Annotated in this window: 73 protein-coding genes, 1 tRNA gene and 1 pseudogene (2 of these 75 cut by a window edge); 31 read left to right on the top strand and 44 right to left on the bottom strand. The window is 68.3% G+C overall.

What is annotated here, in order from left to right:
- Both HUA78_RS00565 and HUA78_RS00560 read left to right on the top strand, forming a co-directional pair.
- A protein-coding gene (locus tag HUA78_RS00565; protein WP_174475444.1) for a chitobiase/beta-hexosaminidase C-terminal domain-containing protein crosses the window boundary here: on the top strand, positions 1-730 show its 3' portion. Its footprint begins 1,115 nt before the window's first position; 730 of the gene's 1,845 nt are visible here — the last part of the coding sequence; the start codon falls outside the window, past its left edge; the stop codon is at positions 728-730.
- The gene (locus HUA78_RS00560; RefSeq protein WP_174475443.1) at positions 652-2,472 is read left to right on the top strand and encodes a hypothetical protein; all 1,821 of its coding nucleotides are present in this window, start codon (positions 652-654) and stop codon (positions 2,470-2,472) included. Before HUA78_RS00565 ends, HUA78_RS00560 begins: the two co-directional genes overlap by 79 nt.
- A gap of 101 nt (positions 2,473-2,573) precedes the next feature.
- Here HUA78_RS00560 and HUA78_RS47415 read toward each other — a convergent pair whose 3' ends face one another.
- Both HUA78_RS47415 and HUA78_RS00550 read right to left on the bottom strand, forming a co-directional pair.
- Positions 2,574-4,037, bottom strand: coding sequence for a cytochrome-c peroxidase (locus tag HUA78_RS47415; RefSeq protein ID WP_174475442.1), 1,464 nt, complete (start codon positions 4,035-4,037; stop codon positions 2,574-2,576).
- Positions 4,038-4,189: 152 nt separating this feature from the next.
- Positions 4,190-6,271 carry a M36 family metallopeptidase gene (locus tag HUA78_RS00550; protein ID WP_174475441.1) on the bottom strand — a complete coding sequence of 694 codons (2,082 nt, stop codon included), beginning with the start codon at positions 6,269-6,271 and terminating at the stop codon, positions 4,190-4,192.
- A gap of 731 nt (positions 6,272-7,002) precedes the next feature.
- Between HUA78_RS00550 and HUA78_RS00545 the strand changes: the two genes are divergently transcribed.
- The 5 genes from HUA78_RS00545 (at position 7,003) to HUA78_RS00525 (ending at position 12,467) form a co-directional block, all read left to right on the top strand.
- Positions 7,003-7,075: transfer RNA gene (locus HUA78_RS00545), tRNA-Gly, on the top strand.
- Positions 7,076-7,361: 286 nt separating this feature from the next.
- The gene (locus HUA78_RS00540) at positions 7,362-9,482 is read left to right on the top strand and encodes a P-loop NTPase fold protein (protein WP_217442313.1); all 2,121 of its coding nucleotides are present in this window, start codon (positions 7,362-7,364) and stop codon (positions 9,480-9,482) included.
- Positions 9,483-9,635: 153 nt separating this feature from the next.
- Positions 9,636-10,478, top strand: a complete 843-nt coding sequence (locus HUA78_RS00535; protein WP_174475439.1) for a hypothetical protein — start codon at positions 9,636-9,638, stop codon at positions 10,476-10,478.
- Positions 10,479-10,657: 179 nt separating this feature from the next.
- A complete protein-coding gene (locus tag HUA78_RS00530; protein WP_141646551.1) occupies positions 10,658-11,524 on the top strand; it encodes a DUF6345 domain-containing protein in 867 nt (288 codons plus the stop codon).
- Between the two features lie 40 nt (positions 11,525-11,564).
- Entirely contained in the window at positions 11,565-12,467 is a 903-nt protein-coding gene (locus tag HUA78_RS00525) for a hypothetical protein (RefSeq protein ID WP_174475438.1), read from the top strand.
- Between the two features lie 113 nt (positions 12,468-12,580).
- Here the strand turns inward: HUA78_RS00525 and HUA78_RS00520 are convergent, their stop codons facing one another.
- The 3 genes from HUA78_RS00520 to HUA78_RS00510 all read right to left on the bottom strand — a co-directional run bounded on the left by HUA78_RS00520 (position 12,581) and on the right by HUA78_RS00510 (position 19,571).
- Positions 12,581-13,468 (bottom strand): HNH endonuclease, encoded by an 888-nt coding sequence (locus HUA78_RS00520; protein WP_174453586.1) that lies wholly within the window; start codon positions 13,466-13,468, stop codon positions 12,581-12,583.
- 434 nt (positions 13,469-13,902) lie between these two features.
- Entirely contained in the window at positions 13,903-17,145 is a 3,243-nt protein-coding gene (locus HUA78_RS00515; protein ID WP_174475437.1) for an ELWxxDGT repeat protein, read from the bottom strand.
- Positions 17,146-17,615: 470 nt separating this feature from the next.
- Positions 17,616-19,571: an ABC transporter substrate-binding protein gene (locus HUA78_RS00510; RefSeq protein WP_174467403.1), complete on the bottom strand. Its 1,956-nt coding sequence runs from the start codon at positions 19,569-19,571 to the stop codon at positions 17,616-17,618.
- A gap of 175 nt (positions 19,572-19,746) precedes the next feature.
- Between HUA78_RS00510 and HUA78_RS00505 the strand changes: the two genes are divergently transcribed.
- A complete protein-coding gene (locus HUA78_RS00505) occupies positions 19,747-20,586 on the top strand; it encodes a hypothetical protein (protein ID WP_174475436.1) in 840 nt (279 codons plus the stop codon).
- Positions 20,587-20,613: 27 nt separating this feature from the next.
- Here HUA78_RS00505 and HUA78_RS00500 read toward each other — a convergent pair whose 3' ends face one another.
- From HUA78_RS00500 to prfA, 4 genes are all read right to left on the bottom strand, one after another.
- A complete protein-coding gene (locus tag HUA78_RS00500) occupies positions 20,614-21,003 on the bottom strand; it encodes a zf-TFIIB domain-containing protein (RefSeq protein ID WP_141646542.1) in 390 nt (129 codons plus the stop codon).
- A gap of 149 nt (positions 21,004-21,152) precedes the next feature.
- The gene (gene murA, locus HUA78_RS00495) at positions 21,153-22,424 is read right to left on the bottom strand and encodes a UDP-N-acetylglucosamine 1-carboxyvinyltransferase (RefSeq protein WP_141646541.1); all 1,272 of its coding nucleotides are present in this window, start codon (positions 22,422-22,424) and stop codon (positions 21,153-21,155) included.
- A gap of 14 nt (positions 22,425-22,438) precedes the next feature.
- A complete protein-coding gene (gene prmC / locus HUA78_RS00490) occupies positions 22,439-23,320 on the bottom strand; it encodes a peptide chain release factor N(5)-glutamine methyltransferase (RefSeq protein ID WP_141646540.1) in 882 nt (293 codons plus the stop codon).
- The gene (gene prfA, locus HUA78_RS00485) at positions 23,317-24,408 is read right to left on the bottom strand and encodes a peptide chain release factor 1 (protein ID WP_141646539.1); all 1,092 of its coding nucleotides are present in this window, start codon (positions 24,406-24,408) and stop codon (positions 23,317-23,319) included. Before prfA ends, prmC begins: the two co-directional genes overlap by 4 nt.
- A gap of 161 nt (positions 24,409-24,569) precedes the next feature.
- Here prfA and HUA78_RS47165 point away from each other — a divergent pair, with 161 nt between their 5' ends.
- Entirely contained in the window at positions 24,570-24,692 is a 123-nt protein-coding gene (locus HUA78_RS47165) for a hypothetical protein (protein ID WP_013941470.1), read from the top strand.
- 8 nt (positions 24,693-24,700) lie between these two features.
- Here the strand turns inward: HUA78_RS47165 and HUA78_RS00480 are convergent, their stop codons facing one another.
- Positions 24,701-25,921, bottom strand: coding sequence for a CapA family protein (locus HUA78_RS00480; RefSeq protein WP_174475435.1), 1,221 nt, complete (start codon positions 25,919-25,921; stop codon positions 24,701-24,703).
- A gap of 63 nt (positions 25,922-25,984) precedes the next feature.
- On the opposite strand from HUA78_RS00480, the gene HUA78_RS00475 reads away from it, so the two are divergent.
- Together HUA78_RS00475 and HUA78_RS00470 are read left to right on the top strand one after the other, a co-directional pair.
- On the top strand, positions 25,985-26,800 hold the full coding sequence (locus tag HUA78_RS00475) for a lipopolysaccharide assembly protein LapB (protein ID WP_141644800.1): 816 nt from the start codon (positions 25,985-25,987) through the stop codon (positions 26,798-26,800).
- A gap of 3 nt (positions 26,801-26,803) precedes the next feature.
- Complete coding sequence (locus HUA78_RS00470; protein WP_174467396.1) at positions 26,804-28,228, top strand: hemolysin family protein; 1,425 nt, start codon at positions 26,804-26,806, stop codon at positions 28,226-28,228.
- Between the two features lie 22 nt (positions 28,229-28,250).
- Here HUA78_RS00470 and HUA78_RS00465 read toward each other — a convergent pair whose 3' ends face one another.
- Positions 28,251-29,012, bottom strand: coding sequence for a hypothetical protein (locus HUA78_RS00465; protein WP_174475434.1), 762 nt, complete (start codon positions 29,010-29,012; stop codon positions 28,251-28,253).
- 284 nt (positions 29,013-29,296) lie between these two features.
- On the opposite strand from HUA78_RS00465, the gene smc reads away from it, so the two are divergent.
- Positions 29,297-32,896: a chromosome segregation protein SMC gene (gene smc / locus HUA78_RS00460; RefSeq protein ID WP_174463076.1), complete on the top strand. Its 3,600-nt coding sequence runs from the start codon at positions 29,297-29,299 to the stop codon at positions 32,894-32,896.
- 98 nt (positions 32,897-32,994) lie between these two features.
- Here the strand turns inward: smc and HUA78_RS00455 are convergent, their stop codons facing one another.
- From HUA78_RS00455 to groES, 6 genes are all read right to left on the bottom strand, one after another.
- Entirely contained in the window at positions 32,995-34,197 is a 1,203-nt protein-coding gene (locus HUA78_RS00455; RefSeq protein ID WP_174468140.1) for a hypothetical protein, read from the bottom strand.
- A gap of 38 nt (positions 34,198-34,235) precedes the next feature.
- The gene (locus HUA78_RS00450; RefSeq protein WP_141644829.1) at positions 34,236-35,621 is read right to left on the bottom strand and encodes a sigma 54-dependent Fis family transcriptional regulator; all 1,386 of its coding nucleotides are present in this window, start codon (positions 35,619-35,621) and stop codon (positions 34,236-34,238) included.
- Between the two features lie 587 nt (positions 35,622-36,208).
- Positions 36,209-36,604, bottom strand: a complete 396-nt coding sequence (locus HUA78_RS00445; protein WP_174453592.1) for a hypothetical protein — start codon at positions 36,602-36,604, stop codon at positions 36,209-36,211.
- A gap of 96 nt (positions 36,605-36,700) precedes the next feature.
- Complete coding sequence (gene grxC, locus HUA78_RS00440) at positions 36,701-36,958, bottom strand: glutaredoxin 3 (RefSeq protein WP_141644805.1); 258 nt, start codon at positions 36,956-36,958, stop codon at positions 36,701-36,703.
- Between the two features lie 146 nt (positions 36,959-37,104).
- Positions 37,105-38,748, bottom strand: a complete 1,644-nt coding sequence (gene groL / locus HUA78_RS00435; RefSeq protein ID WP_141644806.1) for a chaperonin GroEL — start codon at positions 38,746-38,748, stop codon at positions 37,105-37,107.
- Between the two features lie 36 nt (positions 38,749-38,784).
- Positions 38,785-39,075, bottom strand: coding sequence for a co-chaperone GroES (groES, locus tag HUA78_RS00430; RefSeq protein WP_002640434.1), 291 nt, complete (start codon positions 39,073-39,075; stop codon positions 38,785-38,787).
- A gap of 413 nt (positions 39,076-39,488) precedes the next feature.
- Between groES and HUA78_RS00425 the strand changes: the two genes are divergently transcribed.
- From HUA78_RS00425 to HUA78_RS00415, 3 genes are read left to right on the top strand one after another with little or no spacing between them, the layout of a single operon-like run.
- Positions 39,489-40,088, top strand: a complete 600-nt coding sequence (locus HUA78_RS00425) for a hypothetical protein (protein WP_174453593.1) — start codon at positions 39,489-39,491, stop codon at positions 40,086-40,088.
- 19 nt (positions 40,089-40,107) lie between these two features.
- Positions 40,108-40,749, top strand: a complete 642-nt coding sequence (locus tag HUA78_RS00420; protein ID WP_174453594.1) for a hypothetical protein — start codon at positions 40,108-40,110, stop codon at positions 40,747-40,749.
- Between the two features lie 39 nt (positions 40,750-40,788).
- Positions 40,789-41,268 (top strand): NUDIX hydrolase, encoded by a 480-nt coding sequence (locus HUA78_RS00415; protein ID WP_174453595.1) that lies wholly within the window; start codon positions 40,789-40,791, stop codon positions 41,266-41,268.
- Between the two features lie 9 nt (positions 41,269-41,277).
- Here the strand turns inward: HUA78_RS00415 and rpoZ are convergent, their stop codons facing one another.
- The 9 genes from rpoZ to HUA78_RS00370 all read right to left on the bottom strand — a co-directional run bounded on the left by rpoZ (position 41,278) and on the right by HUA78_RS00370 (position 50,346).
- Positions 41,278-41,517, bottom strand: coding sequence for a DNA-directed RNA polymerase subunit omega (gene rpoZ, locus HUA78_RS00410; RefSeq protein ID WP_141644810.1), 240 nt, complete (start codon positions 41,515-41,517; stop codon positions 41,278-41,280).
- Between the two features lie 141 nt (positions 41,518-41,658).
- Entirely contained in the window at positions 41,659-42,012 is a 354-nt protein-coding gene (locus HUA78_RS00405; protein WP_174453596.1) for a DoxX family protein, read from the bottom strand.
- A gap of 12 nt (positions 42,013-42,024) precedes the next feature.
- Complete coding sequence (pgm, locus tag HUA78_RS00400) at positions 42,025-43,665, bottom strand: phosphoglucomutase (alpha-D-glucose-1,6-bisphosphate-dependent) (RefSeq protein ID WP_174475433.1); 1,641 nt, start codon at positions 43,663-43,665, stop codon at positions 42,025-42,027.
- 103 nt (positions 43,666-43,768) lie between these two features.
- Positions 43,769-45,400, bottom strand: a complete 1,632-nt coding sequence (locus HUA78_RS00395) for an MFS transporter (RefSeq protein WP_174453598.1) — start codon at positions 45,398-45,400, stop codon at positions 43,769-43,771.
- 73 nt (positions 45,401-45,473) lie between these two features.
- On the bottom strand, positions 45,474-46,430 hold the full coding sequence (locus tag HUA78_RS00390) for a hypothetical protein (RefSeq protein WP_174453599.1): 957 nt from the start codon (positions 46,428-46,430) through the stop codon (positions 45,474-45,476).
- 11 nt (positions 46,431-46,441) lie between these two features.
- The gene (locus tag HUA78_RS00385) at positions 46,442-48,040 is read right to left on the bottom strand and encodes a caspase family protein (protein ID WP_174453600.1); all 1,599 of its coding nucleotides are present in this window, start codon (positions 48,038-48,040) and stop codon (positions 46,442-46,444) included.
- Positions 48,037-48,807, bottom strand: coding sequence for an ACP synthase (locus tag HUA78_RS00380; protein ID WP_174475432.1), 771 nt, complete (start codon positions 48,805-48,807; stop codon positions 48,037-48,039). The genes HUA78_RS00385 and HUA78_RS00380 overlap by 4 nt, the downstream gene beginning before the upstream one ends.
- The gene (locus HUA78_RS00375) at positions 48,804-49,346 is read right to left on the bottom strand and encodes a sigma-70 family RNA polymerase sigma factor (RefSeq protein ID WP_174453602.1); all 543 of its coding nucleotides are present in this window, start codon (positions 49,344-49,346) and stop codon (positions 48,804-48,806) included. Before HUA78_RS00375 ends, HUA78_RS00380 begins: the two co-directional genes overlap by 4 nt.
- Before the next feature lie 25 nt (positions 49,347-49,371).
- Positions 49,372-50,346, bottom strand: coding sequence for a hypothetical protein (locus tag HUA78_RS00370; RefSeq protein WP_141644817.1), 975 nt, complete (start codon positions 50,344-50,346; stop codon positions 49,372-49,374).
- Positions 50,347-50,554: 208 nt separating this feature from the next.
- Between HUA78_RS00370 and HUA78_RS00365 the strand changes: the two genes are divergently transcribed.
- The gene (locus tag HUA78_RS00365; protein WP_371745463.1) at positions 50,555-51,412 is read left to right on the top strand and encodes a nucleotidyltransferase; all 858 of its coding nucleotides are present in this window, start codon (positions 50,555-50,557) and stop codon (positions 51,410-51,412) included.
- On the top strand, positions 51,396-52,100 hold the full coding sequence (locus tag HUA78_RS00360) for a metallophosphoesterase (protein ID WP_141644819.1): 705 nt from the start codon (positions 51,396-51,398) through the stop codon (positions 52,098-52,100). The genes HUA78_RS00365 and HUA78_RS00360 overlap by 17 nt, the downstream gene beginning before the upstream one ends.
- Before the next feature lie 7 nt (positions 52,101-52,107).
- On the opposite strand, the gene HUA78_RS00355 is transcribed toward HUA78_RS00360, so the two are convergent.
- The 7 genes from HUA78_RS00355 to HUA78_RS00325 all read right to left on the bottom strand — a co-directional run bounded on the left by HUA78_RS00355 (position 52,108) and on the right by HUA78_RS00325 (position 59,802).
- A complete protein-coding gene (locus tag HUA78_RS00355) occupies positions 52,108-52,476 on the bottom strand; it encodes a Rieske (2Fe-2S) protein (protein WP_141644820.1) in 369 nt (122 codons plus the stop codon).
- Positions 52,473-53,810 (bottom strand): homogentisate 1,2-dioxygenase, encoded by a 1,338-nt coding sequence (gene hmgA, locus HUA78_RS00350; RefSeq protein WP_174453603.1) that lies wholly within the window; start codon positions 53,808-53,810, stop codon positions 52,473-52,475. The genes HUA78_RS00355 and hmgA overlap by 4 nt, the downstream gene beginning before the upstream one ends.
- Positions 53,811-53,840: 30 nt before the next feature.
- Complete coding sequence (gene hppD, locus HUA78_RS00345) at positions 53,841-54,917, bottom strand: 4-hydroxyphenylpyruvate dioxygenase (protein ID WP_174453604.1); 1,077 nt, start codon at positions 54,915-54,917, stop codon at positions 53,841-53,843.
- A gap of 217 nt (positions 54,918-55,134) precedes the next feature.
- Positions 55,135-56,643, bottom strand: a complete 1,509-nt coding sequence (locus HUA78_RS00340) for a DUF4340 domain-containing protein (protein ID WP_174453605.1) — start codon at positions 56,641-56,643, stop codon at positions 55,135-55,137.
- Positions 56,640-58,199, bottom strand: coding sequence for a Gldg family protein (locus HUA78_RS00335; protein WP_174475431.1), 1,560 nt, complete (start codon positions 58,197-58,199; stop codon positions 56,640-56,642). The genes HUA78_RS00340 and HUA78_RS00335 overlap by 4 nt, the downstream gene beginning before the upstream one ends.
- Positions 58,200-58,235: 36 nt before the next feature.
- The gene (locus tag HUA78_RS00330; protein WP_174463067.1) at positions 58,236-59,039 is read right to left on the bottom strand and encodes an ABC transporter permease; all 804 of its coding nucleotides are present in this window, start codon (positions 59,037-59,039) and stop codon (positions 58,236-58,238) included.
- A 40-nt stretch (positions 59,040-59,079) separates the two neighbouring features.
- Complete coding sequence (locus tag HUA78_RS00325; RefSeq protein WP_141644831.1) at positions 59,080-59,802, bottom strand: ABC transporter ATP-binding protein; 723 nt, start codon at positions 59,800-59,802, stop codon at positions 59,080-59,082.
- Between the two features lie 228 nt (positions 59,803-60,030).
- Between HUA78_RS00325 and HUA78_RS00320 the strand changes: the two genes are divergently transcribed.
- Positions 60,031-61,224, top strand: coding sequence for an aspartate kinase (locus HUA78_RS00320; RefSeq protein ID WP_141644826.1), 1,194 nt, complete (start codon positions 60,031-60,033; stop codon positions 61,222-61,224).
- Between the two features lie 110 nt (positions 61,225-61,334).
- Here the strand turns inward: HUA78_RS00320 and HUA78_RS00315 are convergent, their stop codons facing one another.
- Positions 61,335-62,960: a nitrous oxide reductase family maturation protein NosD gene (locus tag HUA78_RS00315; protein WP_174463066.1), complete on the bottom strand. Its 1,626-nt coding sequence runs from the start codon at positions 62,958-62,960 to the stop codon at positions 61,335-61,337.
- Positions 62,961-63,367: 407 nt separating this feature from the next.
- On the opposite strand from HUA78_RS00315, the gene HUA78_RS00310 reads away from it, so the two are divergent.
- A complete protein-coding gene (locus HUA78_RS00310) occupies positions 63,368-63,760 on the top strand; it encodes a LysM peptidoglycan-binding domain-containing protein (protein WP_141647503.1) in 393 nt (130 codons plus the stop codon).
- A gap of 233 nt (positions 63,761-63,993) precedes the next feature.
- Here the strand turns inward: HUA78_RS00310 and HUA78_RS00305 are convergent, their stop codons facing one another.
- Positions 63,994-64,416: a hypothetical protein gene (locus tag HUA78_RS00305; protein ID WP_174463064.1), complete on the bottom strand. Its 423-nt coding sequence runs from the start codon at positions 64,414-64,416 to the stop codon at positions 63,994-63,996.
- 424 nt (positions 64,417-64,840) lie between these two features.
- Between HUA78_RS00305 and HUA78_RS00300 the strand changes: the two genes are divergently transcribed.
- Complete coding sequence (locus tag HUA78_RS00300) at positions 64,841-67,489, top strand: ATP-dependent Clp protease ATP-binding subunit (protein ID WP_254623512.1); 2,649 nt, start codon at positions 64,841-64,843, stop codon at positions 67,487-67,489.
- 27 nt (positions 67,490-67,516) lie between these two features.
- Here HUA78_RS00300 and cutA read toward each other — a convergent pair whose 3' ends face one another.
- The 3 genes from cutA to HUA78_RS00285 form a co-directional block, all read right to left on the bottom strand.
- Complete coding sequence (gene cutA / locus HUA78_RS00295; RefSeq protein WP_174463062.1) at positions 67,517-67,843, bottom strand: divalent-cation tolerance protein CutA; 327 nt, start codon at positions 67,841-67,843, stop codon at positions 67,517-67,519.
- A 10-nt stretch (positions 67,844-67,853) separates the two neighbouring features.
- Positions 67,854-68,819, bottom strand: coding sequence for an ATP-binding protein (locus tag HUA78_RS00290; protein ID WP_174453613.1), 966 nt, complete (start codon positions 68,817-68,819; stop codon positions 67,854-67,856).
- 61 nt (positions 68,820-68,880) lie between these two features.
- Positions 68,881-69,543 (bottom strand): hypothetical protein, encoded by a 663-nt coding sequence (locus HUA78_RS00285; RefSeq protein WP_141647498.1) that lies wholly within the window; start codon positions 69,541-69,543, stop codon positions 68,881-68,883.
- 282 nt (positions 69,544-69,825) lie between these two features.
- On the opposite strand from HUA78_RS00285, the gene HUA78_RS00280 reads away from it, so the two are divergent.
- The 11 genes and pseudogenes from HUA78_RS00280 (at position 69,826) to HUA78_RS00230 (ending at position 97,721) form a co-directional block, all read left to right on the top strand.
- Positions 69,826-73,407, top strand: coding sequence for a tetratricopeptide repeat protein (locus HUA78_RS00280; RefSeq protein WP_174453614.1), 3,582 nt, complete (start codon positions 69,826-69,828; stop codon positions 73,405-73,407).
- Complete coding sequence (gene gltE, locus HUA78_RS00275) at positions 73,407-74,876, top strand: adventurous gliding motility TPR repeat lipoprotein GltE (RefSeq protein ID WP_174453615.1); 1,470 nt, start codon at positions 73,407-73,409, stop codon at positions 74,874-74,876. Before HUA78_RS00280 ends, gltE begins: the two co-directional genes overlap by 1 nt.
- A 125-nt stretch (positions 74,877-75,001) precedes the next feature.
- Complete coding sequence (cglF, locus tag HUA78_RS00270; protein WP_174453616.1) at positions 75,002-75,274, top strand: adventurous gliding motility protein CglF; 273 nt, start codon at positions 75,002-75,004, stop codon at positions 75,272-75,274.
- Between the two features lie 78 nt (positions 75,275-75,352).
- Complete coding sequence (gene gltG / locus HUA78_RS00265) at positions 75,353-77,317, top strand: adventurous gliding motility protein GltG (protein ID WP_174475430.1); 1,965 nt, start codon at positions 75,353-75,355, stop codon at positions 77,315-77,317.
- A 102-nt stretch (positions 77,318-77,419) separates the two neighbouring features.
- Positions 77,420-78,052: an adventurous gliding motility protein CglE gene (cglE, locus tag HUA78_RS00260; protein WP_141647493.1), complete on the top strand. Its 633-nt coding sequence runs from the start codon at positions 77,420-77,422 to the stop codon at positions 78,050-78,052.
- A gap of 210 nt (positions 78,053-78,262) precedes the next feature.
- Positions 78,263-79,966: a DEAD/DEAH box helicase gene (locus HUA78_RS00255; protein ID WP_174453617.1), complete on the top strand. Its 1,704-nt coding sequence runs from the start codon at positions 78,263-78,265 to the stop codon at positions 79,964-79,966.
- Positions 79,967-80,095: 129 nt separating this feature from the next.
- Positions 80,096-92,371 carry a tetratricopeptide repeat protein gene (locus tag HUA78_RS00250; RefSeq protein ID WP_174475429.1) on the top strand — a complete coding sequence of 4,092 codons (12,276 nt, stop codon included), beginning with the start codon at positions 80,096-80,098 and terminating at the stop codon, positions 92,369-92,371.
- 136 nt (positions 92,372-92,507) lie between these two features.
- Complete coding sequence (gene gltJ, locus HUA78_RS00245; RefSeq protein ID WP_174475428.1) at positions 92,508-94,637, top strand: adventurous gliding motility protein GltJ; 2,130 nt, start codon at positions 92,508-92,510, stop codon at positions 94,635-94,637.
- A gap of 246 nt (positions 94,638-94,883) precedes the next feature.
- A complete protein-coding gene (locus HUA78_RS00240) occupies positions 94,884-95,816 on the top strand; it encodes a hypothetical protein (RefSeq protein ID WP_254623511.1) in 933 nt (310 codons plus the stop codon).
- Between the two features lie 149 nt (positions 95,817-95,965).
- Positions 95,966-96,505, top strand: coding sequence for a toxin-antitoxin system YwqK family antitoxin (locus tag HUA78_RS00235; protein WP_217442312.1), 540 nt, complete (start codon positions 95,966-95,968; stop codon positions 96,503-96,505).
- 115 nt (positions 96,506-96,620) lie between these two features.
- Positions 96,621-97,721: pseudogene (locus tag HUA78_RS00230) on the top strand (TIGR04552 family protein).
- A 14-nt stretch (positions 97,722-97,735) separates the two neighbouring features.
- On the opposite strand, the gene HUA78_RS00225 reads toward HUA78_RS00230, so the two are convergent.
- The 6 genes from HUA78_RS00225 to HUA78_RS00200 form a co-directional block, all read right to left on the bottom strand.
- The gene (locus HUA78_RS00225; RefSeq protein WP_174475426.1) at positions 97,736-99,919 is read right to left on the bottom strand and encodes an Ig-like domain-containing protein; all 2,184 of its coding nucleotides are present in this window, start codon (positions 99,917-99,919) and stop codon (positions 97,736-97,738) included.
- A 246-nt stretch (positions 99,920-100,165) separates the two neighbouring features.
- The gene (ffh, locus tag HUA78_RS00220) at positions 100,166-101,812 is read right to left on the bottom strand and encodes a signal recognition particle protein (protein WP_174453623.1); all 1,647 of its coding nucleotides are present in this window, start codon (positions 101,810-101,812) and stop codon (positions 100,166-100,168) included.
- Positions 101,813-102,265: 453 nt separating this feature from the next.
- The gene (locus HUA78_RS00215) at positions 102,266-103,324 is read right to left on the bottom strand and encodes a Rieske (2Fe-2S) protein (RefSeq protein WP_174453624.1); all 1,059 of its coding nucleotides are present in this window, start codon (positions 103,322-103,324) and stop codon (positions 102,266-102,268) included.
- Entirely contained in the window at positions 103,321-104,832 is a 1,512-nt protein-coding gene (locus HUA78_RS00210) for a condensation domain-containing protein (RefSeq protein ID WP_174475425.1), read from the bottom strand. Before HUA78_RS00210 ends, HUA78_RS00215 begins: the two co-directional genes overlap by 4 nt.
- Complete coding sequence (locus HUA78_RS00205) at positions 104,829-111,407, bottom strand: type I polyketide synthase (protein ID WP_174475424.1); 6,579 nt, start codon at positions 111,405-111,407, stop codon at positions 104,829-104,831. Before HUA78_RS00205 ends, HUA78_RS00210 begins: the two co-directional genes overlap by 4 nt.
- A protein-coding gene (locus tag HUA78_RS00200) for a type I polyketide synthase (protein ID WP_174475423.1) crosses the window boundary here: on the bottom strand, positions 111,404-115,343 show its 3' portion. 1,628 nt of this gene lie beyond the right edge of the window; only the last 3,940 of its 5,568 coding nucleotides appear in the window; its start codon lies beyond the right edge, outside the window; its stop codon occupies positions 111,404-111,406. Before HUA78_RS00200 ends, HUA78_RS00205 begins: the two co-directional genes overlap by 4 nt.

Genomic DNA, 115,343 nt, shown 5'->3' with positions numbered 1-115,343 from the left:
CTACACCCAGGATGGAAGCTCGCCCGTCTGTGGCGCCCCCTCGCTCACGTATACGGCGCCCTTCACCGTGGACACGACGAGGACGGTCCGCGCCATCGCCTGCCGCGCGGGCTTCACCAGCAGCACGCCGGTCAGCGCCACCTATACGCTCTCGACGTCGAATTGGACGGGCCCCGCCGCCACCATCGTCACCGTCAACGGAGGCAAGCGCATCTCCGTCAACGGCCAGGTGCTCAGCCCGCTGCACCACGCGTTCAACCTCCAGTCGTGTCGTCTGGACGACTGCCTGGCGGAGGATGCCATCATCGACACCCAGCTCGCCGAGCTGGCGAGGACGCAGGCCTTTGGCACTCGCTTCATCGTCGAGGTGGCCGCCATCGCCTACCGGGGCACGCCCGCGGTCCAACGACTGGGCGCCCGGCTCAAGAAGGTCCGGGAGGCCTACCCGGGGTTCGACCCGTACCTCATCATCCGGTTCGACCTCTATGATTATGAGGAGAGCGCCTTTACCTGCGTGGACGGAGAGGACTTCCTCTCCCCGACGTACATGGCGCTCTACAACAACCAGGGGGCCCGCTTCAACGCCAATGCCCTCTGCGACGCTTCCGTCGACGGCAAGTTCAGGAAGCCCTACAAGCGCATCAACGAATCGTGGATTCTGTCCCGGAGGTGGAGATCGGCACGGTCGCCAACCTGCTGGAGGCCGAGCCGGAGACCCGGGGGCGGGTGATTGGAATGACCTTCACCTACCTCTCTGGGGGAGAGTTCTTCTTCTCGCCCCTCTACGTCACGGGCAAGGACCCGACAGCGAAATTCCCTTGGGAGCCGCTCCACACGTCGAGTTTCTTCTTTCAAGACGACTCCGGCAGTCCCGCCGCCACCCTCACGAATCGGATGTCGGAGAACTTCGGCATCTTCCTGGCGGGGAGCACGAAGGCCGCGGCCGTCCAGGCGTCCCGCGCCGAGGTGGACAACCTGGTCGCCGCCATCTCCCGGTTGGCGGCCCGGGTGAAGCAGGTGACGGGCGGCAAGGCGTTGAACAAGATCTTCTACGGCTATTCCTATGGCCTCACTGCGCGCCGGGCGTTCTCTTTCCACCACGGGCTCGCCACCTTGTTGCTCGACCCGAACATCGACATCCTCGCCTCTCCCTTCTCCTACGAACTCTCACGCAGGCTCGGCTTCGGCTTCTCGCCGCAGGTTTCCATCGAGGCGATTACCAAGAGCGGGAAGCACTTCGAGTTCGAGGACGACAGCCGGACGCACTTCGCGGAGGTCGACGACTGGCGGCATGCCACCAACATCGTGGAGACCAATCGGCTGGTGGTGCGCGATGGCCTCACGGCGGCCATTCATGGCACGGGGCTCTACTACTTCGACCTGCTCGCCAGGGGTTGGTTCGGGAATCCGGACCAGACCGCGGAGACGACCTCGCTCTGGAACACCCTCAAGAACACCAGCACGGTGGCCTCGTCCGTGGTGAGCACGGGGAGCGCGTATTCGCCGCAGATCGCCGTCTTCGTGGATGAGCAGTCCGTGGCGCATTATCCGCTCGACGGGCTGGGGGGAGCCAAGGCCTTCCCCTTCACGACGGCCAGCATGACGGGGCAGATTGAAGCGCTCTCCCGCGTCGGAGCACCAGCCCGGCACTACCTCCTCTCCGACCTCGCGACGCTCGATACGTCCAACCTCCGGCTGGCCATCTTCCTGGACGCCTACAAGCTGTCGGAGTCCGACAAGCAAATCATCCAGCAGAAGCTCGCGGGCAGCGGGCGCACGCTCCTCTACCTCTACGCGCCCGGGGTGATTGACGGCAGCGGCAACGCCGCGGACAGCAACGTCTCGAGCGCCCTGGGGATGCCGGTGTCGCGGCGAGCCACCACGTCGGCCTTCGCCGCCGCCTCGTACATCGATGGGCGTGAGTACCCCGACAATGGACTGGGAGCCCCTCTGTCGATGGGGAGCTTCGAGCTCCAATACCGCATCGACGTGGGCGCCACCGGGGGCGTGCTCTGTCCCAATGCCTCGGCAGTGAACTGCATCGACTCCCGCATGCTCTCCCGCTATGTGAACAGCGGAGAGGTGGCCTTCGCCGTCAAGCGGGTCTCGGACGGCTCCGGGAGCTACAAGGTCGGCTTCGCCGCGGTCCCCGGCCTGCCGACGTCGGTGCTGCGAGACGTGGCACGGGACGCGGGGGTCCACGTCTTCTCCTGCACCAGCGGTGGGAGCTGCGTGGACGCCGTCGTCGAGGCCTCCGACAACACCCTGATGTTGCACACCGTGGGGCCCCTCCCCACACTGAACATGCCGCTGGCCCGGAACGGCTGTGGCTTCAATGTCTCGGAGTGGGTCGGAATGACGACGTCCACCAGTCCCTCCCTGGCCCCTGTCTCCTGTCCGGGCAATCAGTGCCAGGTCAACGTGGGCGAGAGCCTGGACGTGCGCGTCTATCAACTGACGCCGTCGTGCTGAGGGTGCATTCGAGGGCCTGACCTCACGTCGACGCCGGGGGACGCGGCACACGCGCATCGTGCCGCGCCCCTCGCCCGGGTTCACCGCGTCGCGGCCGGACTTCAGAGTCGCTGGAGGAAGCGGAGCAGGTCCTGTTTCTGCGCGGGGCTGAGGGACTCGGGGAGCCCGCCTGGAGTCTCCGGTGGATGAACGGGCGGCAGGTTCAGGGGCGCCGTGAAGGCCAGGACGAACTGGCTGTAGATGTCGACGACGTCCTCGAGATTCTCGAGGCTGTTGTCGTGATAGTAGGGCGCCGTTCGCGCGACGCCGCGCAGCGTGGGGATGTCGAAGGCCTCGAAGTCCAGGGGGTTGCCGGTGACGAGCGCCCGGCCAGGGTCCGTGGAGAACCACTGAGGGAAGAGGTTGGGCCCGACGATGGGCGCTCCGCTCTCGTCCACCGCCGGAATCGGGTCATACGGCTCTCCGCTGGCCGTCACGGGGTTGGGCGGAAGGTCCGTCACCTGCTGCTGGCGCGTGCCGTCCGTATAGAAGCGGAACCGGTAGCGCGGCAGCTCGATGCTCGCGTTGTACAGCGTGGGGAACTGGCCAATCTGTCCCAGGTAGGAGAAGCCCGAGAACCCGATGTTCAGGATGTCTGGCGTCGAGCGCTGGCCCTGAACGGGCACGGGCCCCACGCCGGGGACATGGGTGAACAACACGTTGCCATCGGCCTTCGTCACCGGGAACTGGGAGGCGACCTCTCGCATCGCCGGGGTTGAAATCCGGCTCAGCGTCGCACCGCCGTGGCAGGGCTCGCAGCCGACCTTGAAGACCTCGCGCCCCCGTCGCTCCTCGGGCGTGAGCCACATGAAGTCCTCGGGGAGGGGAATCCGAGAGAGCGGAACCCCCGCGTTGCTCAAGTCGGCGACGAACCGCGCGCGGGCCGACGTGAACTCTCCGCGTTGGAAGTCCGCCACCTGGCGCAGCTGGGAGCGCGGCACGGCGGCTCCCTCGCTGTGGCTGGTGATGGCGGCCTGGGCCTGGTCCTCCAGGTTCGACTCTCGGCCGTCCAGTTGGAAGAAGGGGCCGGAGATGGCGATGTCCTGGATGCTCGGCACGCCTCGCCAGACGGCAATCTTCCGGTCGGTGGGGGTGACGATGTGTCCCTGGGCGTCGATGACGTCCATGTTGGCGGGCAGGGGAAGGACGACGCGGACAAGCCCTCTCTTCAGATGTTCGTACGTGGGGACCGCCGCGTTCGGGTCATCCGCATCGATGCGGTTGAACAGCGGGTCCGTTGGATTCGAGGCGAGACGGGCCTGGACGTTCTCGGGCCGCAGGGCCGTGCTGTCCTCGAACACATGGCAGGTGGCGCAGGAGCGCCCGTTGGTGTTCGGGAAGGCCTCGCTGAACAGCTTCCTTCCGCGGGGGTCGTGGTGCAGGGCGGCCTGGGCCTCGGCCGTCTGGGAGATGGGATTCACCTCGCCGTCGACTTCGTCCTGCTCCGGGGCCGCCGGGGTGCAATGCGTCAGTCCGCCGAGTGCGAAGGCACCGGCGAGACACGCGACAAAACGCGTGGGAACCATGGGAATGTCTCCGGGGTGTGGGGCTTCCCACGAAACACCGGTGACGTTCGCAAGTGTCACCCGGTTGTTGTCGTCCGTCGCCGCGCACAAAAACAAACCGGGGGCCCCTCGTGAGAGGAAACCCCCGGTCCGGTGCGTCGGTGTGTCAGGAATTACAGGCGCGTCTCGCCGTCGAGGGCCGCGGGGCAGGTGGAGGGCAGCGTGAAGCCGTTGGTCGGCGTGGTGCTGGTCGAGCCTCCGGAGACCGCGTTGAAGCCCAGGCCGTAGGCGGCGAACGCCTTCCACAGCCGGCACACGTCCTCGCCACCGTGCAGGGTGGTGGCCGCGTTGATGATGCCGTCACGCACCTGGGTGAAGGTGGGGCTGCAGGCCGTGCGCTTCAGGCCCTCCGTGAAGTACAGCATCATGCGCTGGTTACCGGCGTTGCCATTGGCGTTGTACAGGTTGGCGTCGAAGCCCCACTGCGTCACCAGGGCCCAGTAGGCCTCCCACATCGCCTGGGCGAAGACGGACCCCACGCCGTGCGGAACGGCCATGCCGTTGATGCTCGCGTACGTCCAGGTGTTGAGCGTGGAGTTCAGCGTGTACGGCTGCGTGCGGATGCCGTTGCCGGTGGTGGGCTGGTTCAGCGCGTAGGTGCCCACGCCGCGAACCTTGTTCGCCGTGTCGCCGACGCGCGCCGTGTAGAACAGCGAGAGGAAGTCGCTGATGCCCTCGCCCGGCTGCTGACGGTTGCTGAGGCACGACACGTTGCTGGGGCCACCGACGAGGCGGTTGGAGATGCCATGGCCGAACTCGTGGACGATGATGCCGCTGTCCAGGTCGCCGTCCTTGTCCGGGGTCGGCGCCGTCCAGACGTACATCTGCATGCGCGGGCGGCTGCCGTCCGCGGGCGTGGAGAAGTTGGCGTTGTTGGTGCCGCCGCCGTCCTGCGCCTCGGCCTGGACGTAGTCGTTGCCCGCGCCGCCGCGGCCGTAGTTGTTCTGCTGGAAGTTGCCGGCCACTTCGTTGAAGCCGTACTGGTACTGCACGTCGTGGATGATGTTGTTCCAGTAGAACAGGTTGGTGACGGCCGCCGAGATGTACGTGGACGGGGCGCCCGCGAGGTTGATCGTGAAGACGCAGTTGAGCGCCGCGCCGCAGTCCGGCTGGGTCGCGGGCGGGGCGTTGTTGGCGTCGCGGTCCTCGTACGCGTGGACGTTGTTGCCGCGCGTCGTCGTGTACTCCGCGCCAGCGACCCCGTTGGTGTCATGCCAGCCGTAGGGTGAAGCCGTGGTGTTGGCGGGGTTGGACACCGTCACACGGCCGTCCGAGGGGGGCAGCGGCGTGGTGTGATTGGGGCTCTCCACGGGCACCGGATAGACCTTGTAGGAATCCGCGGCCACCCAGTCAAAGCGCGTCAACACCTCGCCCGTGCCGGCGTCCACCGTCACGTCGTAGTCGTGCTGCGAGTCCAGGGTGTAGACCTGGAAGTGCCACACCAGCCGCGCCTCGCCACGGCGCATGGGCAGCACGGCCAGCTCCGCGACGATGGGCTCGCGCGACAGGCCGTCCACTTCCACGCCCGTGCGGCGCTTCACGCCGGACTCGGCCTTCAGCGAGCGGGGGGCGGTCGGCAGGCTGACGCCCAGGTGCCGGGCCAGGCCCGCGACGGCCTCGCCCGCGCTCAGGCGCGGCTCCACGCCCGCGATGGCGTTCTCGATGGAGGGCAGGAAGTCGCTGTGGACGCCCAGGACGCTGCCGTCCTTGCCGATGTTGATCTGCAGCTGCGCGTTGTAGACGGGCAGGCCCTTGAACGTCTGGCGCAGGTGCAGGTGCGTGGCGCCGCTGACCTCCGAGAAGACGCGGTCCGTGACTTCGAGGTTCGCCAGGTCATGGAGCCCCAGGCCGAGCGCCTCGTGGTGCTTCTGGACGAAGTCCAGCGCGATGGCTATCGGGTCACCGCTGCTGGGGCCGGAGAGCGCGCCCACGGGGTTGGTGAGCGAGCGGACCAGGCCGTTCGTCTCGTCCACTTCCACCAGCAGATCCGGGATGCTCTGGCGCAGCGCCGCGACGTGCGCCTTCTGGGCCGTCGAGAAGCCGAACCGCGCCTGCGCATTGTAGGCGGCGCGGGCATCGAAGTTCCGCTCGCCTTCGTGAGACTCCGGCGCCACTGCCAGCGCCGTGGACCCCGTGAGGGTCGCCGTGAAAACCACCGCCTGGAACAGCCGCCTTCGGTATGCACCTACGGACATGTCGTGCTCCTGCGCTGCGGGTCAGCCGCCCGTTGCGGGGCGGTACTGGGCGTGCGAGGAAACACGTATTCTCCGTATAATGCAAATGATCCGAAATATACGAAAAATATGATTTAAATGTAGTTGTGATAGGGCGGTGCGGACCCCTGTGCGCGGGTGCGGGATGACCTCCAGAGGGGGGCTGCTGGGGGCTCGGAGTGGGGACGGCGCGAGCGAGACTTTCTCTGGAATGAGAGGCGTTTCATTCCGGTGGGTCTGGGGTGATTCCTACCAGCCGGGTGCCAGAAGTGAGTTCATGGCGGGCTGTGTCAGTTTCACGGGTGCATGCGGACCCTGGCTGGCATGAACAGCCGGAGCCGAACTTCTCGGCTCGCTGGTACGGCGTTCCGGGATGAGACTTGGGGGCTCCGTTGGAGTCGCGCTGTCTTGGTTGTTTGGATTCATGTGTATCTGAATGGCGTTATTGGGTTCGCTCGGAATGCGGCGACGTTGTCTGCGTCTGGGGGCGGGACGTGGGCTCCCTCGCCTTCCGAGCCGGCGGGTGGCTTGGGCCCGGTCATGCCGCGGGTGCGGGTGGGGGGCAGGTCAGGGGAGGGGCTCGTCACGTCCTCCTGGGAGCCCCGAGTCCCTGGCCGGGCCCGCTGGCGACGCCTCGTGGACGTCGTGGGGGAGGGCGCTGGCAACGTCCTTGACGCTCGCTGGGGCCTGCGGTACATCCGGCCCGTTGGTTCGCGGTGGTAGCTCAGTTGGTAGAGCACGAGCTTCCCAAGCTCGGGGTCGAGGGTTCGAATCCCTTCCGCCGCTCACTCATAAAGGCCGGTAGTTCTTGAGGAAACTCGGGACTACCGGCCTTCGTGTTTCCGGGCATCGGGCCGCCTTGTTGCGGGGGCGCGAACCGCGGCTTTGCCCACGAAGTGGTGAGGACTCAACGGACCCGAGATGAGGCCGGCGGCATGGCGCGGCGCTGGCGGGCGGCCTGCCTGGCTCGGCCTCACTGGGAGCGCAGCGAGGGGTCGGGAAGGCCTGCCTTTTCCCGGACCCACTCGGCATGTCGTTGAATGGGGCGCGGTCGCGGCGGACGATGCGCCTCATGTCCGAGCGCCCCTCTCCACCGCGACACTTCTCCGACGACCCCATCGAGAGTGAAAGTGAAGACTTGTTGGCGCGAACGCAGTTCGCACGACAGGTGGTCCAGGTCCTCTCGCGGGTCCAGTCGGAACAGTCCAGCTCCGTGCTGGCCCTGATGGGGCCCTGGGGCAGTGGCAAGTCCTCCGTGCTGAGCGTCGTCACGAAGCAACTCCAGGCACCCAAGAGCCCGTGGACCATCGTTCACTTCAATCCCTGGGAGTTCTCCGGCGTCCAGACACTCGCCTTCGCCTTCTTCGATGAGATTGCGAAGGTGTTCTACGACTTCGAGAACCAGACGGCCTTTGAGACGTTTCAGTCGTACGCCAGCAAGTTGCTCTCGTTCGGCGGCGCGGTGACCGACTCGCCGCTGATGGAGTGGATTGGCATCAATCCCGGCAAGCTCGCAGAGAGCGCGGCGAAGCTGATGGCTCCCCAGCGCTCCGTCACGGAGCTGCGTGCTCGGCTTGAGACGGCGCTCCGTGAGCGGGCGCGTCCGACGCTGGTGGTGCTCGACGATGTCGACCGCCTCATGCCGAGTGAGCTTCTGATGGTGTTCAAGCTCATCCGACTGCTCGGGCGGCTTCCGAACATCTGCTACCTGCTCGCCTATGACGAGGCCACCCTTCTCTCGGTGCTCCAGGAGACCGAGCTGGCGCGCGGCAATGCGGAGCGCGCGCTGGCCTACCTGGAGAAGATCGTCCAGGTCCGGCTCGACCTTCCCATCGTCCACCAACGGCAGGCCCGGACGATGATTGACGAGTCCCTGCGCGCCCTGGCTCCGCCCCGGATGAGCGCCGAGGCCACGGATCGCGTGAAGCGCCTGTTCGACAGTCAGGTCCTTCGCAGGCTGACGGAGCCTCGCAGCATCAAGCGATTCTTCGCGCAGCTTCGCTCCTACCTGCCGCTGGTCACCGGGGAAGTCGACTTCGCCGACTTCATCGGCGCGACCTATCTACGGACCTACCATCCCTTGGTCGTTCGCGGGCTCTATCACCTCAAGGAGGAGCTGTTCGAGCACACGTACTCCGCCACCGCGACACCCGACGCGGCGACCTTTCTTGTCGGACACCGGCTGTGCGAGCCGAGAGAATCGGTCGAGGTCGGTCGAGTCCTTGCTCACCTCTTCCCGCAGGTCATCGGCCTCGATACGAGCATCGTCGAGCGCCACGCCGCCGCGACCCGGCGCATCGCGAGCAGGGAGTGTTTCGACCGCTACTTCTACTTCGGCATCCCCCCGGAGGCATTCTCGGACGAGAAGCTCCGAACGCATGCCAGCAACCTGGGTGCACCTCGGAACGCGGACGCGATGGCGGCGATCAAGGAGCACCTTGACGCGGACTTCGACCTGACGATTTCCCGTCTCCTTCAGCACGTGGATGGGCTCTCATCGGGGAACTGCGCACGCTTGTTGGCGCTCGTCAGTGCCAGGATTCAATCCATGCCACCGCATCGGATGAAGAAGGGGGCGCAACGGTATCTGCTGGGAGCCTCTCTTCTGGCGAAGTTGGACCGCGAGTCCGCGCGAACATTGCTCGCGGACCTCGCCCCAGCCGATGACAGGGACTACCTCCTGTACTCCGCCTGGCACCATCACGCACAAAGGGCCACGCCCGGCGCGCTTGCGTCCGAGCAAGGCCAGTCCACGGGGCTGGAGGAGGTCATCAATCCCGCGCTGTGCGCCTATGCTCCCCAACGGCTCGCACGGTTGCTGGCGGTCCCGCTCGAGGTGGCCGACTGGTCCATGGGCGTGCTGTTCTGCTGGAGTGAACTGGGATGCCGTGAGGACGTCCAGCGCTGGCTGGAAGAGAATATCGCCACCCCTCCAAGCGCCTGGACCCTGCCAGACCTCCTCGCCATCTGTGTTCCCGCGGATACGTCGAAACAGAATCGAGACAATGAAACCAGCCGTTTGCTCCTCTCGAGTCTGCGGGAGATTCTCCCGGAGTCACTCCGAAGCGCCCTGGATGACATCGTCACTGAGCTGACCTCCACGAGAGCGCCCGGATTCCTGTCGGAGAATGAGCTCTTCGAGGTAGTCCCTGAACGAATCGTCTGGGCCGCTTTCAGCTTGAAGCAACTCTGAATGCCATCGAGGGCCCAGGGTGGCGGAGATTCCGCCGTGCTCGCTGGGGACACGGCGTTTGGCACCTGGATGTGCGCCCAGCGACGTGCCACGGTCCATGTCGACGTCTACGGTTCTTTGAGTGTCAGGGATTTCGATAAAGGGAGAGGTGTCATGGACATCAATGGGGCTTTGCAAGATGGGATGCTCATCGCGATCCGCGAGATCAAGGCGCAACTGGATGCCCCTCATCCTCCCGAAAGGGTGGGTGACGCCAGATTCTCCCCCGACAGCCTCAGAGGCATGGCGCTCAAGGCGAAGAATCGCATCGGACTCAACGACGGGGTTCCGTACTCGGAAGCGCAGCAGAAGAAGCTACTGGAGACCTTTGGTGGCCTCCTGAATACCGTCACGAATACGCATGCGTTCAAGGTCTCGAGTGGGCTGTCGAAGCAGAATGTGAGCCTGGTGCGAGACCTGGTCGCGATCTGCACGTTCATCCAGAACGGCATCCCTATCTACCCCTGTATGATCAATCTGCTTCAGACCCGGGAGCTCGCGTCCCCTGCGCGAATCGTGGCGGAGGAGGTGGATGTCACCGAGATGATACAGACAGAGGAGCGTCGGTTCTGGGTCTGGGACGGTCAGGACAAAAGGGTGAAAGCGGACGGCGATTATCCGTTCGTCGTCCCGCTGTCGTATCTCTGGAAGAGAGCCGTGAAGAGCAGTCCAGAGGCCGTCATGGGCGGCACGGTGGCGAATCCGAACCACGCGGAGGGGCACTCGGCCATCTCCACGAAGGACAAGCCGAGCAACAGGCCGACGAAGTCCGAGAAACCGGTGCTCTTTGCCGGCACGGCCAGGTTCGCCGACGGCTTCCTGGTCTACTGGGACAATGACTCGGGGCACTACACGCCAGGCAGTCTGTCAGGGGTCGGAATTGGCGCGGTCACGCGTGAGTTGCTGACGGAGCTGCGGTTCCCGTTTCCCATCGAGCGCTATCGAGACCACCAGTAGGCGCCGTGGTCGCAGCGGAGGGCGCCCGCAGCGGAATCTTCACGTATTCGTCGGGGCGCCCGGGAAGATTTCAGAATGCCTTCGTTCTGGGTCCGAGGCTGAAAACAGGGAGCTCGGCACGCTCCCTCCCGGCCATGGCGTGCCATTCCGGCACACCGACTTCTAGGGGGACCTGGACCATGAAACTCCGGACGCAAACCAAGCAGTGGCTGAGCAGCGCGCTCGCGGGAGCCCTGCTCCTGCCGGCGGCGGCGCTGGCGAATGAGACTCACGTCTACGGCATCGCCAACTTCGGCGGGGCCTCGCAGTGCTCGGGCTCGTCGCACTCCGTCCACACCCAGACGGCGGCGACGTTCGCGAACTACTTCAACTGGCTCAGGAGCCTCGGCCTCTGGTCGGACGTGCGCACGCACAACAACTCCAACGCGGCGCGGGACCTCTGGACGGACCCGGCCAAGGGCGCGGTGGGGGAGTCCAACGACGCCGCCATCAACGCCGGCGTGGACGACGCGGACGTCCTCTTCGTCCACACGCACGGCAGCCACAGCGTGTCGACGCCGCGCAGCTCACTCGTCATGGGCAGCAATGACCCTTCGTGCTCGGCGAGAACGAATGAGCACATGCGGTTGGGGAACGGGAAGCTGGACATCGCCGTCATCAAGGCGTGCCAGTCCGGCAACATCGAGGTCTGGGAGAAGGGGGGCTACCGCCAGCAGCTCGTGACGGCCACCAGCGGCTTCAGTGTCTGGAATGCCTTTCACGGAGACTCCTCGTGCGGCAACTTCGTGAAGGGCTACCTGGAGGACTACACGGCGAACTCGATGATGGATGGCGTGGGCGAGAACTGGATTGATGAGGCCTACGACTGGGGGCTCATCTATGACGACTGCCCCGTGTCCATCGTCTTCGGCGACACCAAGGCGAAGCGCAAGAGCATGTACGAGGCGGGCGGGTGGAGAGACCGCAAGAACACCGGCAGCAAGACGGGCTCCACCTACTTCTACGTGAGCGGCTGCAACCCGGACAACGGTCGCAAGCTGCCCTGAACGCATCGTTCTTCCACACCTTCCCTTGGACACCGAAACCATGAAGACCCAAATCATCCGATACCTGGCCGTCCTTCCGCTCACCGCGATGCTGGGCTGCGACAGCGTGACACCCCTGGCGGAGGAGCGCCCCGATACTCAGTCCGCGCAGGTCGCAAGGGCAGCTACCACCGTCAGCTTTGAATTCGACACCTCCGGCATCGCGACGCCTCCGTCCGGTGGGCTGCCCACCCAGTTGCTGCCGGCCAACGCCTTCAACGACGCGATTCTCCAGCGGGGGCTGATTGGCACGACGGAGCCCTTCACCGTGTCGGGCGAGTTGGGCACCCGTCTTGAACTGGAGTCCGCGAACTGGAAGCTCGAGCGGGATGGTGCCTCGGGCCGTGCCCTGGTGCTGAACAAGTTGGAGAGCGGGCCCGCGACGAGGCTGGAGCCCGCTGTCTTGCAGCGCAACGCCCTGGCCCGGTTGCAGCGGTGGGGCATTCCCACCACGGAAGTGGGAGACGTCCGCCAGGTGGCGTCCTTCCTCCAGAGCGAGGACGTGGGCACCTACGAGCCCGCGGAGCTCCACCGGCACAAGACGTTCGTGCTGCGCGCCATCAATGGCATCCGTGTGCAGGGCCACCGCGCGGTGGTGACGCACGGCGTGGATGGCAGCTTCCAGCGAGCACTCATCTCCTGGCCCGCGCTGGCCCGTGAAGGCCACCTCCTGCGGACCCGGCTGAGCACGGCCGAAATCGAGCGGAAGGCCACCGAGGCTCTCGTGGCCGAGGAGCTGACGACGGGCCGTGTGAGGCTTTTCTGGAAGTACGTGCCGAACCGGCTCACCGATGGGAGCTGGGCGCTGACGCTCCAGGTGGGCGCCGCGCTGGCCTCCGTCGCCACGGAGACGCACACCGAGGAACCGCGTGTGATTGACGTGGATGTGAACGCGGTCCCGTAGTCGCGCGCTTCCCGACACCGCCGCCTCCGGTCAGGGATGCCGAGAGACATCGAGAAGGAGTCGTCGCCCGCCTGCGGGTGCGAGCCCGCGGGCAGGCACGGTCGGGCCTCTGGCTACCCCTTGAAGACGTGCTCGCGGTGCCACTTCAGGTAGCTGGGGTGGGGCCGCCACTCCTCGCGCCGGGGGAGCCGCAGCTGTCGGTTCGAGTGGATGAGCCGGCCCACGTCCTCGGGTACGCCGCTGCGCGCGAGGAGGATGCGGTAGTCCTCGCCGACGGAGAGCAGCCCCCGGTCGAAGAGCCAGTGGGCCGTGCCCGTCAGCGCGAGGCCGTTGCGCACGGAGTCCGGCCCCTGGTCTGCCACGGGCTGGATGTGGGCGGCCTGGACCTCGGGGCGACCGCCGCCGTTGATGAGGCGCAGCCCCGAGACGGCGCATGTCTCCGAGTAGGCTTGGCGGACGCGGCGCCGGAAGGAGGCCTCGCGGAAGGGGCGGTGAATGACCTGCTCGATGATGGGGCGCTCGGCGTAGACGGGCGGTGGCTCCTCGACACCGGTGGGCGTGCGCTCCCAGGCGGCCAGCTCGCGCATGAAGCCCGCGTGGAGGATGGCCTCGAACTCGTCGTCGCTCAGGGGGCGGACGGAGCGGCCGAAGGCGCCCTTGTTGGTGCTGCCATCCGCCTTCTTCAGCCTGGCTTCGTAGTAGTGCGCCCCCTCGCTGAACGGCACTGCGTGTTCGAACTCGAGGAAGGAGTCGATATGGGCGTAGTAGTGGCCCGCCTTTGCCGGGTCCTCTTCGATTCGAAGCACTCGGGCGACGGCGAAGTATGACTGGCGACCGGTCCGGCTGCTGGCGCCCTCGGTGCGGCGTGGCTCGTAATAGACGATGAAGTCACCGACGGCGGCCTTCACCTCGTTCAGGTACGTCTTCGGGAAGTGGTAGCGCACCTCCGGCTGGTCGTCGTACGCCGAGCTCTCCGAGGTGGTGAAGGCGGCCTTCGTCATGACTCCATGCCCGTGCTGGTCCGGCACCAGGTTAGAGCCATGTCCGGGGGAATGCACGCCGGCCACCTATCGACGACAGTTCGTATTCGTCCGGCGAACGCCGTACGGCGGGGCCTTGAGAGGATTGAGCGGGGCAGGTCATCTCTCGACGTGACACAGACCTCACGTTGAAGGTGAGGGCGCCAGGATGCGAGGGCGCATAAGAGGGAAGGCCGCAAGTGCCCCAGTGTTGCCCCTACAGCGGGGCTGAGCACGGGACAAGACGGGGCGAGACGGGATGGGGCGGCACAAGAACCGACGTGAGCTAACTGCGATTGCGGGTAACAGCGCGTCCTGCTGGAGGCTTCCTATCGCCCTGACCACGGGTTCAAGTCCCGTGGTCCTTGAGACGGGCGCCCGTGCGAGGCGCCCGTCGGAGTGGTGGGTCGATGAGGCTAGTGCGGGGCGTCGTGGCCGCGCGCGGCCCGGCGACGTCGCAGGGGGCCTCCCATCAGGAACAGCAAGCCCCAGAGCAGCGGGCTCGTCGGGCTCGTGGAGCATCCACCGCCCTTCGGCTCGTCGCGCGTGATGTCCGGTTCGTGTCCCGCATCAGCCCCACCTGGGCCCGCATCGGGGGACACGGCCCCTGCATCCGGGACTCCGTCACCCGCGTCGGAGGACACAGCCCCCGCATCCGGAAATCCGTCACCCGCGTCCGGGGACACTGTACCGGCGTCGGAAGGCTCCTCTCCTGCGTCCGTTGCCTCCGGACCGGAGTCGGGCGTGTGCACTCCCGCGTCGGGAAGCGTGGTGCCTCCATCCTCGGACGAGGGAGGGCCCAGCACCGTCACCCGCATCTCACACGTCGCGGTATTGCCCGCGCCGTCCCGGGCGGTGAACACCACGGGCGTCGTGCCCACGGTGAACCGGGTGACGGAGCGGGGCAACGAGGTCACCTCGACCTCGGAGACGTCATCCCAGGCCTCCGCCATGCCGAATTCGACATAGCGCCTGGCTCGGCCTCCCGCGTCCACCACCACGTCCGCCGGGCAGGTGATGGAAGGGGGGACCGTGTCGAAGTGCTCGGGGCCCACGGCCCACAGCTCACGTCCTCGCTCATCCAGGTCGGCGGTGAAGTAGAGGTGGTCGCCGGCGGGCATGAAGGACCGTGGCGTCGAACCTGGGTCCCCGGGCTGCACATCCGCGAGTCTGTGAGTCCCGGCCAGCGTCCCATCCGTCGTCCAGGGCTCGAAGCCCGACACGCCATCCCAGGCGGAGAACACGAGCCGGTTCCCCAAGGCGCGCAGTTGCTCGGAATTGGAGCCCGTGGGGCCTGGCTGGACATCCATCACCAGGGTCGTTCCCGCCACGGTGCCGTCCGTCTTCCACAGCTCCCAGCCGGTGGTGGCATCCTTCGCGGTGAAGTAGGCGAGGGTGCCAGCCACCACGGGGCGTTCTCCCGACAGGGTGAGGCCGGAAGGGCTGATGGCGACCGTGCCCGCCGCCGTGCCATCGCTCGCCCAGATGCGCCCCTCGACGTGGGCCACGAGGCGTCCGCCGATGAGCGACAGGGCAGGGCGGCTGATATCCGACGACGTGTTCAAGGAGGTGACGGGCGCTGTCCCTTCCGCTGTTCCATCGCTTTTCCAGAGGCCGCGGACGTTGGCCGTCGTCGACGAGGCCAGGAAATAGAGCGACCCGTTCGATTCGACGAAAGAGAACGCGGGCATGTCGCCCAGCGGATGGAGGACCTCGAGCGGCCCCGTCCCCACGGGCGTCCCGTCACTCTTCCACAGCGTGGACTGAAGGCCTGCGCCCACGCCGAAGAAAAGCGAGCCGCCGAAGGTCCCCAGCGGACCGAAGCGCTTGCCGCTGGCGGTTCCCAACTCGGCGACACGCTCGGCGCCTGTTCCCGCCGCACCGACCCGCCAGAGCACCACGGCGCCATCGGCGCTCGCGAGGAAGTACAGCCACTCGCCCAGGGCCACGGGCGAGCCGACGAGCTCGCCCCCTGTCACCCGCGTCTGGCTTCCCGGCGTGAGGCCCGAGGACCAGATGGTCCAGGCCGCGCCGTCCCGGGCCGTGAAGTACACGCGGCCGCGGAACGCCGTCAGCGCGAAACGCTGCTCGGAGGTGACCTTTCCGCCCGGATCCAGGTCGGAGATTCGCACCGTCCCACTGCGTGCGCCCTGGCTCTTCCAGAGCCGGAACGTGTCGAGCGTGCCTTCCTGTGCCCAGAACACGAGGGTGCCATCCACATCGGTCAGGTGCTGCGGATGCGATGGAGTGGAGGCCGCGGTGACATGCTTCACGGGGACCGCGCCACCCGGCGTCCCGTCCGTCACCCAAAGCCAGGTGCCCGAGTAGGTGCGGTTGTTCCCATCCACGTCGGCGTAGAAATAGATGCGCCCGTCATCCCAACCCGCGATCTCGGCCATCGAGTCGAGCGGGCCGGGTGCGACGTCCTTCACCATGAAGGTCCCTTCCTCGGTTCCGTCGCTCGTCCACAGCTCGACACCATGCTCGGGCGTCTGTCCCTGGAAGTAGAGGCGGAGATCCACGACCCAGAGGCCGCTGACCACGCCGCGTCTCGGGCCTGGGTTGATATCCTTCACCCGGTACGTTCCCGCCGTCGTGCCGTCGCTGCGCCACAGCTCCGTGTCCCAGAGCGTGGTGGTGGGGTCGTCTTCGGTGGGGCCTGGAATCGTCGTGTAGCCCGAGGTCGCCACGAAGTAGAGGATGCCATTCATGTTCCGGAACGAGTGGAGATAGGACCCCGTGGTGCCCGGGCAGATATCCTTCACGAGCACGGTCCCCGCTTCCGTCCCGTCACTCTTCCAGAGCTCTACATTCTCTTCCTGATCAACTCCCGTGAAGTAGAGGGTGCCGTCGATTCGCACCATGGAGCTGCTGGCGGGCATGCCGGTGTATTGCCAGTTGGGGATGCCATTGAGAGGGCCCGGGTTGATGTCTTTCACGAGCGTCGTTCCCGTATCCGTTCCATCCGTTCGCCAGAGTTCGTGGCCGTGGGTGGGATCCGACGCGAACATGTAGGCGTACTGTCCGAGAGGCAGGAACGTCTGCATGCCATAGGGCGTCTCGCCATGGAGGGCCAAGGAGGTGCCGGCGGGAGTGAAATCGGTCCGCCACAAACGGCGGCGCGGCATGCTGGCCTGATAGGCGGTGACGTACCTCACGCCCGCGAGCTCGAACGAGCCGCTGCCGAAGCTCACCCTGTTCGCGCTCCCCGAGGTGTCTGTCAGCAGGTGACTCCCCCCGGGCGTTCCATCCGTGGCCCAGAGCTCGCCCTGCCCTTGAGAGCGATTCACCACGAGGAGCGCCTGGTCGTTGAAACCGAAGCCCGGGAACACCGCCGAGCTTCCGTACTCCTCTCCTGTCAGCAGCTCCCTCACCTTGACGGTGCCCGCCGCCGTGCCATCCGTCTTCCACAAGGCCAAGTCCGAGGCGATTCCTCCTGAGAAATAAGGTCCGTCCCCCGCGAGGAAGAGCAGGTTCCTTCCCAGGACTGTCATGTCGCCCAAGTAGGCGCTGTCAGGGCCGACCGCGATGTCCTTCATCACGCGGGTCCCTTCCCGGCTTCCGTCGCTGACCCAAAGCTCTTTTCCGTAGGGAGAGCGGGCCGCCGCGAAGAGCATCACCTCCGTGGCGTACGCGGGATACGTATACGTCCAAGGCATGGCGCGACGCTCCTGGAACTCCAGGGGCACTTCGCCAATATCTCTCACCGGATACGCTGGCCAGGAGTCCGGACGTGATTGCAGCCGTGATTCCAGAACGGGTGAGTTGCGCTCGACCGGCACCCCGCCCTCCGACATCACCGGACTACAACTCCCCGCCAACACCCACAGCGCACCCCACAGCGCTCCATTCGGTCTCATGCGCGCATCTTCATGAATTGACGCGCGCGTGACGAGTCCTCGGCTCTTCATCGCGTCGAACATGACGCCGAGTCCTCGGCTCTCACCGCTCCCCGTGCGAGAAGGAGTAATCCCAGACGTCTGCCATCACGAAGTTGGCGGAGACGACCCAAGGGGGCCTCGTACTTCAAGCCCAGGGCGCACCATCGGTTGTCATGGAAGAACCCGCCCCCTCCACGGGGAGGTGTTCTCCCCGTCGGCCCTGGGCCGCGCGTAGCCCTCCGCCTCGGCTACTCGCCCTCTTCGACGGTGAGCTGGTACGAGTCCTGGAAGTTGGCCTCGCGGTTCTTCGCGTCACGCACCTCGAAGATGTAGACGCCGGGCTCCGCGCTGTACCGGATGCTCTCCGGCTGGTCTCCCTTGGCGCGGTCCGCTGTCTGCACGAGCGACAACTTCCCATCCGGCTGCACGCGATGCAGGTACAGGCCCACGTCGACCTTGAGGATGCCCAAGAGCGTCGCCCTCAGCGGCGTGCGCACCGGACGGTCCGACAGGTCCACGCGGTAGTAGTCCGAGTCCTTCACCGGGAACACCGTGCCGCGCACCGCCTTGCCAAGCGCGAGCTCCTGCGCGCGGTCCACCGTGTTGTTCGGCTCGCGCTCCTCGCCACCGTTGTCCGGCACCGTGGAGACGCTGATGCGGTAGGGCTGCTCCGCGTTCTCGAAGTCCTTCACCCACTTGCCCTCCACCTTGCGCGACGCGCCCTCCACGCGGAAGTAGCAGGCGCCGGTGCACGAGACGTTGTTGAGGCGCTCGGGCTCCTTGAGCGCGCCGTCATTGGCGCGCAGGAGCACCGTCTCCGACTGCCCATCACCCTGGGCTGGCTCCACCATGGACAGCACCAGGTCCAGTCGCTCCACGCCGGACAGCTCCACCTTCGCCAGCACCGGCTCCGTCGTGCGCAGCACGAAGTGGTCCACGTCTCCCTTGGGCGCCAGGAACCCCTCGCGGTACCCACCGGCCGTCAGCGGCGTGGCCTTGTGCAGCTCGTCATTGGGCTCCAGCTCCGCGTTCGCTCCGGCCTCCTCCTGCGTCACGGTGAGCGTGTACGGCGTGCTCGCATTGAACGTGCGGCGCGCTTCCTTGCCCGCCCCCGTCCAGCCGCCCTTCACCACCACGTAGACGACCCGGTCCGTCGCACGCACCCCGATGTTGCGCAGCGACAGGGCCTCGCCCTCCTTGCCACGCAGCGAGAACAGCGGCGCCTCGGCCGCGGACAGCACCGAGATTTCCGGCCGCACGCCCTCCACCGCGGACAGGTCGATTTTCAGCGCCACCGAGGGAGGCTCGGGCGGAGGCGCCGCCACCCCCGCATCCGTGATTTGCGCCACGCCCGTCTCCGGAGTCGGCGCGGCGGCGGGCTCACCTCCACCGAACGTGCCCGTGGGGGAGGGGGGCGTGTCCAGAGGGGCCGCACCTTCCTCGGGCGTCCCCGTGGCCGCGCCGCTCTCCGCGCCAGGCACCGGGCTCGGAGGAGGCGTTGCTCCCTGGGTGGGCACGTTCCCTGGAGCCGCAGCTCCGGGGGGCACGGTGCCCTCGGCACCCGAGTCCGCGTCGTTCGCCGCGGGCGCGCTCGTGGGCGCGGCGGTCTCCGGCAGCTCCACCCGGTACCAGTCCTCGTCGCCCGCGTGGCCCAGGAACGCCGTCACCGTCTGGCCCAGGGGGAGCGCAATCGCGTCCACGGCCCTGTCGTTGGGCTCGTGCTCCTCGCCGTCATTCGCGGCGCGCATCTTCACGCTGAGCGTGTAGGCCCCGCCCACGCCCTTGCGCGCGGGCGCCACGCGCACCCAGCGCTCGCCGTCCACGTAGAGGTTGGGGAAGCGCTCCGGCTTGCCGTCGCCCTCGCTGTTGATGGAGGCCAGCCGGTTGCGGTCCCGGTCATAGACCTCCAGGGTGATGTCTCCGCCGGGCAACCCGGACACGGTGACGTCCGCCACGCGGGGGGCAGGGGGCGCGAGCCGATACCAGTCCTCGTCCGCCTTGTTCGGCTGGGCCGCCAGGTCCGCCGTCACCGTGCTGTCCCGCGTAATCGTCAGGGCCTGCTCGGGCCGCTCGTTGGGCTCCTGCTCCGTGAGGGCGGATGGCCCCGTCTCCACGGGCCCCGCGTCGGGCACCTCGCTCGGCTTGTCGTCCTTGCAGGCGACCAGCGTCGCGGCCAGCACACAGACCCACCCCCAGCGTCGCATCACGTTTTCTCTCCGCATCGGGCCGCATCACTTCCCCGCGGCGTCCGGGTGTCAAGCACCCCAACACCCGGGCCCGTGCTTTCATCCGTGACGAAAGGCCCACCCCGGGCCCCTCCAGACGGCCTTCCCGGTCGGGGACTGGAGCCACCCTCACGGTGCGATCAAAGATGGGCGCATGAGCCGCCTCCCCCTCGCCTTGTTGCTGCTCGCGTCCGCCGCCCCCGCCGCGTCCAACGCCCCGCCGGGGTATGCCCAGGCCGCCGACTACCTGGAGCGCGAGCGCCAGCCCGAGCGTTACTCGCCCCTCCACCTGCTCGACGGTCGCGACACCACGGCCTGGTGCGCCACGGGCGCCACCCCGGCCCCCGTCACCATCGGCTTCAAGGACGTCGTCACCATCGACGAGGTGCGCGTCTACACCGGTGATGGGACGGACAAGGCCTCGTACAAGGCCCACGCCCGCGCGAAGAAGCTCACCCTCACCAGCGTGGACTCCGCCAAGAGCCTCAAGGTGGAGGACAAGCGCGGCCTGCAGGTCGTCCCCATCAGCCCGTCCCTGAGGGGCAACCGCTTCACGCTCGAGGTGGCGGAGCGCTTCCCGGGTTCCGGCGAGGCCGCCCCTGTCTGCGTCACCGATTTGATCTTCTACTCGGGAGGCAAGGCGCTCAACGGCACGTGGCTCGCGCCGCGCCTGCGCTACGACTCGCGCCTGGCGCCCCTGTTGGGGACGTGGTTCAGCGGCCTGGACGGCGCCCCGGACCGCTTCCTCTCGTTCTACGTCGACGGGACGTACCGCTTCGCCCACGAGCCGCTGGAGGGCGGTGAGCCGAGCGCCGTGACGGGCACCTATGCCCTGTCGGGTTCTCGACTCACGCTGGAGGTGCCCAAGCGCGGAAAGGTGACGGCGCGCCTCCAGAAGGCCGCCCCGGAAGGGGCCACCTCGGCTGGAGCCACACTGGAACTCGACGGCGCGGTGGCCGAGGAGTGGGGCCGCGCCTTCCGCGGCCAACCCTGAACCGGCTGCGACTGCCCGGTGGGCCGTCTAGAGGGAGGCCGCCTTCTTCTTGCCACCAAAGTGGCGGAAGAACGCGATGATCTCCTCGACGGCGACCTTCACATCGGTGGCGTCCTCGAACTCCGACTCCAGGAAGATGCCACCGCAGGATTCGCAGGTGTCGTAGTGCAGGGGATGCTGGCGGTCGCCGCCATCCACGCGGACCAGATCGACCAGACATTCAGGGCACTGACCGGTCAATGCCTGTGCATCTACCTTGCCGCCCTGGCTCTCCAGCCCGGGGAGGTTGTTGTGGAGGAGGACCCGGTTCAGGTCCGCGACGTCAATCCACAGTCCGCCGCAATCTCCACACCTTCGCAACGTCTGGTCATCCCCCTCGAGATCAACCATCTCGACGTTGCAGCTGGGGCAATCCATGGCGCGGGTCAATCTCCTTCAATGGGGGACACACGTCCCCAGTGGTTCGGAGAATGATAGGTCGTGCGAATTTTGGGATGCAACCCGGGTTGCCGCTTCTGTTGGCAACGCGCCTTCTGGGGTCGTTCGGCCCCGTGTCCCCCGGTCCCTCAGGCCTTCGCTTTCACGCGCCGGATGTCCGCCCCCAGGGCACGCAGCTTGCGCTCCAGGCGCTCGTAGCCGCGGTCCAGGTGGTAGACGCGGCTGACGTCCGTACGCCCCTCGGCGCGCAGGCCCGCCAGGATGAGCGAAGCGCTCGCCCGCAGGTCTGTCGCCATGACGGGTGCGCCACTGAGGGTCTTCACGCCCTTCACCACCGCCGTGTGCCCCTGAACAGTGATGTCCGCCCCCAGTCGGTGCAGCTCCGGAACGTGCATGAAGCGGTTCTCGAAGATGTTTTCGCTGATGACGGATGTCCCATGGCTCACACACATCAGCGCCATGAGCTGCGCCTGCATGTCGGTGGGAAACCCAGGATGTTCGGTGGTGGTGATGTTCACCGAGTTGAGGGTGCGAGGGGCCTTGCAGCGCAGGCCCCCGGCCTCGGCGGTGAGGGTGCACCCGGCCTCGCGCAGCTTGTCGATGACGGCGTCCAGGTGTTCAGGGACGGCGTGTTTCACCAGGACGTTGCCGCCGGAGATGGCCGCGGCCACCAGCAGGGTGCCCGCTTCGATGCGGTCCGGGAGGATGGCGTGGTCCACGGGCGTGAGGCCCTCCACGCCTTCGATGGTGATGATGGACGTCCCGGCGCCTTCAATCCGGGCGCCCATCTTGTTGAGCACCCGGGCCAGCTCCTCGATTTCGGGCTCGCGCGCGCAGTTCTCCATCACGGTGCGGCCCTTGGCCAGCACGGCCGCCATCAGCACGTTCTCCGTGCCGGTGACGGTGATGACGTCGAAGTTGACGGTGCCGCCCTTGAGCTGCTTCGCCCGGGCCTCCACGTAGCCTTCCGTCAGGGTGATGTCCGCGCCCAGGGCCTTGAGGCCCTTGAGGTGCTGGTCGATGGGGCGCGCGCCGATGGCGCACCCGCCGGGCATGGACACCCGGGCGCGACCGAAGCGCGCGACGAGCGGGCCCAGCACCAGCACGCTGGCGCGCATCGTCTTCACCAAATCGTAGGGGGCCTCCGGGGTGATGGCCCCGTTGACGCCCACCTCGCACACGTCCTTCTTCCGGCCGGTGAGCCGCTCCGCGTCGCAGCCCATGGTGCGCAGCACCTTGAGCATGGTGACCACGTCAGCCAGGTCCGGCACGTTGCGGAAGGTGGAGGTGCCATCCGCCAGCAGCGCGGAGGCGAGGATGGGCAGCGCCGCGTTCTTCGCGCCCGAGACGACGACCTCGCCGTGCAGCTCGGCGCCGCCCTTCATCACAATCTTGTCCATGCTGTTTCCGGCCCTCAGCCCTGTGGCCCGCTGGCCGCGGGCTGTGTCCCAAATGCCATGCGCTCCCGCCGCTCCAGGTCCTTCTCCACCCGCGCGTCCTCGTAACCGGCCGCGCGCAGCAGCTCCAGGACCGCGGCGCCCTGCGTCTCACCCATCTCCAATGCAAGGAGGCCGCCAGGCTCCAGCCACTTGCGCGCCTCCGTCACCACCCGCCGGAGGGCGACCAGGCCGTCCTTCCCGCCGTCGAGCGCCAGCCTGGGCTCGCGCCGCACCTCCGCGGACAGGCCGGGAATCTCGTGCGAGGCGATGTAGGGAGGATTGGAGACGATGACGTGGAAGCTCGCGTCGGCGGGCAGCGGGGAGAACAGGTCTCCCTGGAGCACCGTCACCCGCTCGGAGACCTTGAGCGTCTCCGCGTTCTCACGCGCCAGTGCGCACGCATCCGGAGACAGGTCCGTGGCCGTCACGGCGAGCTGGGGGCGCTCTGCGGCGAGGCTGATGGCGATGCAGCCGGAGCCCGTGCACACATCGAGCGCGCGAGCAGGCGAGTCCTTGGGCAGCACGCGCAGGGCCGCCTGGACGAGCAGCTCCGTCTCCGGCCGGGGGATGAGGACGCGGGCGTCCACCTTGTAGGCGCGGTTGTAGAACTCGCGCGTACCGGTGAGGTACTGCGTGGGCTCTCCCGCCAGGCGCCGTTCAATCAGCGCGCGGAAGGCGGTCAGCTCCTCCTTGGACAGGGGGCGGTCCAGGTCCACGTACAGCCGCACGCGCCCGGTCTTCAGCACGTGCGACAGGAGGATTTCCGCCGTGAGTCGCGGCGCATCCACCTGCCGCTTCTCGAAGTGCTGTGTCGTCCAGGTGAGGACCTTGCGGATGGTCCAGGTCTCGCTGCTCATGCTTCGGACTGGGGCCTCGGGCCGCCCATCTGAGCCTTGAGCGCCTCCGCCTGGTAGAAGGTCCGACAGGCGGTGATGATGTCCTCGATGTCGCCCATCATCACGGCGGGCAGGTTGTGCACCGTGAGGCCGATGCGGTGGTCCGTCAGCCGGTCCTGCGGGAAGTTGTAGGTGCGGATCTTCTCGCTGCGGTCGCCGGTGCCCACCTGCGAGCGGCGTGTGGAGTCGCGCTCGGCGCGGATGCGCTCCTGCTCCATCTCGTAGATCTTCGCGCGCAGCATGCGAAGGGCCATGTTGTAGTTCTTCAGCTGGCTCTTCTCCTGCTGGCACTTCACGACGATGCCCGTGGGCCGGTGGGTGAGGCGCACCGCGGAGTCCGTGGTGTTGACGCTCTGCCCGCCCGCGCCGGTGGAGCGCATCGCCTGGCGGTCGATGTCCGCCTCGTTGAGCTTCACGTCCACTTCCTCCGCCTCCGGCATGACGGCCACGGTGATGGTGGAGGTGTGGATGCGGCCCTGCGTCTCCGTCGCGGGCACGCGCTGGACGCGGTGCACGCCGGATTCGTACTTCAGGTTGCTGAAGACGGCGTCGCCGGACAGCGTCACGGTGGCGTCCTTCACCCCGCCCGCGTTGCCAGCGCTCATGTCGATGATGTCCGACTTCCAGCCCCGCTGATCCGCGTACCGGAGGTACATCTGCATGACCTCCTCCGCGAACAGCGCCGCCTCGTCGCCGCCCGCGCCCGCGCGAATCTCCAGGATGACGTTCTTCTCGTCATTTGGATCCTTGGGCAGGAGCAACAGCTTGAGGCTGCTCTCCAGGCTGTCGCGCTGCTCCTTCAGTCCGGGCAGGGCCTCGCGCGCATAGCTCTTCTCGTCGGCGCTGCCGGCGTCGAGCCACACATCCACTTCCTTGAGGTCGGCGAGCACCTGGCGGTACGTGCGGAATGTGTCCACCAGCTTCTCCAGGCCCGCCCGCTCCTTGGAGACCTTCTGAAGCCTCGCCGAGTCGGCGAGGACGTCGGGGTTCGACAGGTCCGCGGTGAGGCGTTCGAACCGGCGCTCGACGTCTTCAAGTTTGTCAATCATCGTCGTTCCAGGGGGTATTGCCCCTTTGTCCGGCTGCTGGCAAGGGAGGACGGAGTCAAGAAATTCCTTGGCCGCTCGGGCGGTAGCATGAAAGAAGGGCCGCCCTCACCGCCGGATCCACTTGGCGGTCGGTTTCACATCACCACACGGAGTCCTTCCACATGCCCGCCCAGAAGGGAAATCGTTCCAAGAAGAAGGTCGCCAACCGTGCCAAGGGCCGGAAGGCCCAGCTGAAGCGCCGCCGTAGCCGCGCCAAGAAGGGCCAGTCCAACAACAAGGTCTGACGCTCCGGTTACTCCCTCCCGCCAGTCGCGGGGGAGGGAGACGGCCTTGCCCACGGCGCCAGCTCGGGGAGCATCCGCTCCACCCCCGAAGAGCTGTTGGCCAGCAGTCGCAGCACCTCCTCGGCCGCCTCCCCGGTGACGGGCACGGGCTGGAAGGGGAGCTCCGGGAAGCGGTCCGTGCGCAGCGGCAAGACCTCGCTGGAGAGGTAGCCCCCCGGACCGAAGCGGCCCTTCCACAGGGCACCCCGCTTGTCGCGCGGGTTCCAGTTGCCTCCGAAGACGAAGTTGCCCAGCGAGTAGACGACGGGCGCCCCCCGGTGCAGCTCCATCGCCTGGAGCACGTGGGGGTGGCTGCCCAGCACGCCCGCCGCGCCCGCGTCGATGGCGGCGTGGGCCAGTCGCACCTGGTAGGGCTCCGGCACGTAGGTGCCCTCGCGGCCCCAGTGGAAGAAGGGCAGCACCACGTCCGCTTGGTGCTTCGCGGCGAGGATGTCCTCGCGCAGCATGCGCTCCATCACGTCCACGTCGGAGAAGTGGCCGGCGACCCCGGGCGTCGTCTCCGTGGCGTAGACCTCTGGCGGCTCGATGTTTCGCTCGCCCAGGAAGAAGTACCCCAGGAGGGCCACTTTCACGCCTCCCACGGTGATGACAGCGGGTCGGCGCGCCTCGGCGAGCGTCCTGCCCGCGCCGAAGTAGGGGATTCGGGCGGCCTCCAGCGTCACCAGCGTGTCCACCAGTCCCTGGGCGCCGTAGTCCATGAGGTGGTTGTTGGCCAGGCTGACGACGTCCACGCCGCCGGTGACGAGCGCTCCCACCAGCTCCGGCCGGGCGCGGAAGTTGAAGTTCTTGGCCAGCTTCTCGCCGCCCTCGGTGAAGGGGCACTCCAGGTTGACGACGAAGAGGTCGGCCGCGTCACCCAGGGCCCGGACCTCCTTGAAGCCGTAGGCGAGCATCTCCTCGCGGGAGCGGCCCTTGGCCACCTGGTCGTCGAAGTACTTCTGGTGGTTGTGACCCAGCGTCACGTCCCCGCCTACGACGAGGGTGATGGGGCGAACGGGGGGCCCGGCGTCCGGGAGGCCGGCCAGCGGATCGGTCGCTTCCCGGCTTTCGGGAGGCCCTGCGTCCTCTGGAGAACGGGGCTCCACGGAGGGGGGAGGGGCCTCCGCCACGGGGGCGGGCCGGGGATGACAGGCGGAGAACAGGAAGAGCAGGAGGGCGGCGTGGCGCATGGACGGAGGGAAACTCTACCTTGCACCCTTTGTTGCGCGACGCGTAGATTGCCCGGCGCTCTCATGGCCCGGGAAAAGGACAACATCGCGCTCTCCGACGAGCACAACACTCGCGGAATCGAGCTGGCGGACCGGGGTTGGCTCGATGAGGCCATCAAGGAGTTCAAGAAGGCCATCGACCTGGACCCGAGCTCGGCGCACGCGCACGACAACCTGGCCACCGTCTACGCGGAGAAGAAGCTCTTCCGCGAGGCCCTCACCGAGTACCTCACCGCCCTGAAGCTGGAGCCGGAGAGCGCCACGGCGCACTACAACCTGGCTTGCTTCCTCTCCACGCATGCCGGGGAGATGGCGGTGGAGGAGTACAAGGAAGCCATCGAGTTGGATCCGGAGTACCCGGACGCGCACCTCAACCTGGGCCTCACGTACGCGGACCAGGGGCGGGTGGAAGAGGCGATGCGCGAGCTGCAGGCGGCCATCGAGCTGGACCCCCAGGACGCGTTCCCCCGGCACGAGCTGGCGGCGCTGATGATGGACGAGGGGGACTACCGCTCGGCGATTACGTTGCTGAAGGACGTGGTGCGGCTGGAGCCGGACAACTTCGAGGCGCAGCTCGACTTGGGCATCTGCTACGCGCAGAAGGGCTTCTACGCGGAGGCCGAGCGCGCGTATGAGCGGGCTCGCGCGCTGAACGCGGAGGACCTGCTGCTCAACTACAACCTGTCGGCGCTGTACGCCCTGTGGGGCAGGCCGAAGGACGCGGTGCAGTACCTGAAGGCGGCGCTCACGGCGGACCGTCAGAAGGTGATGGGGTGGCTGTCCACGGACCCCATGTTCGACGCGCTCAAGGGCGACGCCGACTTCGACGCCTTGTTCTGAGCCATGGGAATGGAATGGGTGTTCCTGGGGCTGGCGATCCTCCTGGTCTTCGCCAACGGCTTCTTCGTGGCGACCGAGTTCGCCATCGTGAAGATTCGCGCCACGCGCCTGCAGTCGCTCGTGGACGAGGGCACGCCGGGCGCTGCGCAGGCGCTGCGGATGGTGGAGAAGCTGGACGCGTACCTGTCCGCCACGCAGTTCGGAATCACGCTGGCCTCGCTGGGCCTGGGCTGGCTGGGTGAGCCCGCCTTCGCGAAGCTCCTGGAGCCCGTGCTGACGCGGCTGGTTCCCGAGGGCGCGAGCCCCACGCTGGCCCACACCGTGTCGGTGGTCATCGGCTTCAGCATCATCACCTTCCTGCACATCGTCCTGGGAGAGCTGGCGCCCAAGAGCCTGGCGATTCAGCGCGCGGAGGCGACCACGCTGGCCGTGGCGCTGCCGATGCGGGCGTTCTACTTCCTGTTCTATCCGGCCATCATCCTGCTCAACGGGCTGGCGGCGTGGGTGCTGCGCATCTTCGGCCTCCATTCGGTGGGAGAGGCGCACGAGGCGCACAGCGAGGACGAGCTGCGCGTCATCCTCCACAGCTCCGCGCAGGCGGGGGCGATTACGACGGCGCGCGCGGAGCTTTTGGAGCGCGCGCTGGAGATGGCGCAGAAGACGGCGCGGCAGGTGATGGTGCCGCGAAACCAGGTGAAGTTCCTGGACGTGGAGGAGCCGCTGGAGAAGTGCATCGCGGACGCGCGCGCCGCGGGGCACACGTGGCTGCCGGTGTGCCGGGGCAACCTGGACGAGGTGGAGGGCGTGGTGAACGCCAAGGACCTCTTCTTCCTTCTGTCTCGCGGCGAGCTGCGCAGCCTGGCGCAGGTGCAGCGGCCGGTGCTCTTCATCCCGGAGAACGCGACGCTGGAGCAGCTGCTCGCGGAGTTCCGCCGCCGCCGTCGTCAGACGGCCCTTGTCGTCGACGAGCACGGCGGCACGTCGGGCCTGGTGACGATCGCGGACGTGGTGGCCGAAGTCGTGGGCGACGTGGCGGAGCTGGGCCGGCGGGTGGATGAGGTCCGCTCGCTGCCGGGCGGGCGCTTCGAGCTTCCCGGCACGGCACAGCTGGATGACCTGGAGGAGCGGCTCGACGTCAGCTTCGACCTCGATGAGGACGAAGAGGGCGAGGTGACGACGATTGCCGGCTTCCTGATGGCGAAGCTGGGGCGCGTCCCGGAGAAGGGGGACTCGCTGCGGCTGGATATGTGGCGAATCCTGGTGGAGGAGGTGGACGGGCCCCGCGTGGTGCGCGTGACGGTGGAGCCCCAGTCCCGCGCCGCCCCTCGCTCGGCCACGGAGTCGTCGTCGTCCGGCCCGGGAGAGCCGTCACAGGGCGCTCCAGGAGAGATACCCCCCGCCTCGTCGTCGGGCGGCGAGTCCACCTAGCTGTCCGCCCCGGCCGCCTGGTTCAGGGCGCCGAGGGCACCTTCGTGTCGGCCGCGGCCTTCTTCACGGGCCGGCGCGCCTTGCTGGAGGACTTGGCCTGCACGGGCTGGGGACGCTCCACCTTGAGCAATTCCAGGTCCGTGCTCTCCGCCGTGGCGAACTTGAGGATGCCCACGCCCGGCGCGAACCAGACATAGCTCTCCATGGAGCGGCCCTCGGAGCCAGGGCGGCTGGCGCGCGCGGTGACGATGTTCTTCACCTTCAGCGCCTTGAACGTGCCGGCGGCCACGGTGACTTCCTCCTCGCCCACGACGGTCGACTCCTTTTCGAACGTGGTGGCGATGATGGGCCGGATGCCGCCCGTCTTGCCCGCGGGGGGCTGGAGCTTCACCGACAGGCTGTTCTTCCACGAGCCGCCGGGCACCATGCTCGTCAGCGCGGGCACCGCCATGCCTTCCGAGCTCACCACCTCCACATCCATGCCGGACGCGGACAGCAGCGTGCCTTCCAGGCCGCCCAGGCCCGTGCTCATGCCCTCGGCGGTGCAGGTGGCGTCCGTCTCGCCCTGGCGGCCCTTGAGCTTCACGGCGACCTTGCCGCGCAGCCCCTCGGGTGTGGGTGTCACGCCGTGGGTGCTGATGACCATCTGCGACGACTTGCCCGCCCTGTAGGTGAGCGTCAGCCCTTCCTCCAGCGGGAAATACGGGTGGGGGCAGGGGGCCGGGGCTTCCACCGCCTGCGTGTCAGACCGGGGTGTTACCTCCGGCGTAGGGGACGCTCCCATGAGGAGCGTCAGGGCAAGAAAGGGCTGGTACGTACGCAACCTCCAGGAATGTCAATGGGAAGGTAGGGTGGGGCGGCCAGGGCGCAAGTCCAAGAGAGGACCTTCCTGCCCGCCTCTGGCCCGTTTGAAGGGCAAGCAGCCGAACGTATGGCCACGCGTGGCATGGTCACGCTTGATCGCCTGGATGGCGGCTGGTACTCCTGCTGATCGTTCCGAGGCCGATTTTTCGGCCTCGCGCTCACTTTTCACCTCGTACCTCGCGCCTCTTCCAGGAGCCCGCTGGCATGCGTATCAAGCGGTTGGACATCACCGGCTTCAAGTCGTTCATGGAGCGGAGCGTCTTCACTTTCGACGAGGGCGTCACCGGCATCGTCGGCCCGAACGGCTGTGGAAAGTCCAACGTCGTGGACGCCATCCGCTGGGTGATGGGTGAGCAGAGCGCGAAGAACCTCCGTGGCCGTGGCATGGAGGACGTCATCTTCAACGGCTCGGAGAACAAGCCGCCCCTGTCCATGGCGGAGGTGTCGCTCACCTTCCTGGTGGATGACACGGACCAGCTGTCGCCCCAGTACCAGGGCTACTCGGAGATCACCGTCACGCGGCGCCTGTTCCGCAACGGGGACTCGGAGTACCTCATCAACAAGACGCTGTGCCGGCTGCTGGATATCACCGAGCTGTTCCTCGGCACGGGCGTGGGCACCAAGGCCTACTCCATCATCGAGCAGGGCCGCGTGGGTCTCATCGTCTCCAGCAAGCCGGAGGACCGGCGCCACCTGCTGGAGGAGGCCGCGGGCGTCACCAAGTACAAGGCCCGCCGCAAGGCCGCCGAGCGGAAGATGGAGGCCACCGAGGCCAACCTCCTGCGCGTGACGGACATCACCAGCGAGTTGGAGAAGCGGCTGGACGCGCTGTCGCGCCAGGCGAAGAAGGCGGAGAAGTACAAGAAGGTCAAGCAGCGCATGCGGGACATCGACCTGCACGCGGCCAGCCACCGCCACCTGGAGCTGCTGGCGGAGAAGCAGGTCCTCCAGTCGCGCCTGCAGAACCTGGGCTCCGAGGAGCGAGAAAACCTGGACCGGGTGAAGGAGCTGGAGGAGGCCATCACCCGGCGCCGCGCGGAGCTGGACGCGGAGGCCGCCGCCCTCCAGACGCTGGCCGCGGAGGTGCACGCGCTCGAAAGCTCCGTGCAGCGCGACACGCAGGAGCTGGCCTACGGCCGCCGTGACTACGACGAGACGAACAGCCGTGTGATGCAGGCCCGGGCGGAGCTGGACGGGCTGCTGGCGCGGCAGGCGGAGATGTCCGACGCCATGGCCGCCCGCGAGGCGGAGCTGTCCGGCATCGCCGGCTCGTGGAAGGAGGACGAGGTGGCGATGCAGGTGGCGCAGGAGGAGCTGCGCCGCGTCAACCACCTCCAGACGGAGGTCGCCCTGCGGTTGGAGCAGGAGCGCGCCGGGCTGGTGGCGGTGGCCACCCGACTGGCCAACCACGAGAGCAACCTGGTCAACCTGGCCCGTCAGCGCACGGACCTGGAAGCGCGTCGGGCCAGGCTCCAGGCGGAGCTGGACGGGCTGCGCGCGCAGGAGACGGAGCTGGAGTCGGTGCGAGGCGATGTGGCGAAGCGGGTGGAGGACACCCGGCACCTCGCCGCGGAGCTCGCCGAGCGCAAGGGGCAGGAGGAAGAGGCCCTCACCCGCACGCGCGCGACCTTCACGGAGAACGAAATCCAGGTCATCGCGCTGCGCGAGGAGCTGAGCGACAAGCGCAGCCGCCTGTCGTCCCTGGAGGACATCCAGAAGAACTACGACGGGTTCGACCGGGGCGTGCGCGCGGTGATGATGCGCGCCGGCACGGTGGCCCGGGAGCAGGGCATCTTCGGCCTCGTGGCGGACGTGCTCACCGTCACCCAGCGCTACGAGCGCGCCGTGGAGGCGGCCCTGGGTGAGCGGCTCCAGCACGTCATCGTGGAGAGCCGCGACAAGGGCGTGGAGCTGGTGGAGTACCTCAAGGGCCACGCGGAGGGCCGCGGCAGCTTCCTGCCCGTGCCCATGCTGGACACGCTGCAGCCCGTGCTGGAGCCGGACTTCGAGCGCCCGGGGGTGCTGGCCCACGCGCTGCGCGAGGTGACGTGCGAGGAGGCCCTGGCGCCCGTGGTGCGGATGCTGCTGGGAGACGTGGTCATCGTCCAGGACCTGGCGTCGGCGCGTGCGTACTCGGAGGCCGGTGGCCCCCAGTGCACGCTCGTCACCCAGGAGGGCGAGGTCTTCCGCTCGGACGGGACGATTGTCGGCGGCGAGCGCGAGGGCGCGGCGGTGGGCGCGCTCCAGAAGAAGCGTGAAATCGCCGAGCTGGCCACCGAGGTGGCCCGGGTGGAGGAGCGCTACAACGAAATCCTCACCCGGCACTACACGCTCCAGAAGCAGATGGGGCACACCGAGGGCGTCCTCAAGGGGCTGGCGAAGAACCAGCACGCCGAGGAGGTGAACCTCGCCAGCCAGGAGAAGGACCTGCACAAGGCGGGCGAGGACCTGGCGAAGGTGCGCGAGCGCCTCCGGGCCCAGGAGCTGGAGGACGGGCAGCTGGGTCAGAGCCACATGGCGCTGGCGAACGAGGAGGAGACGAGCCGGGGCGAGGTGGCCCACGGCCAGACGGACCGGGAGTCGCGCGAGGAGCGCGTCCGGCAGCTCTCCTCCGAGCAGGAGTCGCTGCGCCAGCGCTCCGAGTCCGCCAATGGCGAGCTGACGGGCCTGCGCATCAAGGTCGCCGCGGGCAGCGAGCGCGGCGAGTCCGCGCGCAAGGAGCTGGACAGCCTGGTGACGCAGCGCCGGGAGATGGAGACGCGCGTGGCGCGCCTCCAGGCGACGCTGGCCGAGGGTGGCACGCGCACGGAGGAGCTGGCGCGGCGCACGGCGGAGACGGAAGCGGGGCTGGCCCAGCGCGTGGAAGAGCACCGCGTGGCCGCGGAGGGCCTGGAGACGCGGCGCACCGCGCACACCACGGCCTCGACGGAGGTGCGGGAGCAGGACGCCCAGTTCCGCGAGCTGCGCGGTCGGGTGGAGGAGCTGATGCAGGGGCTGTCGCAGATTTCGCTGCGCGAGCGCGAGATTGCCCTGGAGCTGGAGCACCTGTCGGCCGGCATCCGTGAGCGGCACCAGGTGGACCTGGCGCTGGAGCTGCACCGCTACCACCTGCTGCCTTCCCTGGCGCCGGAGACGGAGGCGGAGCTGAAGGACCTGCGCGCCCAGGTGGAGAAGATGGGGGAGATCAACCTCACCGCCATCGACGAGCACGCGGAGCTGTCCAAGCGCTTCGACTTCCTCATCGCGCAGAAGACGGACCTCCAGGCCTCCATGGGGCAGCTGCGCGAGGCCATCACCCGCATCGACGCCACCAGCCGCGAGCGCTTCAAGCAGACCTTCGACGTGGTGAACGAGAAGTTCCAGGCCATCTTCCCCCGCCTGTTCGGCGGTGGGCGCGCCAGCCTGGTCCTCACCAACGACGGCCCCAATGGCGAGCCGGGCGTGGAAATCGTCGCCCAGCCGCCGGGCAAGAAGCTGCAGAGCGTCAACCTGCTCTCCGGTGGAGAGAAGGCCCTCACCGCCGTGGGCCTCATCTTCGGCATCTTCCTCATCAAGCCCACGCCCTTCTGCCTCCTGGACGAGGTCGACGCGCCGCTGGATGAGGGCAACGTGGGCCGCTACAACGACATGGTGAAGGAGATGAGCAGCCAGTCGCAGTTCATCCTCATCACCCACAACAAGCGGACCATGGAGGTCTCCAACACCCTCTACGGTGTCACCATGGAGGAGCCGGGCATCTCCAAGCTCGTCAGCGTGCGCATCAGCGAGGCCAGCGCGGCCAACGACGACAAGATCAGCGCGTAGTCGTCCTCACGACGCTGGAAACACAGAAGGCGCGGGTCCCGGAAGTTCGGGTCCCGCGCCTTCGTGCGTTTCAGCCCCGCTGGGGGACTACTTGCCGACTACTTGCCTTTGTAGGACTTCTTCGGGCACGCCTTCTGGTCCGCGTCCGCGCGGGCCTGGGCGGCCGTCAGGTCCTTCTGGGTGTTGGTCAGCGCCGTCTGGCTGGCCGTCTCCACCGGCGTCCAACCCTCGGCGTCCGTCGTCTTCAGCTCCTGCACCAGCGCCACGGAGGCCTGGTCCACGGCCTGCTGGGCCTCCAGCGCCTTCACCCAACCCTGCGCGGCCTCCACCAGGGCGTTGCACTTGCCGGCCAGCTCGTCGAACAGCTTGTAGTCCTTGGTCTTCTGGTACTTCGCCACCACGGCCTCGAATGACTCGGCCGCCGCGGCGCGGGCGCCGAAGGCGATGGCCGCGTCCGCCGCGCGCTGGTTGCGGACGACCTCCAGCTGGAAGAAGCGCAGCTGGGGGGGCAGGGCGCTGGCGGCCTCGGTGGCCCCGGAGTTGAAGTGGACGAAGCGGTGCGGGTAGCTGAGCTTGTCCGTGGACAGCTTCGCGGGCACGGCGACAATCTTCGTCTTGAGGCACGCGGCGAGCTGGTCACCCTCGGTGCTGCCGGAGGCGTCGAACGTCACCTCGGCGACGGGCTGGCCCTTGGTGAGCGTCATGTGGGACGTCAGCACCGGCGGCGTCTGCGCCTTGTAGGTGGCGTAGCAGTCGCACCAGCCCTGCTGGGCCAGGCGGACGGCGCCGGAGAAGTCCGAGCCGTCGTTGACGCCGAACTTCACCGTGGCGCTGGCCGTGGTGTCGTGCTCGAAGGTCGCCGTGGACTCCAGCGGCGGGGCGCCCTTGGCCAGGGGCTTGGGCTGGACGAGCTTGTCCACCACGGCCTGGATGCACTGAGTGCCCGTGGGGGTGAGGTTCTCACCGGTGATGGCGTGGGTGCCGCCCGCGTCCGTCACGGTGGTCTTCACCGTCGCCACCGTCTTCTCGGCGGGGCCCCGGTTCTGCGGGGACACGAGGCACTCGAGTACTTCCGGCCGGGTGGTGAGCATGGCGCCCACCAGCACGCCCTGATTGGACGCCGGCAGGGTCAGCTCGCGCGGGAAGCAGGTGGCCACGTCGAACGCGGGCTGGTTGCCAATGCGCACGCGCTCCTCGGTGGTCTGCGGCTTGGCGGCCGTGTCGGCGCTCTCGGCGGGCTTCTGCTGACCGGCGCAGGCGGCGGTGAAGACGACGGAGGCTACGACGAGACGACGCAACATGCGGTTGTTCTCCATGGGGTGGAACTGCGAGGGGGCACTCACTTCTCCAGGCCCTCGGCGTTCTTGAGGTCCTTGAGGCGAAGCCCGTTCTTCTTGAGCAGACGATAGAGGCTCTGCATGGACAGCCCGGTGCGCTGCTCGGCGGCCTTCATGTCGAAGCCCACCGTGCGCATCACCTCGGCGAAGTAGAGGCGCTCGAAGTCGGCCAGCACCCTGTCCTTTGCCTCGTGGTACGGCATGCCGGTGACGAGCGTGGCCACGTGGGTGCCGGGCGGCTGACCCTCCGGGCGGCGCGAGGGCTGGGCGAGGAAGTCCAGCCAGCTGGTGTTGCCCGTCTCCTCCATCAGCGCGCCGCGCTCGAGCACGTTGCGCAGCTCGCGCACGTTGCCCGGCCAGTCATAGCCCTCGAAGAGCGCGAGCGTCTGGGGCGTCAGCGTCACGCTGGCGCGCAACGTCTGCGACAGGGCCTGCGCCAGCGAGGGCAGGTCCTCGCGGCGGGTGCGCAGGGGCGGCAGGCGCACGCGCGCGACAGCGAGGCGGAAGTACAGGTCCGCGCGGAAGCGGCCCTGGCGCACGTCCTCCTCCAGGTTGCGGTGCGTGGAGGCGATGACTCGCACGTCCACCGGCACGGGCTGGCCGTCCAGCGAGGGCACCTCGCGCGCGTCCAGCACGCGCAACAGCTTGCCCTGCACCATCAGCGGCAGCTCGCCGACCTCATCCAGGAAGAGCGTCCCTCCCCGGGCGGCCTCGAAGACGCCGCGCGCCTCCTTGTCCTCCGGGTCGCTCGCGCGCAGACCGCCGAACAGCTCCCGCTCCGCCTTCTCCTCGGAGATGAGGTTGCAGTCGACGACCTTGAACGGGCCATGCCGCCGCGACGAGTGCTGATGCACCGCGCGCGCCGCCAGCTCCTTGCCGGTGCCCGTCTCGCCCTCGATGAGCAGGCTCATGTCCTCGCGGGCCACGCGCCGCAGCTCCGTGAAGACCCACCGCATCTTCTCCGAGGAGCCCACCAGCGCGCCGAAGGACTCGGCGCCCGCGAGCTCCACCTCGGTGGGCTTCGCCGCCACCTTCACGGCCAGCTTCGTCTTGCCGAGCTCGACCTTGTCTCCGCGGCCCAGGTACGCCTGAAGCACCTGTCGCCCGTCGAGGAAGGTGCCGTTGCGACTGCCGGTGTCGCGCAGCAGGAGGCCTCGCGGCGTGCGCTCCACCTCGAGGTGACGGCGGCTCACCGTGGTGTCCGTCAGCACCAGGTCGCTCGCGGGGTCCGAGCCCACGCGTACCAAGCCATCCTGGGTCGTCACCTTCTTGCCCTTGTCGGGGCCAGACACCACCTCCACGGTCCATTCGTGAATGGGGATGCGGGTGGTGCGGCCTTCTTCTTTGTCCGTCTGGGTGGTCTGGGTGACCTCGGGCCTGGGCTCCATCATGGGTCCTCTTTAGGTGCGAGGGGACCGGGCGGGCAAGCCCGACGCACCATGTGCTCGTGCCCGAACTGGTCAGGGCAGCATGAGTGGAAGAATCTTCCCGGAAGGCTGTTGCACGTCAGCCTTCCTCGGAAGGAGCGCCCCGTGCGCGTGGACCGGGGCGGGGGTGGCGCGTCGGAGTGTCCCCGCTCGGGCCTCCGGGCGAACGACTCCCCAGCGCGCGGTGGCTTCGGAGTGGGGCCTGGGCCCTCGTCCGTGCTTTGCGCGATGGGGATGCTGGCGTCCTTCCCGGTGACTCCCGGAAGGGCGCGTCGGAGGGTGGGGTGGCGCACGTCCACGTGGCCCCAGTACGCCATGGACGCCTGGGGACCTCGTGCTGGGGTGTGCCTGGGACTGTCCACCAGCGCACGTTCGTCGCCGTGCAGGCGCCGCGTCGTGTCGCGGTGCGGCCCTCGGGCGTTCCGCAGCCGCGCCTGCGCCGGCGGAGGTCGTCCAGGAGGATGGGAAGGGCCGTTCCAGAAGCTCACGGCCGGCATCCAAGACGAACACCCTCCGCGAATCCAGTGTCACGCGCGGGCGAGGTCCAATCAGTACGTCGACGGCGAGTCGCTGGCGGGGAATGACTCCTTGGAAAGCTCGTCCACGAGATCATCGGAGCTGGTTCCTCCGGACTTCACCCCCGCGTTGCTCTGGTCCCTGACCACCGGTCCCTTTGGGGAGGACTTGCCCGAGCCCGCCGCGCGCTTGCGTCCGGCGCTGCCCGTGGCCGCGGCCCTTTCCGTCGTCCCCAGTCGCGCGCCCAGGAGGTTCTTCGCCCGCTCGGCCAGGTGGCGCTGCTCGTCCCGCCAGTCGCGGAAGAACTGCGCCAGCTCCGGGTCTCCCGCCCGCTCCGCGTCCTGGATGAACTGCTCCGCGGTCGAGGCGCCCTTGAGCAGGTGGTACAGCGTGCTGATGACGTTGTAGTGCGCGTCTTCACCTGCCATTGCCGCCTCCCGAGAAGGGGTGGTGTTCCATGGCGGTAAGGTAGGCACGGCGCGGCGAGCGGCCCCGTGAAGGGCGCTCGCCTGCCCGCTTGCGACTCAGGCCTGGAGCATGGGCTCCAGCTTGCCTTCCTTGTCGAGCTGGGCCAGGTCCGAGTAGCCGCCGACGTGCGTGTCACCGATGAAGATTTGAGGCACGGTGCGCTGGCCTCCGCTCATCTCCACCAGCTTCTCGCGCGCGTCATCGTCTCCGGTGACGTCCAGCTCCTGGTAGTCCACGCCCTTGCGCTTGAGCAGGTCCTTCGCGCGGACGCAAAAGCCACAGTAGTTCGTGGTGTAGATCTTCACGGGTTTCACGGTGTCGCCTCCTTCATTCCCAACGTAAGGGCGTGGCCTTTCGCGCGCCACCGGGCGCATGAAAGCACGACGGCCCCCGGCTCCTTGAAAGGAACCGGAGGCCGCCAGTGAAGCGTCCACCCCGGATGGACCGGGGTGGGGGGCGACTACATGCCCATGCCGCCCATACCGCCCATGCCGCCCATGCCGCCACCGCCGGCGGGGGCGTCCTTCTCGTCCTTCGGACGCTCGGCCACCATCGCCTCGGTGGTCAGCATCAGGGACGCCACGGACGCGGAGTTCTGCAGCGCCGTGCGGCTCACCTTGGCCGGGTCGATGACGCCCGCGGCCAGCAGGTCCTCGTACGCGCCCGTCGCGGCGTTGAAGCCGAACGAGCCCGTGCCTTCCTTGACCTTGTTGACGATGACGCTGCCCTCGAGGCCGCCGTTGCCGACGATCTGGCGCAGGGGCTCCTCGACGGCGCGGCGGATGATGTCCACGCCGAACTTCTCACCCTCGGCGAACGTCTGACCCTCCAGCGCCTTGAGGCACCGGATGTAGGCCACGCCACCGCCAGGAACCACGCCCTCCTCGACGGCCGCGCGGGTCGCGTTGAGCGCGTCCTCCACGCGGGCCTTCTTCTCCTTCATCTCCGTCTCGGTGGCCGCGCCGACGTTGATGACGGCCACGCCGCCCACGAGCTTCGCCAGACGCTCCTGGAGCTTCTCGCGATCGTAATCGCTGGTGGTCTCCTCGACCTGGGCGCGGATCTGCTTCACGCGCGCCTCGATCTCCGGCTGGCTGCCCGCGCCGTCGACGACGGTGGTGTTGTCCTTGTCGACGGTGATGCGCTTGGCCTTGCCCAGGTCCTGCAGGGTCAGCGTGTCCAGCTTGATGCCCAGGTCCTCGGCGATCATCCGGCCGCCCGTCAGGGTGGCGATGTCCTCGAGGATGGCCTTGCGGCGGTCGCCGAAGCCCGGCGCCTTCACCGCGCACACGTTCAGCACGCCGCGGATCTTGTTCACCACCAGGGTGGCCAGGGCCTCGCCCTCGACCTCCTCGGCGATGATGAGCAGGGGCTTACCAGCGCGAGCGACCTGCTCCAGGATGGGCAGGAGGTCCTTCATCGAGGAGATCTTCTTCTCGTGGATGAGGATGAGCGCGTCGTTCAGCACCGCCTCCATCCGCTCCGGGTCCGTCACGAAGTACGGAGACAGGTAGCCGCGGTCGAACTGCATGCCTTCGACGACGTCCAGCGTCGTCTCCAGGCCCTTGGCCTCCTCCACCGTGATGACGCCCTCCTTGCCGACCTTCTCCATCGCGTCCGCGATGATCTGGCCGATGGTGGCGTCGCCGTTGGCGGAGATGGTGCCAACCTGCGCGATTTCCTTCTTGTCCTTCGTCGGCTTCGCCAGCTTCTTCAGCTCCGCGACGATGACCGCGACGGCCTTGTCGATGCCGCGCTTGATGTCCATCGGGTTGTGCCCGGCGGCCACCAGCTTCGCGCCCTCGCGGAAGATGGCCTGCGCCAGCACCGTGGCGGTGGTGGTGCCGTCACCGGCGACGTCGGAGGTCTTGGACGCGACCTCCTTCACCATCTGCGCGCCCATGTTCTCGAACTTGTTCTCCAGTTCGATTTCCTTCGCCACCGTCACACCGTCCTTGGTGATGGTGGGCGAGCCGAAGCTCTTCTCGATGACGACGTTACGGCCCTTGGGGCCGAGGGTCACCTTGACCGCGTCGGCCAGGATGTTGACGCCACGGAGAATGGCCTCGCGGGCGCGTACGTCGAAAAGCAGTTCCTTCGCCATGATGGGAATTCCTTGAGTGAAGGGGTGGGGGACGGATTACTTCTCGATGACGCCGAGCACATCCTCCTCACGGAGGATGAGGTGCTCCTCGCCGTCGAGCTTGATCTCGGTCCCGGCGTACTTGCTGAAGAGGATGGTGTCGCCGGCCTTGATGTCGAGGGGACGCACCTTGCCGTCCTCCTGCACCTTGCCGTTGCCGACGGCGATGACCTTGCCCTCGAGGGGCTTCTCCTTCGCCGTGTCCGGGATGAAGAGGCCGCCCTTGGTCTTGTTCTCCTCGGCGACCCGCTTGACGATGAGCCGATCCTGCAGGGGACGAATCTTCATGGTCTGCTCCTTGATGGGCGCCCACCGTCCGGGATCTCCGGACGGCTCTCGGCGCCACTGGGGGTTGAAAAGGGCCGTGACGACCCGCGGCATTTAGCACTCACACCTTGCGAGTGCTAACGCCTAGGCGCGGCGGATAATAACCAGCGAAGTCGACCCGTCAAGCGACGCTGACTGCCCGTGCCCCGACATGCCAACCGTCTGGCATTGCTGCTCTTTTCCCCGCCGCGCACGACGCCGTGGAAGGACGCCCGCTCGTCGCCCCGCACGTGGAAATTGGCACTCGGGGTGGTCGAGTGCCAGCGCAAGTGCTTGGAATCATTGAAAGCGGGTTTTGCGACGAGGAGGGTCGATTGCTACCGTTCCCTTATTCCCGAAGGCGCCGTCGGCCGGGTGGAAGGACGGGAGTGTCGATGAGTCAACTGGTGGCGTCCCTGTCGCTGAAGGAGTTCTTCAAGTCGCTCCTGGACGAGGTCACTTCCCGCCAGCGCGTCTCGCTGGAAGAGGTGACGGAGTTCTATCTGGTGAACCTGCTGGCGGACTTCGCCAGCACCGACATGCTGTTCGACCGCCAGGAGGACGGCCGCAAGGGCCGCGAGCCCCTGGCGCTGCTCTACCACCAGGCGCTGCAACAGGAGCGCGAGGCGCGCATCCGGACGCTGCGGCGGCTGGGGGATGTCTCCCTCTACACCGTGGGCTTCTTCTCCGGCGCGCTCCAGGGCGGAGTGGTGGGGCCGGACTACTACATCCAGATGGGAGGCACGGCGTACGGCCAGGTGGCGGACCTGTCCCCTCGGGCGGGCTTCGCGGGGGTGTACCGGGAGCTGCACGACAAGTTCCGCTCGGTGGTGGAGGTGCTGGAGGAAATCTCGGCGCGAGGCATGGTCCGGGCCGGGCCCTCCGGGGCGTTGAAGGTCTACGAGTCGTGGGCGCGCACGGGCAATGACCGGCTGGAGCGCGTGCTGGTGGACGCGGGGATGATGCCGAACGCGAAGGGACAGCTCCCCAACTAGCCGTGGCACGGAGGTCGCGATGATTGGCCGCGTTCAGGACCACCTGGAGGCCATCTATGGCTTCACGTGCGAGGCTCGGGCGGAGGTCTTCGTGGTGGACACGGAGGCCGCCGTCCAGCTGGGCGCCACGGGGCGCAGTGACGAGGAGCTCCTGGTGCACGAGTCGGGGGACGCGCTGGAGATGGCGCTGTACCTGTCCCCCGCGCTGCTCGACAGGCTGAAGCCCTACGAGGCCGGGCCGCTGGGGTATCTGCTGGATGGAGACCTCGCCGGCTACTGCCAGGTGGCCGAGGGCGTCAGCCACTTCCTCTACATGGCGCACACGGCGGCGCACGGGCGGACGGTGTCCCTGCTGGAGCTGGAGGCCCAGGCGGAGGTGGACAAGTTCGCCATCTGCCTGTTGCACCGCTGGGGGGAGGGGGTGGGGGCGTGGGCGCAGGAGCTGCTCACCCGGCTGTTCGACAGGGTGTCCTACCGGGACAAGCTGTCGTCCCAGGAGCGCTGGCGGTACGAGGAGGCCAACCGCGTCTCCCGGCGCTTCTGCTCGCGGATGATGGGGCACGTCTCCGGAAGGCGGTTGGACAGGCTCCTGGCGGACCTCCGGTATGCCTACCGGCTGGGAGCGGAGGCGAAGCTGAGTCACTTCGTCCACGGTGGTTGAGTCCCCGCGGCCCGCCTCCTTCGGTTAGGGTAGGTGGGCATGCCACGCGAGGCGTCCGCAGGCGGGATTGTCATCCGGGAGAGTGACGGCACCTGGGAGGTGGTCGTCATCCGTCCGCATGGCCGTCCTCTGTGGGCGCTGCCCAAGGGGCACGTGGACCCGGGGGAGACTCCGGAGCAGACGGCGAGCCGCGAGGTCCACGAGGAGACGGGGCTCACCGCCGCGCTCATCGCGCCGCTGGGTGAGATTCGCTACGTCTACCAATTCAGGGGGCAGCGCATCTTCAAGCGCGTCCACTTCTTCCTCTTCCGCTACCAGGAAGGCGCGCTGGGGCCGCTGCCGGGGCCGCGCGTGGAGGTGGACGAGGTTCGCTGGGTGCCGGTGGGACAGCTGGTGCCCCTGCTCGGCTACAAGGGAGAGAAGGCCGTCGCCGCGCGCGCCGTGCGGTGGATGCGCGCCCAGGGGCTCATCCCGGAGGCCCCTTCCCCGGCCGCAAGGCCCGAGGGGAAGGGAACCTAGGACCTACGACTACTTGCGGGCGTCTTCGGGGGTGTACTTCCCGGACAGCGCCTCGCGCACGTCGCGGTCGAACTTCACGCGGCCCGTGGCCACCTCGCGCAGGGACAGCACGGGGGGCTTGTTCTTGGAGCTCTCGATGATGGGGCGGGCGCCGGCCATCAGCTGACGCGCGCGCTTCGCACCGAGCAGCACCAGCGCGAACCGGTTGTCGACGAGGGGGAGGCAGTCTTCGACTGTGACGCGAGCCATGGAACGTCCTTCGGATTTCGGTGGGGCTACCTGAAACGGTGAAAACTAAAGACCGCCCCGGGGGGAGTCAAGGAAGGACGCACGGGCAGGGCCGCCGGGCGGACAGGCGCTGTCCCACCCTGGAAGCCTGGATTCCGTGGATCAGGTGTACCACCAGGCCCAGGCGATGAGGACGACCTGGAGGGGCAGCCGGGCCCAGAGCAGGGGGGCGGGGACCTTCTTGAAGCGCTCGGGCTGGAGGGCCATCTGGAGGTTGGCCGGGAAGATGGCGACGAACAGGGCGATGAGTCCCCATGCGGACACCGCGCGCGTGGCGGGAACCAGCAGGCCCACGCCCAGCAGGACTTCCGCCACGCCGCTCAGGAAGACCAGGGGCCCGTGCCACGGCAGGTACGGCGGCATCATCCGCACGTAGGGGCGCGGGTTCACGAAGTGATTGATGCCACCGGCCACCATGAACAGGCCGAGCACGTACATCAGGACGGTCTTCACCATGTGCCGGGAGTCCTACGCCCCCGCGAAGGCCGTGTCGACGATGGAGCGGGCTTCCTGGAGGATGGCCTGGAGGTGGGCGTCGTCGCGGAAGCTCTCCGCGTAGATTTTGTACACGTCCTCGGTGCCCGACGGCCGCGCGGCGAACCAGCCGTTCTGCGCCACCACCTTGAGCCCGCCGATGTCCGCGTCGTTGCCGGGCGCGCGCGTGAGGCGCTGGAGGATGGGTTCTCCCGCGAGGCTCGTCGCCTTCACCGCCTCCGGTGAGAGCTTCTTCAGCACGGACTTCTGCGCGGGCGTGGCCGCCTGGTCGATGCGCGCGTAGTACGGCGTGCCGAAGCGCCCCGCCAGCTCCTGATAGTGCTGCCCCGGGTCCTTGCCGGTGCGCGCGAGAATCTCCACCGCGAGCAGGTCGAGCAGCATGCCGTCCTTGTCGGTGGTCCACACGGTGCCGTCGCGGCGCAGGAAGGACGCGCCCGCGCTCTCCTCACCGCCGAAGCCGAGCGAGCCGTCCAACAGCCCGTCCACGAACCACTTGAAGCCCACCGGCACCTCGACGACGCGGCGGCCCAGGCTCTTGGCCACGCGGTCGATGAGCCCGCTGCTCACCAGCGTCTTGCCCACCGCGGTGTCCGCCTTCCAGCCGGGCCGGTTCTGGAACAGGTAGTGGATGGCCACCGCGAGGTAGTGATTGGGGTTCATCAACCCGATGGAGCGGGTGACGATGCCATGCCGGTCCGAGTCCGCGTCGTTGCCGAAGGCGATGTCGTACTGGTCCTTGAGCTTCACCAGATTCGCCATGGCGTACGGCGACGAGCAGTCCATGCGGATCTTCCCGTCATGGTCCACCGGCATGAAGCGGAACGTCGGGTCCACCGTGGGGTTCACCACGCGCAGGTTCAATCCGTAGCGCGTGGCGATGGGCTCCCAGTACGCGACATTGGAGCCGCCGAGCGGATCCGCGCCGATGTGCAGCTTCGCGCCGCGCAGGGCCTCCATGTCCACCACGGTGCCCAGGTCCTCGACATAGGGCGTGATGAAGTCGTGGGGCTTCACCGTCGGGGACGTGCGCGCCTTCTCGTAGGGCGTGCGCTTCACGCCGGCGTTGCTGGTGCCGAGCAGCGCGTTGGCGCGGCGCTCGATGCCCGAGGTGACATTCGTGTCCGCGGGGCCGCCGTTGGGCGGGTTGTATTTGATGCCGCCGTCCTCGGGCGGGTTGTGGGACGGGGTGATGACGATGCCGTCCGCGAGCCCCGAGGCGCCCCGGCCTTTGTTGTACGTGAGGATGGCGTGGGAGATGACGGGCGTGGGCGTGGCGCCGTCGGTGAAGCGCACCTGGACGCCGTTGGCGGCCAGCACCTCGAGCGCGGTCTGCTGCGCGGGCGCGGACAGCGCATGGGTGTCCATGCCCAGGAACAGCGGCCCGTCGATGCCCTGCTGCTGCCGGTACTCGCAGATGGCCTGCGTCACCGCGACGATGTGGGCCTCGTTGAAGCTGGTGCGCGCGGAGGAGCCTCGGTGGCCCGACGTGCCGAAGGCGACGCGCTGCTCGGGCACGGCCACGTCGGGACGCTCCGCGTAGTAGCGCGCGCGCAGCTTCTCGGGGTCGATGAGGAGGTCTTCCGGCGGGAGCTTTCCAGCGAGGGGATGGGCCATGTCGCCGCCAACATAAACTCGCCGCGCGACGGATGGATCTCCCATGTGAGGGAGCTGTCCTCGGGTGGACCCAGACCCTCCCGGGCTCGAAGCGGGTGCCTCGCTACGAGCCGGTGGCGCCAGAGGGGGAGGGGGGCGCCTCCTGCTCGGGGAGGTAGAACGCCCCGGAGCGCGCGGCGAGCACCGCCGCGGTGAGCAGGCCCACCGTCAACCCGAAGACGGCGATGCCGGCCAGCGTCACCCAGTCGGTGACACCCGAGGGCTGGAACAGCGCGGTGAAGGGCGTGGCGAAATCGAAGCCCTTCTCCGGTGTCTTGCGCAGGTTCTGCACGGCGGTGAGCAGCGCTGTCGTCATCGCGCCCAGCACCATGCCCACGACGGCCGCGAAGGCGGCGCTGCCCATGAGGACGGGGCGGGTGACGGCGCGGGTGGTGGGGCGGCTCTGCACGTCGAAGTCCGGGTCCTTCACGCCCAGCGGCACGAAGCGCGCGAGCAGCAGCAGGCCGGGGATGCCGCCCACCATGGTGAACCAGAAGAAGGGCTCCCAGCCGATGGCGTACACGAGGAAGCCGGCGATGGGGCCCGCCACCACGCGCGGAATGGAGAAGAGGCTGGAGAGCAGCGCGAACTGGGTGGCGGAGAAGCGCTTCTGCGTCAGCCGCATCAGCAGCACGGAGAAGGCCCCGGTGCCCAGGCCCTGTGTCACGTTCTCGAAGCCGATGGCGATGTACATCAGCCACGGCGTGGGCGCCCCGGCGCGCGCGACGAGCACGTAGCCGATGTTGGACACAATCTGGATGACGCCGAACACCCAGAGCGCGCGGCCCAGGCCCAGCACCGTCGTCCACGCTCCGCCCACGAGCGTGCCGGCGATGGTGCCGAACAGGCCGATGGTGCCCAGGGCCACGCCCCGGTGCAGGTCGCTGTAGCCCATGTCCACCAGGAAGGGCCGCAGGAGCGTGCCGCCGAGGTTGTCGGCCAGCTTGTAGAGGAAGACGAAGGCGAGGATTTCGAGCGCCCGGTGCCGCGCGAGGAAGCCCACGAAGGGATACCAGACGGCGTCCTTGAGGGACTTCGGAGGCGTGAAGCGCTCCTCGGGCTCCGGCGCGAAGCGCGTGACGATGAGCATGGGCAGGTACAGCACCGCCAGCCCGATGACGACCCACTTCCACGACACGCGGCCCGCGAGCGTAATCGCCGCCGAGCCCGCGATGAACATGGCCGCGCGGTACACCGCCACGCGCGCCCCCACCGCCACGCCCTGCTCCTCCTTGCGCAGCACCTCCACCGCGTACGCGTCGATGGCGATGTCCTGCGTCGCCGCGGAGAACGCCACCGCCATGGCCAGCGCGCCCACCACCCACGCGGTCTCCGGATGTTCTCCGATGCCGGCGAGCGCCAAGGTCGTCGCGAAGAGGGCCACCTGCGCCACCGCCATCCAGCCCCGCCGCCGGCCCCAGAAGGGCGGCACATAGCGGTCCATCAGCGGCGACCAGAGGAACTTGAAGGACCACGGTGCCTGCGCCAGCGTGATGATGCCCACCACGCGGATGTCCACGCCGATGCTGCGCAGCCAGTCGGGGATGGCGATCCACACCAGGCCGAGCGGCAGGCCCGAGGAGAACGAGAGCAGCGTGACGGAGGCCGTCCGCCAGGAGGCCATGGCCCGCGCCAGACTGGCCCAGGTTCCCGGCCGCGCTGCCTGCTCTCCACTCTTGCCCTGCTGCTCGCTCATGGCGGCGGACTCTATACCAGCCGTGCTCGCGGCCCAGGGTGTCCCGCGCGCTTCCGCTCGGAGGGTTGGCCGGTTACCGGTCCAGCGCGGACATGTCCGGGCAGGAGCTGCGCAGGCCCTCGGTGGGGTTGAGGAAGTCCCAGCTCCGGGAGATGAACGTCACGCGGCCCTGCGCGTCCCAGCACTCGGTGTATTTGGCGCCCAGGATGTCGCCCTTGATGATCTCCAGGATGCCCGTCCCCCGGCCGTCCGGTGCCCAGCGCGTGGTGAGGGCCACGTCTTCGCGCAGTCCGCCCTGGACGAAGTCGGTGTCGAGGATCTGGAAGGTCATCTCCGCCAGGTCCCCCTCCGCCTCGCGGTAGATGTAGCGCGAAGGCAGCAGGGTGGGCACGTTGCTGACGAACACCAGCTCCACCCGCGTGGGGAGCTTCCGCGTCTGGTAGTGGATCTCCTCGCGGTCCAGGAAGGGGATGTCCAGGAAGCGCTCTTCCCGGGCCCGCTTCAGGTCCATGATGAGGCTGCCCTCTCCCTTGCGGACGCCGCCATTGGCCTGGAAGGAGCCCGACATGAAGCTCCACCACGCGTCCTCGCCCTCACCGACGTCCCGGTACTGGAGCTGGTAGTCGAACCGCTCCCCTTCACGCGTCATCACGAAGCGCGTGTCGAACTTCATGTCGTTGCGCCCCGGGATGGGCCCCCACACCCGACGGTCCGGCTCTCGCTTCGTGGGCGTGTACTGCTGGATGGCCTCCAGCGAGGAGAGGATTCCGTCCACCGCTTGGTTGAAGCGCAGGCCCGTCTCGTCCGTGTCGCCGACGATGCCCGACGAGTCCCCCAACCGTCCCGCCTGCTGCGCGGACTTGCTGGCCACACGTGCGCCCCAGGCTTCGCCTTGGGTCTTCCCCGGCATCGACGCCGTCAGGTCCTCGCGCCGGGGGAAGGCGTTGAGGAACTCCAGGTCGTCGTTGGAGAAGTCGCCGCCACATGCGGCCAGGGCCAGACACAGACAGATGGGCACCAGGTGTCGCATCGAACGCTCCCTCAAGGCTGATACGTGACGAGCGCGCCCAGCTCCCAGAAGCCCAGCGAGCGTTGCTCATCCACGGTGTAGAGGAGGTAGTGGAGCCGCGCGCGTCCCGTCACGTGCAGGCGCCGCAGGGGTTGCCACCGCAGGCCCGCCACCAGGCCCGGGGAGAACATCGCGTACTTCTGGTCCGGGTACGTCGCTTCCTCGAAGTCGCGGCGCATCACCAGATACGCCATGCGCGCGCCCACGAAGGGCGCCACGGTGCCTCGCGGCCACTCGGACGTGAGGGTCGTGCCCAGGCTCGTCACCGAATACTTGTAGGGCGGTCCACTCAGGGTCGGCAACGCCAGCAGCGCCTGTTTCCCGCCCACCGCCACGTCCACGCCCCACACCCAGTCGCGGCGGAAGTAGTCGTGAAGCTGCGCCTCCGCGCCCAGCATGCCCACCGACAGGAACAGCGACTGGCGCGTGGGCGCATCGAAGAAGGACTGCACGCCACCGGACACGCCCACCGTCCACCACGCTCCGCCCTCCGGCGCCGCGCCCTTCACCGGGTCGTCCGAGAACGGCGCGTCTCGCAGCCGCGCCTCTTCCAGCACCACCTGCCGTCCCCGGGACACTTCCACTTCGCCGATGCGCAGCCGGTCCGACAGCCTTCGCTTCACGCGGTACGTGCCGGGCGCGAGCGCCACGCGGCGCTCCACGTCGGGCGTCTTGTCCAGCTCCGCCACCACCATGCCGCCCGGGTCCACGAAGTAATACATGCCCGCGGGCGCGAGCCCTGGCACCACCAGCCCGTCGCCGCCCGCGCGCAGGTCCGTCAGCACCAGGTCCCCGTTGCCGGCGAGGTCGTAGCTGAACGTCGGATGCTGAGCGCCCCCGCTGCTGGCCGCCGTGTCCGCCACCGTGCGGGCGTAGGCATGCGAGTACGCCTCGAACAGCGTCACGCGTCCGTCACCGCTGCGATCCGCGTCACCCAGCAGGCCACTGGCCAGATGGTGCGAGAAGTAGCTGCCGCGCAGCGCGTCCGACTCCTGCGAGTCCTCGTCCGCCGAACTGGAGGTGAGGATGACCAGGCCCCGCGCATCGCGCGCCGCGCCGGACTCGATTTCGAAGGCAGGTGCCCGTCGCGCGCCCTTGGTGCGCGTCAGCGCGCCAGAGCGGCACGAGTCGAGAATCGCGATGCGGATATCCGCGGGCGCGTTCGACAGCCGCTGCTTGAGGTCTTCGAAGCCCAGCCGCGTGTTGCCCAGGCGCAGCGTGCCGTCCTTCGCGTGGCCGGAGTAGTAGACGAGCAGCGCCGTGCGCTCACCTCGCGCCCGAGCCTCCTTCGCTCGGGCCTCCAACTGCGTCAGCGCCGCGAGGAAGTCCTTCGAGGACTCGTTGAGCAGCAGCATCGCGTCGCCGGGCGCGACACCGCCCAGGCGCGCCAGCAGGCCGTGCATCTTCCGCGCGTCGTCCTGTGCGAAGCGCAGGGGCCGCGTCTCGTCGCCGCCCTCGTCGTTGCCTGCCACCAGCGCGAAGCGGCGCAAGCTGTCCGCATGCGCGGCCGAGGCACCGAGCACGAGGAGGGCGGCCAGCGCGCGCCAGGAAGGAAGCAGGGGAGGGCTCATGGCTTGAACAGCACCCAGTGCGTCTGCGCACCCGGCACGTCGAGCTGGGACATCCGCTCCACCTCGCCGTTCGCCGCCGTGAACGCACGACGGGTCGCCTCCACCACCGACTCCACCGTGAACGGTTCATCCCCGAGCACCAGCACCACGCGCTCGGCCCCGGAGCCGGTGAACTCCCAGCTCCCTTGCAGCCAGTGCACGTCCTCGCCGGACTCCACGGGGGCGCTCGCGCCGGACTCCGGATGCAGCGCCGTCACCTCGCCGATGGCATCCACGGACACGGCGGCCACGTAGCGGTGGGTGCCCGCCTTGTAGCCCAGCATCACCCGCTCACCCGGTTCCAGGGCCTCGGGAGCCTCCGGCTTCACCTCGCGCTGGGGCCCAGGACCTCCGCCGATGCGCAGCTCCGCGATGTCCGCGCCGCCCTTGCCCCGGTCCCAACCCGGACCCTGATTCAGCAGCGGCCGGGCCAGCACCACCATCAGCACCGACGCGGCCAGCGCCACCGTCGGAGCGAGCCAGCGCCGGGGGGAGGGCTTCAGCGCGTCACGCCGCTGCTGTCGCTCCAACGCGCGCTGCACTCCCAGCTCGAAGCGCTCGAAGGGAAGCGCTGCTTCGAAGCGGGCCTGGTTCGACTCGAGGCCGCTCAGCACGGCGCCACACGTGTCGCAGCTCGCCGCGTGGGCGCGCGCGCGGGTGGCCTCGGGCGAGCCCAGCTCACCGGCCCTCAGGCGTCGCAGTGTCCACTCCGACTCGTGCGCGCTCATCGAACCCTCAGCTCCTCTCCACCCAGCGCGGCGAAGTGCTCCAGCCGCTTGCGAATCGTGGGCACCGAGCGCCCCAGCAACGCCGCCACCTCTTCCAACGTCATCCCATCCACGTGGTAGTGCACCACCGCCGCCTGCGTCTCCGCATCCACCCGGGACAGCAGCCGGCGCACCAGGTCCCGCGTCTCCATCTCTCCCGGACCCCCATGGGCTTCCGGGCGCGCGGCCGCGTCCCGCTCGAACCACTGCCTCCAGCCCGCCCGCTCCGAGCGGAGCTGGTTGAGACAGTGGTGCGTGGCGATCTTCATCAACCACGTCAGCGGCGAGGCATCCGCGCGGAAGTCGTCCGCGTGGACAAGCGCTCGGGCGAACACGTCGTGCATCGCGTCCTCCGCCCTCGCCGCGTCCTTCAACAGGTAGCGGCAGCGTCCCATCACGCTGCCGCCGTACCGCGTGTAAAGGTCGCGCAGGAAGTCCCGCCGGTCCTGCTGGGGACCCCCCTGGATGACCCTGAGGGCCGGCTGGCGCGTTCCTGTCACGCGCCGCAGACTACCGCGAGCCGGCTCACAGCGTGGAGTAGACCGCCGTGCTGAAGCTGCCGCAGGCGCTCACCGTCCCGTAGCCGATGGCCGGGTTGTAGCTGACCGCGTGGTAGGCGCTTCGGAAGTTGCTGTCCCAGCACTCGTTGATGGTGGCCTCGCCGAACAGGTCTCCGCCCGACAGCTTGATGTCCGAGCGACCGAGGCCCGTGCGCTCCCAGCGGCTCTTGATGGACAGCTTCTCCAGCTTCGAGCGCGTCGGGTCCACGTCGATGTTCTGCTTCACGACGTAGTCCAGCTCGCCCCCGGTGCCCGGGGCCTGCTTGAAGCGATAGTTCGCGCTCGCCAGCGTGCCTCCGCCGGCATCCACCTGGAAGTCCGCCTCCACGGAGGCCACCGCGTTCGGGGCCGTGCGCGCGTAGCGAATCTCCATCGTCGCCACGCCCGTCTCGCCCTCGTTGCCAGGCAGGGAGTTGTTCTTCTCCCAGTCGATGAGGAACTGTCCGGAGCCATAGCCGGAGCGGCGCTCGCCATCATCATCGACCGCCGCCGTGTGCGAGCCGGCCAGCACCGTCTTGAAGTTCGTGTCGGGCTCGATCTTCGCCTTGGCCGCCAGCACCCACCCGTAGGTGTCGTCATCGGTGCGCGTGACGGTCAGCTTCCAGGTGATGGGGCTCAGGGCCTCCGTGTGCGGACCCCACACCGCGACGTCGCCCTGGATGGAGGACGGCGGGTGCTTGACGATGGCCTCGATGAGGCCGAGCACTCCCAGCGTCCCACCGTTGATGCTCGCGGCGGCGGCCACGGTGAGCACGTAGTACTCCGACGTCTGGTTCTCGGCGGAGGCCGCGGTCAGTCCCTGACCGTCCGGGCCGGGCGAGGCCACTTCCACCATCTGCTTGGAGGGAAGTCCCTCGCGGAACGAATCGGCGTCCTGCTTCGAGTCAGGATCGCAACCGGCGAGCAACAGGGAGGCGCACAGCAGGCTCTTGCGCAGCATGGTCCTTCTACCTTTCGGATGGCCCCCGGCGGGCCGTGCAGCAGCGTGTTCGCCTCAATGGACACAGCCCCGCCGAAAAACAGAAAGCACGCCTGCCTGGTTCTGAAATGCGCTGGGATTCCAGGGGGTTGGAGGTCGCTCGGACGCCCCTCGGGCGACTTCACCCGGCCTTCGGACGGCGGAAATGCACCGTCCCTACCTTTCGCCCATGGAAAAACGACACCCCAACCATCCCGGGGAGATGGGCACGGACGCCTCGCTCGCGGAACGGGAGCGCACGGCGGATGAAATCAACGCCCGCGCACGGGCCGTGGGGCTGTTGCGCGACGCGGGGGTGCCCTTCGTGGTGGGAGGTGCGTACGCATACGCCACCTATACCGGCATCTACCGGGACACGAAGGACCTGGACCTGTTCCCCCGCAAGGCGGACGCGCTCCGGGCGCTCCAGGTGCTGGAGAAGGACGGCTGGCGCACCGAGCGCACCGACGAGGTGTGGCTCTACAAGGCCTTCAAGGGTGACTACTTCGTCGACTTCATCTTCTCGTCCGGCAACGGCGTGGCGGTGGTCGACGACGAGTGGTTCCAATTCGCCAAGACGGCCACCGTCTTCGGGCACGAGTGTCTGGTGGCGCCCGCCGAGGAGATGATCTGGTCCAAGGCCTTCGTCGTCGAGCGCGAGCGCTACGACGGCGCGGACGTCAACCACCTCATCCTCAAGGCGGGCCACGTCATGGACTGGGACCGGCTGATGCGCCGGTTCGACCGGTACTGGGAAGTGCTGCTCAGTCACCTGATGATGTTCCGCTTCGCCTATCCCTCCGAGAGGGACCTGGTGCCGGAGTGGGTGATGGCGGAGTTGATGCGCCGCACGCTGGACAGCATCCGCGAGGGGCGCTGGGAGGAGAAGCTGTGTCGCGGCAACCTCGTCTCCAAGGTGAACTACCACGTGGACATCCACCACTGGGGGTTCAGGGACGGGCGGGCCTGGGACGAAAACGAACGACAGCAGGGGGGCGAGCGTGGCGAGGGATCCGAGCTCGAAAATTCGATTGGCGGCAGTCGGTGACCTGCACTGCCGGGAGGACCAGCACGGACGCTTTCGCCACCTCGTCAAGCAGGTGAACGCCACGGCGGACCTGCTGGTGCTGTGTGGGGACCTCACGGACCGCGGCATGCTCGAGGAGGGCAAGGTGCTCGCCGAGGAGCTGTCCGCGCTGCGGGTGCCGTGCGCGGCGGTGCTCGGCAATCACGACTACGAGCACGGCCAGGTGAAGGACATCTGCGCGGAGCTCGCGAAGGTGGGCATCCACATCCTCGATGGGGACCACTTCATCTTCGAGAAGGTGCTCGGCGTGGCTGGCGTGAAGGGCTTTGGCGGCGGCTATGGCAACGCGACGTTGCAGGCCTTCGGCGAGGCGCAGACCAAGGGCTTCGTGCAGGAGGCGGTGACGGAGTCGCTGAAGCTGGAGGCGGCGCTGAGCCACCTCGACACGCCGAGGAAGATCATCATCATGCATTACTCCCCCATCCCGGAGACGCTGGAGGGGGAGAACATCGAGATCCGCCCCTTCCTCGGGACGAGCCGGCTGGCGATGCCCATTGATCACTACGGCGCGGAGGCGGTGTTCCACGGACACGCGCACCACGGCGCGCTCCAGGGCAAGACGAAGAACGGCATCCCCGTCTTCAACGTGGCCATGCCCCTGCTGGCCCGGCACACGCCCGACCAGCGCTACGTGCTGCTGGAAGTGTGAGCCGGACTCAGGCGGTGACGACCATCCCGGCTTCCACCTTCACGGGCCAGGACGTCAGCGACGCACCGCTGCACGGGCCGCCGACGCACTTCCCGTCGTCGGGTTGGAACAGGGCGCCGTGCCACGCGCAGACGATGAGCTGCTTGTCCGGCGTCAGGTAGCGGTCCAACACGCGCGCCAGCGGGAGCCCGGCGTGGGGGCACCGGTCCACATAGCCGTGGACCTGGGTGCCCTTGCGCACGAGGAAGCCGTGGAAGAACGCCTCGCCAATCTGGAGCACGATGTTGCGCGAGCCCGGGTCCTCCAGCGAGTCCACCGGGCAGAGCTCGACGTCGGAGGGCGTCGTCCAGACGCGCTGCCTTGGAGGCAGGCTCAAGGCAGTCGGGCCTTCTCGAACCCGGCCCAGCAGTCGTCGTAGTCCAACTGCATCGCCGGCGTCTCCACCGCGAAGCGCGTGGGGCGGATGGTCCACCGGGACTCGAACATGAACGCGAGCGTGTCCTGAATCTTGTGCGGCTTCAGGTCCGCGCGGAGGGCCTGCTCGTAGCTCGCCCGGTCCGGACCGTGGCCGCTCATGCAGTTGTGCAGGGACGCGCCGCCCGGAGCAAAGCCTCCGGCCTTCGCGTCATAGACACCCTGCACCAGCCCCATGAACTCGCTCATCACGTTGCGGTGGAACCACGGCGGCCGGAACGTGTTCTCCGCCACCATCCACCGGGGCGGGAAGATGACGAAGTCGCAGTTGGCCGTGCCCGGTGACTCGCTGGGCGAGGTCAGCACCGTGAAGATGGACGGGTCCGGATGGTCGTAGCTCACCGTGCCGATGGTGTTGAACCGCGACAGGTCATACTTGTACGGCGCCAGATTCCCGTGCCACGCCACCACGTCGAGCGGGGAGTGGTCGAACTGGGACGCCCACAGGCGCCCCTGGAACTTCTGGACGACCAGCGTCGGGCGGTCCACGTCCTCGAAGGCGGCCACGGGCGTCAGGAAGTCGCGCGCGTTCGCCAGCCCGTTGGAGCCGATGGGCCCCAGGTCTGGCAGGCGGAAGAGGGCGCCGTGGTTCTCACAGATGTAGCCCGACACCGGCCCTTCGGGCAGCTCCGCCCGGAAGCGCACGCCCCGGGGCACCACGCCCATCTCGCCGGGCCGCAGGTCCAGCACGCCCAGCTCCGTCACGAGCGTCAGCCGCCCGGCCTGCGGAACGATGAGCAGCTCGCCGTCGGCGTCGTAGAACACCTTGTCCGTCATCGACCGGTTGGCGAGGTACAGGTGGATGGCGATGCCCGCCCCCGTGCCTGGGTCTCCATTGCCCGCGTAGGTGACCAGGCCCTCGACAAAGTCGGTGGGCGCGGTCGGCGCCGGCTGGGGACTCCAGCGCAGGCGGTTGGGCGTGGGCGGGACCTCGTCGAACGGACCACCGCGCAACAGGCCCTGGGGATGGACCTTGTACGCGGGATGGTTGGCGCTGGGCCGCAGCCGATACAGCCACGAGCGCTTGTTCTCCCGGCGCGCCACCGTGAAGGCCGTGCCGGAGAGCTGCTCCGCGTAGAGCCCGAACGGGGCGCGCTGCGGCGAGTTGCGCCCCACGGGCAGGGCACCCGGGACGGCCTCCGTGGCGAACTCATTGCCAAAGCCGGAGAGATAGTCACCGGGCGCCTGTCGGAGCCCGCTCTTCGGAGGTACCGCGGTTCGATTCTCGAGAGTCACCGTGTCGCTCCTCCGAAGTCGGGCCGGAGACTACTTCCGGGTCTTGTCGACCTTGATGACGCCGCGGCGGATCTGATCCAGCTCGATGGACTCGAACAGCGCCTGGAAGTTGCCGTTGCCGAAGCCCTCGTTGCCCTTGCGCTGGATGATCTCGAAGAAGATGGGCCCGAACAGGTTCTCGGTGAAGATCTGCAGCAGCAGGCCTTCCTGCTGATTGCCGTCGATGAGGATGCGGTTCTTCCGCATGCGCTCCAGGTCCTCGCCGTGGTTGGGGACGCGCGAGTCGACCAGGTCGTAGTAGGTCTCGATGGTGTCCTGGAGGTCCACGCCGCGAGCGCGCAGCTTCTCGACGGTGCTGTAGATGTCCTGCGTGGCCAGGGCCAGGTGCTGGATGCCCTCGCCCTTGTACTCGCGGATGAACTCCTCGATCTGCGACTTCTCGTCCTGGCTCTCGTTGAGCGGAATCCGGATGGCGCGGTCCGGCGCAATCATCGCCTGGCTGAACAGGCCCGTGGCCTGGCCCTTGATGTCGAAGTACTTCTGCTCGGTGAAGCCGAAGATGCGGTTGTAGAAGGACGACCACGTCCGCATCTCACCCCGGCGCACGTTGTGCGTCAGGTGGTCCAGCGACTCCAGGCCCACGCTGTTGCGGGCCTCGGCCTCGACGGCGCCGGGAATCTGGGTCCACGAGTCGTAGATGGTGCCGCTCGGACCGTGGCGGTCGATGAGATACAGCAGGCTGCCACCGATGCCCTGGAGGACATAGAAGCCCTCGCCCAGGGAGCTGGCGGCGGGGTCGGCCGGGATGGCGCCGCGCTCCAGCGCCATCTCGTAAGCGGTGCGGGCATTGGCCACGCGGAAGGCCATCGCGTTGGCGGACGGGCCGTGGGCGGCGCGGAACTCGGCGGCCTGGCCCGTGGTCTCCCGGCTGATGAGCAGGTTGATATCACCCTGCTTGTAGCGAACCAGGTCCTTGCTCGGGTGCTTGGAGAAGGCGGTGAACCCCAGCATCTCCACCAGCTTCACCATTGCCTCGGGGGCGGGGCTCGTGAACTCCACGAACTCGAAGCCATTCAGTCCAAGAGGGTTTTCCGCCGTGCTCATCATGACCCAGCCTCCGCGAAACGTCTGCGAGTGTGCCTTGGAAGGTAGGGAGTGGCGGCCAGGGAGGAAAGCACAAAGCACTGCCAGAGAATGTCAGGCCCTTTCACAATCTTCAGAGGGAGGGCCCACGCGAATGCGCACGGGTGGCGCGTCAAACGCGGCACCGCGTCGCGTCACCTACGGAGGGTCGTGAATTGTCACAGCAGGCGCGGGCTCATCCTCACGGACCGCGTGCTTCCGTGGGCTCCGGTGCGGGGGCGCCTTCCATCAGGTCTTCAGCCCGCACCGGCAGCACGAGTCCTTCGATGGAGACCTCCATCACCTCGGGCCCCGAACCCCGCACATAGCTCAAGCCCGACGAGTCGGGCACGTCGCCGCCCAGCCACAGTCGCGCCAGCTCGCGTCCATCCGCGCCCAGCAGCACCGCGCCGCGTGAGGCCTCGTCGATGCCGTACTTCGCCCAGCTTCGAGGCTTTGCGTCTCCGAAGCTCGTGGCCTTCAGTGCGCCCATCGCGCGCAGCAGGGAGACGACGCGGAAGTGCTGGGCCTTGCCTTGCTTCGGTGACTCCACCCGCCACGACTCCGTGCCGCCATCCGTCTCCGAGGCGTTGACCAGGATGATGGGGGCCGCGCCTCCGCCAGGGTGGAACACCACGCGTCGCACGTCCTCGCGCCGGAAGCTCAGCACGTGCTTGTCCTTCAGTTCGTGGACGTCCACGTCGAGCACCGTGAGCGCGCCGTCCGACACCTCGGCCAGCACCGCGTCTGGGCCCTGCTCCCGCAGCGCGTGGATGCGCGGAGTGCCGTCCTCCATCACCTGGGCGAGTCGGATGCGCACGGGCTCGCCCGAGAGCGGAGTGAAGCGCGCATCGACGAGCGGCGACTCCAGTCCCAGCTTCTTTCGCGTCTGCGCGGAGTCCGGGGGGAAGGCGAGCGCCCGGTGCTCCTTCAAGTTTTTCAACAATGTCGCCACCCGAGCCTCGTCCGCGCGCTCGGCCACGGGTTTCGTCAGGCGCCACTTCGTCGTGCCCGTCTCGTGCTGCAGCACGTAGCTTCGCTCCTGGGCCCGCACCTCGATGGACGCGAGCGCAGTCGCTTCCAGTCCGCCGAGCAGCTCCTTCGAGCGCAGCGCGAAGGTGTCCTTGTCCAGGCTCCACCGCACCGAACCCTGGGCCGCGTAGACCTTCGAGTCCCCGTCACGACGCACGTACACGGACCCGTCGAAGGTGTTCTCGACGCCCCCATGCAGCGTCACCGTGTGCTGGCGGCTCGGGACGTCTTCGCCTCCACCGCTCGCGTCTGGCAGGAAGGCATGCGCTGTCACGCTGAAGACGGGCGACTTGAGGCCGTACTTCTCCAGGTCGGCGTCGGTGGGCGCGTCGTTCACCAGGGGGCTCGACGCGGTGCTCCCCAGCGTCTCCAGCAGGGCCTCCACCGCGGCGGCCTCCGCGCGTGCCTTCACGGGAGCGACGAGTTGCCACGCGCCATCCGGCTCGCGCGCCAGCTCCGTGGTGTCGCCCTGGGCCCGCACGGTGATGCGAGTGAACACGGGCGCGGCGGCCTTCGCCCCCTGTGTCGCGCCGGACGGCGGGGCGAACAGTTTCTCTGACACCGCCGGGGTCTCGGAGCCTCGCCGCGAGGTGCCGTCGGAGCACGCGGACAAGGTCAGTCCTCCCGCGCCCAGCGCGAGGACCGCCACCGTCACGAGTCCCTTGCCCGTGGCGCTCACTTGTTCCGCCGGGTCAGCCAGATGGCCAGTCCCAGACCCATCATGGTGAGGGGGAGCAGGTCGGTGGAGATGAAGCGGATGTGGTCCATGTCGTCCGCGTCCAGCTCCAGCGTCGACACCTCGCGGTCCGGGGGGCGCAGGGTGACCTTGGTCACCTGATTGGAGGCCCAGCCCAGCGCGTTCATCACGAGGTTGCGGTTGGGCTCATGGCCCCAGTTCGGATCCAACAGCAGCTCCGCGTCACCCATCACCACGAGTCGCGCCTCGTCGAAGCGCTTGTTGGCGGCGTTCTTCGTGTCGCGGACGATGGCGGCCACCAGCGTGAGCTGGCCCGTCTTTTCGCCATCGGAGGGGACCGCGTTCTCTTCCGGCTTCGTCTCCACCCAGCCGTACTGAGAGGTGTGCACCACGGGCTCCACGCGCACGCCTTCCGCGAATCCCTCGCGCAGCAGCGTGAGGCTGCGCGGCGTGGGCAGCTCCACGTTCAGCCCGCGCTGCCGCAGCGGGAGCACCATCGCGTGGTTGCTGTAGAACCGTGAGAGCACCACGTAGGGATTGCCGCTGTTGAACTGCGCGTCGGCGGCGATGCCCTCGTCGAGCTGGATGCCGTACTCGGCCAGCAGCCCGCCCAGACCGTCCTCCAGCCCCGCGTCCGTGAAGTAGAGCAGCCTGCCGCCGCCCGCGAGGTACTTGCGCAGCACCTCCACCTCCGGCGTCGTGAAGCGCGCGCGGGCACCCGCGATGATGACCAGCGAGGCATCCCGGGGCACGTCCGTCGCGCCCGCCAGGTACATGGCCTCCGCGCCGTAACCCTCCTGGAGCAGCTGCCTACGCAGCTCGGACATGGTGGCGCCCGGGTCATTCGGGGCCGCTTCGTCCTTGGCCAACGGCCACTCACCGTGGCCGGTGACGAAGTACACCCGCTGCGTGCCCACCGCGTTCAGCTTGATGAGCGCGTTGGTCAGGTCCTGCTCGGAGACGGCCTGCAGCGTCGTGTGCGCCTCGCCACGCACCAGCACCACGCTCGCCTGACCCTCCTTGAGCTGGTACTTCGCGGCCAGGTCCGGGCTGCGGCGCGCGTCCTTGAACGTGTACTCGAAGTGCTCCGGCGCCTGCGCGCGGTAGCGCTGGAACAGCGTGTCCAACAGGCCGTAGGACTCGTGCGTCGGAGGCACGAAGCCAATGGCGAGGACCTTCTCTGGCAGGGCCTCCAGCGTGGCGAGCGTCTGCGGCGCCAGCGTGTGGATGCGCCCCTTCGTCAAATCCCAGCGAGGACTCTTCTGGAAGGCGACGTAGTTGAGCGCCACCAGCGCGAGCAGGGCGGCGAACACGGTGAGTCCCGTGCGCAGGAAGAAGAGGCTGGAGCGGTGCGAGGCGAGCTTGCCGAAGTGCTTCAGGTTCGTCGCCAGGTACACGCCGAGCAGCGCGAGGCCCACAGTCGCCTTCACACCCGCGGCAATGGGGTTGCCGGAGGTGACGAAGAGGGTGAAGGGGCTCGACAGCAGCAGCAGGAGCCCGAAGGCGCCCAGGTATCGACCGAGGAGGGTCGCATTCATGTGCGGGGATTCCCTTTCGCGTGAGCGCGGGCCATGTCAGGCCCAGCGCCGCGCTTCCACGGTGCGGTGGGTGAGCAGCAGCGAGAAGACGATGACGGAGGCGAAGAACACGAGCGTCTGCACGTCGAGGATGCCCTTGAGCATGTTCTGCAACTGCGCGTCGAAGGACAGGTACGTCAGCACCGAGCGCAGCGGCTCCTCCGTGGCCTGCGCCACGCCCGACAGCAGCATCCACGGCAGCAGCACCGCGAAGGTGAGGAAGGCCGCCAGCATCTGGCTCTCCGTGAGCGCGGAGATGAACATGCCCACCGCCATGCACGTGGCGCCCCACAGCAGGATGCCGCCGTAGCCCAGGAGCACGGTGGGCCACTCCAGCGCGGTGCCGGACTCCGCATGGCCGAACGCGGAGAGCACCAGCGGGAAGATGAGCGTGAGGCCCAGCGTCGCGGAGATGATGCCCAGTCCGCCCAGGTACTTGCCCAGGACGATTTCGATGGGGCGCACTGGCGCGGTCATCAGCAGCTCGAACGTCTTGTTGCGCTTCTCCTCCGCGAACAGCCGCATGGAGAGGAAGGGCGCGATGAAGAGGGTGATGATGATGACCATGCCCCACAGTTGCACCATCACCCCGTCGGTGAGGTTGCGGTAGGCGGTCATGTCCGGAGGCATCATCGCCCACGTGACTTCCCGTGCCTGCTCCTGCACCTGCTGGAACGTCGCGAGCAGGTTCACGAAGAAGAAGGACGAGAGCGCCACCATCGCCGTGAAGACGCCATAGGCCCACGGGGTGGTGAAGAAGAGGGACAGCTCCTTGCGAGCGATGGCCAGGGCGATGCGCATGGACCGGGGGGTTCCTTGAAGGAGGGGACGGGCGTCGCGCTCAGGCGGCGGTCAGCTTGATGAAGACCTCTTCCAGCGACGCGCTCTCCGAGGTGCCCTGGGAGCCGGCCAGCTTGCGGAGGTCGTCGTAGGCGACGATGCGCCCTTGGTTGAGGATGAGGACCTTCTCGCACGTCATCGTCACTTCCGGGAGGATGTGCGTGGAGAGGATGACGGTGTGCTTGCCCGCGAGGCTCTTGATGAGCGCGCGCACCTCCGCGCGCTGCGCGGGATCCAGCCCTTCCGTCGGCTCGTCGAGGATGAGGACCTGGGGCGAGCCGAGCAGAGCCTGCGCGATGCCGACGCGCTGCTTGTAGCCCTTGGACAGGTTCTGGATGAGGCGGCCGAGCACGTGCGTGACGCCGGTGAGGCCGGCCACCCGCTCGACTTCGCCCTTGAGTTCCCGGGCGGGCAGGCGCTTGAGCGCCGCGACGAACTTCAGGTACCCGTGCACCGTCATGTCCGGATAGAGGGGCGGCGCCTCCGGCAGGTAGCCGATGCGGCGCTTCACCTCCAGCGGGTGGGTGAAGACGTCGAAGCCTCCCACGCGGGCGACTCCCTCCGAGGGCGGAAGGAAGCCGGTGAGAATCTTCATCGTGGTGGACTTGCCCGCGCCGTTGGGCCCGAGGAAGCCGAGGATTTCGCCCTCTTCGACGCTGAAGGTGAGGTCGTCGATGGCCACGCGGTCGCGATACCGCTTGGTGAGGTGCTGTACCTCGATCATCGCCATGGGCAGGCTCCAGGAGAGACGCGCTCGACCCTGGGCCGCCGGCCGTGGAGGTGTTTCTCGGACGGCCCGGGCAGACCGTCGCCGACTATAGGGGCCGACCTTGGGGTGTCAAGGCGACGCCCGGCTCCCGGCTCGGGTGCTTCACCGCGCTGGCCGGGCTCCTGCAAGACTGCGCTTCGGTGTGGTTCCCCGGACACGCCCAACAGGGGTAGTGAGACGCTCATGCCTATCGTGGTCCAGAAATACGGCGGCTCGTCGGTGGCCGACGTGGAGAAGATTCGCAAGGTGGCGCGCAGGGTGAAGGACAAGCGCGACGCCGGGTACCAGGTGGTGGTGGTGGTGAGTGCCATGGGCGACACCACGGACGAGCTGCTCGCCCTGGCCAAGCAGGTGTCCCCGGACCCCGCGCGGCGCGAGCTGGACATGTTGTTGACGTGCGGCGAGCGCATCTCCATGGCGCTGCTCTCCATGGCGCTCCAGGAGATGGAGGTGCCGGCCATCAGCTTCACGGGCAGCCAGAGCGGCATCATCACCAACGACGCGCACGCACAGGCGCGCATCGTCGAGGTGCGGCCCTATCGCATCCACGACGAGCTGGCGCGCGGCAAGGTCGTCATCGTCGCCGGCTACCAGGGTGTCTCCTACAAGAAGGAAGTGACGACGCTGGGGCGCGGAGGCTCGGACACGACGGCCGTGGCGCTGGCGGCGGCGCTGGAGGCGGAGGCGTGTGAAATCTACTCCGACGTGGATGGCATCTTCAGCGCGGACCCGCGCGTGGTGCCGGATGCGCGCAAGCTGGAGTCGCTCAGCTATGACGAGATGCAGGAGCTGGCGAGCGCGGGCGCCAAGGTGCTCAACGCGCAGGCGGTGGAGTGGGCGAAGTCGCGCGGCATCGCCATCCTCGCGAGGACGGCGCATGCCCCGGGCAACGGCACGGTGGTGCGCGAGCTGACGGCGCCCTCGGACAGTCGGGTGAAGGGCGTGACGGCGGACTCGGAGCTGGCGGTGCTGGCGGTGGGCGAGCAGGTGCCGCTGCCGGAGCTGTTGGAGTTCCTCGACGCCCGAGGCGTGCGAGGCCGCTCCCTGGGCTTCGACGGGCTGCCGGGGGGCACGGCCCACGCGTACCTCCTGGTTCCGCTGGCGGACATCCACGGGCCGGAGGCGCTGCGCAAGGAGCTGGCCACACGCTTCGACGGAGCGGTGTCATGGCGCGAGGAGCTGGGCACCGTCACCTGCGTGGGCGTGGGGCTCAACGCGGACTGGGCGCCGCTGAGGCAGTCCCTGGCGGCGGCGGAGGAACTCGGCGCGAAGGTGCATGCGGCCCACACGTCACCGCTCCAGCTCACGCTGCTCGTGGACAAGCCCCACCTCAAGCCGCTGACGGCGAGGCTGCACCGGGAGCTGCTCGGCGCGTGACGTCCAACGAGTCGCGGTCCATCGACAGCAAGCTGTCGCCGCGCGTGGACCGAGGGGCGCACGGGAGAGGACCTCCTCGTATCCAGCCGGGAGGTCCTCTCTCGACGACGCTATTCGGTGAGCGCCGCGGTGGCGGCCTGGGCATCCGAGGGGCAGTCGGACTCCACCGCGCCGACGTCGGGCGCCGAGCCGCAGAAGGGCAGGCCCAGGTCCATGCCCCGGTCGACCGCACCCGTGCCGGGCATGAAGGTGTTCGTGTCCACCAGCGCGTTGGCGGACTCCGCGGAGCTCACGTCCTGGCCTTGCTGCTTCCACGCGGCCAGCAGCTCACCCACCCAGGAGTCCTCGGGGATGAAGAAGTTGCCCTTCGTGAAGTTCGCGCCCTGCAGGTACACGTTGGCGGCCAGGTCCAGCCCGGAGGTGTAGGGCCCCAGGTTGACGGCGTTGCGCGTGGCGAAGAGGTTGTTTCGCACCGCCACGTTGGTGGAGTCGCCACCGGTGCCATGTCCGAGCACCAGCGCGAAGCCCTTCGTCCCGGTGACGGTGTTGTGCAGCACGCGCACGTCGACGCCGTTCTCGATGCGGATGGCGGAGCCCTCGGGCATCTTCAGCGAGTGGACTCGGTTGCGTCGCACGGAGATGTTGGTCGGCGGGGCGCCCACCCGGTTGCCGCCCACGGCGATGCCCAGCGCGGCGTCCGAGATGTCGTTGTCCTCCAGGACGACGTTCTTCGCGGAGTAGTGCACCACCACCGCCTCACCTCGTGACGTCGAGGACTTGGTGAAGCCGTGCATGCGGTTGCCGCGCACGGTGACGTCGTGGCACGTCTTGATGTCCACGGCGTTCTCACGGTTGTCGTACATGTGATTGGCTTCGATGAGGACGCCGCTGGCGGGCGCGTCGTTGCTGAAGCCCTCGGGCCCGAGGCACTGCACGGAGTCGCCCGAGTTGTCGTGGATGTCGTTGCCGCGCACGGTGATGTCCTTCGACGTGGGGGCGATGACGACGCCGTGCGAGTCGTCGGACCCTCGAGCGAAGTGATGGATGTGGTTGTTCTCGATGGTGACGCCGCGCGCGCTGGCGTCCGTGCTGATGCCGCTGCCGAAGGCGCCGTGGTGCAGGTCGTTGTTCGCGAGCACCGTGCCCTGGGTGTCTCCGGCGAAGGTGACGGCGATCTGCCGCTGGCTCTTCACGTCGAACTCGAAGCCCTCGATGCGCCAGTTCGGGCGCTGCACCAGGACCATGTACCAGCCGCTGGAGGTGGGAACGAGCTTGGGCTTGCCCTCGCCGAGCAGGGTGATGGGCGCGCTGGTGGTGCCGGCGCGGACGTTGGAGTCGAGCACCAGCTTCTCCGCATAGGTGCCCTGCTGGACGCGGATGATTTCACCGGGGCCCACCAGGGTGAGCGCCTTGGCGATGGTGCGCAGCGGACTGGCTTGCGAGCCGGCGGCGGTGTCGTTGCCCGACGGGCTGACGTACCACTCGCGCGAGTACCGAGGCGGGGCTGGCTCCTCGGGCGTGGGAAGGGGCGAAGGTGTGGTGGGCTCCGGGGACGGCGTGGGCACCTGCGTCACGGGAGGCGTCGTCGGCTCGGGAGAGGGCTGGGTCGGGGGAGGCGTGGGACGGGTGGGGAGGGAAATGGTGCCCGAGGGGGAGGGGGGCTCCTTGTTTCCGTTACAGGCGAGGGCCCCCACGGAGAAAGCTCCGATGAGGCACAGGCTGCGCAGCGTGGACATGGGGGTCGACTCCTCTGGGGGTTGAGCGAGCCAAGGAACGTTCGGGAGGGCGAGCGGTATTCTGCTGGCCTGTGCCGTACGGCCCCTCGTGAAGCAGGCGGCCTGTCATCCTTCCCGCGCGTGATGCACTGGTGAAGGAGCGCCGTGGCTCGGTGCTCATTCGCTACCACGAACCCGATGCGAAATGGAAAGGGACCACCGGCTGCTCTCCTGCCGAAGCGCGAGTGCTCGTGGGGACTGTCGTGGAGCGACGGAGCCGGCGTCCTCGCGAGAGTGTCAGCTGGCACGCAGTGGTGAGGGCCTGGAGGGCAAGACGGGAGCCGAGGCCCGCGTGCCTACAGTGCGCTCCCTCGCACGGCGGCAGTCACGTGGACATCGTGCGACCTGACCCGACTGGAGGAACGCCCATGGCCCTGCAGAATGACTACAAGGACGTGCTCGACGTGGCGAAGACGATTGGCGCGAAGGTCGAGTCCCGCGAGGAGAATGGAAAGCTCATCCTCAAGGGCTCGGTGGACTACGCGTGGGACCGCGACCGCATCTGGGACCAGATCAAGGCGAAGCACACGCAGTGGCAGCAGGAAGTCATGGTGAACCTCACCGTGACGCACGCGGAGCCGTATGGGGTCTACACGGTGAAGTCCGGCGACACGCTGGGCAAGCTGGCCAAGGACATCTACGGCGACGTGAAGCTGTACCCGAAGATTTTCGAGGCCAACAAGGACCAGCTCAAGGACCCGGACCACATCAAGGTGGGCCAGGTGCTCAAGCTGCCGCCCAAGTCCATCGCCCAGGCTTGAGCGCTCCGTCGTGTCGGGGGAGCCTCGGGGCTCCTTCGATGCACGGGGTGCTCAAGCCGAGTGAGCGGTTCGTCGTGTCGAGGCCGACTCATGCCCGCTCCCGCGCGAGCCCGTGGAGAAGGCGCGGGGCTTCGTATGCCTCCGCGCGGGCGACCTCTGGCGCGAGGTGCGCTGGCTCGTGAGTCGCGGCCCGCTGCTCTCCGGTTCTTCGAAGAGGGGCGTGTGAGTCCGGCTCAGGGAAGCAGTCCCGGGATGCTGCCCCCGGGCCTGGGACCGATGTGGAACCGGATGCTGCCCGGCGCCAGTGTGCATGCGGGCGGATGGGGCGCGTGGAAGGCACCGTGCCGGGGCGGTGTGCACAGGCCCAGCAGCTGCATCGTGGAGTACGGCGACGAGGGCTGCTCGAGATAGGTCTCCACCGTGTTTCGTGGCGGTGGTGGTTCCTCGTCGGTCGTCGCTGGCTCGTCGAGCACGGCGAGAGCGTCCTCCGGCAGTGGACTCGTGTCCGGAACGAAGGAGATGCCCTCGGGAATGGGCTCCTCGCGGTCCGGTCGCCCGATGATGTTCTCGATGCGCTCGGTGCCCTCGTCCTTCACGGCGCGAGGCGCGGTTGCACACGCGCCCAGGAGCGACGCCGCCAGGAGCGTGGAGAGCACTCGGCGCGAATGGAACGGAGACGGAAGGGGCATGGGCGTCAGGGCCCTTGGCGACATTCGGCCGGATGCCGGACATGTTCCCTCGGGAAGAGGGGTCCGGGGAAGAGGCGCAGGTCCTCGCCGCGGGGGAAGTCGGTCTTGGGACATCACTCGGACTCCTGAGGACTCTCGTCACAGGCTTCGTCCGAAGCGCACGCAGCGCAACGTCGCGAGCCAACGCCTTCCTCCATCCTGGGGGTGGGGCGGTGGAGTCGTGAGAGCGCCTCTCACGAGAGAGAGGATGAGGCCTCGTCAGGATGCCCGCCCTTCGTGAAGCGGCCTTCCGTGGTCCTCGGCCCGCGCCATTCCTAGCTTGCCCGGGAGTGGAGCGCGGAGGTCGTCGACCATGCTGTGTCAGAACTGCCGGACCCGTCCAGCCGCGGTCATGCTCAAGAAGCGGATGAACGGGCAGGAAGCCATCCTCAACTTCTGCAACCACTGCGCGAGCGCGATGGGCGTGGGGCTGGGGGACGCCAAGGGGTTCGGCAGCCTGGAGAGCCTCGTCGAGCAGATGATGGGCCCTCGCCCTCGGGGCCGGGAGAATCTGCTGACGCAGCTGTCGGAGATGGCGCAGCAGGTGCTGGAGCGCTCGGCGCGGATGACGCTCGACTCGGGCTACGAGCGGATGCGCATCGAGCACCTGTTGCTGTCCTTGCTCCACTCCGTTCCGGAGCTGCGCGAGTCGCTGAAGCACGCAGGCGCGCCCGTGGACGAGTTCGAGGCGCGCCTGGACGCGGTGATGCCCCGCCGCGAGCCGCGCAAGGCCCAGGGGGTGACGCTGTCCTCGGGCGTCAAGCGCGTGCTCCAGATTGCCCGCCTCCAGGCGCTCCAGATGGGGCATAGCTTCATTGGACCGGAGCACCTGCTGCTCGGCATCCTGATGGAGGCGGAGAGCTACGCGGCGCAGTTCCTCTCGGGCGTCGACGTCAATGAGCTGCGCAAGCGCCTGGTCGCCTCGGTGGGCGGCCCCGCGGCGCCCTCGGCGGGAGTCGGTGGGCGGCAGGGAAGCGGAGGGCTTCCGCCGAACCTGACACGCTTCACCAGGGACTTGTCGGTGCTGGCGCGCGCGGGAGAGTTGGACCCGGTCATCGGGCGCGAGAAGGAAATCAGTCGCGTCATTCGCATCCTGAGTCGCAAGACGAAGAACAATCCGGTGCTCATCGGTGAGCCGGGCGTGGGCAAGACGGCCATCGCGGAGGGGCTGGCCCAGCGCATCGTCGCGGGAGAGGTCCCCGAGGTGCTCAAGGACAAGCGCGTGCTGTCGCTGGACCTGGGGAGTGTCCTGGGCGGCACGAAGTTCCGGGGCGAGTTCGAGGAGCGCTTCAAGGGACTGATGGACGAGATTCGCGCCCTCAAGGGGCAGATCATCCTCTTCATCGACGAGGTGCACACGGTGGTGGGCGCCGGCGGTGCCGAGGGCGCGGTGGATGCGTCCAACCTGCTCAAGCCGGCGCTGGCTCGCGGAGAGCTGCAGTGCCTGGGGGCCACGACGCTGGATGAGTATCGGAAGAACATCGAGAAGGACGCCGCCCTGGAGCGCCGCTTCCAGCCCGTCATGGTGGCCGAGCCCACGCCGGAGCAGGCCATCGAAATCCTGCGAGGACTGCGCGATGCGTACGAGGCGCATCACCGCGTGAAGATTCTCGACACGTCGCTCACCGCGTCCGTCGAGCTGTCCGACAAGTACGTCAATGACCGGTTCCTGCCGGACAAGGCCATCGACCTGCTCGACGAGGCCTCGGCCATGGTGCGGCTGGGCGCACGCACCGCGCCGGACCGGCTGGGTGAGGTGGAGGCGATGCTCGCGCAGAAGGAGAAGGACAAGAGCGCGGCGGTGGCAGGGGAGCGCTACGAAGAGGCGAGCCGACTCAAGGGCGAACTCGACACGCTGCGCACGGAGCTGGAAGGCCTGCGCACGCAGTGGCAGCTCAAGCGAGGTGTCACCGAACCCGCCGTGACGCCGGAGGACATCGCCACGGTGGTGAGCGAGTGGACGGGCATCCCCGCGCGGAAGCTGCAACAGGAAGAGGGACAGCGACTGTTGGAGATGGAGGATGCGCTGAAGCAGCGCGTGGTGGGACAGGAGGACGCACTGCGCGCCATCTCCGAGGCGGTGCGCCGGGCTCGCGCGGGCTTGAAGGACCCGAATCGTCCCATCGGCTCGTTCCTGTTCCTGGGGCCCACGGGCGTGGGCAAGACGGAGACGGCGCGCGCGCTGGCCGAGTATCTGTTCAACGACGAGGCCGCGATGATTCGCCTGGACATGTCCGAGTTCCAGGAGCGCCACACGGCGAGCCGGCTCATCGGCGCGCCCCCGGGATATGTGGGCTACGAGGATGCGGGGCGACTCACGGAAGCCGTGCGTCGCAGGCCGTACTCGGTGCTGCTCTTCGACGAGGTGGAGAAGGCGCACCCGGACGTGTTCAACCTGTTGCTGCAGATTCTCGACGACGGGCGGCTCACGGACTCACGCGGCCGCACCGTGGACTTCAAGAACGTGGTCATCATCATGACGTCCAACCTGGGCTCGGAGGCGATGGGGGCCGCGAGGGCGGCGCTCGGCTTCCAGAACTCGGGGGACGAGGAGCGGACGGTCAGGGAGCGGGCCAGCGAGGCGGTGATGAACGCGCTGCGCGGACACTTCCGGCCGGAGTTCATCAACCGCATCGACGAAATCATCGTCTTCCATCCGCTCAACCCCGAGCAGCTCCGACGCATCGTCGACACGATGCTGGAGGCCACGCGCCGCAAGCTGCACGGGCAGAACGTGGGCCTGGAGTTGACGGACGCGGCGCGCGACTCGCTGGCCGAGAGGGGGTTCGAGCCCCGCTATGGCGCACGTCCCCTTCGCCGCGTCATCCAGCGCGAGCTGGAGACGGAGCTCAGCCGGATGATGCTGCGCGGTGAGCTGAGTGAGGGCCAGCGCATCCGGGTCGACTTCCAGGACGGACACTTCGTCTTCAAGGCGGAACCGGGAGCGCCCGCGGAGGCGGAGCCGAAGCCCCCCGAGACTCCTGTTCCACCCGCCACGTGAGTGGCTCGACGCGCGCGGTGGTGCTGCTCAGGGCGAGGCGCGGGTGTTGTCGAGAATCCACGCGAGATAGGGCGCGTGGCCATCGGCGATGTCGACGCGGAGCACCTCGGGCACCTGGTAGGGGTGGAACTCGATGATGCGGGCGCGCAGGGTGTCGAAGAGCGCGGCTCTCGTCTTGAAGAGGATGAGTGCCTCCGCGTCGTCCTGCACCTTGCCCTCCCAGCGATAGATGGAGCGAAGGCCGGGGAGGATGTTGCCGCAGGCGGCGAGCTGTTCTTCCACGATGGTCCTCGCCAGCTCCGCGGCCTTGTCGGCGGAGGGCGCGGTGACGAGGACCAGGATGGCGTCGGTCATGGCGCCCGAGTCACCGCCCGGCGCTGCGCATGCCGCCGGTGGGGGGCTGGTGGAGCGTGTCCATTTCCTGCCGCGTGCGTCGGCGGTCAGGGGTGTCCTTGGGCAGCTCCACGAAGGTGCACATCTCGCAGAGGCGGCTGTAGATGCGCTCGCCCACGCGCTCGCGCAGCAGCTCCGCTTCCTTCACCACCGCCTTGGCGTCTTCCGTCGTCCGGTAGCCGGTGGGGCCCAGGGGGCGCTGCTTCTTCTCCGGCTCCAGCGAGTAGTTCGTCGCGAACAGCGTGGTGCGGCCCGCGTTGTAGCGGCGGGCGATGAGCTCATCCAGCGTCTCCATCTCGAACGGGCTGCCGCGTCCCTTGCCCAGTTCGTCGATGGCCAGCACCTCCACCTCCGACAGCGGCCCGATGATTTCTCCGCCGCTCTTGCCGTCCTGGAAGCCCCGCCGGATGGTGGCGTAGAGGAGCGAAATCTCCACGTAGCGCGCGCGCACTCCCATCTCGATGACGAGGTGGCCCAGCGTGGCCGCGAGCAGGTGCGTCTTCCCGGTGCCCACCGGGCCGCTCAGGATGAAGCCCTTGGACGTGGCGCCCTTCACGTACTGGTGGCCGAAGTGCATCGCCACCCCGCGGCCCCGGTCCTGGGCCTCGTTGAAGGCGCGGTAGTTGTCGAAGGACGCGTGCGCCACCACGCCGGGCAGCCGCACGTCGTTGAAGATGGTCACCCGCCGCATCCGCCGCGTGCAGGTGCAGGGCTCCATCACCTCGTAGCGCTTGGGCCCCACCTTCTGGCTGAAGACGCCCTCTCGCTCCACCAGCACATGGCCGCGCCCGCCGCAGATGGAGCAGTTCTCCGAGCATGCGCACACGCGCGCCTGCGCCTGGTCTCCGTGCCGTTCGATGACATACGTCCGGCCGGCACAGACGCGGCACCCCTCCCCAGTCGCCTTCGCTCCCACACCCGTCTCGCGCATCGCCATAGCAGAGCCCTTCCCCGTCTCCTCGCAAACTGAACGGGCGAGCAGTAGTTGTGTCGCCCCCTCAGACTTCCTTCACACCCAGTCGCCGTCGCACCGCGGCCACCACCCGGAAGCGCCGGGAGAGCCTTCGCGCGCGTACCGACATCACCTGCTGTTCAGAACCCACCGAAAGTGCGTCACGCCACACCTCGCGTCGCTGCAGGAAGGGGAGGGCTCTCAGGAGCGCCAGGAAACTCAGGGCTTCCTGCGCATCGAGCGCGGCGGGCTCCCCCGGAATGCTCGCCAGCACCGTGCCGCGCAGCCACGCCACCCGGGGCGCCAGGGCCTGTTCCCGCCCCGCGAGGTCCTCCAGCGCGTCGACGAGCCGGGCATGTCGGGTCTCCTCCCACGACAGCGCCTTCCGACGTCGCGAGGGAGCCTCCGGCGCCGGTGTCTCACCCGCGCCCGCCGTCAGCGAACGGTACTTCTTGATCTCCGCGTCTACCTGCCGCCGACACGCACGCAGGTTTCGCAGCACGGGCTCACCGGGGCGCGCATCCCACAGCGCCTTCTCCGCCGAGCGGGAGATGCCCCGCGCCACCACCTCGAACGGAACGCCTTCTCTGGCCCAGGATGTCAGAAGCTCCGAGTCCAATGCCGAGAGCATCAGCCCCGCGCCACGCACCGCGAGGAAGTAGTCCTGCACCAGCTCCTCGAAGCTGGCGCTTTCCGGCAACAGACTCATGATCCGACACCCACTCCAGGCAGGGCGACCGGGCAGCCGGCCGTCCGCTCCCCCATACCCGGTGGGTCCGACAAGGCAACCGTGTTGTCATCCTTTTCACAGCAGTTCTGGAAGTTTGCCGGCCTGCTTTCCACTTCTGGAGGGGCCAGCCAGTCAGGGTTGACCCTGCACTTGGAAACCGCGCATAGTGGTTCTCCCCGAATGGAAATTCCCGAAGATTCCCGGCCACTTGCCTGTTTGGTAGGCAACCGGGGACGCCGGTCCCCCCCGCTTAGGAAGACCATGCGCCGTTCGCTCCTCGTCTGCCTCGTCCTCCTGGCCTCGGCCTCCGCCGCTCAGGAGAAGAAAGCGCCGCGTGACGCCGACCTGGGCCAGAAGTCCGCCACCGCGGTGGACAAGTCCCTGGCTGGCGACATCACCCGCGAGAAGAAGAAGGAAGAAGTCGCCCCCGCGCTCCAGTACGACCAGTTCCGACTGGGCGTGGAGCTGCAGGTGGCCTCCAAGCGACGCGAGCAGATCGTCTCGCTGAAGAAGATCATCTCCCTGTCGCCGGATCCGAAGGAGGTCCCCAGCCTCCTGTTCCGCCTGGGAGAGTTCTACTGGGAGGAGTCGAAGTTCTATTTCTTCGAGGCCAACCGCAAGGACGACGACCTCATCAAGGCGATGAACCGCAACGACGCCGCGGGCCAGCAACAGGCCAAGGCGGAGAAGGCGGAGTTCGTCGCGAAGCAGAAGGAGTACGGCAAGCTCGCCGTCGAGCAGTACACAAGGATTGTCCAGGAGTTCCCCAAGTTCGAGCGCACGGACGAGGTGCTCTTCTTCCTCGGTCAGTACCTGATGGAGGAAGGCCAGGACCGCAAGGCGCTGGTCGCCTTCAAGCGCCTGGTGGAGAAGCACCCGAAGTCCAAGTACATCCCGGACGCGTACCTCGCCTTCGGCGAGTACTACTTCAACAACTCCAAGGGAAAGCGCCCGGAGCTGGAGAAGGCGCTGGTGGCCTACAAGAAGGCCGCCGAGTTCCCGGAGAGCCAGGTGTACGCGTTCGCCCTCTACAAGCAGGGCTGGTGCCACTACAACCTGGGTGACTACACGGCGGCGAAGGACAAGTTCAAGACGGTGGTGCTGTACGGCGAGCTGGCCGGCGCCAACGCGGTGGAGAAGGACGGCGGCAAGAGCGGCCGAGGCTCGCTGGTGCGTGAGGCCCGGACCGACTACGTGCGAGCGTACGCGCACGAGGGCGACGTGGCGCAGGCGCGCGCGGACTTCGGCAAGGTGGCCTCCAATCCGGAGGACCGCTTCACGATGCTCAAGCAGCTCGCCAACATGTACTACGGCGACGGCAAGGACCGCGAAGCGGCCATCACCTTCAACTCCCTCATCAAGGAGAAGCCGTTGTCGCCCGAGGCGCCCGGCTTCCAGGGGAAGATCGTCGACTGCATCCTTCGCATGGGCAACAAGGAGCGCACCGTGGCCCAGGTGCGCCGGCTCGTGAAGATCATGAAGGAGGTCGAAAGCTCCGGCGTCATCAAGGACGACAAGGACAAGAAGCTGCTCGCGGAGGCGAAGGAGCTGTCCGAGCGCACGCTCTCCAACCTCGCCGTCACCTGGCACAACGAGGGCCGCAAGACGCGCAACGAGGAGACGTTCCGCTACGCGGACGCCGTCTACAGCGACTACCTCACGCTCTTCCCGGAGAACCCCAAGGCGTACGACCTGCGCTTCTTCTGGGCGGAGTTGCTCAACGACAACCTGCAGAACTACGAGAAGGCCGCCGCCAACTACACGCTCGTCGTGCTCCAGGACGCCAAGGTGCTGGAGGCCAAGGACGACAAGGGCAAGCTGAAGCCGGGCAAGCCGGGCAAGTGGCTGCCGAACGCGTCCTACAACGCCGTGCTGGCCTACGACGAGGTCGTCAAGGCCGCCGAGGCGCGTGGCGAGGCGAAGAGCGAATCGGTGGGCACGGACCTGTCGAAGAAGGCCGCCATCCCCACGCTGAAGAAGGCGCTGTTGGATGCGTGCGAGCGCTACCTCAAGTACGTGCCCAAGGGTGACAAGCGGGTGGAGATCGCCTTCAAGGCGGCGAACATCTACTACCGCCACAACCACTTCGACGAGGCGGTGCTGCGCTTCAGCGAAATCGCGCTCGGCTACCCCGAGTACAAGTTCGAGAACGGCGACCGCGCCGCGGAGATCAGCGCCAACCTCATCCTCGACTCGTACAACCTGCTCCAGGACTTCGCGAAGGTGAACGAGTGGGCGCGGCGCTTCTACGCCAACGACAAGCTGGCCACGGGCAAGTTCCGCGACGACCTGGCCAAGCTGATTGAGCAGTCGTCGTTCAAGCTGGTCAGCCAGTTGGAGGAGAAGAAGGAGTTCTCCAAGGCGGCCGAGGCGTACCTCAACTTCGTGCACGACTTCCCGCAGACGGAGATCGCCGACCTGGCGCTCTACAACGCGTCCGTCGACTACTACAAAGCGAAGATGCTGGATAAGACGATTGAAGTGCGGGCCCGGCTCTTCGCCCAGTATCCGCGCTCCAAGTACGTGCCGGACTCCATCTACGCCAACGCGGAAGCGCTGGAGGCCATTGGCGACTTCGAGCAGGCCGCGACGACCTACGAGCTGTACGTGAAGGGCTACGAGCGCAGCGTGTCGGAGAAGGGTGGCGGCAAGGCGCGCCCGAGCAAGTCCAGCAAGTCCAACAGGAAGGGCGGCGGCGACGACAAGCCGGCGGTGCCGCAGAAGTGGGACGAGGCCAAGGCGCAGGTGGCGCTGTTCAACGCGTCCACCTACCGCGAGGGCCTGGGCCAGACGAAGGCGGCGCTGCGCAACCGCGAGCGCTACCTGGAGCTGTGGCCGAAGGCGAAGGACGCGGATGACATCCGTCTGTCCATCATCGAGCTGACCGGTAAGAGCGGCGCGGCGATGCGGGCCATCAAGATGCTGGAAGAGTACGAGCGCGACAACATGCGCTCGGCCAGCAAGTTCCTCACCGCCGAGGGACGGATCATCGACCTGTACAAGAAGATGAACAAGTCGCGCGACGTGACGCGCATGTACAAGCGCGTGGGCGAGCACTTCGACCAGCTCCCCCGCCGCGTGCAGACCACACTGGAGAAGCCCGCGCTGGCCACCGCCGCGCAGGCGCAGTTCCTGGGCGTGGAGCTGGACTGGGCGGAGTACAAGCGCCTGAAGCTGTACTGGGGCGCGCCGCCGTCGCCGGACCGCTTCCGCGCCAGCATCCAGGACAAGAGCCGCGCGCTGCAGGTGGTGGAGAAGAAGTACGTGCAGACGGTGTCCCTGGGTGCTCCGGAGCCGTCGCTCTGCGCGCTCAACCGCATTGGTCTGGCGTATGACCACTTCGCCCACAGCGTCATCAACGCGCCCATGCCGCGCGGCCTGGACGAAGAGGCCCAGCAGGCGCTGCGCGACGAGTTCACCAACCAGGCCCAGCCGCTCAAGGACAAGGCCACGGAGGCGTTCGCCGCCACGGTGGCGAAGAGCCGCGAGCTGGACGTGTTCAACGCCTGCGCCGCGGAGAGCTTGAAGCTGCTGCGCACCACCTACCAGCCGGACCGCTATCCGGAGATGCCGGAGGAGAAGGTCGCGCTGAAGAGCCGCCAGCAGATCATCGGTGGTGACGTGCTGGCCGGCATCCAGGACGTGCCGCCGCCGGCGCCCAAGGCCGTGGCGGAGCAGAAGAACCAGAAGGAGGCGCTGCAGGAGGACCTCACGGACCTCACCGCGCAGCTGCGCTCGCAGACAGAGACCCAGGTGGACACGAAGGCCACCGCCTCCACCCCGGACGGCACCAAGCCCGCCAAGGCGGCTGGGGCCGACGAGGAGCCGGAGGACTTCCTCTAATGAACCGGACGACCCGTACCATGCGCCTGTTCCCCCTCCTGGCGGCCGCGTCGCTCATCGCGGCCGGCTGCACCGCGTCCAAGGCCACTTCTCCCGCGCCCGTGGCGAAGAACCCCACGGCGCAGCCGAAGGACGCTCCGCCTCCGCCCATCTCCAACACGGCCAAGGCGCGCTTCGAGGACGCGGTGAAGTCCTTCGACACGCAGAAGAAGGCCAAGGCGTTCGACTACCCGGCGCTGGAGCGCAAGTTCAAGTCGGCGCTGGAGTCCGACGCGAACCTCGCCGAGGCCGAGTACAACCTGGGCGTCATCGCCGAGCGTCAGGGCAACATCCCGGAGGCGAAGGCCCGCTACAAGGCGGCGCTCACCAAGAAGCCCTCGCTGCGCCAGGCGTCCGAGAACCTGGCCGTCATGGAGCAGAACGGCGGCAACGTGGCCGGCGCGGTGGCCCTCTATCAGGAGGTCCTCCAGCGTTATCCGGACGACGCGCAGTCCCGCGCGCGCCTGGCGGAGATCTACCGGCAGCAGAACGACCACGACAAGGCGATGGAGCTGGCCCGTGGCGCGCTGATGAGAGATCCGACGTCCACCACCGCGCTGAAGGTGATGATCCGCAGCTACCTGGACCGCAAGCAGCTTTCGATGGCGAAGCTGGTGGCGCTGCGCGGCGTGAAGCTGGACGGCGCGGACCCGGAGCTGCACCACTCGGTGGGCCTCATCCAACTGCGCGAGGGTGATGCCGATGACGCTCGGCTGTCCTTCAAGAAGGCGCTGGAGGCGCGCGAGGACTATGTCCCGTCGCACGTCGCGCTGGCGCAGCTGTCGCTGGACGCGGAGGACTATCCCGGCGCGGAGGAGCACCTGCGCCGCATCCTCCAGGCGGACGGGAAGAACGCCACCGCGCACCTGAACCTGGGCCTCTCCTACAAGGGCCAGGGTCAGTACGACAAGGCGATGCAGGAGTATGACGAAGCGGAGAAGCTGGACCCGGAGCTGGCGGCCGTCCACCTCAACCGCGCCATCCTCCTCCACAAGGTGAAGGACGCCCCCGAGCGCGCCGTGGAGCTCTACAAGCGGTACATCGCCACGGCGGGCGGAGAGGTGGCCCTGTCCGGCGAGGCCCCCGTCTTCGGGCTGCTGCGTGAGGCGGAGGCCATCGTCAGCGCCAAGCGCGAGGCCGTCGCGGCCGAAGAGCAGGCGAAGAAGATGGAGGACCTCCAGAAGAAGCAGCAGGCCCAGATGCAGGCCGCGGAGAAGAAGCAGGCGCCCCAGGCCCCCGCGCCCAATGGCGCCGCGGTGGCTCCGGCCACGGGCACGGGTACTTCCGCCCAGGCCACTCCGGCGGGGGGCTCTTCGCCCCAGCCGCCGGCGGCCCCTCCTCAGTCCCCCGCAGCGGGGGCTCAGGAGAAGAAGAATGCAGGCACGACGGATCCTTCCGAGCCGGGTGAGCCTGAAGACGACCTGCTGTGAAAGTTGGGATGTCCCCGGGTGCCTTCGCTGTGGCGAGCCCCGGGGGGATGATGCGAACCTTCGCTGTCCGTTGTCTGGACATGCGGCGTCGAACGGGCCCGGCGGGGCCCTTGTGGGAGGCAGTGATGCGGAAGGCTCTGATGTTGTGCGCGGTGCTCGCGGTGGCTCCGGCCTTCGCCCAGGATGATGCGGCCAAGCCGTCAGGTGGGGGCGCGGAGGGCAATGTGCGCTACTCCAAGACGACGAACATCGACTTCGAGGACGACACCATCGAAGGCGACCTCACCAAACCGGACGGCGAGTACATCGAGGCGCGTGAGACGGTGAAGCACTCGAACCTCATCCGCATCCGCGAGGACTTCGAGGACAAGGTGATGCAGTCCGTGGGCGAGCTGTAACAAGCGTCGGTGCGTCGGCGGGAACCTTCCGGCGCGAGCGTTGTCCATAGCGAGCATCCACCTTCCGCAGGAGCCCTCATGGCCGTTCCCCTGACACTCAAGGTCTTCAAGGGCGACACCCTGGTCGCCACCAAGGACTACGAGCGCGACATCATCAAGATTGGCCGGCTGTCCTCGGCGCACCTGTGCCTGGAGGACGAGAAGGTCAGCCGCATCCACTCCGTCATCGAGGTCGCCGGCGACGGCTCCATGTCCATCATCGACATGGGCAGCGTCGAGGGGACGTACGTCAACAACAAGCGGGTCAACAAGGGCCTGCTGTCGTTCGGCGACGAGATTCGGGTGGGTGCCACCACCATCCGGCTGGAGAACCCCTCCGCCATCGCGGCTGCAAACCTGGCCGTGGCCGCGGCGAGCACGGATACCACCACGGAGAAGAACCCCGTGCTGGGCTCCACCACCGCCGCCACGGGGCTGGCGCAGGCCGCCGCCGCCGAGGCCGCCGAGTCGTCCCTTCCCACCCCCGTCGCCGCCGCGAGCGCGGGTGCGCTGGACGCCTCCGTCGCCCCCACGCAGAAGAGCCCCATCCTCGCCGCCGAGGAGCCCGCGCCGGCTCTCCGCGCGACGCAGGCCCCGGTCGACGACGCCGCGCCCCGCGTGCGCACGGTGCGCCGCTCCAAGTCGAGCGGTCCGCAGGGTGTGTCGCTGCGTTTCTGCTGGGGTGACCAGCGGGTGGGCGAGTTCTTCGTCGCCCCGGGTATCAAGCGCTTCGTGACGGTGGGCAGCGCCGCGGGCGTCGACTTCGTCATGGGTGACGCCAAGTTCGGCGCTCCCCGCTTCGACGTGCTGCGCACGGACGGTCAGTCGTTCGTCGTGCGCTTCACGGGGAAGATGAAGGGCGAATTGGTCCGCAAGGGCGAGACGCAGGAGCTCAAGGCAGTCATCGAGTCCGGCAAGGCCTCGCACGAGGGTGACGCGTACACGCTCACGCTCGACGCGGAGGACTTCTTCTGGGTGGACCTGGGCGGCGTGACGATGGAGGCGAGCTTCCAGTCCGTCCCCAAGCGCGTCGTGGCGCCGCTGGGCGAGTCGCTGGACTACACCGCGCTCAACATCTTCCTGGTGATGTTCTTCGCGGCCACCGCGTTCGTCATCACCGCGATGAACCGCACGGGCGAGGGTGACGAGTACGCGGACGAGTTGTCCGGCAACCAGGCGCGCATCGCCAAGTTCCTCATCAAGCCGCCCGAGGCGCAGAAGAACAAGTTCCTCGAGCGCCTCAATCAGCAGAAGGAAGCGAAGAAGAGCGGCGAGATGGCGGCCAAGAGCCGCGGTGACGAAGGTCAGATGGGCAAGAAGGACGCGCCCAAGACCAACAACCGCACCGCGCCCAAGGGCGACCCGAACAAGAAGGACGAGGCGCGCGCGCTGACCGCCAAGATTTTCGGCGGCGGCAAGGGCGGCATCTCCACCGTGTTCGGCAGCAAGGGCCTGGGCGGCGACCTGAAGAGCGCCATGGGCAACATGTTCGGCGCCAAGGCGGGCAACTCGGGTGGCTTCGGCGGCCTGGGCCTTCGCGGCTCCGGCGGCGGCGGCGGCGGCACCGGTGACACCGTCGGCATCGGCGGTATCGGCACCAAGGGTCGTGGCGGCGGCACCGGCAGCTACGGCACTGGCGTGGGCGTGCTGGGTGGCAAGTCCAGCGTGGACGTGGGTATCACCTCGTCCGACCCGGAGGTCATGGGCTCGCTGGACAAGGAGCTCATCCGCAAGGTCATCCACATGAACCGCGGGCAGATTCGCTACTGCTACGAAAGCCTCCTCAACCGGTTCCCGAAGCTGGGCGGCAAGGTGGCCGTGAAGTTCGTGATTACCGCCACCGGCTCCGTGGCGTCGTCCTCGGTGGCCCAGTCCACCGCGGGCAACGCGGAGCTGGAGACGTGCGTGGCCGGTCGCGTGCGCACCTGGAAGTTCCCCGAGCCCAAGGGCGGTGGCGTGGTGGTCGTCACCTATCCGTTCATCTTCAAGCAGTCCGGCGATTAGCGCCGGCCTTCCTCCGCTTCACGGGCGGCCCTTCCCCGGGGTCGCCCGCGCAGTCACCCCGGCTCCCGTCCCCCGTGGGAGCCACGTCAACCTCAGGACCGCATGAAAGCCCTCGCCTCCATTGCCCTGTGTGCCGTGTTCGTCCTCCCCGTGGCCGCGAGCGCTCAGCAACCACCCCCCACGGCGACGGGAGACAAGCCCGCCGTCACGTTCGATGAAATCGAGCGCGGCTTCTACTTCGCGCTGCTCGGCGGTCCGCTCTTCCTGACCAATCCGCCCGCGGCGGAGGGGACGCCCCGTCCGTTCTCCTCGGGCCCCATGGCCCAGGTGGAGTTCGGCGTGGACCTGGGCGAGCGGGTGTCCGTGGGCCTGTTCATCATGGGCTCCAGCATCCGCACGAGCGCCGAGTACATCGGCGAGTCCGGCGGCGCGGTGTCCGGTGACTTCTCCACCTTCGTCCCGGGCGCGGTGTTGCGCGCGCGCCTGGTGGGCCTGGCCGACAGCCAGGAAGTGAAGCGCACGTGGTTCTATGTCCGCGCAGGCGCGGGTTATGCGATGTTCTCGCCGAAGCGTCTCCTTCCGGATTCCGACATTCTTGTGTTTGCCGGGCCCGGAGTGGAGTACTACACACGGTTGCGCCACTTTTCCGTGGGGCTCGAGGTCACGGGGAACTACCTCGTTTCCGGAGGCTCGTTCGGGTTCGCGGTGGCGCCGAACATTCGCTACGCGTTCTAGTTCCAGCGGGAGAAAGACGTGCCTCAGGAGAATGGAAGCGGTGGGCCGCGCCAGGGTGGGCGTGGTCGTGACGGGGGTGCGCCGGGTCAGGGCCCGCGCCGTGACGGTCCTGGCGGTGGTTTTGGTGGCCGGGGCGGTCCGGGAGGCCCTGGTGGAAGGGGCGAGGGCAGAGGCCGCGACGGACGTGGTCGGGGTCGTGACGAAGGCCCCGTGGGCCCGGGTCAGCGTGTCATCTCCGAGCTGAGCGTCCTGGAGAAGGCCCTGTCCAAGACGGACTTCCTGGCCGAGAAGGGCCCGCTGCAGGCGATTGTGCGCTCGCTGCGGCCCATGCGGCTGAAGTCCCTGGAGGACCTGGACCTCAACACGCGAGGCCGACTCATCACCACGATGCTGCGCGTGCAGCGTCAGCCCAAGCCCGCGGCTCCGGATGCTTTGGCCCCCGCGGAGGCGAGTGCCCCGGTGGAGGCCACCGAGGCTCCGGCCGAGGCCGCCGCTCCGGCGGAAGGCTCGGAGGGTGCGGTCGCCGAGGGTGAGACGGGCGCGGCTCCGGCCGAGGCTGCTGCTCCGGCGGCGCCCGCGGTGGACCCCGCCAAGGAGAAGTTCGACGCGTGGACGGACGTGCTGTTCCTGGTGGGACAGGTCTGGCGCGCGGCGGGAGACCGGGAGCGCGCCGAGGTGGCCTTCGCCGCCAGCGGTCGTCAGCCCGGCCCCGAGGTCGAGGAGCCCACGGCGCCTGCGGCTCGGACGGAGGCACGTCCGGAGCGCGGTGAGCGTCGGGAGCGCCCGGAGCGAGGCGAGCGTCGGGAGCGCGGTGAGCGTCCCGAGCGTGGCGCGGCGGGTGAGCGTCGGGAGCGTCCCGAGCGTGGCGCTGCTGCGGGCGAGCGCCGGGAGCGTCCCGAGCGCGGCGCGGCCGGCGAGCGTCCGGAGCGCGGCGAGCGCCGTCCCATGCCGGAGCTGACGGGCGACTGGAAGGAGCAGGCCAAGCAGCTCGAGGGGATGGGTCGCACGCGTGACGCGGCCCGTCTGCACGAGCGGAACAATGGCTTCGCGGACGCCACCCGGCTGTTCGAGGCGGGCGGAGACCTCAAGAGCGCGCTGCGCACCGCGCTCGCGGGCAGCGACAACGATGCCGCGCGCCGACTGGTGGGCACGCTGCCCCCGGATCAGCTCGCTCCCACGCTGGAGAAGGCCGGTGCCTACGAGCTCCTGATGGAGCACTACGTTGGCAAGGGCGACTTCGAGAACGTGGCGCGCCTGTATGAGCGCGCGCGCCAGTTCGACCAGGCGGCGCTCGCGTACGAGCGTGCGGGGAAGCTGACCCTGGCGCGCAAGGCGTACGAGCGCTCGCGGGACATGGCCAGCGCCAACCGCATCCGTGGGCTCGAGGTGAAGAGCCTGGTGGAGCGTGGAGATCGTCTGGGCGCGGCCACGTTGCTCGTGGCGGCGGGCCAGCGTCGCGAGGCGGTGGAGGTGCTGGGCACCCTGCCTCCTCCCAAGGCGTTCCACTTCATGCAGCGGCTGAAGCTGGACGAAGAGGCGAAGGAGCTGGCTCAGCGCGAGCTGGCCCGGGCCGAGCAGGAGCAGAAGCCCGCGGGCCGTGCCCGGTGGCTGGAGCTGCTCGGCGACGTCGCGGCTTCCGCCGAGGCGTGGGAGGCCGCGGGGCGCAAGGACAAGGCGCTGCCGCTGCACGAGAAGCTCGGCAACCTGCCTCGCGCCGCCCAGCTCGCCGAAGAGCTGCAGCAGCGTGACAAGGCCGTGGCCCTCTACACCCAGCTCAACGACAGCGCGGGTGTGGAGCGTGCGAAGGCCCTGCCGGAGACGCCCGTGGCGCCCCCGGCTTCCGCCGAGTCGTCCGAAGGCGGTGCGGGGGGCGAGGACGGGGACGTTCCCTCCGACGCTTCCTCGGCCGAGTAGCAAGAAGGCCAATGATTCCCGCCCTTTGGCGGGTTTTACACGATTGCTCGGGGGCGCTCGCGGCCGGTAGAGTCCGGCGGCTGGCGCCCCCGCTGCGTTCCATTTTTACCCCCGAGGCCCGCCCTCCCCATGCAACAGCCCACGTCTCCTCGACCCACGCTGCGCGTGTCCGATGACCGGAGCTTCGTCGAAGCCGAGGCCTCCCTGGAGAAGTCCGGCCGCGTGGAAGAGCTGATCCGCCTGTACGAGGGCCGCGCTCGCGACGTCGCCGCCGACGAGGCCGTGCGCCTGTTGTGCCGCGCCGCGGAGCTGGCTCATGACCGGCAGCGCAACGCGCCTCGCGCCGAGGAACTCCTCAAGCGCGCGATGCTGGTGGCGAAGGATCCGCTGCCCGCGCTGCGAGGCCTCAAGCGGCTGCACGAGTCGCGGCAGGACGCCGCGGCGCTCGCGGATGTGCTGGAGCGACTGGGCAGCTCCACGCAGGGCGAGGAGAGCGCCGGCCACTACCTGAAGGCCGCGGACCTCTACGAGCAGAAGCTCTTCCGCCGCGACAGGGCGGTGCTGTGCCTGCAGCGCGCGGCCCGCGCGAAGTCCGACCGGGCCATCTTCCGACGCGTGCGCCAGTTGCTGTTGTCCGAGGAGCGCTTCCAGACGGCCTTCGAGGCCCTGGAGCGAGAGCGCGAGGCGCTGGGCGACGCGGGCATGGCCGAGGAGTACGCGGCGCTGGCGGAGCGACTGGTGGATGATCCCACCGAGCACGAGCTGGCGCAGGGGGTGCTGGATGTCGCCCGGACGCTGGAGCCGCAGAACGCGCGCGTGGAGAAGGCCACCCGGGCGCTGCAGCGCTTCGAGCAGACGTGGCGGGACCGTGTGCGGATGCTGCGCAGCATGTCGCTGGAGGAGCGCGACAGGAAGAGCGCGGCAAGGCTGTCGTTGCTCGTGGCGAAGCTGTTCGCCTGGTACGACCCGACCGCCGCCGGCAAGGTGAAGGAGGCGTTGGACCGCTGCTTCCTGCTGTGGCCGGGCATGCCCGAGGGGCTGTCGCTCATCGAGAAGATGGCCGCGCGCTCAGGCGGCGATTTCGCGGCGGCGATTGCTCAGATTGAAGCCATGGCGGGCGAGGTGAAGGACCGCGCCGCGCAGGTCGACCTGTGGCTGCGCGTGGGCACGCTGCGTCTGGGACGGCTGAACGACGCGCCGGGTGCGCTCGGCGCCTTCGAGCGGGCCGTGGCGGCGGACCCATCGCGCGCGGACGCGGCGAGCCTCACGGCGGAGCAGTTGCTGGAGGGGGGCAGGGCGGCGGACGCGGTGGTGGTGCTGGAGCGCTACCTGACCACGGTGAAGGACAAGTCGAACCAGGCCGCGATGCGGCTGCGCCTGGCGGAGCTGTGCCTGACGCAGCTGAAGGACAGCGCCGCGGCGCGCACGCACCTGGAGGCGGCGCTCAAGCTGGACCCCACGCATGCGCTGGCGGCCTTCCAACTGGCGCGGCTGTTGGCGGAGGACGAGGAGCTGGAGGCCGTGGTTCCGCTGTTGGACCTGGCGCTCCTGGCGCCGCGTCCCCGGTCGGAGCGGGTGGCCTTCTGCGAGGCGCTCGCCCTGATGTTCGAGGAGAAGGAAGACGCGCGAGGCGCCTTCGAGGTGCTGTCGCGCGCGCTGGAGTTGGACCCCGCGCGTCCGCTGCTGCTCGGCTCGGTGGTGGAGCACGCGGAGAAGGCCAACGCGAGGCCCGCGCTGGCCCTGGCGCTCCAGCGCGCGGCGCAGGCGGCCCCGGTGGTGGAAGTGGCCGCGACGCTGTGGCGACACCTGGCGCAGTTGCTCCAGGGCCCGCTGGCGGACCCGGTGCGCGCGGAGGCCGCGTGGCGCGAGGTGCTGGCGCGGCTGCCCGGTGACGAGGTCGCCGCGGAAGCGGTGAAGTCACTGCAGGCGGTCGCGGCGCTCGCTGACGACCCGAAGGCCCGGCTGGAGGCGGAGGTGACGCGGCGTGAGGCCGCTGGCGCCGCGCCCGAGGAGCTGGAGCCGCTGGTGCGCGAGTGGACGCAGCTGGCGCCCGACGAGGTGAGCGCCGTGCAGCGGCTGCAGGCGTTGTGCGTGGCGCTGTCGCGCTTCGACGAAGCGGCGGCGCTCGCGGGGCGGCTGGCCTCGCTCGCGGAGACGCAGCTCGAGCGCAACGAGTGGACGGCGCGTCAGGCGAAGCTGTACGCGGAGCGACTGGGGCGCCAGGAGGACGCGGCGGACCTGTTCCTGGGGCTGTTGTCGGAGAACGTGTCCACCGGCGTGGTGGTGGGGGGCCTGGAGCGACTGGCCGCGGCGGGGGTGCGGACGCAGGAAGTCACCGAGGCCCTGGCGGCGCACTATGGGCGCGCCGGTGACCACCAGCGACAGGTGGCGGCGCTCCAGCAGCAGCTCGAGGCCACCACGGAACCGACGGCGCGCAAGCGCCTCTTCTCGCTGCTGGCGAGCATCCACGAGAAGCAGCTGGCGGACAGCCGCGCGGCCTTCGACACCCGGGTGCGCGTGCTGCGCGAGGACCCGAGGGATGAGCCCACGCGCGCCGAGGCCCTGCGTCTGGCGCGGGACTTGTCCGCGCACGCGGAGCTGGGGCGCGTGCTGCGCACGCTGGCGACGGAGTCGGAAGACCCCACGGTGGCGCTGTCGCTGCTCACCGAAGCGGCGGGGCTCACGGAGGAGGGCGGGCTGGTGGCGGATGCCATCTCCGCGCTCGAGGCGGCGGTGGAGCGGGCGCCGGAGTCGGGCCCGGTGCTCCAGCGGCTCGTGCGGTTGTACGGGCGCGCGGGGCGCTCCGCGGATGCCGAGGAGCTGCTGCGCAAGCGCATCCACGGCGCGCGTGGGCCGGAGCGATTGGAGTTGCTGCTCCAGCTCGTGGACCTGAACGTGGAGCTGGGCCGTCCGGCGCAGGCCGCCGAGGCGCTCCAGTCCTCGCTCTCGCATGGCGCCGAGGAAGGCCGGCACCTGCCGCGCCTGGCGGAGCTGTACGAGAAGGCGGGCCGTACGCGCGAGCTGGGCGACACGCTGGCCCGGATGATTGGCCTGGCGGAGTCGTCCGGTGAGACGGACAAGGCGTCGCGGCTGAAGCTGCGGCGCGCGCAGCTGCTGCAGGGCACGCAGGACGGCAGCGCCGAAGCGGTGCAGAGCTACGCGGACATCCTGCTCCAACGTCCCTCGGACCCGGACGCGCTCGCGGCGCTGGAGGCGATGTTGGCCTCGGGGCCCGCGCGGGAGGCGGCGGCGCGCGTATTGGTGCCCGCGCTCGAGCGGACCAAGGACCACCGCAAGCTGGTGGCCACGCTGGACGTGCTGGCGGAAGTGGCGAAGGACGACGCGGCGCGCGTGCAGGTGCTGCGGCAGGCCGCGCAGGTGCATCTGGCGCATCTGCGGCAGCCGGAGCTGGCGTTCGCGGCGCTGGCACGGGCCCTGCGGCTGGCGCCGGGCGACGCCGGGTTGCGCTCCACGGCGCGTCAGGCGGCGGAGGACGCGGACTCGGTGGACAGCTACGCGGAGATCATCGCGGAGCTGGCGGAGGAGGGCGACGTGGGCCCCGCGCGCGGAGCGCTGCTGCGCGAGCTGGCGGAGGTGCAGGAGAAGAAGCTCGACGACAAGGCGGGGGCGGTGAAGGCCCTGCGTGCGTTGCTGGCCCTGGAGCCGGGCAACCTGGACAGCCTGCGCGCCTTGCAGCGGCTGCACCGCGCGGGCGAGGAGTGGGCCGCGCTGGCCGAGGTGCTCGAGAAGCTGGCCGCCGCGTCGCCGGAGCCCGCCGAGCAGCTCGCGTTCCTGCGTGAGGCCGCGCTGCTCCACGAGACGCGTCTGTCGGACCTGGAGAGCGCGTCGGAAGCGTGGCGCGCCATCGCGGAGCGCGACTCGGCGAGCCGTGAGGCCGCCGCGACGCTGGACCGGCTCTATACGGAGCTGGAGCGTCACCAGGACCTGGCGTGGGCGCTGGCGCTGCGCCGCAACCAGGAAGGACAGAGCCCGCAGGGGCGAGAGGTCTCCTTCCGCCTGGCGGAGCTGCAGCGCACGGTGCTGGATGACCCGAACGCGGCGCTGGGACTCTACAAGCGCATCCTCGCCGAGGACTCTGGTCACCCGGGCTCGCGCGCCGCGCTCGAGACGTGGGTGAAGGCGGCGGTGCCCGCCAGTGGCGCCGCGCTGGAGGTGTTGGACCCAGTGCTCGCGCAGGTGGGGGACCATGCCCGCCGCGTGGCGCTGCGCGAGGCTCGAATGGAGTCGGCGCTCACGGTGGAGAAGATCCTCCTGTCCGGTGAAGTGCGCCGCATCTACGAGCGCGACATGCGGCAGCCGTCGCTGGCCTTCATGTCGGCGGTGAAGTCCTTCGCGCAGGGGCTGGACCGGGACGGCGTGCGTCCCGACCTGGAGCGCCTGGGGCGCGAGACGGGCTCGCACGAGGTGCTCGCGGAGATCTACGAGTCCGCGGCGGTGGAACTCACGGAGGGAGACCCGGCGGCCTTGGAGCTGCTGCGTCGTGCCGCGGAGCTGCGCGAGTCGTTGGACCAGCCCGAGGAGGCCGCGCGCCTCTGGAAGAACCTGCTCGCGGACGCGCCGCAGGACCGCCAGGCGTTGGAGGCCCTGTCCCGGCTGTATGAGAAGGGGCAGAACGCGAAGAGCCTCTCCGAGGTCTACACCCGTCAAGCCCAGCTCTCCCAGGACGTGGAGGAGCGCGTCGGTCTGCTGCTCAAGGCGGGCGAGGCCTACGCCAACGCGGGCGAGGACGCGAAGGCCGTCGAGACCTATCGCTCCGCGCTCTCGCTGCGGCGGGTGTCCGAGGGACTGCTCGCGCTGGAGAAGCTGTACGCGAAGGCACGGCGGTTCGTGGAGCAGGCGGACGTGCTGGATCAGCTCGCGGATGGCGCCGCGGACGACGCCGCGCGACGGGGCTGGCTGCTGAAGCGGGCGCAGTTGCTCGAGAAGGAAGTGGGCCCCACGGAGGCGCTGCCGGTGTATCGCCGGCTGCTGGAATTGGCGCCTGGGGATGGTCAGGTGGTGGCGGGCCTGGAGCGCTTGATGGCGCACGACGGGCCCCGCGTGGAGGCGGCGCGTCTGTTGGAGCCCGTCTATCGCGGCCTGAACGACACGCGAAAGCTGGTGGAGGTCGTGGAGGTGTTGTTGCACGGCATCGCGCCGGAGCGGCGGCTGGAGCACATCCAGGAGATCGCCACCCTGCGCGAGGCGCTGGGGCAGACCTCGCTCGCGTTCGTCGCGCGGCTGCGGGCCTTCAACGAGTTCCCGCAGGAGACCTCGGTGCGTGACGAGCTGGAGCGGCTGGCGGCCGACTCCGGTTCGTTCGAGGAAGTCGCTGGCGCCTACGAGGACCAGCTGGAGCGCGACACGCAGGAGCCGCTCGCGGGTGACTTGTGGCGGCGTCTGGCGACGCTCTACGACAACCGGCTCAAGCGCTACGACCTGGCGGTCCGGGCGCTGGAGGAAGTGAGTCGGAGGGACCCGAAGAACAAGGGGGTGCTGGAGTCCATCGCCCGCGTGCATCGCCGCACCGGCGCGCACCGGGAGCTGGCGCTCGTCATGCGGCGTCAGGTGGCGGCGGAGCCCAGCGAGGCATCGCAGATCAATCTCCTGTTCGAGCTGGCGCACCTCGCCGAGGAGACGCTGGCGGACAAGGCGCTTTCGGCGCAGGCGTACCGCGAGGTGCTCGTCCTTCGGCCGGAGAACACGAACGCGCTCAAGCTGCTGGGCCGCGTGCTGGCGGAGATGGAGCGCTGGCCGGAGCTGGCGCAGCACATCGAGCGGGAAATCCAGCTCGCGGACGCGCGTGGCGCGCAGGAAGAAGCGTCGGACCTGCGCGTGCGCCTGGGGCGCCTGAAGTTCTCGCGTCTGGATGACCCGCGCGGAGCCCTGGAGCTGTACCAGTCGGTGCTGGCGCGCAGGGCTGGACATGCGGGCGCCGTCGGTGCGCTGGAGGAGATGGCCCGCTCGGAGAGTCCGCTGCGTGGCGCGGCCGCCAGTGCGCTGGAGCCCGTCTTCGTCGCGGTGGGCAACCACCTGAAGCAGGTGGAGATGCTGGAGTCCCGCGTGTCGGCGGAGGCGGTGCCGCAGGAGCGGGCCGCGCTCTTGCGTCGCATCGCGGAGATGTATGCCGGCCCGCTGGAGAACGCGGAGATGGGCTTCCTGGCGGCGACGCGTGCGCTGCGCGAGCTGCCGGATGACCTGCGCTCGCTGGAGCTGTGCGCGTCGCTGGTGGACCGGGCCGAGGCTCCCGAGGAGCTGGGCTCGGTCATCATGGAAGTGGCGCCCAAGGCGGGAGACGCCGCGCGGGCCGAGCTGTACCGCTCGCTGGCTCGACTGCAGACGGACCTGGGTGAGCCTTCCGAGGCGCTGACGTCCTGGAAGCGCGTGCTGGAGCTGCGTCCCACCGACACCGAGGCGCTGGATGGCACGGTCCGCCTGGTGGCTTCGCAGGGCAAGCCCACGGAGCTGTTGGAGGTGCTGCGCCGTCAGCTCGCCGTGGCCGAGGAGCCGGCGCGCCGCGCGGCGGTGCTCTTCCAGATTGGTCATCTGCAGGAGGAGCAGCTCCACGACGCGCTCGGTGCGCTGGCGACGTTCCGGCGCCTGCTGGAACTCAAGCCGGATGACATGGCCGCGCTGGAGCGGATGGAGGCCCTCTGCCAGAAGCAGGAGCGCTGGCCGGAGCTGGCGGACGTGCTGGCGCGTCGCATCGCGCTGATGCCTCTCGAGACGGGGCTGGAGCTGAAGTTCCGGCTGGCCATGGTGCGCGAGACGCGGCTGTTGGACCGGACGGGCGCGCTGGCGTTGTACGGCGAGGTGCTGGCGGTGCAGCCCAACCATCCTGGCGCGGTCGGCCGGATGGAAAGCCTGGTGTCTCGCGAACCGCAGAACCTGCTCGCGGTGGAGACGCTGCTGCGGGCGTTCCGCGCGAGCGGAGACGTGCCTCGACTGGCACAGGTCATCGAAGCGCGCGTGGGGGTGTCCACGGACGCGTTCGAGCGCAAGGCGCTGCTGGGCGAGCTGGCCACGCTGCGCGAGTCGCAGGGCGAGGTGGAGCTGACGTTCCTGGCCCTCTTCCGCGCCTTCAAGGAGGACCCGAACGACGGTGAGGTGCGCCGGCGCTTGGAGAACGCGACGGACGGCTCCGACAGCTACGACGAGCTGGTCGCCGCATACGAGGAAGCGCTGCCTCGCGTGGCCGAAGCTGCCGACGCGGCGCAGGTGTGCCTGAAGCTGGGCCAGTTGCTGGAGACGAAGCTGCGCGACTCCGACCGCGCCGTTTCCTATTACGAGCGGGCGCGCACGCTGCATGCGGCGGTTCAGGGGCGGGCACTGGTCGCGCTGGACCGCCTGTACCTGGAGCTGCAGGCGTGGCCGGAGCTGGCGGGCATCCTGGAGGCGCTGGTCTCCGGGGCCACCGAGCAGGTGGAGCGCGTGGGCTACCTCTTCCGCCTGGGTCAGCTCTACCAGGAGCGGCTGGACAGTCCGGACCGTGCGGCGGGGGCCTACGAGGCCATCCTCAAGGTGGAGCCGGGGCACATGGCCTCCGCGCGCCTGTTGGAGGGCATCTACGAGGCCGCATCGGCGTCGGAGAAGCTCTACGCCATCCTCAAGCTGCAGGCCGACAAGGTCGTGGGCGCGGAGAGGGACCGCGTCGTCTCGAAGATGGCGCAGGTGTCCGCCGAGGGACTCTCGGACCTGGGCGGCTCCATTGAGCTGTACCGCGAGCTGCTGGCGAAGAACGCGCGCAACGACCAGGCCTTCACCGCGCTGGAGTCGCTCTACGAGCGCGCGGACCGGCCGCAGGACCTTCGCGAGCTGCTCGAGGGACGTCTGGCGATGACGCTGGACCCTCGCGAGGTGGTGCGCCTCAACGAGCGGCTGGGTCGTGTGGTGTATCGGCTGCTCAAGAAGCCCGAAGCGGCCGTGCCGTACTTCAAGGCGGCGCTGGACCGTGACGCGCGCAACCGCGCGGTGCTTGACACGCTGCGGGAGCTGTACGACGAGACGGAGCAGCGCGAGGAACTCGTCGGCGTGCTGCGCCGGCTCATCCCCCTGCAGGAGAACAGCGAGGGTGTGAAGGCGCTGCGCCTGCGCCTGGCGGAAGTGCTGGCCGGCATGGGCCGCCGCGAGGAGGCGCTGGATGCCGCCCGCCGCGCGCTGGAGGTGGAGCCGCACCAGGTGCAGGAACTCGTCCGGGTCCACGCGCTCTTCGTCACCCTGCGCGCCTGGAACGACGCGGTGCGCGCGCTGGAGCTGAAGGTGCAGGTGCACCTGGGCACCGAGGAGCGTGAGGCCGCGGTCGCCACGTACTTCGAGGTGGCGGACCTGTGGGCGGGGCAGGGCGGCAAGCCCGAGCAGTCCTCGAGCGCCCTGGAGAAGGTGCTGGAGCTGGACCCGTCGAACCGCACGGCCTACGAGCGGGTGTGCGAGCTGTACCGCACGTACAACGACTGGCGCGCGTATGCGACGGCGGTCGACCGCTACATGCCCCACTTCGTCACGGCCGAAGAGAAGATGGCGGCGCTGCGCGAGCTGGCGCGAGTGCAGGAAGAGCGGCTGGGGCAGAAGGACGTGGCCTTCCTGGCGCTGTGTCGCGCGCTGCAGCTCGATGCCTCCGACGACACGTTGCGCGAGGAAGTGGAGCGCCTGGCGGACGAGACGGGCAGTCACGAGGAGCTGGCCGCCGTCTACGAGGAAGTGGCGGACGAGCTTCCTCGCGGTCCGTTGGCGGAGCGGCTGTACGCCACGCTCGCGCGTGTCCACGACACGCGGCTGGATGATCCGCAGGCGGCGGAGGGCGCGTTCCGGAAGATTCTCGAGTTCGACCCGACCAACGCCACCGCGCTGGACGGACTGGCCGCCGTCTTCCATCGACGGGGCCACGAGCGCGAGTACGTGGTGGCGCTGGAGCAGAAGCTCGAGGCCGCTGGCTCCATCGAGCAGCGCAAGGGCATCCTGCGAGAGATTGCTCGCGTCTGGGACGAGAAGCTGGAGGACCCGACCGAGGCAGCCAGCGCGCTCCTGCGGGCCCTGGAGCTGGAGCCGGACGCGGAGACGCTCGGGGTGCTCACCGCGCTGTACCGGCGGCAGCGCTCGTGGCGCGACGTGGCCATGACGCTCTTGCGTGCGCGTGATTTGGCGGACACCGCCGAGGAGCGCGCGCGCATCCAGGTGGAGGTCGCGGGTGTCTTCGAGCGAGACCTCTCCGATGACGACTCCGCCGTCGCCGCCTACCGGCAGGCGCTGGAGCTGGACCCGGTCAACCGCGAGGCGCTGGAGTCACTGGAGAGGCTGCACACCAAGCTGGACCAGCCCGCGGACCTGCTCGCCATCTACGAGCGCATGCTGGAGCTGAGCGAGGACTGGCGCGAGAAGGTCCGCGTCCTCTTCCGCAGCGCCAGCATCTGGGAGGACAAGTACCAGAACCCGGCCAATGCGGACGTGTGCGTGGAGGGCGTGCTCTCCATCGACCCGCAGAACGTCCAGGCCATCAAGGTGCTCATCCGCCTGCGACGGGCCCAGGCTCGCTGGGAAGACCTCATCACCGCCTACGAGCGGCAGCTCTCCCTGGCCGTCAGCCCGCAGGAGCAGGCGGAGCTGTACGTGGACATCGGCAACGTCCAGTACCAGCAGCTCAAGGTGGTGGACCGGGCCGTCAACAGCTACCACTCGGCGCTCGCGGCGGACCCCGAGAGCCGTCCCGCGTTGCACGCGCTCGGCAATCTGTACGAGCGCAGCGGCAACTGGCCCTTCGCGCTGGAGATGCTCCAGAAGGAAGCGGAACTCGCGGGCCAGACGAAGGACGCGGTGGAGCTCTTCTACCGCTTGGGGAAGATCAACGAGGACATGCTGATGGACTCGGGCAGCGCCCGGAGTGCCTATCAGCAGGCCATCGCCATCGACGCGGGCCATCTGCCCAGCATCCGCGCCCTCAAGGGCATCCAGGAGCAGGAGAAGGACTGGAGCGGCTACGAGCAGACGCTGCGTCAGGAGGCGGAGCAGACGGAGGACCCGGCCGCCAAGGGTCGGGCGCTCCTCGATGTGGCGCGCTACCACGCGGAGACGCGCGAGGACCGAGAGACGGCCACGGGCTACTGGGAAGAGGCGCTCAAGCACATCCCGGACAGCATCGAGGCCGCGAGGCCGCTGGCGGACGTCTACATCGCCCATGAGGAGTGGGCCATGGCCGAGCGGATGCTCGACATCGTCACGCGCAAGCTGTCGGAAAAGGCCATGGTGGAGAAGGACGCGGCCACGGCGGCGGACCTGTGCCGGCAGCTCTACCGACTGGGCTACGTGGCGGAGAAGCTGGGGCGGCGCGACAAGGCCCTGAGTTGCTACGAGACGGCGTACGAGCGCGACGCGACGTACCTCCCCGCACTGGAGGGCTACGGTAACCTGCTGGTGCAGACGCGCCGCTACGAGGGCGCGCTCAAGGTGTTCCAGACCATCCTCATCCACCACCGTGAGGAACTCACGGACCTGGAGGTGGTGGAGGTCTACTGGCAGCTCGGTGACATCCACGCCGCGCTTGGCCAGGCGGACCGCGCGCAGAACCACTTCGAGAAGGCACTCGCCATCGACCCGGGCCACGAGCCCACGCTGCGCGCGCTCGTCGTGCTGATGGACAAGGCGGGCCAGTACGAGAAGTCCGCCGACCTGCGCCAGCAGCTCGTTGGCGTGCTGGAGGATGAGGCCAAGGCGAAGGTGTACCTGGACCTGGGCCGCATCTCCCGCGACGAGCTGCATGACCCGTACATGGCCATCGATGCCTTCACGGGCGCGCTCAAGGTCCAGCCGGATGCGCTGGAGGTGATGGACCAGCTCTACGTGCTCCTGCGCGAGACGCGTCAGGGCCAGAAGGCCGCGGATGTGCTGGCGCGGATGCTGGCGCTGCCCGCGCTCGCGTCGGAGCCCCACAAGGCCAAGCGCGTGTGGTTCGCGTTGGGCGAATTGCGCCGCGATGACTTGAAGGACGTGGAGGGCGCGACCCAGGCGTTCAACGCGGCCCTGGACCTGGACCCGCGCTTCGTCGAGGCGTTCAGCTCCCTGGAGGCGATGCTCGGCGGTGCCCGCCAGTGGAAGCCGCTGGAGGAGAACTACACGAAGATGCTCGGCCGGCTGCCGAAGACGCCGGAGACGCACGTGGCGCGCATGGCGCTGTGGCGCGCGCTGGGTGACCTGTACCACCAGGTGCTCAAGCATCCGGAGGGCGCGGTGGCCGCCTATGGCGTGGCCGCCAAGGGGCTCCCGGACGACGCGGCGGTGCAGGAGGCCTTCGCGGAGCTCGCCGGCAACATGCCGGGCAAGGAAGAAGAGGCCATCGCCGCGCTTCGTCGGGCGCTGCCTCACACGACGGACCCTCGCAAGATATGCGGACAGCTCGTCCGGCTGGCGGCGCTGCGCAAGGACTACGACGTGGCCTGGCTCGCGGCGCAGGCCGCGTCGGGCCTCCTGGGTGAAGCGGGGGAGGACGAGAAGGAGATCCTCTCCAAGCTGGGGCCGTACGCGAAGAAGAAGGAAGTGGCGCAGCGTCCGGTGGACGACCAGCTGTGGCACACGCACCTGTTCCACCCGAAGTCGCGTGGACCGCTCGCGGAGCTGCTCGGCCTGCTCTTCGCCAAGGCGGGGCACCTGTACGCGGTGCCCTTCACGCAGTACCAGCTCGTGCCGAAGAAGCACCGCATCGACGTGGCCAGCGCGCAGGAGTACCACGTGCACCACTACCGGTACGTGGCGCGCCTGTTGGGCATGGAGGGCGTGGAGCTGTACTCGCCCTTCCTTGTGGCAACGCGCGAGCGCATGGCCAAGCGCTCCAACGAGCCCGCTCCGGAGCCGCTGGTCAACGTGGAGCTCCTGCAGACGCACCCGCCCTGTGTCCGTGTGGGTGGCAAGTACTTCGCGGAGCAGGGCCAGAAAGAGGTGTACTACCTCCTCGGCCGCGCCCTGGCGTTGGCGCGTCCGGAGCTGGCCTTCGCGCAGTACGTGCCCGCGGAGCGCTTGGAGGCCATCCTCCAGGCTGCCCTCAACATGGTGGTGGGCAATGTGCGTGTCGCCGAGTCCCTCCACGGCGTGGAGATGGAGCGGCGGGCCCTGGAGAAGGTCCTCACGGACGTGGACCGCGCGGCGCTCGCCAAGGCGGCTCGGGCCTGGCTGCCCACCGCGACACCGCAGTCCGTGCGCCAGTTCCTGGAGGGCGCGGAGCTCACCGCGGCGCGCGCGGGCCTCTTCGTCGCCGGAGAGATGGAGCCGGTGCGCCGGTTGGTCCAGGGGGAGACGGGGTCCTCGTTCCGGGTGGCGCCCCGCAACAAGCTCAAGGAGTTGCTCGTCTTCGCCACGTCCGAAGAGCTACATCACCTCCGTGTGGCTGTTGGCACACACGTGGAGGTGCAGGTTCGTCGATAGCGGGGTAGAACCCTGGGAAGGGTTCACGCGTTGATGAGCGACCGGGCGGTCAAGGCACTGATCCTTGACCCCTCCGGTGGCCACTTCTACGATTCCGACGGGATTTCTCCCGTCATTTCCGAGGCTTGCGGAAGAGATGCGTTTCGTCTGTGACAGCTGCCGCGCGCAGTACATGATCAGCGACGACAAAGTGGGCCCGAAGGGGGTCAAGGTTCGTTGCAAGAAGTGCGGCCACACCATCACCGTGCGCCCAGCGGGCGCCGCGGCGGGGAAGGATTCCCCGTCGGAGCCCGCGACTTCTTCCGCCCCTGCCTCCGCCTCGAACGGCGCGAGCACTCCGAGCACCCCGAGCAAGGAGGCCGAGTCGTCGTCGTCCTCCTCGTCCTCGTTGCCCGCCACGTTGGGGACTCCGCCGGAGGGCGGGCTCTTCACGGACGTGGAGGAGGACGAGATTGGAGCGGTGTTCGACCAGGTCCTCAGCTCTGGCACGCACAAGATTCCGGCGGGTGAATCCGTCGGAGAGGCCGCGGCGCGCGACGCCACGGCGGAGAACGTGCGCAAGCTGGCCGAGGCCGAGGACGAGCCCGACAAGGACGAGGCGAAGGCCCCGGCCTCTTCTCACGACTGGTACGTGGCCATCGACGAGAAGCAGGTGGGACCGCTCTCCGTCGAGAAGGTGAAGGACGCGTGGGACCGCGGGGAGGTGGGACCGGACAGCCTGTGCTGGCGCTCCGGTTTCAGCGATTGGATTCCCCTGTCGGAAACGGCGGAGCTGGCGTCGGTGTTGGCCCCGCGTCCGTCGAAGCCGACCATCGTCGCGCCGGAGCCGGTGTCGGGCTCTTCGCCCACGGTCCAGCCCGGGCCGGTGCAGTCGGCGTTCAGCGCGGGCAAGGCCTCCAAGGGCGACAGTGCCCCGGCGACGTCCGCTTCCTCCGAGGCCCCCTCGGGTTGGAAGCCCTCCGCCGCAAGCGTGCTGGCCTCGCTGGTGAAGGAGGAGAACGATGCGTTCTCCAAGCCTCCGCCGACGCCCGCGCCTCCGTTGGGCCGGGAGCCCGTGTCCCAGTCGAGGTTGCTCGACGTTCCCATGCCTCCGCCCGAGCCGGTGTCTTCGCCGTCGCTGATGGGCGCGAGCGCGGCCATGGCGGCGCAGATGGCGCCCCCTCAGGCGCAGCAGCCCTACCCGCATCCGCAACAGTCGATGGCGCCCTACGGGCAGCCCTCGCAGATGCCCTATGGGCAGCAGCCCGCGCCGTATGCGCAGCCCGGTCCCGCGCAGTATTCGCCCGCGGGCTATGCGCCCACGTATGCGCAGCAGGGCGGGACTTCGCAGGGTGGCAAGAATCGGATGGGCCTGATGGTGGGCATCGCCGTCGGGGTGCTGGGGCTCGGTGGTGGCGTGCTTGCGTTCACCATGAAGGGGGACAGCAAGGTCGAGGCTCCGGCCACCTCGCAGGTGGCCTCACCGCCTGTCGCGGCGGCGACTCCTCCGCCGGTCGCGGCTCCCGTGAATCCGCCGCCCGTGGCCGCGCCTGTCCAACCGCCTCCGGTGGTCGCGGGGGCGGCTGCGACGCCAACGCCTCCGCCTGTCGCTGCTGGAACGCCTGAGGCGAACCCGGCCGTTGCCGCGGGGACGCCTGCGCAGCCCGCTGCGACTCCGCCGCCCGTGGCGACGCCTCCAGCGGTCGCACAGGCTCCGGTGTCGCCCACGCCTCCCGTGGAGACGGCGAAGCCACTCGACTCCGCCGTGGCGAAGGTGGAACGGACGACGCCCCGGAAGAACAATGGTTCCTCCGCTGCGGGTCGCAGGGAAGAGCCGGAGGAGCGGCCGGTGGCGCGCGCGGAGAAGCCCGCGGCGAGCGAGGGTGACAGCGACGACTTCGACGAGCTGTTCGGCACGAAGAAGCCGAAGAGCGAGCCGAAGCCGAGCGAGAACCGGCCGCCGACCGCCTACATCCCTCCCGAGCCTGGGGGCGGTGGTGTGCGCGATACCCTTCAGCGTTCCGACATCATGGAGGTGGTGCTGAACAACAAGCCCGCCATCGTGAAGTGCGTGAACGAGCAGAAGAAGAAGGACCCGATGTTGAGTGGCAAGCTGGTGATGCGGTGGACCATCCAGACGAGTGGCAAGACTGCGAATGTCACGTGCAAGACGGATGAGTACCGCACCACGTACATGGCGAGCTGCATTTCGGGGCTCATCAAGAGCTGGGCTTTCCCTCGTCACAAGAAGCAGGGCGAGCCCATCGACTTCCCGTTCACCTTCTGAGCAGGTGAGGGTGTTTCCGGGTCCAGTGCGACACGTGGGTCACGCCTGGGTCCGATGTGAGTGTTCGCTTTCGTGAGGGCTGAATTTCCGCGAAGGCCGAGCGTCAGTGGGCGTGTCGACACTCGTTGACACGTCAGGACGGGCGGGACTAAAGCCGAGCCGCTCGCATGGACGTCGGGGTCTGAAGTCAGTGGCCGGAGGCCCCCAGAGAGACGTTCCAAGCAGACTCACGGAGGGATTCTCAACATGCAGCTTCGCAAGATGATGCTGGTGCTCACGGCGCTGGGCGCGATGAGCGGTTTGATGGCCGGTTGCGGTGACGACGACACGGGCGGCCAGGGCTGCACCTCGAACGATGACTGCGCGGGCACGGAGATCTGCCACCCGTCCGCGGGTGTCTGTGTGACGACGTGTGAGTCTGGTTCCGACTGTCCGGACACCGCCAAGACGTGCGCGCCCCTGGGTGGTACGAGCACCCAGGCCAACACGCGGATCTGCCAGTGCTCCACGGACGTGCTCTGCAATGGTGGCACGGACTCCGAGTCGACCGACCTGGTCTGCTCCGACCTGGACACTGTTTGCGTGCCGAAGTGCGACTCGAACGATGACTGCGGCACCGGTCGCGTGTGCGACACGGCGTCCGGCCAGTGCGAAGAGGACGACACCACGGGCGGCACCTGCACGGGCACCGGCCAGAGCACCTGCCAGTATGGCCAGTTCTGCAGCAGCGGCACCTGCACCGAGGTTCCGGCGCCTACCTGCCAGAACTTCGACCCCGCGCGAGGTGGCAAGCAGCCCGTCTGGACCATCTCGTCCACGGGCCCGATCATCTATGACATCACCCAGGTCTCGTTCGGACAGGATTCCTTCTGTGGCTCGGGTCCTGGTACCACGGGCCTGACTGCGAAGGCTCGGGTTCGCGCATACCAGCCCGCGAACTCCTCGACTCTCTTCCCGGGGCAGCTGACGGCTCTCTCTGGCTTCTTCTACGTGCGCGTCGATGGCGTTCAGCTCGATGGCACCAAGTCTGTTCGTCCGTCTGAGTACAGCATCTCGAATGGTGGCAAGAACGCGGAGCTCACCATCAGCCTCTGCCCGGCTGCGAACTCGACCACGCTGTCCATTGGCCTCTACTTCACGAACGGCAATGAGATCTGCGCTCAGCTGAGCAGCCGATAGTCCCCAGGTTGTAGTCGGTCGGGACGAGCACGGAGCCCCATCCCTATGCAGGGGTGGGGTTCCATGCGTTTTGGCGCACCCACAGCCGAGTGAAAGTGCGTTTCAACCGAGGCTCGGGGCATGAATAAGGTGCTCTCCTCCTCGTTTGAATGAGCGACGGCGCTTGGCGCCAGTTGACGGACGAGAAGGAGACCGCGATGAGCTATCGTTTTGCTGCACTGTGTGTGGCTGCTATTGCAACGCAGGCCTTTGCTGAGAACTCGGCCATTGGTCGCGAAGTCCGCCTCGAATGCCCTGTTGGCACCGTGCAGAAGGGCGAGCGGGTGAGCAAGGACATGGGAGTCTTTTGTGTCAAGGTGGGCTCGACCCCGCAAGACGTCGCGCGGCATGGTCCGTATGTGGACTTCTGGGCGAACGGCAAGAAGCAGTCAGAAGGCCAGTACAAGGATGGTTTCCGCTCGGGGCACTGGACCTTCTATGACGCGAATGGCGTCAAGACAGGGGAGACCCAGTTCGAGAACAACGACTATCATGGCACGCGGGTTGAGTTTCACCCGAATGGAGCCAAGAAGCTGGAGCAGTCGTGGGTGAAGGGGAAGCGTGAGGGCGTCGAGGCGACCTACACCGAGGATGGCCAGAAGGCCTCCGAGGTCCGGTACTTGGCAGACAAGCCGTTGGCCTCCAAGTAGCCCCTCGGCGCTGACCAGCAGTCCTGAAGGCCCTCCCTCCACTCCGGAGAGAGGGCCTTTCTTGTTTCTCTAGAAGCCTTTCCCGAACCAGCTTGCTCGGATAGGAAGCTCTGACGTGAAGGCTCCAACGCTAACCCCCGTTCTTCCCGACATCCCTATCCGCACGGTCGCGGAGATGGGGCTCCGCGAGCTCGAGCGCATCCGCCTCATCTTGCGAGGGGGCTCGGTCATCGACTGGCGTCGGATGCACTTCCAGGCCCGGGACGAAGTCGACCGGTTCCTCCGGCTCTGTCAGCTCGATGTTTCCCGACCCTACGATGAGGCCTGGGCTCGCCAGGTGTTGTCGGAGGCAGTGGACTACCTCCGGAAGACCTTCAACTACCGTGTGGCTGATTCGGTCGCCAAGCCGGAGGAGATTCACGACCTTTTCCTCCTGGCCTCTGGAGCCAAGGGCAATGCGCGGCACAGACGCATCGCTTGCGTCGTGTTGAAGGTGATGCACGTCATCCAGCACATCGAGGGAAGAGACCTGCTTTTCCGTCTTGCGATTTCCGAGGCGGAGCTGGCTGAGTTGGTGACGGAGAAGGTGCTGAGCGTTGCTCGGGAGATGCACGAGAAGGGGCTGCCAGTGGTGGAGTTCGCACACTCCATCAAGACGCAGGACTCGCTGGTGACCAAACTCCTCGCGAAGAAGGAAACCGTGGCGGCTCAAGTCTATGACCGCACACGATTTCGTGTGGTGACCCGGTCGCGAGAAGATCTGCTTCCTGTGTTGTACTACCTCACGCAACGACTGTTTCCATTCCATCTCGTGGTCCCGGGTCAGACCGAAAACACATTGCTTCCCTTTAAGAGTGTCTTGGGGGAGTACCCGCACTTCGAGCAGTTCACTCCGAATCTCCACCTGGATAGGAATTACGAGGACAGAGAAGACCGAAGCGGCAATGCCTTCTCTGGCAGCAGCTACCGGGCACTCAACTTCGTCGTGGATATTCCGGTGAGAATGGATGCCTATCTGCCACTGCCGGAAGAGGATACGCGGCCTCGGAAAGGCCGCGTCGTCATCTCATTGGTGGAATTCTAGATTGTCGACGCGGAAACGGCTCGCCAGAACGAACTGGGTGAGAACTCGCATGAGGCCTACAAGCGCCGCCAGAAGAAGCGAGTACTCAAGCGCCTCAGTCAGGGACTCGTGGTTCCAAAGCGTGGGCAATAACGCTGTAGGTGGGCTCACTGGTTGTAGCTGAAGACGAAAACGTCAGAAGACGGCCCATTGAGTTCGTGCCACGCGACCAGGGGATGGCCGTTGGAATCGAATGCCAACGAGGGATTGAAGCCGCCCGTGCTTGCTCCCTGGCGGGCGCTGAGTGGGGGGCCAATCCTCATCCACTGCTCTCCTTCCCATCGGCTGACGACAATGGTTCGTTCAGGGGAGGTGAATCCACTCCATGCGACGACGGGGCGTCCCTGTGAGTCGATACCAAGAGAGGGGGCTTCGTTCGAGGTGAGGCTTCCACTGGGCCTGTTCCCCAGGATGTTCCACGTGGTCCCATTGTGATGGGCCACGAAGATGTCGCCACTCGTGCTCGTCTTGGGCGCCTCGACCCACGCGATATACGGATTGCCAGCTCCATCCACCTCAATCGAAGGTGCCGACGCAGTGCTGTGGTCGGGGTTGAAAATCACGGGAGACCCAACGGGGGTGTTATGATTTTTCAGGACGGTGATGCCGCGATATTCTGAAGTCTGGGAACCAATGATGGCTGTGTACGCGGCGAAGATGGAGGTCGGGCCATAGGTCGTTATTGCGACATGCCATCGTTGGAGTTCTTCGCTGGGGAACGAGGGCTGGGAGTCAGTCCAACCCGTGCCTCCCGGCAGAAGGTTGAAGCTCGAAATCTGGTTGCGGATTCCGTCGTAAAAGTCAGCGTACACATGGAGTTTCCCAGTTCCATCTATTGCAGCCGAGGCCCTGTCACGCGCCGCATACTCGCTGGAATCAAGGGCAGGGAATTCCGGAAGCGCAATCCATTGGGTGTCAGACCATCGTCGACCATGGAGATTCTTCTGGTTCCCATTCGACGACAGTTCCTCCCAGATGACAGTGGGGTGGTTTGTTCCATCCAGAGATAGCGTTGGCCGTCCTGTGTGCGTGCCATTTTCGGGCACGGCGCTCAAAGAAGATCCGAGAGGCTGCCAGTTCGAGCCATCCCATCTCGCGACCTGGATGTTCTTGGTCGTCCCATCGGACTCTGACCACGCAATGACGGGAGCACCGTCCGTCCCCATCTTCATCACGACGTTCTCTGCGGAAGTATTCCCGGGATACGCGCTGATGGCACCGCCCATGGGGAGCCAGTAGGGGACAGTGAAGGCCCATGCCCCCGAGGTCGCCAGGGAATTGCCCGCCAGGTCCGTGATGGGATTCTCGGTCGTACCCAGTCCCACGCTGACGGTGTTCGACACGGGCAGCGGTGAGAGGGGCATGAGCGTGAGCGTGCGGCCATCCGCTGACACCTCCAGGGAAACAGGGATGGCGACCCCGCCATTGCCAGTGAGCCCCACATTGGCGGTCGTCACACTCGAAGCCTTCAGAGGCTCACTGAAGGTCGCCTGGACCGCCGCACGGACGCTCACCTGAGTCGCGCCTCGTGTGGGCATCCACGTCGCGACCTGCGGCGCTGCCCGGTCCACCACCACCGTACGGGGGACGCTCGTGAATGTCCCTCCTGCGCGGGTCGCGCGGGCCGTCAGCGAGTGCTCTCCCTCGAGCTCGCTTCCCGTGTCCCAGCGGTACGTATATGGCGGGGCCGTCCAAATGGTGAGCACGGTGCTCCCCTTCATCAACTCGACTGTCTCCGGCTGCCCTCCCTCCACGGAAATCGCCACCTCGAGCGTGCCGTTGACGGCACTGTGAGACGCGGACGGCGATACCCACGCCACCGCCAGGTCTCCCAGGGGGATGATGGTCAACGAGACGACTCGCTCCCGAATGAGTGCCCCCGAGAGTCCTCTCACGGTGAGGGCCACCGGACCTGTGGCGACGCTTGTTGCGACACTGACGCTCAAGGTCACGAGGTTGCCAGTGGTCGGAATGGTCACCGCTGGCGCCGAGACTCCCAGCGGCGGGTTTACGAGTGCAACCGAAACACTCCCACTGAAGCCCTGCCTGCGAACCAGCTGGACCTGGAAGCTCTTTGCTCCACCCTGGAGGACCGAGTCCTCCGTGGGGCTCACCTCCAGTTCGAAATCAGGAGCCTGAGTCCCGCCACCATCCGGCGTGGTGCCTCCATCGGTGGCGCCACCTCCCGCATCAGGCGGTTCTGGCGGGTCCACGATGTCCGGAACATCGATGCACCCCAAAAACAGGACGACGGCGGCGAGGGGGACGGAGAGGCGAAGTCGGTTCGTCATGAAGGGCGTCAGTGCAGAGGGCGTTCCACAGCCAGGCACCGTCACGAGTGCCTGGCCCGGCACCCAGATGCCTATCACGGCCGCGTCAGGCCCGCGTGAGCGGGCCAGTTGCCCCCAGCGCAGCCCGTCCGCCATCCCGGACCTCCATCCCGCGAACCGCCACACCCCGTGAAACGAGAAGCCCGCGCCTCTCGGACTCCTCCGAGCAGCACGGGCTTCACCGTCGTGGACCTCGAGGCCTCGGTCCTACTTCTTCTTCCGGTTCTTCTTCTTGTTGTCCTTCTCCCGCTTGCGGCGCTCCTTGATGGCGTCGCGGTCCTCGGGCTTCCCACTCGCGGCGGGCGGGGCGTAGCCCATGAGGCGGGCCTTCGCCATGGCGGCCTGCCCCATGGGAGGCGTGTAGCCAGGGGCCACCTGCGGCAACTGCATGGGCATCCCCATGCCGGGCATGCCGCCGCTCATCATCTTCTCCATCATCTTGGGGTCCCCACCAAACATGCTGGAGAGGTCCATGTTCCGCATCTGCGACAGCTGACCCAACTGCTTGAAGCCAGGGATTCGGCCGAGGAGGCCCGGGTTCTGGCCAATGGTCCCCATCACCTGCTGCATCATCCCGAACTTCTGAAGCAGCTCGCGCACGTCCTCCGGCTTGCGACCGCTGCCCTTCGCGATGCGGCCAATCCGGCTGGAGTTGATGAGGTCCGGACGCAGGCGCTCCTTCTCCGTCATCGAGTCGTACATCGACTCAATCTTGGTCAGCTCCTTCTCGTCCGGGTTGAGCTGGTCGGTCAGGTCGCCGAAGAGGGGGAACTTCTCCAGCAGGTCCTTGAGCGGACCCATCTTCCGCACCATGCGGATCTGCTCGACGAAGTCCTTCATCGAGAACTGGCCGGACAGGAGCTTGCGCGCGTCGTCCTCGGCCTTCTTCTCGTCGACGACCTTCTCGAAGTCCTTCATCAGGCCGACGATGTCGCCGAACCCGAGGATGCGACCGGCGAGGCCCTCCGGGCGGAACTCCTCCAGCTTGTCCATCGACTCGCCCATGCCGAGGAACTTGATGGGCTTGCCGGTGACTTCCTTGATGGAGAGCGCCGCGCCGCCGCGAGCATCGCCGTCCAGCTTCGTCAGGATGAAGCCATCCAGGCTCAGTCGCCGGTCGAACTCGGCCGCGGTGCGCACCGCGTCCTGACCAATCATCGCGTCACACACCAGGAGGATGTTGTCCGGGTGGACGTTGGTCTTGATGGACTCCAGCTCGTTCATCAGCGCTTCGTCGATGGCGAGCCGACCGGCGGTGTCGATGATCACCACGTCGCACTTCTGCTCGCGAGCGGCGGCATAACCTCGCTTGGCCAGCTCGGGCGGCTGCACGCCGGGCTCGTGGTAGACGGGCACCTTGAGCCGCTCACCCAGCACCTTGAGCTGATCCACGGCGGCGGGACGGTAGATGTCCGCGGCGACGAGCAGCGGCTTGCGCCCCTGCTGAAGCAGCCGGTTGGCGAGCTTGCCGGCGGTCGTCGTCTTACCGGAGCCCTGGAGGCCCACCATCATGATGCCGGACAGCTGCCCCTTCGGCTTGAGGTTCAGGCTCGTGTCGACCGGCCCCATCAGCGCCTCGAGCTCGTCGTGGCAGATCTTGATGAAGTGGTCCATCGGGCTGACCTTGCGCTTCTGGCCCGAGGCATCGGTGATGGTCGTCTGGACGAGCTCGCCCACGGCCTTCTCGCGGACGCGGGCGACAAACTTCTTCACCACATCGAAGGCGACGTCGGCCTCGAGCAGCGAGACGCGGATGTCGCGCAGCGACTCGTCGACCAGCTCGGGGGTGAGCTCGCTCTTGCCGGCGAGGCGGTTCTTGGCGGCGCGGAAGCCCTTGGTGACGGTCTCAAGCATGGGGGGCGCTTTATAACAGGGGGAAGGTGGGATGCGACCGTGGAGCGCATCCCGGACGTCGAAGAGTGGAGAGCCGGGCACCCGGCCCCGCCCGCCCGGGGCGGCCTGGAGCACGGACCCCGAATTCATCAACGCTCTTGAGGGGTTGGCGCATCCCTGGCCCCCGGAAGGCACCCGCCGGGGACCCCATGGGGGAAGTGCCCCCCGGGTCCGCCGGACCGAGCCTCCACCCTTCGGGCAGGCGCGGATACACCGGGTCCCTTGGGGGTTCCTCCCGCGCGAAGGCGGTTGCCCCTGTCGCCCGGATGCAGGACTGGGGGGCAAGGGGGCGCGTTCCGGAGCCCAGCCGTCGCGAGGCGGGACTCGCCCTGGGCCAGGTGCGCCGCCGAGCGGAGGGGCGAAGTCCATCCCTCCGCCACACGGTCGCGCCTGGACGAGCCAGGGGCCTGGTGCTCAGGCGGCGGAGAGCAGGTCCGCCTTGGGATACTCACGGACGTACTTGAGGAAGCCGAGCAGCGTCTTGTCCGCTTCGACCATCACCCCTTGGCGGAACTGGATGGTCTGCAGGACACCCTCGTCGTCATCGAGGAACGCTTGCATGAACTTCGCGGCACGCAGCAGGCGAGGCGCGTCCTTGAGGAAGCTCATCATGGTGCCGCTCACGAGCGCGAACTGCTCCGTGCGGGTCGGCGGCCGGCCCTTGTTCTTGCCTTCCTTTCGAGGCACTCCCGCGAGCAGGTAGGCCCGCGTTCCACCCCCTGGGATGCGCGTGCCGGTGAACATGCCGAAGATGGGGCCCGAGGGCGTGCGGGAGATGGCGGAGAACGTGTTGGTGCCTGTCACCCGGTTCCAGTTCTCCACCTTCAACCCATCACGGGTGGTGTAGTGGACGTCGTGCTCGAGGACGTAGTCCGAGCTGTTCATGTTGATGGGTCCCTCGATGATGCCCAGCTCGTGCAGCGTGTGCAGGTGCTGGTAGTCGTGGGAGTTGCACACCATCACCCAGGGTGGGACGGGGAAGCCCGCCTCATGCACCTTGACGCCGTACAGCAGGTCGCCCTCCTCGTAGCCGCGCACGCCCGGCACGTCGAAAAGCGGCTTCTCGCCGTTGAATGCCCAGACCATTCCCCACTTCTCCGCCGTGGGAAAAGTCTGGATGCGGGCGCGGTCGGGAATCTTGCAGCCCACGGGGATGTGGGTACAGACGCCCTCCTGGTTGTACTGCCAATGGTGGAAAGGGCAGCGCACCTCGTCGCCAATCACGTCGCCGATGCTCAGGTCCGCGCCAATATGACTGCAATAGGCGCTCATCACCTGCGCCTTGCCGTTCTTTCCTCGAAAGGCAATCACCTTTCCATCCAGGAACCCGCGGCCGACAATCTTGCCGGGCTTGAGTTCCCTCGAAAGGCAGACGGCATACCAGTTCTGGTGATAGCCGATGCCGGGGCCTTCGAGGATGGGCCGCGAGTCGCGCACTGCGGGTTCGGTGGCGGGGCGCATCAATGCCGTCATGGGTTCCTCTGGGGGTGGCGGTGGGGGTGGGGAAAGACTGACTGCCGTGGGTCCTCGGCGAAGGCGCGCAGCAGGGCCTGGAGTTCTCGGGCCCAGCCGGTGACGGTGTCCGCGTCGATTCGGTCGCTGTCGTGGATGAGCTCTCCACGCAGCCCCGTCGGGGTCTCTTCCAGATACAACGTGAGGTCGAGCAGCGCCGTGTCGTGCGCGAGCGCCAAGGGGGTCGCCTCGAGCGCGGACAGCTCGGGTTGGGGCGCGACGCCCTTCAGGACGAGCATCACGTTGGGCGTCGGGCCTCCAATGGCCTCGGGCGGAACGTCGGGATGGGCATAGGCGCCGAGCGCCACGGCTCGTGCATGCGCGAGCAGCTCCAGGAAGCTCGGTGCGCCCTCGGGGCGCAGGCGCAGCGCCAGTGTGTTGATGAACGTCCCGACGAGCGGCTCGAGGTCCGTGTGGCCCCGATGTGCGGCGGGCGTGCCGATGAGCAGGTCTCGCTGGCCACAGGCTCGCGCGAGGAGCACGTACAGCGAGGACAGCAGCACCATGAAGAGCGTGCTGCCCGCCTGCTGTCCCACCACCCGCAGTCGCTCGACGACCTCGTGCTCCACGCTGAAGTCGACGGAGCCACCGTGGTAGCGCCGCTGCTCCATTCCTTTCGAGCGCGTGGGCCACTCCAGCCGAGGCGGCGGGGCCGCAAGCTGCTGCTTCCAGTACCCGAGCTGTCGTGGAAGGACCTCCTCCTGGACCCATCGCCGTTGCCAGCGCGCGTAGTCCGCGTACTGGAGTCGCAGGGGAGCGAATGGACAGGGCTCGCCCGCGAGGAAGGCCGCATAGAGCACCGTCAGCTCATGCACCAGCGCTCCCCGGGATGCGCCGTCCACCACCGTGTGGTGCATCATCAGCACCATCACATGGCGCTGCTCGGAGAGGAGCAGGAGCCAGGCTCGGAACAGCGGGCCTCGGGCCAGGTCGATTCGCCGCCGATGCTCGTCGTGAAGGAGGCGGCGAAGTGCTTCCTGCTGCGCCTCGGCGTTGAGCGCGCACAGGTCCACGGGCTCCATTGCGGTAGACCCCGGTGGCGCGATGACCTGGACGGGGGTGTCTCCCCGGAGCTCGAACGTCGTCCGCAGCACCTCGTGGCGCTCGACGAGCGTCGCCACGGCACGCGTGAGCGCATCCCGGTTGAGCGGCCCCTCCAGCCGCATGGCGAAGGTGGCGATGTGGGCCGGAGCGAGGTCCGGCTCCCTCACCTCGGCGCGCCACAGACGCTCCTGGGTGAGAGACAGCGGCGGTGGCCCGTTTCGAGGCAAGGGCTCCAGTCGAATGGACTCCGGCGCCCCCCGCGCCTGCTGAAGCAGCTCCAGCAAGCGCGGCTTGTGCTCCACGAGCGCCGAGCGGAGCGTCGCGTCCACGACGCCCTCTTTTGCTCGGACGCGCAGTTGCTGCCCCTCCGCCCAGAGCTGGACGTGGCGCTCCGTGAGGCTGGAGAGGAGCTGCTCCAGGTTCATAGGGTCAGCTCACTCATTCCCGGCGTGGAGTCCGCCGTCAGCGCCTGCGTCGACGCGAGCTGATTGACGGTGAGCTGCTGCTGGGTGAGCTCCGCCAGTTCCTGGAGGCTGGCGCCGTCGATGAACTTCGCGATGGGCAGGTCCACGCCCAGCGCATTCATCAGGTGGTTCTTCAGCTCGATGGCCATCAGCGAATCGAGACCCAGCTCGGTGAGGGGCCGCTCGGGCGCCAGCCGCGATGGATTCTTGATGCGCAGCACCTTGGACAGCCGCTTCTGCAGCTCGGTCACCAGCAGCCGGCGAGCCTCCACGGGGGAGACCTCCGAGAGCTTGCGGAGCAATGCGTCGTCCCGCGCCGAGGCTTTCGCACCACCACCGCCCTCCCGTGCGACGAGCGCGGACAGCAAGAGCGGCACCGCGCCCTGCACTTCGAAGCCACCTCGGGCGATGGGCATGACCGCCACTTGAACCGCGGCGCTCGCCGAGAGCAGCGACGACAGGACGGCGAGCCCCTGGGCCGGACGGATGGGATTCATCCACCGGTCGGCGAGTCGCTCCTGGACGCGCTCGTTCGCCGCGGCGCCCACTTCCGACCAGGCGCCCCAGTTGATGGTCAGCGCGGGCAGGCCCTTGGCGCGCCGGTAGTGGGCCAGCGCGTCCTGGAACGTGTTGGCCGCGGAGTGGTTCGCCTGACCGCTGTTCCCCAGCAGCGACGCGATGGACGAGTAGAGGACGAAGAAGTCCAGCGGCTGTCCCAGCGTCAGTCGATGCAGGTTCCACGAGCCGAGCACCTTCGCCGCGAACACCTTCTTGAAGCGCGCGTGCGTCTGCTGCTCGAGGATGCCGTCGTCGAGCGCTCCCGCGGAGTGGATGACCCCTCTCAACGGAGGCATGCCCTCCAGCCCCGACACCAGGGCCCTGGCAAGCGCGTCTTCCTGCGACACATCCGCGCGGGCCACCACGACGCGCACATTCGCGCTCTCCAGCTCCTGGAGCTGCTCCGAGGCCGCCGCTGTCGGGGCCCCGCGTCCAAGCAACAGGAGGTGACGGGCCCCACGCTCCACGAGCAGTCGGGCCGTGAGCAGGCCCAGTCCGTTGAGTCCGCCCGTGATGAGATACGTCCCATCTTCACGGCACTGGAAGGGCACCTCCGACTCCATCCGCGAATGCCGCATGACGCGAGGCACGCGCCGGATGCCGTCCCGGAAGGCGACCTGCTCGTCGGAGCGCTCCGAGAGCAGCTCGGTCACCAGCCCTTCCAGGTCATCGCGCCGAGGGTCCAGGTCGATGACCGTGCCTCCCAGCTTGGGGTACTCCATCGCGATGCCTCGCCCGAGGCCGTGCAGCGGTGACTGCGCGACGCCCGGGGCTCCATCCCCCAGCACGTCGAGCGCGCCCCGGGTGACGAAGCTCAGCGCGGGTGAGAGCCGCGTGGCCAGCAGCGCCTGGAGCAGGTCGAGCGCGCTGCCACAACCATTGCGGTACGCCGCCTCCAAATCGAGCTGCGCCATGTCGTCCGGTCCCGAGGAGTCGAGGCTCGTGAGGTGGACGACGTGCGTGGGGGCTTGCGTGATTGCGAGCTCTTTCAACAGCTGGGTGAAGTCCGCGACGGTGGCCCCCGTGCCGGAGATCACCGCGCACAGCTCGCCTCGGGCTTCCAGTCGCTCGGCCAGCCTGTACCCCGTGCCTCGCGCGTCCGCGACGATGAGCCACTGACGCCGGCTGGCGCGCGCGTCCTCGTCGGGCAGTCGAGCCAGGATGACCGCCGCCTGGAGACTGGCTTCGTGCTCCTCTTTCGCCAGCGCCGCGCTCGTGGAGAAGCCCTCCTGCGCGAACAGCGTCTTCCACCCCGCGCTCGAAATGAGTGGGTGCGTGGGGCGCAGGTCTGTGTCCGTGTAACGCCACCAGCCAGACGTCAGGCCGAACGTGAGGTCGACCCAGCGCCGCTTGGACGTGGCCTCGACGATGAGCAGCATCCCCGAGGGCGCCAGGAGCCGACGCGCGTTTCTCAGCGTCTCCTTCAAGCTCTCCGTGGCGTGCAGGACGTTGGCCGCGACGATGATGTCGAAGCCGCCGGCCTCGAAGCCCTGGGTGGCCGGGTCCTTCTCGATGTCCAGCGTCCGGTACGTCACGAACGGATGCGCGCGGAACTCCTGCGCGGCGCGCTGGAGGAAGAGCGGTGAGATGTCCGTGAAGACGTACTCGGTGCGCTCCGCGGGCAGCTCGGGCAACAGCAGGGCCGTCGTGCCACCGGTGCCGGCGCCAATCTCCAGCACCCTGATAGTGCGCTCCGCCGGCAATCGCGAGACAGCCTGTGCGAGCGCCGTCTTCGCCTGTGCGTTGAGCTCCCGAGGGCCTGGCGAGTCACGGTACAGGCTGGCCGCGACCTCCATGTCTCCCTTGGGGAACAGCAACTCCAGCGGGTCGCAGCGCCCCCGAAGGGCCTCCGCGAGTCCTTCGCCGCAACGCTGCACCAACGCCTGCTCCGAGCGATGCGCCGGGTAACGCTCCGCCAGGGACGCCATGCGCGCCGCGACGTCCATGGGCGCCGGACAGGTGACGACCTCCAGTGTCTCTCCCGTGGTTCGCAGCAGGCCTTCCTCGGTGAGCATCTCGAGCAGTCGCCGCCACAGCCGTTGGTGCAGCGGAACGACCCCTAGCCGCGCGGCACGCTCATCCGCCTTGAAGCTCGTGCCCGGCGTGAGGTCGCAGCCCAGTCGCTCCATCGCCTGGAGCACGTAGGGGACGCACAGCGACTCCAGCTCCTGGAGGAACACGCCGTAGGCCGCCAGGTCTTCGCGGCCGGACAAGGCCTCCAAGTGGGGGAGGACCGCGTCACGCAGCGAGTTCGGCGTGGGAATCCAGGATGGGGGCACGCGGCGCCCGTGGGGCAGGGCGGGGTGCCATTCGAGTGCGTAGAGCCACTCCTCGAGCAGCTTGTCACCCTGGCCCAGCAACGCCTCCAGTCGGACCTGACGGAAGCGCAGTCGCTCCGCCTCCGCGAGCAGTCGCCCATCCGTGCTGAACACTCGAAGCGATGCAATCGCCTCCACGCCTTCCTGGCGACGCTGGAGGCTTGCCCAGACCTCTCGCTCCATCGGCGCGTGGAGTCGGAGCCCTTCGACACCGGCGGGGAGATAGGGCACGTCCTTGCGCTTGGGGAACGTCACGCCCAGCGCCTGGAAGCATGCGTCCAACATCACTGGATGCACGGTGTACGGCTCCAGCTTGAGTCCCTCCGGCAGGACGATGCGCACGAGGGCCTCGCCCTCTTGGCCGTACATGGCCTGGAGTGCCTGGAACATCGACCCGTACACCAGCCCTCCGCTGGCCAGATGCGCGTAGTAGTCCGCGGGCGCGATGGCCTCCGTCATCCGCGCTCGCAGGGACGCCAGGGACTCGCCCGCTGCCTTTGACGGTGACGCCGCTCCGAGTCGCCCCGTGGCCACCTGTTCCCAGGTGGTGACCCGGTCTTGCTCCCGACGCATGAACACCTTGAGGACCTGTGTCGCTCCCTCCTCCTTCACCAACGTCGATTGGAGGATGACGGCGCCCTTCTCCGGCAGGGCGACGGGCCGCTCGAAGGTGAGCTGGAGCAGCTCCAACGGCTTCTCACCCGGAACGCTGGAGAAGCGACCCGCGGCCAGTGCCAGCTCGACATGGGCCGCCGCTGGCAACAGCGCGGTGCCCGCCGCGCGATGGTGGTCGAGGAAGAAGGGCTCCCTGGCGCCGAGCGCTCCCTCGAAGCGCACATCGCTCGAACCCGCCAGCTCGACGCGCCGGCCGAGCAGCGGATGGATCACTCCCACCTGGGAGGGCAGAGGCTGCGCGCCAGCAGTCTCCGGACCTGTCTCCACCCAGTAGCGCTCGCGCTCAAAGGGCGTGGTGGGCAAGCGCACCCGCCCACGAGACGTCTTCCCGTGTACCTGCGACCAGTCGACGGGGACGCCGCGCGTGTGGAGCGTGGCCAGGCTCTCCAGCATCCGTCGACGGTTCCCCATGCCCGTGTGCAGCGACGGAAGCCACTCGCGTGACTCGCCGTCCTCCGGAATGCACCGCTGCGCGAGGCCGAGCAGCACGCTCGCGGGGCCCACCTCCACGAAGTTCCGCACACCCAACGCGTGGATGGACTCCACCGCTCGCGCGAAGTTGACGGGCTGGAGCAGGTGCCGGCACCAGAAGTCCGGCTCCGACAGCTCACCCTCCACGAGCTGGCCCGTCATGTCCGAGACGATGCGCAGTCTCGGCGTGTTGAGCCGCACCCGGGAGAGGTGCTCGCGGAAGCGGTCGACCATCGGATGCATCAGGGGCGAGTGGAACGCGTGCGAGACGTTGAGCTTCTTCGCCTGGATTCCCTCCGCCGCCAGGGCCTCCACCACCGCGTTGACGGCTTCACTCGCACCGGAGATGACCGTGCTCGTGGGGCCATTGATGGCCGCGATGGACAGTCGCTCGCGATAGGGCTCGATGGCCGCCGCCACCTTCGCGTAGGGCGCGAGGAACGAGGCCATCTCGCCCCCCGGTGGCAGCTCATGCATCAGTCGTCCACGCAGGGCGACCAGCGGCAGCACGTCTTCAAGACTGATGACGCCCGCCACGCACGCGGCCGCGTACTGCCCCAGGCTGTGCCCCACCACGACGGAGGGCTCCACGCCCCAGGCCTTCCACTGCTCGGCCAGGGACACCTCCAGCGCCACCATGGCGGGCTGGGTGAATACCGCCTGCTCCAGAGGTGAGCCGCTGCCCTCCTCGGCGAACAGCACCTCCAGCAGGGGCTTCGGAAGATGCGGTGCCAGGATGCTCGCGCACCGGTCCATCGCCGCGCGGAACACCGGCTCTCGTGTGTACAGCTCCCTCCCCATGCCCAGGTGCTGCGAGCCCTGTCCGCTGAAGAGGAAGGCGACCTGCGCGGCGCGCGACGCGGCCTCCTCGGAGACGATGAGCCCGTCGATGGGATTGCCACTCGAGAATGCCTGGAGCTGTGCACGCAGCTCGTCACCCGAGGTGGCGACGGCGGCGAGCCGGTAGGGCATCGTGGAACGGCTCGCGGTCGCGCTGTGACACACGTCGGAGACGTCCTGCTCCGCGTTCCGCGTCAGGTGGGTCGTGTAGCTCCCGGCCAGTGTCGACAGCGCCGAGGCGGTCTTCGCCGAGAGGACCAGGACGTGTTCTCGTCCCGGTTCGGAGGGCGTGGCGCGCTTCTCGGTGATGGGTGCTGCCTCCAGCACCACGTGGGCGTTCGTCCCGCTGTAACCGAACGAGCTCACTCCCACGAAGTTCCGAGGGCCGCCGGGAAAGTCGCGCCGCTCCGTGACGACGGACACGGGCAGCTCGTTCCAGCGAATCTCCGGGTTCGGCGTCTGGAAGTGCAGGTTCTTGGGAATCTGCCGGTGCTGGAGGCTCAGCGCGGCCTTCATCAGCCCCGCCATGCCGGCCGCGATTTCCGTGTGCCCGATGTTCGTCTTCACCGAGCCGATGAGGAGCGGCTCCTCACGGTGACGCTCGTCCTGGAAGACGCGGCCCAGCGCTTCGACCTCGATGGGGTCGCCCAGCGCCGTCCCCGTGCCGTGGGCCTCCACGAAGTCGATCTGCGAGGGCTCCACGCCACCGTTGCGAAGCGCGGAGCGGATGACTCGCTCCTGGGCGCTGCCGTTGGGCACCAGCAGACCGCTGCTGTGGCCGTCGTGATTGACGGCGGAGCCTCGAAGCACCGCGATGACTTCGTCACCGTCCGCGAGCGCGTCCGACAGGCGCTTGAGCACCACGACGCCGCAGCCCTCGCCCCGCACGAAGCCGTCCGCCCTGGCGTCGAAGGTCTTGCAGTGTCCCTCCGCGGAGAGCATCCGCATCTGGCATTCGACGATGGTGCTCATCGGCGAGAGCATCAGGTTGACGCCCGCGGCCAGCGCCACGTCGGTCTCTCCGTTGCGCAGGCTCTGACAAGCCAGATGCAAGGCCACCAGCGAGGACGAGCACGCCGTGTCCACCACGAGCGTGGGACCTTCCAGCGCGAGCAGATGGGCGATGCGTCCCGCCGCCACGCTCAGGCCCGTGCCCGAGCCGGTGTGCGAGTCAATCTCGCCGGAGGCGTGCACCAGGTAGGCGTAGTCGCGGTGCATGATGCCCACGAACACGCCGGTGGCCGTGCCCCTCAGCCTCGACGGCGAGAGCCCCGCGTGTTCGAGCGCTTCCCAGCTCGTCTCCAGGAGCAGACGCTGCTGCGGGTCCATCAGCACCGCCTCACGCGGAGAGATGCCGAAGAACAGCGGGTCGAACCGGTCCACTTGGTTCACGAAGGCGCCATGCCGCGTGTACATCTTCCCCGGCGTGCCGGGGACGGGCGAGTAGAGCGCGTCCAGGCTCCAGCGGTCCGAGGGCACCTCGGTGACGGCGTCGCGCCCCGCCGCGAGCAGCTCCCAGTACGCCTCCGGACTGTCCACGTTCCCAGGGAAGCGGCAACCCATTCCGACGAGTGCGATGGGCTCCGCCGGGACGAGCCCCATCTTGTTGCGAAGCTGCTTGGCGGCATACGCGAGCTGCGTCGCGCTCATCTGGGCCAGTTCATGCGCGTTCATCGGTCACCTCGGGGCCCTGCTTCGTTGGACCGCCCGGCGGCGAGCGCCGCGGTCACATCGGCTTCGGACATCTGATTGACCTCCATCAAGAACGATTCGAGCTCGGCGTCTCGCGGGGCCGCGGACACCTCCTGCGCCTCGGGGGCGGGCACCAGCTCGCGCGCGAGGTGATTCGATAGGGCCTGGACACTCGGGTGGTCGAAGATGAGGCTCACCGGCAGCGAGCGGCCCAGCGTCCGCTGGAGCGCGTTGCGCAGCTCCGTCGCCATCAGCGAGTCCATGCCCGCCTCGAAGAGGCCTTGCTCCGGATCCAACGGACGGCTCGCATCTAGCCCGAGCACCCGCGTCGCCACCGAGGCGATGTGCTCCCGCAGGAGTCGAGGCTTGTCACCGGGAGGCGCGCTCTCGAAGCGGCGCAGGAAGTCCGCGCCCGTCGCGCCGCCCGTGGGTGTCACTCCCGCGAGCTCCGAGAAGTACGGCGCCGCGGCGAGCCGCCCCATCGACTGCCAGCCGATGGCCACGACTCCCACCTGGGGCCTTCGTTGACCCAGCAGTTGCTCGAAGGCGGCGAGCCCCTGCTCGGGACTGATGGGGGTGACGCCCATGCGGCGGACTCGCTCCATCACCCGCTCCGTCGCGGCCACGCCCACCTCGGACCAGGGGCCCCAGTTGATGGAGAGCGCCGGCAGGCCCGATGCGTGACGGTGATGGGCCAGCGCGTCGAGGAAGGCGTTGGCGGCCACATAGCTGGCCTGCCCTGACTGCCCCAGTAGCGAGGCCACCGAGGAGAAGAGGACAAAGAAATCCAGCGGCTGTCCCAACGTGTGACGGTGGAGATGCCACGCGCCGAGCGCCTTGGGGCCCAGCACTCGCTCGAAGCGCTCCAGGTCCTGCTGCAACAGCATGCCGTCGTCGAGGACCGCCGCCGCGTGGACGATGCCGCGCAACGGAGGCATCGTGTTCGCGAGGCGCGCGAGCAGCTCCGTGACTTGTGCCTCCACGGAGATGTCGACCTGCAAGGTGACGACGCGCGCACCTCGTGTTTCCAACTCGCGCAGGCTGTCCCTCGCTTCAGCCGAGGGGGCGCGCCTGCCAAGCAACACCAGATTCCTGGCGCCACGCTCCACCAGGCGGCCCGCGAGCTTCAGGCCCAGGCCGCCGAGCCCGCCCGTGACGAGGTACGTCGCGTCGCCACGGAGCTTGAGCGTCGTGGTGCCTTCCGCTGCCTCGGCGCTCCTCGCGAGACGCGAGACCAGCCGCTGTCCGCCCCGGAGGCAGACCTCGTCCTCGGGTGTGCGTTGCTGGAGCTCCGCGACGAGTGCCTCGACCCCGTCCGTTCCTTGCGCCGGGTCCAGGTCCACTCGCAGGCACCGCAGCTCCGGGTGCTCCTGCGCGATGGCCTTGCCCAGGCCGGACAGACACGCCTGCACAGGCGTTGGAAGGGGATTTCCCTGCGTCGCCTGGGCTCCTCTCGTGACGAGCACCAGCCGGGGACTGACGCCTGTCTCGGCCGCCGCTCGCACGAGGTGGAGCGTGCTTCCCAGGAGGCTTCGATAGTCCCGGGCGAACGTGTCGGGCTCTCCGTCTCGCGCCGCACGCACGTCCAGCGCCGCGAGGTGGAGCATCCCCGTGAAGGGCCCCGCCTCCGTGAGCAGCCTCCTCGCGCTTGCCGCGAGCGTCAGGTCCACATGTCGCGTCCCGGTGTCCTCGGGGCCTGTTGTTTCTCCTGGCAGGGCCACGATGCAGTCCGACCCCGAGGCGCGCAGGCGGCGTGCGATATCCGTGGCCCGTCCACCCGTGTCACCGACGATGAGCCACCGCTCGCGAGGCGGCGTGCCCGTGGCGGGCGGCAGGGGTAGAGGACGCCACGCCACCTCGTACATCCAACCGCGTGGCACCCGCTTTGAGTTCCCGAGCAGGGCCTCACGCGGTGCCTGCTGGAACTCCAGTCGCTCCAGCTCCGCGAGGACTCGGCCGTCGGGTGCCAGGAGCGTGAAGTGCGCGGTGTGGACGCGCTGCCCCAACTCCGGCCCACCGTCGAGTCGCGCGTGGACGAAGACCTCACGCCCCAGCTTGTCGTGGACCCGCAGCTGTCCGATTCCCACGGGCAGGTAGATGCTGCCTGGAGGCCCCTCGGGAAACACGGCGCCGAGGACCTGGAAGCAAGCGTCGAGCAGCACGGGATGCAACACGTGCTCGCTTGCTTCGAGCGCGTCCGGAAGCGTGAGCTGTCCGAAGGCTTCCTGTCCGCCTCGGCCGAAGCGCGTGACGGCTCGGCACAGCGGCCCGTAGTCGATGCCGTGCTCACCGATGCGCCGGTAGAAGTCCGCGACGGAGACCTCCTCCGCGCAGCGCCTCGCGAGCACCGTGACATCCTGATGAAGCGAGGCCGAGGGCTTCTCCGTCGAAGACAATCGCCCCGAGGCATGGAGGGTGAAAGCTCCGTCGGACAGGCTGTGCACCTCGAAGGTGCCCTTGCGCGCGCCCTCGCCGTCGTCCGGCGTGACGAGGACCTGGACCGTGCGCGGCTCGCCTTCCTCCAGCCGCATGGGCTTGTGGAAGCGGACGTCCTCGAGACTCAGCGCGCCCTGGCCGAAGACCTCCTGGCCCGCGGCCACGCCCATCTCCAGATACGTCGCACCCGGGACGATGACCGAGTCGTAGACGCGGTGGTCGGCGAGAAAGGCGGGAGACTCGGTGCTCAGCTCGCCCTCGAACTGGATGACCCGAGCCGCGGAGTTCAGCCTTCGTCCGAGCAGCGGATGCCGCGCCTGCTCTTCTTCGCTCCTCGCGGACTTGAGCTTCATCCAGTGGCGCTTGCGCTGGAACGGCTGGTTCGGCAGGGGCACCCGTGAGCGCCGGCCGTGGGTCGCAATCCCCGTGAGCCCACTCGACGCTCCTCGTACCCAGAGCTCCGCGAGACTCGCGCGCATCTGCTCCACGTCCGAGTGCCCGTTGCGGAGGCTCGGCAGCCAGACCAGGCGCTCGTCGGGCAGACATGTGCGCCCCATTCCGAGCAGCACGGGGGTGGGGCCGAGCTCCACGATGAGGTCCGCCCCCTTCGCGTGCAGGGCACGCAGGCCCGCCGCGAAACGCACGGGCTCCCGGACATGGCGACGCCAGTAGGCCGGCGTCGTCGGCTCGTCGCGCACCAAGGCGCCGGTGAGATTGGAGATGAGCGGCAGCTCGGGTGGGCGCAGTCGGAGCTTCGCCACCATGCGCTCGAAGGAGTCGAGCATCGGCTCCATCAGCGGTGAGTGGAACGCGTGGGAGACGTTCAGGGGTTTGACCTCCACGCCCTCTCGCTGGAGGACTTCCCCGACGACCCGAAGCCGTTCGCTCCTGCCCGCGATGACCACTTCCGAGGGCCCATTCACCGCGGCGATGGAGAGCTCCCGGGGATGCGCGGCGACGAGGGCCGCCACTCGCTCCTCGGGTGCGCGTACCGCCAACATGCCCCCCACGCGTGGCAGCTCCTGCATCAGCCTTCCGCGCGTTGCCGCCAGCAGGAGCGCGTCCTCCAGCGACAGCACCCCCGCCACATGCGCCGCTGAAATCTCCCCGACGCTGTGTCCCATCACCACTGAGGGCTCGACGCCCCAGTGCTTCCACTGCTCCGCGAGCGCCACCTCCAGCGCCACCAGCGCGGGCTGCGTGTACGCCGTGTCATGCAACGTGCTGTCACCCGGCTCTCCCGCGGATGGGTAGAGCACCGACAGGAGAGAGACGCCCAGATGCGAGCGCAGCAGTTCGTCACACCGGTCCATCACCTCGCGGAAGCGGGGCTCATGGGCATACAGCTCGCGCGCCATGCCGACGTACTGCGAGCCCTGACCCGTGAACAGGAAGGCGACCCGGGGTTTCCTTCCCGTGGGCACCACTCCCGCGCTCACCCCTGAAGGTCGCTGACCCGAGGTGAACGCCTGGAGTCGCTCG

Origin of the sequence: Myxococcus sp. CA033, from assembly GCF_013336625.1 — a bacterium.
Classification (GTDB): domain Bacteria; phylum Myxococcota; class Myxococcia; order Myxococcales; family Myxococcaceae; genus Myxococcus; species Myxococcus llanfairpwllgwyngyllgogerychwyrndrobwllllantysiliogogogochensis.
This window is presented reverse-complemented; position numbering and strand designations above follow the sequence as displayed.

What these genes read in the sequence shown, in the direction of transcription:
- HUA78_RS47415 (WP_174475442.1), bottom strand. Translation starts at nt 4,037, where the DNA reads ATGGTTCCCACGCGTTTTGTCGCGTGTCTCGCCGGTGCCTTCGCACTC.
- HUA78_RS00550 (WP_174475441.1), bottom strand. Translation starts at nt 6,271, where the DNA reads ATGTCCGTAGGTGCATACCGAAGGCGGCTGTTCCAGGCGGTGGTTTTC.
- HUA78_RS00540 (WP_217442313.1), top strand. Translation starts at nt 7,362, where the DNA reads ATGTCCGAGCGCCCCTCTCCACCGCGACACTTCTCCGACGACCCCATC.
- HUA78_RS00535 (WP_174475439.1), top strand. Translation starts at nt 9,636, where the DNA reads ATGGACATCAATGGGGCTTTGCAAGATGGGATGCTCATCGCGATCCGC.
- HUA78_RS00530 (WP_141646551.1), top strand. Translation starts at nt 10,658, where the DNA reads ATGAAACTCCGGACGCAAACCAAGCAGTGGCTGAGCAGCGCGCTCGCG.
- HUA78_RS00525 (WP_174475438.1), top strand. Translation starts at nt 11,565, where the DNA reads ATGAAGACCCAAATCATCCGATACCTGGCCGTCCTTCCGCTCACCGCG.
- HUA78_RS00520 (WP_174453586.1), bottom strand. Translation starts at nt 13,468, where the DNA reads ATGACGAAGGCCGCCTTCACCACCTCGGAGAGCTCGGCGTACGACGAC.
- HUA78_RS00515 (WP_174475437.1), bottom strand. Translation starts at nt 17,145, where the DNA reads ATGCCTTGGACGTATACGTATCCCGCGTACGCCACGGAGGTGATGCTC.
- HUA78_RS00510 (WP_174467403.1), bottom strand. Translation starts at nt 19,571, where the DNA reads ATGCGACGCTGGGGGTGGGTCTGTGTGCTGGCCGCGACGCTGGTCGCC.
- HUA78_RS00505 (WP_174475436.1), top strand. Translation starts at nt 19,747, where the DNA reads ATGAGCCGCCTCCCCCTCGCCTTGTTGCTGCTCGCGTCCGCCGCCCCC.
- HUA78_RS00500 (WP_141646542.1), bottom strand. Translation starts at nt 21,003, where the DNA reads ATGGATTGCCCCAGCTGCAACGTCGAGATGGTTGATCTCGAGGGGGAT.
- murA (WP_141646541.1), bottom strand. Translation starts at nt 22,424, where the DNA reads ATGGACAAGATTGTGATGAAGGGCGGCGCCGAGCTGCACGGCGAGGTC.
- prmC (WP_141646540.1), bottom strand. Translation starts at nt 23,320, where the DNA reads ATGAGCAGCGAGACCTGGACCATCCGCAAGGTCCTCACCTGGACGACA.
- prfA (WP_141646539.1), bottom strand. Translation starts at nt 24,408, where the DNA reads ATGATTGACAAACTTGAAGACGTCGAGCGCCGGTTCGAACGCCTCACC.
- HUA78_RS47165 (WP_013941470.1), top strand. Translation starts at nt 24,570, where the DNA reads ATGCCCGCCCAGAAGGGAAATCGTTCCAAGAAGAAGGTCGCCAACCGT.
- HUA78_RS00480 (WP_174475435.1), bottom strand. Translation starts at nt 25,921, where the DNA reads ATGCGCCACGCCGCCCTCCTGCTCTTCCTGTTCTCCGCCTGTCATCCC.
- HUA78_RS00475 (WP_141644800.1), top strand. Translation starts at nt 25,985, where the DNA reads ATGGCCCGGGAAAAGGACAACATCGCGCTCTCCGACGAGCACAACACT.
- HUA78_RS00470 (WP_174467396.1), top strand. Translation starts at nt 26,804, where the DNA reads ATGGGAATGGAATGGGTGTTCCTGGGGCTGGCGATCCTCCTGGTCTTC.
- HUA78_RS00465 (WP_174475434.1), bottom strand. Translation starts at nt 29,012, where the DNA reads ATGGGAGCGTCCCCTACGCCGGAGGTAACACCCCGGTCTGACACGCAG.
- smc (WP_174463076.1), top strand. Translation starts at nt 29,297, where the DNA reads ATGCGTATCAAGCGGTTGGACATCACCGGCTTCAAGTCGTTCATGGAG.
- HUA78_RS00455 (WP_174468140.1), bottom strand. Translation starts at nt 34,197, where the DNA reads ATGTTGCGTCGTCTCGTCGTAGCCTCCGTCGTCTTCACCGCCGCCTGC.
- HUA78_RS00450 (WP_141644829.1), bottom strand. Translation starts at nt 35,621, where the DNA reads ATGGAGCCCAGGCCCGAGGTCACCCAGACCACCCAGACGGACAAAGAA.
- HUA78_RS00445 (WP_174453592.1), bottom strand. Translation starts at nt 36,604, where the DNA reads ATGGCAGGTGAAGACGCGCACTACAACGTCATCAGCACGCTGTACCAC.
- groL (WP_141644806.1), bottom strand. Translation starts at nt 38,748, where the DNA reads ATGGCGAAGGAACTGCTTTTCGACGTACGCGCCCGCGAGGCCATTCTC.
- groES (WP_002640434.1), bottom strand. Translation starts at nt 39,075, where the DNA reads ATGAAGATTCGTCCCCTGCAGGATCGGCTCATCGTCAAGCGGGTCGCC.
- HUA78_RS00425 (WP_174453593.1), top strand. Translation starts at nt 39,489, where the DNA reads ATGAGTCAACTGGTGGCGTCCCTGTCGCTGAAGGAGTTCTTCAAGTCG.
- HUA78_RS00420 (WP_174453594.1), top strand. Translation starts at nt 40,108, where the DNA reads ATGATTGGCCGCGTTCAGGACCACCTGGAGGCCATCTATGGCTTCACG.
- HUA78_RS00415 (WP_174453595.1), top strand. Translation starts at nt 40,789, where the DNA reads ATGCCACGCGAGGCGTCCGCAGGCGGGATTGTCATCCGGGAGAGTGAC.
- rpoZ (WP_141644810.1), bottom strand. Translation starts at nt 41,517, where the DNA reads ATGGCTCGCGTCACAGTCGAAGACTGCCTCCCCCTCGTCGACAACCGG.
- HUA78_RS00405 (WP_174453596.1), bottom strand. Translation starts at nt 42,012, where the DNA reads ATGGTGAAGACCGTCCTGATGTACGTGCTCGGCCTGTTCATGGTGGCC.
- pgm (WP_174475433.1), bottom strand. Translation starts at nt 43,665, where the DNA reads ATGGCCCATCCCCTCGCTGGAAAGCTCCCGCCGGAAGACCTCCTCATC.
- HUA78_RS00395 (WP_174453598.1), bottom strand. Translation starts at nt 45,400, where the DNA reads ATGAGCGAGCAGCAGGGCAAGAGTGGAGAGCAGGCAGCGCGGCCGGGA.
- HUA78_RS00390 (WP_174453599.1), bottom strand. Translation starts at nt 46,430, where the DNA reads ATGCGACACCTGGTGCCCATCTGTCTGTGTCTGGCCCTGGCCGCATGT.
- HUA78_RS00385 (WP_174453600.1), bottom strand. Translation starts at nt 48,040, where the DNA reads ATGAGCCCTCCCCTGCTTCCTTCCTGGCGCGCGCTGGCCGCCCTCCTC.
- HUA78_RS00380 (WP_174475432.1), bottom strand. Translation starts at nt 48,807, where the DNA reads ATGAGCGCGCACGAGTCGGAGTGGACACTGCGACGCCTGAGGGCCGGT.
- HUA78_RS00370 (WP_141644817.1), bottom strand. Translation starts at nt 50,346, where the DNA reads ATGCTGCGCAAGAGCCTGCTGTGCGCCTCCCTGTTGCTCGCCGGTTGC.
- HUA78_RS00365 (WP_371745463.1), top strand. Translation starts at nt 50,555, where the DNA reads ATGGAAAAACGACACCCCAACCATCCCGGGGAGATGGGCACGGACGCC.
- hppD (WP_174453604.1), bottom strand. Translation starts at nt 54,917, where the DNA reads ATGATGAGCACGGCGGAAAACCCTCTTGGACTGAATGGCTTCGAGTTC.
- HUA78_RS00335 (WP_174475431.1), bottom strand. Translation starts at nt 58,199, where the DNA reads ATGAATGCGACCCTCCTCGGTCGATACCTGGGCGCCTTCGGGCTCCTG.
- HUA78_RS00330 (WP_174463067.1), bottom strand. Translation starts at nt 59,039, where the DNA reads ATGCGCATCGCCCTGGCCATCGCTCGCAAGGAGCTGTCCCTCTTCTTC.
- HUA78_RS00325 (WP_141644831.1), bottom strand. Translation starts at nt 59,802, where the DNA reads ATGATCGAGGTACAGCACCTCACCAAGCGGTATCGCGACCGCGTGGCC.
- HUA78_RS00320 (WP_141644826.1), top strand. Translation starts at nt 60,031, where the DNA reads ATGCCTATCGTGGTCCAGAAATACGGCGGCTCGTCGGTGGCCGACGTG.
- HUA78_RS00315 (WP_174463066.1), bottom strand. Translation starts at nt 62,960, where the DNA reads ATGTCCACGCTGCGCAGCCTGTGCCTCATCGGAGCTTTCTCCGTGGGG.
- HUA78_RS00310 (WP_141647503.1), top strand. Translation starts at nt 63,368, where the DNA reads ATGGCCCTGCAGAATGACTACAAGGACGTGCTCGACGTGGCGAAGACG.
- HUA78_RS00300 (WP_254623512.1), top strand. Translation starts at nt 64,841, where the DNA reads ATGCTCAAGAAGCGGATGAACGGGCAGGAAGCCATCCTCAACTTCTGC.
- cutA (WP_174463062.1), bottom strand. Translation starts at nt 67,843, where the DNA reads ATGACCGACGCCATCCTGGTCCTCGTCACCGCGCCCTCCGCCGACAAG.
- HUA78_RS00290 (WP_174453613.1), bottom strand. Translation starts at nt 68,819, where the DNA reads ATGGCGATGCGCGAGACGGGTGTGGGAGCGAAGGCGACTGGGGAGGGG.
- HUA78_RS00285 (WP_141647498.1), bottom strand. Translation starts at nt 69,543, where the DNA reads ATGAGTCTGTTGCCGGAAAGCGCCAGCTTCGAGGAGCTGGTGCAGGAC.
- HUA78_RS00280 (WP_174453614.1), top strand. Translation starts at nt 69,826, where the DNA reads ATGCGCCGTTCGCTCCTCGTCTGCCTCGTCCTCCTGGCCTCGGCCTCC.
- gltE (WP_174453615.1), top strand. Translation starts at nt 73,407, where the DNA reads ATGAACCGGACGACCCGTACCATGCGCCTGTTCCCCCTCCTGGCGGCC.
- cglF (WP_174453616.1), top strand. Translation starts at nt 75,002, where the DNA reads ATGCGGAAGGCTCTGATGTTGTGCGCGGTGCTCGCGGTGGCTCCGGCC.
- gltG (WP_174475430.1), top strand. Translation starts at nt 75,353, where the DNA reads ATGGCCGTTCCCCTGACACTCAAGGTCTTCAAGGGCGACACCCTGGTC.
- cglE (WP_141647493.1), top strand. Translation starts at nt 77,420, where the DNA reads ATGAAAGCCCTCGCCTCCATTGCCCTGTGTGCCGTGTTCGTCCTCCCC.
- HUA78_RS00250 (WP_174475429.1), top strand. Translation starts at nt 80,096, where the DNA reads ATGCAACAGCCCACGTCTCCTCGACCCACGCTGCGCGTGTCCGATGAC.
- gltJ (WP_174475428.1), top strand. Translation starts at nt 92,508, where the DNA reads ATGCGTTTCGTCTGTGACAGCTGCCGCGCGCAGTACATGATCAGCGAC.
- HUA78_RS00240 (WP_254623511.1), top strand. Translation starts at nt 94,884, where the DNA reads ATGCAGCTTCGCAAGATGATGCTGGTGCTCACGGCGCTGGGCGCGATG.
- HUA78_RS00235 (WP_217442312.1), top strand. Translation starts at nt 95,966, where the DNA reads ATGAGCGACGGCGCTTGGCGCCAGTTGACGGACGAGAAGGAGACCGCG.
- HUA78_RS00225 (WP_174475426.1), bottom strand. Translation starts at nt 99,919, where the DNA reads ATGACGAACCGACTTCGCCTCTCCGTCCCCCTCGCCGCCGTCGTCCTG.
- ffh (WP_174453623.1), bottom strand. Translation starts at nt 101,812, where the DNA reads ATGCTTGAGACCGTCACCAAGGGCTTCCGCGCCGCCAAGAACCGCCTC.
- HUA78_RS00215 (WP_174453624.1), bottom strand. Translation starts at nt 103,324, where the DNA reads ATGACGGCATTGATGCGCCCCGCCACCGAACCCGCAGTGCGCGACTCG.
- HUA78_RS00210 (WP_174475425.1), bottom strand. Translation starts at nt 104,832, where the DNA reads ATGAACCTGGAGCAGCTCCTCTCCAGCCTCACGGAGCGCCACGTCCAG.
- HUA78_RS00205 (WP_174475424.1), bottom strand. Translation starts at nt 111,407, where the DNA reads ATGAACGCGCATGAACTGGCCCAGATGAGCGCGACGCAGCTCGCGTAT.